Below are 115,343 nucleotides of genomic sequence, written 5' to 3' on the forward strand. Positions count from 1 at the left end.
CGACTTTTCGAGGCGTCATGCTGCCAACGATTGGCCAGCACACCGCCGCGGAGCGTCGCGATCACTTGGCGGAACGTCGCAATCACATCGTCCCTATCTTATCAGCCACCCAGGCGGCGACACCTCTACCCAAACGATTTGGAAAGTTGAAGCATGTTCCGACCTTGTCTATCCGTGCGACGTTCGTCCGTCGTGGCGTTGATCTTTGCTGCGATCCTGTTCACGGCCGCGTCCCACGCAAGCGCTCAGTCGGACGTTGAAACGTCGGCCGGCGAACCGGTTGCCGAAGTGGTCGATGATTCGGCAGAAGTGATCGATGCAAGCTCTGCCGTCGATGCAAGCTCGGTTGTGGACACTGCGGATGTCGCAGTTGGCTTGGACCAACAAATCGACAAACTTTTCAAGCCCGTCGCGGATACCTGGGGCAGCATCGTCTTTGCCAAGGTGCCGGTCCCTGGCAGCGATCCGTTGCCATTTGTGCTGATCTTGTTGGTGTTCGGTGCGGCGTTCTTCACGATCGTGTTTGGTTTTATCAACGTCCGTTTGTTGCCGTTGGCGATTCGCGTTGTCAGCGGACACTACGACGAAATGGAAAAAGAAGGAGAGGACATTCCCAAGCACGTCGAGGTCAATGAAGTCGATGGCGATTTAGTCGATACGATTCGCGACGAAGCCGACGGAGAAGTGTCGCACTTCCAAGCTTTGGCGACAGCGGTGTCGGGAACGGTCGGACTGGGCAACATCGCCGGTGTTGCGGTAGCCGTCGCGACGGGAGGACCTGGCGCAACGTTTTGGATGATCGTGTGCGGGCTGTTGGGGATGTCGTCCAAGTTTGTCGAATGCACTTTGGGCGTCAAATATCGCGACGTCGATGACGATGGCACGGTCCATGGCGGTCCGATGTATTACCTGACCAAGGGGCTGGCAGGGATGGGACTGGGCGGCGTTGGGAAAGTGCTGGGCGTGTTGTTTGCACTTTTCTGCATCGGTGGTTCCTTCGGCGGCGGCAATGCTTTTCAGGCCAATCAAGCGGCACAGCAAATCAAATCGCTCTTGGGGATGCCGGATTCCGGAGCATCAGGCACGGTCATTGGCATTGTGATGGCAGCGATGGTAGCGGTGGTGATCATTGGCGGCATCAAACGCATTGCCAAGTGGACCGAAAAGATCGTCCCGCTGATGGCGATCATCTACTGTGTCGCTGCTTTGATCATCATTCTGATGAATGTGACCAGCGTCCCCGCAGCCATCAGTGAAATCGTGTCCGGCGCGTTCACAACGGATGCGGCGGTGGGTGGTTTTCTAGGTGTGTTGATTCAAGGTTTTCGGCGAGCAGCCTTTTCCAACGAAGCGGGCACGGGATCGGCTTCCATTGCTCACTCGGCCGTCAAAACGAAGTATCCCGCGTCCGAAGGCATTGTGGCGCTGCTGGAGCCGTTCATTGATACGGTCGTCATCTGCACGATGACCGCGATAGTGATCGTGATTTTTAATACCGAAGGCCTCTTTGTTTGGGGGGAAGTGACCGGCGGAAACGTGATGGTCGATGGAACCAGCCTGGGCGGTGTGGGCCTGACCTCGCGTGCGTTTGACAGTGTTTTGCCTGGATTTCGCTACGTACTGACGATCGCGATCATCTTGTTCGCCTTTTCAACGATGATCTCGTGGTCCTATTACGGATTGCAATCGTGGAAGTTCTTGTTCGGCAAAAGCCAAGCGTCTGACTTGACCTACAAGCTGCTGTTCTGCGTGGTGGTCGTCATTGGATCGGCAATTTCGCTTGGCTCTGTCATCGAATTTTCCGACGCGATGATCTTTGCGATGGTGTTCCCAAACATGATTGGGATGTTCCTGCTGTTTCCCAAAGTCCGCGAGGAGCTACGCAAATACTTGTCCGCATGTGCGGAACGAGACAGCCGTTAGAGGTGCGTCTGATGCTCTTAGGTCGTATGCAATTCGGCCCCAAAAAACGGAGTTGGACTTCATCGCCGTTTCGCCAGTTAGCCGAGTACTTTGCAGCACGCGCTGGTCGGACCAAATTGCGAACCATTTAGGCGACTGATACAATCGTCGCTCCTCTGCGTGCTGTGTCTTTGTGCAATTGAACTATCGAAAACTATATGAAAAGTCTTGTTGCACTGCTTGTCATTGCCATCGTCGCGATTGTTGGCGTGGTGATGATTCGCAAAGGGAATCGCGCTGGATGGCTTCTGATGGCGATTGTGTTGATCATGCTTGTCGCCGGTGTGATTTACCGGCAACGTGATGCCATCACGACCATGATCGCGCAGCGCGGAAACGCGGACGTTCAAAATCCGTTCACGCCTTCCGAACCCGAGGTCGCTGATCTCACTCGTGCATGGCAGTCGTTTCGCGGCGGACCCAAACAAGCACATGCGTTGTCGGCCAAAAAATTGGGCGATGTTTCGTGGGAGTCGCCTCGCTGGAAATACTCGTTCAGCGGAACAGGTCTGTCTTCACCGTCGGTTGCGAACAATCGGATTGTACTGACGCAAACCGATGAGCAGCAGCAGACGAATCAGTTGGTGACGATTGACTTTGATGCGGGTGAAGAAATGGCGGTTGTCGATCTTCCCTTTGGAAATCCGGGGCCCATTCACGCCAATAATTCATATGCCACCGTCACGCCGGCAGTCGATTCCGATCACAGCTATGCCGTCAGCGTGGTTGACCGTTCGGTTTATTTGACTTCCGTCAATTTGAGCGGTGAACAAGCGTGGTCCTGCGAGATCGGAACGTATTGGACTCAACATGGCATCGGAAGTTCGCCCTGTTTGTATCGCGGGCTTGTGATTTGTGCCGTCGAAGGGCTTGATGCACCCTTTGCTGTCGCGGTCGACGCGGCTAGCGGAAAGATCGTCTGGCGCAAACGCTTGCGGCCATCACAGTGGAATTTTGGAACGCCCGTGGTCGCTTCACTCTGCGAACGCGACCAATTGCTTCTTGCGACCCACAAGGAGGTGCTGTCCATGAATCCGCTTACCGGCAGCGAGTACTGGAGCTGTGCGTGGTCTGCGGATCGAGCGGCCAATTGCGTGGTTGCTTCGCCGACTCATGTGTTTGCGAGTTCGACGAGCCCCGAATCGGAGATCATCTGTATTCGCGGCGACGGAAACGGGGATGTCACCGAGTCGCACCTCGTCTGGCAACAAGAACGTGGCGCGGGCTACGTCGTGAGTCCCGTGCTCGTTTCGCAAGGATTGCTGACCATCACCGATGATGGCATCGCTCATCTATTGAATGTCGAAACAGGAGACGTGATCGATCGTATGAGACTGGGAGGCGATGTGTTTTCTTCGCCGATTTGTTTAGACAACCAAGTGCTGGCGATTGACCACGAAGGTGTTTTGTCCGTGCTAGAAGTTGTTGAGGACAAGATCACGCGTTTGAGTCGATTTGATTTGGGTGAGCCGACGAAGTCGACGCCAGCGGTCTGGAATGACCGACTGTTCGTGCGCTCCGAGAAAACTCTTTGGTGCTGGGAACTGGATAAGCCGCCAACACCTGAGTCAACAACTGCTGCTATTGGGAAGAGTCAAGAATGAAAAGTTCACGCAGACGGCTGTTGGCCGGTGCGGCAGTTGCGGTTGGCGGCGGTGCCGCATTTGCATTTCGCCGGTACCGCAATCATGCCTTGATCACCCGCGGTTTTCGTCCTACACGAGTGGGAGTCATCGGGGTGGGAGCAGCACCTGGAGGTCGCGGAGTGGGGATGTGTTTCTATGTCACACCGCACGCCAAGGTGGTCGCGTTAGCGGATGTTGATAAGACTCATCTGCAGAATGCAGTGGATCAGATTTATGACAACCCGGATACGTACACCGACTATCGCGAACTGCTGAATCGAGACGACATTGATGTTGTGATTATCGCGACGCCAACTCACTGGAAAGTCAAAATCGCAATTGATGCGATGAACGCTGGCAAGGACGTGTACTGCGAAAAACCAATCACGTTGACGGTTGCCGAGGGCGAAGAATTGAAGTCTGCCGTGCGCAGCACCGGTCGCATGTTTCAGGCAGGCACTCAGCAACGCACCGACGCACGATTTGTCAAAGCCTGCCGTTTGATACGTGATGGCCAACTGGGGAAGATCCGTCGCATCGTCGTTGAATTGCCTAGCGTCACTTGGACTGAGCCAGGTCCGTTTGCGATCAAGCCAGTCCCTGAGTCACTGGACTGGAAAACTTGGCTGGGTTCGGCGCCAACGGTCGGCTACCAGGAGGAAAGGTGTCACTACAATTGGCGATATTGGTTTGACTACGCCGGTGGCAAGCTCTGCGGTTGGGGCGCCCACCACATCGACATCGCCCGCTGGGCACTTCCTGACGGCGAGAACCATCCCAGTCGTGTTGATGGCCAAGGTCGGTTTTCTGGCGTCCAGGGCGGTTACGATACGCCGATTACATTTGAATTGAATTACGCTCTGCCAAACGACGTGACGATGGTTGTCCGCGGCGGTAAGCCGAAGCTTGGCAAACAGCCTGGGATTCTGTTTGAGGGCGAGGAGAGCGAGTTCTACATCAGTCGTTCGGAGGCCCGTGGCAAACTAGCCGAAAAATTGGTGGCCCAGTCGGATCCTCAGGTTTCAGCCCATCACTTTCTGAATTTGATCGAATCGATCGAAACAGGGGCGAAACCTCATTCCGACGTCGATAGTCAGGTTGATTCGATGAATACCTGCCATATCGGTAACATCTGTTTGCGATTGGGGCGTCCTCTACAGTGGGATGCAGACGAACGTCGTTTTATCGATGACGAAGAGGCCAACGCGATGCTGACGCGAAAATCTGCCAGCGAAAGCGATATTTCACCGGTAAGCCAGATTTCACCGGTCAGCGATGAATTGTCAGCTGCCAGTGAAGCGACTAGCTAAGTCAGGTTCCCGATTCGGTGCTCCAGATCCACTCGTCCAGCTTGAAATGGCGGTTCTGACCGTCGCTGTCTGGGCAGAAATTCGACTCTTGAAAGCGAATGGCGTTTTTTCTGTTCGGGAGATCCGAGACTTATCGCCCAATCCCTAAGAAGCACAAAAAAACCCAGGCCAAATACAAATGGCCTGGGTTTTTGCTGAGAGAATCGCGGAAGTGAGTCTGGAAAAGCTTTTCCAAGGGCTAACGCGAAAAAGTGGTCAGAGGCGGGCTCGAACCGCCGACACCGGCCTTTTCAGGGCCGTGCTCTACCAACTGAGCTATCTGACCGTTGTGTCGGTCCCACTGTCTTGATCAGCACTTTCGCAGGTTCCGAAATCCGAAACAATCGACATTGCAGTTCAAGCTTGCCAGATTCTGGTCGAAAACCGACCGTTCCGACAAGTGGGATCAATTCGCTCAGCGGCGATAGTAGGGTATGATGCGTAAATTCGTCAATCGGTTCGGTCAGTTAGTTTTTGCTGTACGGGTGGTGCGACAATTCGCTCGTTCGCAGCGAAGTTTCAAGGACAGGTCATTTGTCGCATTTTCGGCGGTGGCCTGACGCCGATTTTCCTGCTGATTTGAAGCCAAGCTTTTCACCTTTTCCAACCCATGAAGCAATGGACACGGCGATGATTCGAGGGCGTTATCAACCATCACCACATCAACGCGAATGTGAGACGACTAGCTATCGGCATCAAGCAAAACGGTCGTTTAAGTTTGTTTTAATTGCCATTTTGGGTTCGGTTTTGGCGATTCCATCCAGGTCGCATGGCTACACGCCGGACGACCCGGTGGTACGGAAAATGGTTTCGGGAGGAATTAAATTTCTGGAGGAGTACAAAACCACACGAGATAATCCTGACGGCGAATTGGTCTTGCTTGCTTACGCGCACTTCAAGGTGGAACACGACCAACAGGCACCGATCGTTGCCAAGGGGCTCAGCGCGGCTAAAAAAATTGTCCAAAAAGCTGCTGCCGGAAATTTCCACTCTCACCAGGCGAACTACGAAGTTGCGATTAGTGTGCTTCTTTTTGCCACGGTTAATCCGCAGGCTTACAAGGCGGAACTGGAGTCGCTGCAGCGGCATCTGATGCACGTTCAGTCGCCCAACGGTGCGTTTACCTATCACAACGAAAAGCTCGGTGACATTTCGCAGACCCAATATGCTCTGTTGGCGATCTGGACCTTGGATCGGGCTGGCATCCCGATGGACTATGCCAAAGTCATCAGCGCCCTGCAGTGGTTGTTGCGAGTGCAAGACCCGGGGGGAGGATGGCCCTATCACGCAACGGACCCGGGCCCGGGGCGTCCACTTCAGCGGCAAAAGGCGCCTTACATGTCGATGGCCTTGGCAGGCGGTAGCAGTATCTTGATTGCCGGTGATGCACTGCGTCTGTGGGGGGACACCTCCAGTGACGATGACCCAGGAATTGTCGGGTTGCCCAAAGCCATCAAGGTTTTCAAAGAGGACGCCAACAAAGACCGTCGAAGACGCGTGAAAATCTCCAAGGAGCCCATCTTTCGATCCGTTCAAATGTTGGAAGCTTGGCGAGCCAAGAATCCGTACAAACGCGGTGCGATGTTGGACTGGTACTACTACCAACTGTACACAAAGGAACGGTACGAGAGCTTTATCGAAATCGCCAATGGTCGTCCCAAAGACAAAAGCCCGTCTTGGTACAACCAAGGCGTCGACGAATTGAAAAAATATCAGGACGCCGGCGGCGGCTGGAAGGATCGCTCAAAAAGTGCGGGACATATCAGCACGTGCTTTGCAATTCTCTTTCTGATTCGTAGTACTCAGAAAGCCATCTTTTCGATGGGCGAAGGCGGCGCGATCGGCGGTCAGGGATTCAGCGACGATGTTTCGGGCGCCAAGCTGGTAGGCGGAAAAGCGCAAACCAAAAAACCAGCTCAAGCGGTTAGCGACATGCTGGACCTGTTGGATGGTGAAGACGGCGAACTCGACGTTCGCGCCATGGCCGAAGCGATGGAGTTGCCTAGCGAGAGCGAAAAGCCCAAAGATCGGGCTTCGCAGCTGGATCGCTTGGAACGCATGGTGCGTGGCAGTCGCCAGTGGCAAGCTCGCCGCGTTGCCGCAATCGTACTTGGCAAAAGTGACGAAATGCGATCCGTTCCTGCCCTCATCTACGCACTAAGTGACCCTGACAAATCCGTCCGCCGTTACGCACGCGACGGATTGCGTATGATAAGTCGCAAGTTCGAAGGGTACGGCATGTCCGACGACCCCGACTATGCAGAACTGAGTAAAGTGCAAAGCTCCTGGCGAGATTGGTATCGCTCGATGGATCCAAGTTACGTTTTCTTGGACGATGATCTGTAGACATCAGCTTGTAGTGGCTGACCTGCCGTCCTCTGGTGCTAAGATAAGGCGGCAAATGGCAAGGTTGCCAATTACGCTATTGCACGTCGCCCCTTTTGTACGCCCGCAGTTCCCCGACACTGATTTTTCAGGACGCCCTTTATGGCCTCGGTCATTTCTCCTTCACCATCGGATTCACCCGAGCTAGATCCTAAGGATGAACTGGACGAAATCCGCGCGTTTGAACGTGCAAAGCTGCGAATCAGCAAGTTTGACATCGTCACATCGCTGTTCATGGCGTTGATTTTGTTTTTGGGCGCGTTCGTTTTGATGTTGTTCATTGTTTGGCTACTAAGCGGCAAACCACGTCCGCTTCCGATCGCGCCGTTGATCGAAAATCCAGCCGGTCGCGCGGACAACGCAGAGGGGTTTGAACGAGATTTTGAACCACCGGGAGCCGAAGAAGTCGAAGAACTCCAGGAACCGACTTTGGCCGACACGATTGAAGCTGTGACCGATGCGGTCAGCACCGTGGCAGCTTCGTTGACCACAGCGGATACCGCCGCGACCGCATCCACTTCGGGAACGGGCAAAGGTGACTCCCGGCCGCCAGGGCCCGAAGGCGAAGGGGAAGACATTGTGCCGCGTTTCGAACGTTGGCAATTGAATTTCCAAGCCAACAATCTTCGGTCCTACGCCCAGCAGTTGGATTACTACCACATCGAACTAGGTGCCTTCGGCGGTGGATCGCAAGGAATCGATACGGCATCGAATTTGGGTTCGGCGCCTAAGAAGAAAAACAATCCAAATCCTAAAGAAGAAAAGCGTTTGTATTTCTCGTGGAAGAGCGCTACGCCGCTTCAGGCCTACGACCGCCAGTTGCTTCAGCAAGCAGGGATTCAGATTGCAGGTCGAAACATCGTCCGCTTTATCCCCAATGATGTGGAACCACCCAGGAACTTGGAGCACGTCCTGGCGGACATCGAAAAGAAGTATTGGGAATCCAAAGGTTACAACTCGGTGACTCAAATTGCCAAAACGGTTTTTGAAAGTAAGGCAGCTGGATCCGGCTATGCCTTTGAAGTCATCGAACAACGCTATCGCAAAAACAAATAGAGCAGCGAACTTTCTCGCTAAGAATCCAATCGTCTTATGAACTCAGTCCCACCCTCTCAATCGGTCCTGTCGCGGATGCCTTCGGCGTCCAAGTCGATGTGCGCCAACGGGTTTGATTTGGTCAGTTCGTTGATGATGGCGATCGTGCTGATGTTGGGATGCTTGGTACTCGTTCTTGGCACGCTTTGGGCTACCCGCACCCGGTTGATACCCGATTGGGATTCACCTGCAGCGACTACGCACGTGTCCTTTGCTACTTCGGCAGCGACGCCTCTGGAATTCGAGATCCCGGCTGGTGACGAAGTCGTCGCCTTGGAAGACCCAACGTTAAAACAAACCTTGGGTCAAATCGAACAACAGATTCAAACGATACCGCTGGCGTCCGTCGCAGTTCGATCAGCTGCCAAAACGGGTATCCGTGGTTCAACAGCGGGGCGCATTGGCGCCGATCAGGCCGAATCAAACGCTGACAAGACTGTTCCACGTCACCAACGTTGGCACTTGGTTTTCAAGGCTCCCCATCAGACGGCTTATGCCCGGCAGTTGGACGTTCTAGGGATCGAGCTTGGGGCGTTTGGTGGCGACCTGCCCGGGATCGATTCGGCGGGCGATTTTGCCTTGGGCGGGACTGCCAAACACAACGGCAAACCAAAAACTGAAAAACGCTTGTATTTCTCTTGGGCACAGCCCAGTCCTTTGGCTCGCTACGAACGTTCGCTATTGATCCAAGCCGGCGTGCCTGTTGCGGGTCGTCAAGTGGTGAAGTTCATTCCGCGAGAATTGGAAAATCGGCTCGCGACGATGGAGTTGGAATATGCTTTTTTGCACGGAGTCGCTTCGGTCACCGAAATCGAAAAAACGGTTTTCGAGAGTCAACGCGTCGGACAACAGTATCGATTTGTCGTCACGCACCAGCGCCCAATCAGTTCGGAACACGCTCACGCGGCATCCATCGACGTAAACGATCGAGCACCAGTCAACACAGATCGCTGACGATTTAACTTTTGCATTCAGCGGGATGGAAACAACCCTCTGAACCCCTTTAGACGCACACACACCATTCACTCGTCCCCATTGGCTTGGGGAATTTTTTACAAGGACCGGCAACTAGATGTTACTTGCTACGAACCTGTTCGAGATCATTTCAAATGCCACCTACTTTGCGTTGGCTGCGGCCGCGCTCTGGGGGCTGTACTGCATTGTTGTGATCTGGACTCGTGTTGGCCAAAAGCGTTTCAAAACCGAAGAAGAGCAAGACACGTATATGGACGATGTCGAAGCCATGCTTACGGCAGGCGATTTTGAAGGCACTTTGGAATACGTCGATGGCGACAATCGGGCGATTCCGCAAATGGTCGAATTGGCCGTCAGCAACCGCGAACTTGGTTTCAAACGGGCTCGCCAAGTCATGATGGATCGCTTTCAACGCGACGTGATGAGCGACTTGGAATATCGGCTCAGTTGGGTCGGTACGGTGATCAAGAGTGCTCCAATGATCGGGTTGTTTGGAACGGTGTTCGGGATGATGGGGGCGTTCCAAACCTTGTCTCAAGGCGACGTGAACCCCCAAGAACTGGCGGGAAACATTATGGTCGCGCTGATCACGACGGCCAGCGGACTGGCGATCGCGATTCCATTGATGATCATTGTTGCGACAGTCAACATTCGAATGGCCAAGATGCAGGACCTGATTGGTGCCGGGCTGACGCGATTCTTCGAAGCGTTTAAAGCCGGGCTGACCAAGGTTGCCCCCAAAAACTAACGGCCAGTTCGCATCGCCGCTGTGATGTCGCCTTGAACTCTAAGGCATCAGCGACGTTTTGATTTAAGATTCATTCTTCACATACCTTCAGCTGATCAAAACCAATGGACGATGACGACGACGACGATTACGTCATGCCAAAGAAAATGGCCGAAGAAGGCGAGATGGATATCACGCCGATGATCGACGTGGTGTTCCTGCTGCTGATTTTCTTTGTCGTTTGTTCCACCATGGACCCGGTCAAAATTGGCGAGATTCCTGACGCGCAGAATGGACTGCCTGTTTCAGCCAAAGAATCGGCTGTGATTTTTGTCAAATCCGCTGGTGGCGACAAAGTCAATGTGATTCGCGGTGATGGTCGCGAATTCAGCACCGATGAAGCGACGCAGGAAACGGAGATTATCGAGTACATCACAGCGGAACTGGAAAAGTCCATTGGCGACAATAAAAACCAAGTCATGATCATGGGAGATGCGAGCGTCAAAGTGCTCGAAATTACGCGGATCCAAAAGGTCATTGGCGATGCCTTTGAGGACATTGACCGAACGTACATCGGTGTCAAAGAAGACTAGTCCCGTTTAAGAAACACGCCAAAGAAACCCATTAGCGACGTTCTATGTCGATTCAAATCACTTGCCTCCAGTGCGGAGCCACACACAAAGTCAACGATCGGTTGGCCGGTCGGCGCGTGCGCTGTCCTGGGTGTGATACGGCGGTGCATGTGCCGGAATTGCCCGAGCCCGACTTGTCGCCACCTGAGGTCAGTGAAGCTGAGGTGGTTGAACCCCAATCGGTGGAACCCGAGGCCGTCGAAGGCGTCGCCGCCGAGCTGGGTGACGACATGACTGCTCCTTTGGCTGCGACGGTCGCCGTTGGAAATGTCGCTGCAAGCGATGTACCATCGCCCGCGACACTTGCGGAGTCGTTTGATGACGACGATGACGATGCGATGCCGCGTTCCAAAGGCGACGAAGACGAATTGGACATGACCCCGATGGTCGATGTCACGTTTTTGCTGCTGATTTTCTTTGTGGTGACGGCTTCGTTTCAGCTGCAAAAGTCCATCATGATGCCGCGTCAACAAACCGACGCACCCAGCACAAGTGCCGTCGAAGAAGACCCCGAAGAGTTGGACCAAGTCGAATTGCAAATTGACGAGCGTGGCGCGTTTTTGGTGCTCGCAGCCGATTGGGAAGCCGAAACACCCGGCAAACAAAACCTAATCACCAAGCTCAAAGAAGCCAATCCAGGCGAAGTCGGTGCCAAACTCATCATCAAAGTCCACGAACAGTGCAAACTCCAGGCTTTGGTTGATGGAATGGATGCTGGCACGATCGCCGGCTATGAAGAGCTGCAAGTGACGCAGGTCGAGGAGTTTGATTGATCCAATGAACTTTTTAAATCAAACCGACTCGGATCAGCGACCGGCTGCTTCGCATCAAGTTTTCGCCTCCCGCCAAGCGGCAGAGACTTGTGAGATGACGCCAATGGTGGACGTTACCTTTTTGCTGTTGATCTTCTTTGTCGTGACAGCGTCTTTCCAAATGCAAAAATCGATTGGTATGCCGATGGCACCCAGCGAAGTACCAGGCCTGGTGGCCGAACCGCCGCCGGAATTGGCCGAACTGGAATTGCGAGTCGATCAGGCGGGGACGTTTCGTGTGTTGGCATCGCAGTGGCAGTGCGAAACGCCAAGCAAACAGACATTAATCACCCAATTAAAACAGTGGCGTCGCAATCGACCCGATCATGCTTCGTTGTTAGTCGCTTTCGACGAAAATACGCGGCTTCAGTCGCTGGTCGACGCGATGGACGCCGGGACTTTGGCGGGTTTTCAAAAGCTTCGTGTGCAATCCTTTACAGAGTTTCCGTAGTCAGTGTTTTGATGCCTGATCAAATGCTTGACGACTCACTCTTTTCCAAACACAGCGTCTCCTCTTCCTCATCTGCTAACCGTTAATCGATAAAAGACATGCTTGCCAAGGAACTGATTGATCAGCTTGAACGTCGCGGACTGCTTGACCAAGAAATCATCGAAGCGCTCCGCGAACAGTTGGATCAGGGAGGAACGCGAATCACGCCCGAAGCGGTCGCGAAATTGCTGGTTGATAATGGTCAACTGACGCGGTTTCAAGCAACCAAACTGATTGGTGAAATCCGTTCCGGCGAGTACTCCGATTCTGATGAAGCGGAAGTGGCCGAAGATGACGATCTGGCGTTGTTTGCCGATGAAGGCGAAGAGGTCTTTGAGGTCGAAGCCGAACCGGAAGTCGTCGAAGCAGTCGAAGTCGAAGCCGTTGAGGTGGAAGCTGTCGAAGCAGTCGCAGTCGAAGAAGCCGGTAGTGTCGGCGATGCGATGTCCGCTGAGGGCGCCGACCGACCGGTTCGTCGTTCGGCGCGGCCCAAACCACCGGAAGCAAAGTCGGTGTGGGATTCGTTCAAGATCTACGGCTACGCGGGCATCATCGGCTTGTTGTTGCTGTCCGGCGGTGGTTTGTACTTCGTGCTTTCACGCGGTGACGCGGACGACGCGATCGAAGTCGCCAACAAACTTTATAACCAGCAAAATTACGCTGGAGCACAGGATCAGTACATCGGTTTTTTGGCTTCGTTTGGCGAAGAAAATCAGTACTCGTCGATCTCGCGGACGCGAATTCGGATGTGTGAACTGTATCGGGCCTCGACGATGAGCGACCCGACGCGGGCATTGGATTTGGCAGACGAAATCTTGCCGGAGATCGAAAACGAAGAAGGCATGGAACAGGAACGCGGCAATCTAGCTGCGCTGCTGGTCGATATCGCGGACAACATTGCGGAAAAGGCCAATGATGCTTCCGAAACCGACGTCAAGAAAGAATTGCTCGGACGGCTGAACGAACAAATCACGCTGATGGACAATCCGATGTACATGACGTCGTCGATGCGTGCGACGTTGTCATCACGATTGACAGCGGTCGAAGAAGCACGCAAGCGAATCGAACGCGATATCAGCCGTAACTTGAAGTTGGACAAAGCGGTTGTGGATATGAAAACCGCGTTGGATGCAAAGAAAACAAAGGAAGCGTACGACATTCGGTTCGAACTGCTTCGCGACTTCCCCGAGTTAGAATCCGACAGTCGTGTTGTCGAACTGGTGAAGTCCGCCAGCGGTATTCAAGAAACTCTGGTGACTGCATCAACCAAATTGCCCAAGACGATCACGGGAGAGCGGGAGGCAGAGTCGATTCGGTCCATCGTTTTGGCCGCACGGTTTGGAAAAGATGTACCGAGTCTTTCTGACGAAGTGTTGTATTTGCGTGCGGGCGGTTCGGTGCTCGCTTTCAACGCCGGAAACGGAAAACTGCTTTGGCGATCGTTCGTTGGTTATGGTCAAGCTCACGCACCCGTGCGATTAGAAGGCGGCGCGGGCGTGTTGTTAAGCGAATCAGCCAAGTTGGAGATTCAACGTCACAAAGGCGAAGACGGCAGCCTTCGATGGCGTTCGCAGATCGGCGAACCGTTTAGCGAACCGATTGCGATTCGCGACGATGTGTATGTGGCAACCCGGTCGGGAACCCTTTTGCTTTTGGATGCCGAAAGCGGTGATGCGAAATGGTCGGCGAAAATTCCGCAACCATTGGACGTCGGACCAGGCGTCGACACTCGCGCGAACTTTGCGTTCGTGCCGGGCAACCACAGCAATCTTTACGTTTTGAATACCCGCAATGGTTCCTGCATCGATAGCTTTTATCTTGGACACGGCGACGGAACGATCGTCGTTCCGCCAGTTCCGCTTTTGGGTCACTTGTTCGTGATCGAAAACGCCGCCGCGGACTACGCTCGTGTTCATATCCTGAAAATCGCCGAAGACGGCACCCTGACTAAAGCGCAGGATTCTGTGCGAATGACGGGCAATGTGAAAATCAAACCGATCATCATTCAGCAACGTCGATTGATCGTATTGACCGACCGTGGTCAAGTTTCCGTCTACGACGTGGAACCCACGGCCGAAACAGAGCAGGTAACGGTGGTGGCCAGGCAATTGGCGTCATACGACGAACCCACGTCGACACAAATGGCGGTCGGCAAGAGCCAGATGTGGATTACAGGAACTCGGATTGGTCGCTACGAATTGCAGATCAACACCGGGCGAGTGGTTCCCGATTGGTTCAAGCACGAGGGTGATACGTTCATCGGCGAACCGTTCGCGACTGACGACGCGCTGATTCACGCTCGTATCTTGCGCGGAACATCGGGCGTGCGGGTGATGGCGGTCGAACCAAAAACGGGAGTCGAAATTTGGCGAAACGACGTCGCGGTTCCGATCGCGATGATCACTCAAAGCGATTCTGGATTGCATGCCACTACCAGCCAAGCAGGACTCTTTTTGTTGGATCGCGAATCACTGGCAAGCGGCACAACCGAAGGCCCGATCGAAAATCCGGGGGGCGACGGAGTGGCGATGCGATTTGAAAATCCAGTGCGAGTCAACGATGACGTTCGCGTTCTGGTGAACCAAGAAACCAGCGAACAGATTGCGGTTTACGATCCAACGCGTTCACGCGAAAAACTTCGCTTGGTCACGCTGAGCTTGCCCGATGGCGATTTGTCTGGCGGCGCGGTCTTTTCGGGCGGAGGACTTTTCATGCCGCTGGATTCAGGACGCACGGCACTAATGGCATTCCAAACAGGCAAACGTCTTGGGAGTCCGTTTCAACCGGTCAGCGATCCTGTCGGCAAGATGAAGTGGACCAATCCCGTGATCTTGTCTGATGATGCTGACCAAGTCGTGATCGCCGACAGCCGCAAAGCGATTTATCGATTGCGGGTCGGCGAGAACATTCGCGATTTGGCGTCCGGCACGATCGACAACGAATTGCTGGGGCTGCTGGCGGGCGTTGGCAGTACTGCCATTGGCGCAACAGCAGGACCATCCGCTGACTTTGTTGTTGGCTATGACATGGGTAGTTTGGCAGAAAAATTCAAGACGCTCTTGGATGGACGTGTCACCTGGGGGCCAGTTTCGGTTGGCGGTTTGGCAGTGTTACAGACCGACGACCAAAAGATGCGCGCTTATGACGAAAACGGTTCCCAGCAGTTTGCGGTCGCGTTGCCAGAGGGACGCCCTGTCGGTGCTCCGGTCGTAGCTGGCGACAAACTGATTGTCAGTGGCACTACCGGTTGGATCGTCGTGGTTGATTCTGCGTCGGGACAGATCGTCGGACAAACAGACATTGGTCAGCCGATTTCGGCAGCTCCGTTACCCGCTGGCCCGCGTTTGCTGGTTCCAGGTGCCGAAGGCGTGGTCTACATCGTGCCGATGCCGTCGAACAATTAGGCTTCCAAATCAAAAAGTTGAAGTAATTCGAATGTTGAATGTTGGTTTGACGAAATTTTTCTCCGCGCCGGATCCGGTCGACCGTCGACCAGGTGGTTGCGTAGGTGGTCGACCAGTTGGTCACGCAGCGGATCGATCGGCGCGCTTCGGCGCGCTGGCCTTGGTGATCGCGATGTTGATGCCCTGTCTTGTGCAGGGCGATGCCAATGCGCAGGCGATCAACTACGCGGAATCGGGCCAGCCGGATCCCGTCGGTCTGGAGCTGTTGCAGGAGGAGCCGCACGACATTCTTTTCTTTACCGAAAAGTCGGGCGGTGGTTGGGCCAAGGTTCGGTTGTTGGAGTTGCCTGGTCGTAAGCTGCCCGCCAAGCCGACCGGGATGCTGAAGTTCCAAGTGATCGACATCGAAGCCAAGTACTTTGCTGCAAAGTGGAACGAGATCGAAAAAGTTGATCTTTGGGAGATTCGTCTCGAACGCGAAACCAAAGAACGCATTGCAAACGGAGACTTTACCGGGGCGTACCCGTTCCTGTCCGTTTTGATTCGCGATTACCCCAATCGGCCCGGCTTGCGCGAAATGCGCTGCGATTATTTGTGGCGTGACGCGATCTCTCGCGCACGTAAAGGCTCTCGCGGAGCCACGCTGGCAATGTTGGAAGAATTGCGACGCTACGCTCCGGAGTACAAACGAAGTGATGTTCTGAAAGCGATCAGTGGCACCACGAACCAGATCATGGAACGGTTGGTGAGCGAAGGAAAACTGGATCTGGCTCAGAAATTACTGGCGCGAATCGAGAAAGATTACGCAGACGAACGATTAGCTTCGATCGACAAGTGGAACGCCGAGTTTCTGAGGATGGCCACGGCCAAACGCAAAGAAGCGTTGGCCGCGCTCGAACAAAAAGATTACCGTCGTGCGAGGGTGTTCGCACGAGAGAGCGTCTACTTAAAGCCGAGTATCGAAGGCGGTAACGAGCTGATCAAAAAGATTGATCAAATCTATCCCTTGGTCAACGTCGGCGTGTTGCAATCCGCGACCGTTTTTGAACCAACACGCATCGACAACTGGGCTTCGCGTCGTGCAGGCAGATTGCTCTACCGATCGATGTTTGAAATTCAGGGAGCAGGTCCCGAGGGCGGCGAGTACGACTTTATCTTTGGTGAGACGGATATTAGCCCGGATCGAATGACGTTTGATCTGTTTCTTGAACAAGAGAAACTGGACGCTCCACTGAATCAGATCAACGCTTTCTTTCTCGCTGACATCATGTCGGCTCGAGCTCAACCGAACAAACAGGTGTATTTTCCTCCGTGGGCTGCGTCAATCATCGGAATCGGTTTGGATGGGCCCAAACATGTTGAATGTAAATTGCGGCGACCCCACGTCTTGCCGCAAAGTTTGCTGCAGCTAACGGTTGATGCAAGTTGGTTTGGTGGAAAGAAAGGGGGACCGACGGGCGACTACCGTCAGGATGTGGTCGAAGGAAACCTGACTCGGTTCACGCTCGCTGAGAAACCAAAAGTCGAAACCAAGCCTCGGGAGATCGTCGAAGTACGTGTCGATTCAGCATCCAAGGCAGTCAGCATGTTGTTGCAGGGTGAACTGGACGTTTTGGATCAGTTGTTTCCCGCCGATGCCATTCGGCTCAAGAAAAGTCGCAACGTTCGTGTGTCGACGTATCCTTTGCCGACCGTTCACATGTTGGTGCCGTGTTCGGATCATGTCTTCGTTGCCAACAAAACGTTTCGACGCGGACTGTTGTACGGGATCAGTCGCGAAGACATTTTGAAAGGCGAACTGCTGGAACAAATGGAACTGGAAGGCTGCCGAGTCATTTCGGGACCATTCCCGGCGGGAATGGAAATGAATGATCCGTTGGGTTACGCCTACGACCAGTCCATCGAACCTCGCCGCTATGAACCAAGTCTTGCGAAGCTGCTGGCTACGGTGGCCGGTAACCAGATGCGAATGGATGCTGAGAGAAAGAAATTGGAGCCGCCCAAGATGACGCCGATTCGTCTAGCGTTTCCCGCAGACAATCTCTCTCGCGTCGCTTGTGAAGCGATCCGCTCCCAATGGTTGATGATGGATTTGGAAGTCGAATTGGTACAGCTTCCGATCGGGCGAACTTATCCCGACGAAGGCACGGCTGACATTGTCTATGTCGCAGCAGCTGTTTGGGAACCCATTATCGATGCACGGCGTCTCTTGGGGCCCGAGGGGCTCGCTCGCAGTGAAAGCCAGATGGTAGGGCTCGGTTTGCGACGATTAGAAGAAGCAAAGAATTGGAAAGAAGTACGAGACCGCTTGCTCGATTTGCATTCGATCACGCATCACGAATTACCCATCATGCCGCTGTGGCAATTAGTCGATTCATATGCGTATCGACGGCAGTTGGTGGGCGTTGGCAATGACATTGTTTCGTTGTATCAAAATGCAGAAAACTGGCGACTGGATTAACAATGGTAATGGTGATCGATATCAATGAACAACAAAGTGTCTGCCGCCCATTGCCCAGGTGTTGCAAGCGGTTGCTGCTAGGATGCGCCGTTTGGGCACTGTCGTTGGCGTTTTCGTGTCATGTCGGTTACGCCGACACGCAAGCGGAGCCAGACGACGCCAGTAGTGCTACGCCGCCCGCCGCTGGCGGCGCGAATGGTGCGCCGGTTGCTAGCGCCCCAGCAAATACCAGCACACCCGAAAATGGTGCCGCTCCTGGCGATGGCGTCTCTCCGTCGGGCAGTTCCGATGCATCGGACGCGGCTGAGGAATTCGTGGTGGTGCAACCTTGGGACTTTGATCCGTACCGGGTCTTGGTCTGGGTGGTATCAGACGATCCAAGTATCAATGCCCAATCGATTGAAAAGCCTGTGCGTTCTTATTTGGATCGGCACTATTCAGCGATTTGGCGATTGACGGTTGCAGATGCGCCGGTGGCTGTCGCGTCGATGGCAGCGCGGGGCATGGAGCATTTGACGTTTGATAGTATCGCTGCTTCCGATCCAGTCATTGCGCTCAAACGTGATCACAAAGACGCGGTCCGCATCCGATCCAGCGCAGATCTGAAGCAGTACGTTCAATCCATTCATGCCACGAGAGGTTTGATTGAATCAGTCAAACGTCGCGGCACGGACGTCGGGAACGAAACGCTTGACGGTGCGGTACAGAAATTCTCAGCGACAGATGGCGATGCGATCGCGGTGCAAGCCATGTGGGCCGAAGTGGGCACCGAAGCACTTCTGTTGACACGCGGCCAAGCGATGACACTTGAGAACCCTGACGCGAAGCTAATTGATTTGCCGGTTGCGAACTTGGTTTCTACGTCGGTCGATGAGTACGACAAGATTTTTGTGGTGTCGATTGATGGCACTACCACGCCCGGCAAAGTGAACGTCGTCGAATTCAGTACGCTGATGCGCTACTTTGGCAAACCGGTTCGCGAGGATTTTTTGGCCAAGTCAGATGTCGCCGCCGCAATCGGGCGCGGATTGTCGGTTGCTTTTTCACCGGAGCTACGAATCGATGATGCTGGATTAAAAGGAGCTCGCGGGCTTCTGCGTGCTGGCGGATTGATTTTGGATGATGAGTCGCCTGCTCGCGTTGGCCCTGGCCAAGTGTTGCTGCCAATGGTGCGTAAGAACGATCGAAACGGCCGGCCCATCATGATCGGGCCTTTGGATTGGGCTTTTCTTTTGAGCACGCAATTCAAAGGCAAAATTGGATCGATCGAAAATGACAAGGTTCTGCTGGAGCAGGGATCCAGGGATGGTGCAGCTACTGGAGTGGTTTTGGTCGTCCAGGGAAAAGACAAAGCGGGCAAACCGGTAGAGAGTCGTATCCGAATTGACAAAGTCGATAAAGAATCCGCCACTTGCTTGTTGATCTCAGGCCCGGTTCCTGTGCCCGGTGACCCGTTCGAGGAAGACTTGAGCGTCAACGTGCGGATGGAGTTTTACTCCGGACGCGCCGGTGGATTGCAGGGCCGACAGAATGATCGCACATTCCGGCGTGCGCTTTTGATCGAGCCGCGAGGGAGTGAGACGTTGGTTCGCCTGCACGCCAAAGGCGACCCCGATTTTCCTTTGATCGGTTACGAACTATACGAAAAGGAACTGTATTCGACGAAGATGACGTTCGTTGGTCGTACGGACTGGAATGGGCGGCTGAATGTGACGGTGACAAAGGACCCCCTGCGATTGTTGTACGTCAAGAATGGCGGCGCGGTGCTGGCACGATTACCGATCGTTCCCGGTTACGATTCTCACGCGGTCGCTGATTTGACGGGCGACGATATGCGTCTGCAAGCAGAGGCGTACGTCAATGGCGTCGCCAATGCGATCGTGGACTTGGTTGCGATCCGAAAACTCTTGGGGGCTCGCATCCGCAATCGACTTCGCAAGGGGCAGCTGGACGAAGCCAAGGAACTTCTGGTGGCCTTGCGAGATCAGCCGACCAAAGACATTCTGAGCGGCGATCTGGAAAAGAAGCAAGCGTATTTCTTAAAAGAAATCGGCAGCCGAAACGCAAATGCTCGGCGCAAAGTCGACAACATGTTTTCGTCGACTCGCGAGATGTTGGATACTCAGATCACGCAGCGAGACATTCGCGAGATCGAAGAGGACTTTATTCGTGCTCAGAGCAATGGCGGGAAATTGCCGGATGACCCGATCGATCCCGACGCAGTGGATTCATCCGTCAACGAAGTCCCCGTCGAAGAACCCAAGAAAAAGTAGCCGCTTAGCCTAGGACTTGTCGCGCCAAGTAGGTCGTTTACGACGAGCTTTGGGGTGATGGTTGATGATATTGAATGTGGCGTCGCGTCCCGACAGCTTGCGACCGCGAGGTCGTTCGGACGGGCGGACGATCTTGGTTCTCAGTTTGTTCTGAGTGCGAAAAATCTCTTCGTCCAATTCAAACTCGACCCATAGATCCATCTCGATCGGGACGTTTTCAGTTCGTTCGCCTTTGGTGACTTTGCCGTCGAACGTCGTGAAGTGAAAGAAGACGTCGTCGCGGAAGTTTTCGGATTCAATGAATCCAAAGTTTTCTTCCTCTCGCAGAAACTTGATCATCCCCAAGTGCCGACGCTGAATCGGAAATCGCTTTTGTCCGCGCGGCTCGTCTTCAGGGTAGGCATTGATGGGCGGAGGCACCGGCGGTTTTCTTGCCGGACGTCCAGGCGGTCGAGCCCCGGCAGGTTTTGCATCCCCGGGTTTAACGTGTCGTTGGGGACGGTCTGATTCGGGCACTGATTCGGTCACAAGGCGATTCGAGAAAGGCTTGTCGAGAGACAAGAAGAAGCGAGAGGATTATTCAATCCAAACTCAGTTTACTTCGTTTGCCATGGGAACATCAGGCGTCCCGATCCAATTCGCGACACTTCTTGCGGTCGCGCGACGGATCAATCGCGGCCACATGTCTTGGTCTTGCCCAAACACCGCGTCAGTGGTTGCTGTTGCGACGTGCCAGATGCCAGCGTCGACCTCGGATCGGAGTTGGTCGTTGTCCCAACCGATGTGACCCACGATCAGTCGGTAAGGTGCTTCTTGGCACCGCACCAAGCCCTCCAGGTTTGGTTTCTGAGCCGCCACATAGATTCCTCGTCCCGTCTCTGCCTCGGCAAATTCGCTGGAGCTATGGACGGCCACGACGGGGCCATTAAGAGGGCCGCCAAAATGCACGGTGCCCAGTGCCTGAGTGGCCTTCGCAAGGGTCTGTTCGGCTTGCTGGTCCAATTCATCGGTTTCGATCAGCTTGTTCGTCTGCCCCTCGGTAGCGGCGTCTTCGTGGAAACGTTTGGAATGAGTTTCTTTATTGGCCGAGGACAGCATGTTCAATAAAGCCTGAGGATTCGGCTGAATGGGCCGATTCAACATCACGCCGATGGATTGGGTCTCATCTTGATGGACCACCAAACAAACGGCTTGGCTCATCACAGGGTCATTAACCAGCGACGAAGCGACGAGCAGATTTCCAATCAGAGAGTCAGACATGCTATGGGTCCAAACGATAAAGGTGGTTCTGCCAGCTTGGCAGTTTGCACTAAGCTGGTAAACAGAGAGGCAAGCGGCGCGCCAAATTCGCGTGTTGGGAACTTGGAACGACGTATTTACGTCGATTTAGCAATGAAAATGGCTCAAATAAGGGCCTGTCGCCGCTGCAAAAATTACGCAGTGCAACGAAAAACAGGAGAGCCTGAATGACGATTGAAAAAATGCGCAAGACCTACGCGATGGCGGGCCTCGATCAGAAGGACGTCGAAAGTGAGCCAGTGGTTCAGTTCAAAAAGTGGTTTGACCAGGCGCAACAACCGGATTTGCCGTCGTGGTTGGAGGTCAACGCGATGACGCTATCAACGACCGATCTGTCGGGTGCCGTGACTTCGCGAATCGTATTGCTGAAGGGGATTGAGGACGGCAAGTTTCAGTTCTTTACCAATCACGATTCCACCAAGGGTCAGCAGATCGACGCGAACAGCCAAGTGTCGCTGTGTTTTTTCTGGCCGCATATGGAACGTCAAGTTCGTATTGAAGGCATCGCAGCGAAAACGAATCGCGAGCGATCGGAGAGCTATTTTCACTCGCGACCTCGCAGTAGTCAGTTGGGCGCTCATGTCAGCCAACAATCCTCCGTTGTTGAAAGCCGTGATGCGCTGGAACAACGAATGGTCGATTTGGATAAGCAATACGAGCAAGGCGATATCCCCTGTCCTCAAAACTGGGGCGGGTACGACGTGGCGCCGACATCGATCGAATTCTGGCAAGGGCGACCAAGTCGATTGCATGACCGCATCTGCTACCGGCTGCGCGATGACTCTTGGGAAATCGTGCGACTGTCTCCGTAGGCTGCACTCAGCCTGATTCATGCCGTCCGCACAAACTGTCGGCGGCAGCAAGACGCAAACGGCTGAGCGGACAGCAAGATGAACTCTGCGAAAACGATTCCGGCGTTAGAAGAGAAGCGATTCATCTAGAGAATCCTCGACGTCATCATCATCGTCGGCAAGTCCAAAGACTGAATCGACCAGCGACGCGATCCGATTGGATTCGGAAATCGAATCGTGTTGAGCTTGTTCACTGAGAAAGTTGAGCACTTGCAACAGATCGGCCGGCGTGACGTTGCCATCGCGATTCACGTCCGCGGCAGAAAACGCATTGCTGCGAGCGATCGATTCGCCGAGCGGTGTGGTTGAACGCAGGTTACTGAGCTCATTGATCACGATCAACGCATCCGCAGGAGTCACGGCGCCGTCGGCGCTGACGTCGACAACTGACCTTGCCAGGATCGGGGCTGCTCCCGAAGTCGCGCTCGCGGCTGGCACGGGGATTTGGAACGCGGCAGAAAACTCCGACGTGTTTCCGGCAGCGTCAGTTGCCGTCGCGGAGATAAAGTCGCCTGGAAGGAGTCCCGCCGCTGCGGCGACTCCACCGAGTGCTCGGGTGACGCCGCTGTTATTGAATTGTCCGACAGTGAAGGGGACCGACGCCAAAAACGCCTCTCCCTGACCAAAGCTGTCCGAGCGATAGAACTCAATCGTCAAGCTGTAGTCTGCATTCGCAGGAGCACTTGGCACATTGAAAGTGACGTTCAAGTTGTTGCCAATAATCTCCGCGTCGGAAATCACAGGGTGGTTCATCCCGCGGTTGGCGCCTTCGTCGGCGTCATCAACGTCGTTTGCCGTGGCTCCCGGTCCAGCAAGATCAATCCCAATCGTGGCGTTGTTGCTGAAAGAGTTTTGCGTGATCGTGTTGCCGTTGCCACTGTTGCCTACGAATCTGACGCCCGTCGTGTTAGCAGATAAATCATTGCCTGGTCCGACGGTATTGTTCGCAGCGTCCTTTGCAAATTGAACGCCGGTGCTCATGCCGCTAATCGAATTGTTAGAAACCGTGTTGCCCGTTGCGGTCACATCCGTGAGGACCACGCCACGCAACGATCCAGTGATCGTGTTTGTGTCGATCAGGTTGCCGGGCGACGAGACGAGCACTGCAAAGGTTCCGTTGCCAAGCTGACTTGTGAGGTCGTGGTTAAAACCAATGTTGTTTAGTTCGACCGTGTTGTTGGTCGTGTCGCTTCCGATCAGGCCAACGCCGGTCGCAACATTGCCAGAGATTTGGTTGCCAGACGCCACGTTGCCGGCGGATCCCGCCAGCAAAAACACACCAAAGGCGTTGTTTCCAACGGCAATCTGTCCGCTTTCATCCGTGCCGATTTTGTTGCCCGTGAGCGTGTTGTTCTGGGAATTTGCAAATGCAACTCCCGACCCACCATTGCCGCTAACTACATTTGCTTGGTCAACACTGCTGCCGCCAATCTGGTTGCCGTCGCTATTGAGCACGTAGATGCCGTAAGAAGTATTCGCGATGGAGCTTAATCCTGTGATGTCGACGCCGACCAGGTTGCCTAGGACGATATTGTTGTCGGCATTGTTGAGCAGCAACCCCTGGCGGGTGTTTCCGGAGATCACGTTCCCTTGGCCAGCGGACGAATCGCCGCCGATCAGATTGCTGTCAGATTGAACGGCGATTCCAAAGGCACCATTCCCAAGTGCCGTGGATCCCGCGGCGTTGGTTCCTACCAAATTGCCTTGGACCGTGTTGCCGGAGCCCGAAACGATTAATCCTTGCTTGTCGTTGCCCGACAACTGATTGTCGACCACAAAGTTGTCTGTTCCGATTAGATTCATGCCCGCTCCCGCGTTAGGACGCGCAGCATTGCCAGTCGAGTCCGTTCCGACTTTGTTTTCTGTAAGTGTATTGCCGATCGCAGTGGGGGATACGAACACGCCAGTACCAGTGTTTCCGCTGATGACGTTGTCGTGAACTGTGTTGCCAGTCGAATTACCGACCTTCAAGCCAAAACGATTGCCAATGATGTTCTCGCTAGTGTCGATGCCCAGCCAGTTTCCGGTGACCGTGTGACCCGACCCACCGCTGATTTCGATGCCGTCGTTCGCAAACCCGGTGAATGAGAGTCCTTGGATTGTTGAGCCATCATGATCGAGCAATCGCAAGCCATCTTGGACGGTTCCCGCTGCGCTGATTTGCACGATCGGAGCGTCCAGGAATCCGTCTTGGGTTGTTCCGTCGATGACGACCGCATCGGTGATGTTTGGCAACGCCGAATTGACCAGGATGGTCTGGGGGCCGCCGGCACCCATGTCGAAAACGATCTGATCACTGTTGTCCAGAATGTTGGCGCTAGCGTTGGATTCTTCGACTGCGGCTCGCAGCGTCGTGTTGCCGCTGGCGTCCGAGGCGATACCATCACCGGGAGCCGCGTCAGCCGTGTCGCCGGCGTGATTGACGATGAAAACTCGATGGTCGATGACAGTTATGCTGGCGGTGTCACTGGCCGAGTTACCCGAATCGTCGATCGATTCGAAGGTAACAATGGTGGTTCCGATGGGAAGCGTCGTTGGAGCATCGTTCGTGATGGTCGGAGTGGGGTCGACGATGTCCGATGATGTGGCGCCGCTGAGGAAGGCTGCGATGACTAAGTTACTGTCGGGGGATCCGGAGAAAGCATCTGCTACGACGACAATGTCCGCCGGCACGGTCAAGTTTGGTTCGATGGTGTCGACGATTGTGATACTGGCCGACGCGGGCGCTGAGTTGCCTGTCGCGTCCGTGGCAGTGAACGTGATCAAAGTGGTGCCCAGAGGCAGCGTTGACGGAGCATCGTTGGTGACCGACGGGGAAGTGTCCACCGCATCAGTGGCGTTCGCGGCGGCTAAGAACGCGGCGATCGCTGGATCGGTCGCATCCAATCCGATAGGCGAGTTGGCTTCGAGCGTGATGTCTGCCGGGATGTTCAAGTTTGGCGAGGTGGTGTCGACGATTGTGATGCTTGCCGATGCAGGCGCTGAGTTGCCTGTCGCGTCCGTGGCAGTGAACGTGATCAAAGTGGTGCCCAGTGGCAGCGTTGACGGAGCATCGTTGGTCACTGCCGGAGAAGTGTCGACTAAATCGGTCGCAGTTGCAGCTGCCAAGAATGCAGCGATCGCTGGATCGGTCGCATCCAATCCGGTAGGCGAGGTAGCCTCGAGCGTGATGTCTGGCGGGATATTTAAGTTCGGCGCGGTAGTGTCGACGATCGTAATACTAGCCGATGCAGGCGCGGAGTTTCCGGACGCGTCCGTGGCAATAAACGTTACCGAAGTAGTGCCCAGAGGCAGCGTTGACGGAGCATCGTTGGTTACCGACGGGGAAATGTCCACCGCATCGGTAGCGTTGGCGGATGCCAAGAACGCGGCGATCGCTGGATCGTTTGAATCCAATCCGGTCGGCGAGTTGGCTTCGAGAGTGCTATTCGCCGGGACGGTTAGGTTCGGTGCGGTGGTGTCGACGATTGTGATGCTGGCTGATGCAGGCGCGGAATTGCCTGTCGCGTCCGTGGCAGTAAATGTGATCAAAGTGGTGCCTAGCGGCAGCGTGGTGGGGCTGTCATTGGTTACCGATGGGGACGCGTCGACCAAATCGTTCGCAGTCGCGGCGGCTAAGAATGCGGCGATCGCTGGATCCGTCGCGTCCAATCCCGACGGCGAGTTGGCTTCAAGCGTGATGTCCGCTGGAACATTCAAGTCCGGAGCAGTGGTGTCGACCACGATGATGCTGGCCGAAGCGCTGTTTTGATTGCCTGTTGCGTCCGTGGCGGTGAAGGTCACCGTCGTTGAGCCTAGTGGGATCGTAGCGGGAGTGTCGTCAGTGACCGTTGGTGCCGGATCGGCGATGTCGGTCGCGATGGCCCCACCGATAAACGCAACGACCGCAGCGTTGGAATCCGGTACTCCGGAAGCCGATTCCGCTTCGACGGTGACGTCCGCCGGCGCGATCAAATCGGGCGGTGTCGTGTCCTCAATGGTGACCGAAGTGGTGGCGGTAGTGAGGTTGCCGGTGAAGTCGGTCGCCGTGAACGTGACCGTCGTGGTTCCCAGAGGGAAGACTGACGGCGCGTCGTGAGTGATCGACGGAGATAGATCCACTGCATCGGCCGCGGTCGCTGAGTCGAGCGCTGCCGCGATCACGGAATTCGTATTGGAGGTTCCCGAGGGTGACTCTGCTTCTACGATCAAGTCAGCTGGAACAGTCAATGAGGGCGCGGTTGTGTCGACCAGGATGACGTTGGCGGTCTCGGTCGCCGTGTTGCTGGACGCGTCAACGCTTGTGAATTCGACCGGTGTGGAACCGAGCACGAATGTTGCCGGCGCATTGTTGGCAAGCGAAGGGGACGGGTCGACGATGTCGGTGGTGGACGCACCGGACAGGAACGCGACGATGGCTGGATCGGTCGCATCCAATCCGGTTGGCGAGCTAGCTTCGATCGTCAAATCCGCGGGCTGCGTCAAGGTGGGCGCGGTGGTGTCAACGACCGTGATGACGCCCGTGTCGTTGCCGATATTGCCAGAGGCGTCGATGGATGTGAAGGTCACCGTCGTATCACCGAGCAGGTACGGCGAAGCGGCATCGTTATTTAGCGACGCTGCGGGATCGACGTTGTCGGTCGTGGTGGCTGCGGCAAGGAATGCGGCAACGCCCGTCGCGGACCCATCGGCACCGCCAGTAATGTTGCCTTCGATGGTGATGGAACCTGGTGCAGTTACATCCGGCGGAGTGATATCAAACACGGTGACCGCGTAATCTTCGACTTCACCATCGGCGGCTACCCCGGTAGGCAACAAGCCACCTTCACTGCTCAGTCGTACTCGCAGAAAAGTCGGGCCGGCGAACCCGTCAGCGACGTTGATATTGATCACGTTGGCCAGTCCCGAAACCGGCGCACCGGCGGCAGGCGTAATTCGTTCGTTGGAGGGATCGAAGGTCCCGTCTTGGTTGAAATCAATCCACGCATCGACCAATCCGCTGTCTGCGCCGCCGGTAACGTCGATGGTCAACGTGGACGCCATCCCGGCGTTGAGCGTGCCGATGGTCACTCCGTCTTCGTCATCGCTGCCCGCATTGTCATCGCCCAAAGCGCTGGCAACGGGGGAGCCGTCGGCTTCATGGTCCGAGTCAACGCCTAGGCGGATGCCAGTGGAATAGTACACGTGCCTTGCGCCATCATCGACTGCTAGTGTCCCAAAGGACGCCGGTGCGTCGCCGAAATCCATGTTCGCTGTCGCCCGCCAAACTTCGCGTCCCTGTGATCCGTTGTCGGCTGTAAAGAACAGGCTGTCGCCACTGAATGTACTCTGGCTGAGTGCCGGGTTGCTGTGTGCGGTGCCTGGGTTGATGTCGGCGATCAACATTGTGCCCGCTGCGGTGCCGTCACTTTTCCAAAGTTCGTAGCCAGCAGCATTCGTGTTGGCGGCAAAGAACAACGTGCCGCCACCACCCATCAAATCCGACGGAAGGTCACCGGTTGCGGAACTGTCAAAGGCACGAACGACACTTGTGCCCGCCGCAGTGCCATCGCTCTTGAAGAGAGAATGTTGGTAGGTGGCCGACGTTCCCACAAAGAAAAGTTCATTGCCCACAGGGGTTAAGTAATATGGATAGCTTCCAGAGGAGCCCGGCACGATGTCGGTGACGCGAATGGTTCCGGACTGCGTACCATTGCTTTTCCAGAGTTCTTGCCCGCTTGCGTCTTGGCCAGAAAAGTAGACCGTGCCACTAACGGCTGCGAGGTCATAGGGCTGCAGCCCCACCGGTCCGAGCGAGGTCGTTCCGGCCGAGCTGCCATCGGATGTCCACAGCACACTGCTGCCACTGCTGGTGTTGATGAAAAATAGGTCATCGCCCGCTGCGACCGCTTCGGCCGAGGTGGTGCTTCCCGGCCCGGTGTTCAAATCATCAATCAGCATTGTCCCAGCCGACGTGCCGTCACTGACCCACCATTCGTAGCCAGTCGTGGTTTCATAGGCTCGGAAGAACAGTTGTGAATTGGCACCAACGAAGTCACTGAGGTAGCCCCCCGTCGCACCTGGTCCAATGTCTTTGACCAGCATCGTTCCGCCGGCGGTGCCATCGCTCTTCCACAATTCGCGACCGTTGGCTGGCGTGTACGCAGTGAAGAATAGCGTTCCGTTGACATCGGTTAAGTCATCGACGTAAGAGCCAAAGTTGCCGGGGGCAATGTCTTTGACCAGCGCGGTGCCGATCGCGGTGCCATCGGTCGCCCAAAGTTCGTAGCCGTTGGCCGGGTCATAGCCGCTGAAAAACGTCCGGTTGCCGGAAGTGACGGGGGCAACCCAGGGTTGCGCATAAAAGCTGGGGATTTGATCGGTCACCGCCGCGAAACCACTGCCGTTATTTTCGATGGCAATCACGTTGTAGGGGCCGGTTTCGCGTTGTGCGACTACAACGACTTGATCGCCCAGTGCAGCGAGTGACCCTGGATTCGAGCTGACGTTGGTGTCGAGGATGTCGACAAACAACGAGGTGCCCGCGAGCGTCCCATCAGTTTGATACAACTCGCGATCGCCCAAGCCATCGATCGCCGAAAAGATCGGCACGCCACCGACGACCGTCACGTCAGTTGGTTCCGAACCATTATTTCCTGGATTCACATCAGTGATTCGCGTTGCCGCAACCCCGTCGTAGCTCCACACCTCTCGACCGTGGATCCCGTCGTCGGCCGAAAAGAAAACGTGCGTGCCGTCATCGCCGAGGACCTGTGGGTAGGAGCTATTGCCGACGTAGTAGGAGGTGTTGGTTTTCACATCAGCGACTAAGACGGTTCCGCCACTGGTGCCGTCACTCTTCCAGAGTTCCCGGCCGATCCCGCCGGAGTAGTTGTAGGCTGAAAAGAAAACTTCGTTACCAACCGCGCGCAGGTTCTGTGGGTAGAGTCCGTCGCCGGGCGTGTCATGCACCACAACCGTTGTTGCGGACGTGCCTTCGGTGGACCACAGTTCGGTGTACGAAACGTTGTCAAACGCGGAAAAGAAAACTTTGGAACCCACGGTCGTCAGTCCGGAAATCGAACTAGCTGACGCTCCGTTGATGTTTTTTACCAACGAGACGGTTGAACCAGTACTTTTCCAAAGCTCCGGTCCCGTCGTGCCATTGTCGGCGACCAAAATCGCAGTGCTTCCCAGGGCGACGATTTCCGCAGAGGTGGTCATCGAGGAAGCTGTGCCAGCGTTCAGGTCACGCACCATTACAGTGCCCCCCGGTGTGCCGTCGCTTTTCCAGAGTTCGCGACCGTGCGTTGAATCCTCGGCGCTAAAGAATAGGGTGCCGTCCACGTTGGTAAGCGAACTTGGCTTCGACCCATTCGCTCCCGGCCGAATGTCTTTGACCAGCATTGTGCCGCCGAGAGTCCCATCGCTGACCCACAGTTCATAGCCCTGGCTGGCGGAGTACAAGGAGAAAAACAGGGAGTCATCAACGGCCGTGGGATGACTTAGGAAGTAGGCAGAGTCCGCCGAGAAGTCTTTCACCATCATCACTCCGCCCAACCCATCGGTTTTCCATAATTGTGGATAGCCGGTGCCGTAGTCATGGACTGAGAACATCAGTGTGCCATCGACATTCGTCAGTTGGCTGATGTAAGTGTCAGCCGGTCCGGCTTCGATATCACTGACGCGGACGGTCCCGGCTACGGTCCCATCGGTCTTCCAAAGTTCTTTGCCGTGCCCCAGGTCCGAAGCGACGAAATAGCCCAGCGATCCGACGGTCGTGATCTCCGTCGGCACACTGCCGTCCTCGAAGTCATTAATGTCAGCGACCAGCGACACTGCCGAAAGCAAATGCCGCGATTCGAGTTGCTCCAACAATTGTCGCCGTCGCGAAACTCGCCGTCGCGTAGTCTTGTGAATGCGACGATCGCGGGCGGAGAACAGGTGCGATAACAGATTGCGATTCATCGGAGAACACTCAGTTGGGAATGAAACGAAAAATGAACTTGCTGATTTAGAGCGACGTCTACCGTGGCGGAACCGAACCCGGGGGTGGCAACAGCCAGACAGGCTCACTCTCGTCGACATCGGGATAGGGACCACTCATTGCTAAGCGTTTGACATTGGGAACGACGGTGACCCCAAATATTTCTTCGACGCCGGTATCCATTTGCAACCAAGCGACGGCGCGGCCGCTATGTAAGTCGACCACGCCGACGCCACACCGCAGGTCGTCCTTTTCGGCTTCGATCGGAATACCACCGAAGACGGACGTTTCGCGGGCGCGTGACATGCCGATGAAGGCAAACTGGCCGGCGAAGTCCATGCCTCGCAAGTAACCGGGCAACTTGTCGACGACGACTCGATCGCCGTTGGATTCGTCGACGGATTCCAACGTGCCGCAACCCGAATTGAGTACCAGCAATCGACCGTTGTGAATCCGTGGTGAGTGCGGCATGGCTAGACCTTGCGAGACGATCTCGCCGCTGGGTACGTCCAGAATCGCGCCGCCGCTGGCTTTGTTTTCTCGCCAACCGCGCGCTTGATTGGTCATGCCGAGAACACTGACGTACTTCGGCATGCCGTCTTGCATCGTCATGCCGTTGAGGTGACAGCGATCCTCGGGGGCGAGTTCTTTGATGAACGAAGGTTGCCAGCGGGGCACAAAACTGTAGTTGCCATCCAGCGTGCAAAGACACGAGAACAACGTGTTGGCAAACCAAAGCTCTTCACCAGTCCATTGCATTTCGTGCACGTGAATATTGCCGGTGCCGTAGGCGCGTCGGTACAAGACCGCTTGATCGTACTGGCCAGTTGGTGGAATCTGGTTTGCCAGTTGCGGTTCCGCCTCGAGAATCCAGATTTGATTTTGCCCGCCAACGGCGAGTCGCCGGCCATCCCAAGCCATGCCCATGGCTTGCTGGAAATTGTGAAACCGAAGATCGACTTGATCATCCTGGCCTGCGCCTACAATCGCCACCTTGCCTGCCGCATACGTGGAAACCAATAGGGATGAATTCAGATGCCGCAAAATCCCGGAGAAATCGGCCGAGGCGCGAAAAGCAATTTCCCGTTGAGGAACCGCTTTGGAACGCATGGTTCCTACTGAATCAGTTTCTGGCGGTAACGACATCGGAGCACACGGGGCAGTTCAGGTGGGTTGCTGAAAGATGGGAGGGGGGGGTGCAGTGTACCCCGTCTGATCGGGCGTTTGAAGAGTACCCCGATGTGGCCGTCGTTGCTTGGTGCAGGCGCTCAGCCTGTACGTGTTTTTTTGATCATGTCTCTGTCGACTGCTTTCTGGTCGACCGATTTCCGTTCGCATCAAGCGAGTCGACTGAAGGTCGGGGAGAGACTTGGGCGCATCCGATTGGTAAGCCAATGCCCTTGCGGACAGAGTTGGCCATCAACATGGTTTTTCGCGATGGCGACGTTTCGCAATGGAGTGATTGTCGAAGCACGCGATCATTCTGATATCGACGATTTGAATCGGCAGCTCAAGAGCGAAGAGCGTTGCGGTATCTGAGCTGCCTGTATCTGACCGATCGGCGGACTACAGCATGTCCATGGGGTCGATGTCGATCACGTATTGGACGTCATCTTTGTCGGCGATCTTGAAATCCTTGGTGGCCCGTCGAATGGTTTCGCCCAAGTGATTGGCGTCGACGCTTTGCAGTAGGAGATGGAAACGATATTTGCCACGCAGCTTGGTGATCGGTGGTGGTGCGGGTCCTAGGATTCGGACTTCCGCGCCTAGAGTATCGCGTGCGACTTCTAACCGACTGAGCAGTGAATCGGCGATGGCTTCGGTGACTTCTTCGATGACGCCGCGTATGATGATCCTGGCGACGCTCCCCAGCGGTGGGTAGTTAAATTTCATCCGATTGATCATCTCGCCTTTGGCAAACAATTCGTAGTCGTGTCGCGAAGCGGCCTGGATGGCTGGATGTTCGGGGGAATAGGTTTGCACGATGACACGACCGCCTCGGTCGCCTCGGCCAGTTCGTCCGGCGACTTGCGTGACCAGCTGAAACGTTCGTTCGGCGGCGCGAAAATCGGGGAAGTGCAGGGCACCGTCCGCATTGATGACACCGACTAACAAGACGTTGGGAAAGTCCAAGCCTTTGGCGATCATCTGAGTGCCCAGCAGCAAGTTGACTTTGCCGGCGCGAAACGCGGACAACACTTTTTGGTGGCTGCCTGGCCTGCGCATCGTATCGCTGTCCATTCGAGCGACCACTGCGTCAGGGAACCGTGCTTTGACTTCGACCTCCAGCTTTTGTGTACCGAGTCCTCCGTAGCGAATGCCGTCAAAACGACACGCCGGGCACCATGGGGGCGTCGCGATCGTGTAGTCGCAGTAATGGCAAACCGCCTTGCCTCCATCGCGGTGATGAGTCAGTGGCATATCACAATCGGGGCAAGCAACGACGTACCCGCAGGCAGGACACTGAATCGTGGTTGCAAATCCGCGCCGATTGAGCAGCAAGATGACCTGTCCGTTTTCGTTGAGCGTTTGCTGGACCGCCGTGTGGAGCGGGCGGCTGATCGCTCCGGCGGTACGGTCATCACGCACACGCAGGTCAACCAATTGCACGTCGGGCATGGGGCGGTTGCCGACTCGCGACGGCATCTTGATCAATTCGGCTCGGCCCGTTGCGGTTGCATGCCAGGATTCCATCGATGGCGTCGCGGTTCCCAATACCAGCGGAATGTTCAACGACATTGCGCGAGCGTAAGCGACTCGTCGAGCGTGGTAGCGGGGCTGTGTGTCTTGTTTAAAAGATCCATCGTGCTCTTCGTCAATCACGATCAAACCCAGGTGCGGCATTGGCGCGAACACGGCGCTGCGCGGTCCGACGACAACCTGAACTTCGCCGCTACGAATGCGTTGCCACTGAAAATGTCGCTCGGCGGGAGTCATCTGGCTGTGCAAGACAGCGACGCTTTGGAAACGACGCTCGAATCGACCGCGTGTCTGTGGCGTCAAGCTAATTTCGGGAACCAAGACAATTGCACCGCGGCCAAATTTGACAACGTGTTCGATGGCTTGAATGTAAACTTCGGTTTTTCCGCTGCCGGTTACGCCGTGCAGTAGCAAGGTGCGTCCTTTGCCGGAATCCAGTGCACCGGTGACCTGCGAAAGGGCTTGGGCTTGATCGTCCGTCAACGTGTGCGCGACTTCGACTTCGCCGTCGTCAACTTGCCAGCGAGTCGATGTCGGAGTGTTCATTTCGCGGCGGACGTTTTCTTGAACGAAACCCTTTTTGCGAAGCTGAGTGATCGGTCCTTGTGTGCATTCGGCAACGACTGAGAGTTGTTGCGAAGTCATGGGACGGCCAGCGGCAATGAGGAACCGGAGGGCCGTCTGTTGTTTGGTGGGCAGGCTGCCGACCAATTCGTCATCCTTTGCCATTGGGCTGGGCAGCAGATAGGTCTTTTCACGAGTTCCTGCATTGGCGCGAACGCTGGACGGAATCAGCGTGTCAAAGACTTGGCCGGCCGGGGCTTGGTAGTAGTGGCTCATCCACAGTACCAATCGCACCAAGGCGGCATCACAGAGCGGTTCCGTGTCAAGAATTTCCGCGATGTCGCGCATGCTTCGATGCGCAGCTTTGCCTTGTTTGGTTTCGGTGCACCAACCAATGATTGGCTTTTTGCGCCGACCCAACGGAACTTTGACTCGCATGCCCGCCACCAAATCATCGCGCATCGAATCGGGGATTCGATAGTCGTACGGTCCATGCGGAGCTTCGCTGAACACGATTGACGCCAAAGCCACGTCGTCTTGTGCGGCCAATTCCCAAGGAGGCGGCGCGGTTTCAAAAAGTTCGCCCTGCTGTTGGCTTGGCGCATTCAGGTTCGACGATTTGTCCGCAGCTTGATCGGAATGGGAACCGAAGTCGGGGGGAGGGTCAGAATTGGGGAAGCCGGGCGACATCGTCAGAGGGGAATCGTTGGGCAAATGCGGCGAAGTACTATCGGTCAACATAGTGGATTAGACGATTCAGGTAGAGAAGCAGTCTTTGACGCAGTGCTGGACGTCCCAGCGGCAGCTTTAAGTGCTCAAGCGGTGGGGATAAGTTACGAACGGGGCTGGCGAAGGGCATTAGGGGCGTTGGTAAGGGATTGTGTGGCTGCGCTGTGACACGTAAGGTCCGCAAGGGTAACGCTTGCATCAAAATCGACGAGACAAACCATGCGAATCGGCATTTTTGGCGGATCATTTGATCCCGTTCACTACGGACACTTGTGGATTGCCGAGATGGCGCTCGAGCAATTGGAGCTCGATGAGATCCGCTGGATACCAGCAGCGCAATCACCTTTGAAACCGGGCGGGGCGATTGCCAAGTCCGAAGATCGTTTGCGGATGCTTTCCCTGGCGACGGCGGGAGCGACAGGGCACGTCGTCGATGACCGCGAGATCCGCCGCGGCGAAGTCAGCTACACAATCGACACTGTCAACGAATTGCTCCAGGAATCACCCGACGCTCAAATTCTGATGGTCATCGGTAGCGATTCTTTGGCGTCGATGCGGCAATGGCATCAACCCGAAGAGCTGTTGGGCAAAGTTGTTCCGGCGGTTGTCCAGCGAGGCGGCGAAGCCGACATCGATTTCAGTGTGCTGGACGGCTTGGCGGATGCCGATCGCATTGAACTGTTTTCGCAGAACGTGATCGCGATGCCTGAAATTGAATTGTCCAGCAGCGAGCTACGGTCAAGGATTGCTGCGGGCAAGAGCATCCGATTTCGTTTGCCGCGAAGCGTGGAAGCCATGATTGCGGCGAGCGAACTTTATCGATAACTCACCCGAGTCGGCAAAGCACTGCACAAAACACTGGACGAAGTGCAAGTCAAACCGTCTCTAGGCAGGACTGGCAGTGAACACGGATCGTTAGGGGGCACCGAAGTTTATGCCTTTAACGGCATCCGCAATCTTGGTGGTCTCGTCAACCAGTTGGGACATGCGCTGCGCCACGAGGTTATCTTCGATGCGGCGATCCGCAAAAGACGTTTCGACTGCGTAAACAAAACGCGGCACGATCAGGCAGCGAAAGTCCAACATCAAACTATTGGCAAGTCCCATGCCTGACATGTAGCTGCCTTGTCCACCGGCTGCCAGCATCATGCTGACGACTTTTCCGGTCCAGGCGCGGCCCGTCAGTTCCAGGGCGTTTTTTGCGACCGAATTGACGTCGTAGTTGTAGACGGGCGATGCGATGAAAATGCCGTCAGCTTCTTCGACGATCTTTGACAGTCGTTGAACGTTTGCGTCGCCGTAAGCAGAACCACCGTCGCACGGTGGAAACGAATGCACGGCGAGATCAAACAGCGTGACGTCGCGATCTGCGTTTTGCAGCAAGTCGACGCAGTGTTTGGCCAAAATCCGGCTGCGGCTATCTGGATTCAGGCTAGCACTGAGAACAAGAAACATGACGCAGTTGTGGATGAGAAAACGACGTGCACAGCGGCGGCGTGCACTGTGATGAGCTGCAGAAAAACGAGATCGCTCTCAATAACTCTCGAAAACGCTCCCAACTAAACTACGAAAAAACGTGCCCTTAGAAAAGGACACGTTATTGAATCGATCAAACAGCGAAGCGGGATTGCTTAGCAAAGGTCCGCGTAGTTTTCGCTGTCCATGCCCAATCGTGTTTTGAGAACATTGAACTCGTCGAAGTAGCGTTCGCTGCTGCTATGGACGTGTTCTGCTTCGGTGATGAATTGCAGATCTTTGTCAGGATAGACATCACCGCTGATCAAAACGTTCTCGAATTGATCGAGAGGATGCCCATAGACGATCAAGAGTTTGTGTTCGTCTAACTGGACTTCCTGTCGTTTGCTGGGGTTGATCACTGCGATTCCAGTGCAGCCATCGTTTGTCAGCAGTTCTTCATGGTCCAGCAGCATGCTCTTCAGAACAGGCATGTCGATCTGCTCGCGATAGAGGTCTTCGTGCTCACCACCAGATTGATGGCTCGTTTCAAGCACGACGTCCACTGTTTCGCCCAGTTCGTCAATCAGCTCGAGGAAAAGGTCCATCAAGTATCGACGGCTGGCAGCAGCCATGATGACAGGGGTTTTTTGGCCAGCTTCGTCAACGTATTCGTCGTGACGAAATCCTTGACGAGGCGTGACTTTCAGGTCGTAGGAAGGGCGGACGGCGTCGGTTAGCTCGAAAGCACCGTACGTTTTGATGCCCATATGCGTCTGCAGTTCTTCGTCCGATAGAGTTTCGAAGCTGCCGTCGGAGATAACTTGAGCGGAGTCTTCGGTCGAACCGTTGCGAAGTATGCGTTTAAGGAAACCCATTTGGATTGTCCATGGCGTGGTTGGTCTGGTAACCACCAAGAATTCTTGGTGTTGGTTCGTCCGCGTGAACGAACCGTGTACACCCAACGCTAGGTCACATCCGACCAGCGACAAAAATTTCCCCTAGACATAAGCGTTTACCCCGGGAAACTTATCCAGCCAGCCCGGACGACTCGTTCAAGCATGGCAATCGTTACAACCCTGCTGGAATTACGATCGGAATTCGATCGTCTGTGAGGTGGAACCCCGCAAGAGAGCATTCGTTTTTTCGCATTGCCGGTCTATAATTCAGTTCGCAACACAGCTGTGTTTTCCAAGGCTTTCTGCGCGCCCGATCTACGGTGCACTTGGGTGATGGCTGATCAAGGGGATATTGAACTTGCCACTTTCGGATACCAGCGTGAAGAGCCCAACGCCACTGAGCCTGCCGCCTCTAAACACGCAGTATTCTGCGTGGAGTTTTTCCAGTGCCGCTAGAGGCCTGGTCGTATTCGTTGCCTTGTGGATCGTCGGTTGCGATTACATTCCCGATCGACCGCCACTAATTCCGCCCAAGGAATTGAACCGAGCAAAAATCCAGGCCGACGCCGCGGCCAAACTAATCGAAGCTCCCTCGGTCGGCTTCGCCGGGGATTGGGAGTCTTGGTATGGATATTATTTGAACAACCAGCATGTTGGCTATTCGCACACCAGTGCAAAGCGTTTGGTCGAAGACGGGGCTGATCGTTCCGAGGCAAATATTGTCTATGAGTTTCAGGAACAACTGCGTTTTCGACGTGGCCAATCGATTTCGGTACAGCACTTGTCGCAAAGTTCCGTGGAGACGCGAAACGGCTCGCTGCAGAATTTTGAAAGCGCGATTAAAGTCGGTCCTCTTGTCAGTCGCATTGCGGGCACCGTGGCCAACGGTCAGTTGAACGTTGAATCGGTTCGTGGAACGAATCGAAAAACGGACCGCATCGTTTGGGAGTCAAATCAAAGAGGTCTGGATGCGATCGAACAATCGCTTCGCCGCACACCCATGGCTAAAGGTGACAAGCGGGCATTGAAGATGTTGTTGCCGCATCGGTATCAACTCGGGATAGTCGAACTTTTCTGCACGGGGCAATCTGCCACGTCAATGATCGACGGCAGCTATCAGTCGTTGCTGGAGATTGTCAGTGTCGAAAAGGTGGATGGCAAGGTTGTTTCGGAACAGGTTTTGTGGACGGACGATGAAGGTTTGATTCGCAAAAAACTCCGTAGCGGAGTCGGCATGGTGGCCTATCGGATGGGCCGCCAGGCTGCGTTGAAGGACGCGATCGAAGAGCAGGATTTGTTTGACGCAACCATCGTCAATGTGTCGGGTAGCATCGATCGGCAAAGCGAAACCAAGCAAGTTGCCTATGTGGTTTTGCCAACGGAGGATTTGGTTCAGGCGGGCAAGACGGTTTCGGTACCTACAACTCCGGGGCAGTTTATTCGGATGATGGAGGACGGAAGCGTTCGGATTTTGGTCAACCAGAGTGCCGACGCTGTGCGGCAAGGTTTTTCGGCTACAAAGCTGCAGCCGAGCGACGGGGATTTAAAGCCCAACGCCTTCATCGATTCCAATCACGGGGATGTCCGCCGAATTGCGACCGCTGCGATCCGGGGGGATCTTAGCCAAGAAGAAATTGCGTTGACGCTGGCGCGCACCGCCAAAGACTTGCTCAATCCACGACCGACATCCGAAGGCTTTGTCCGAGCCTCCACCGTGGTGCAAAAGACGACGGGTGGCAGCACCGAGCATGCTTTGGTGTTGGCTGCTTTGCTACGAGCCAAAGGGATACCCTCACGCTTGGCGATGGGAATCAAGTATGTTCCCGATCAAGAAGCGATGGCCTACCACGTTTGGACGCTCGCACACGTCGATGGCGAAAAATGGATTTCGCTAGATGCAATGACAGGCCAGCAAGCGGCCGCGGATCGAATCACTTTCGTGACGACCAACCTGAACGACGGGAACCCTTTCAATGCCGTCGCTGCGGTGTTGGCGATGATGAGCCGAATCCAAATCGAAATCAAATCAGCGGTCTACTAGGGAACCGATGTCTTTGGCCTGCTACTTCAGCGATTCGAAGTGGTCGGCGACGGCTTGAAGTAACGGATCGATGGTTTGGGTTTGGATACTGTGCGGCGGCTGCCAGTCGAACCATTTAGCCGACTCGTGTTCGGTTAGATTCAGTTTCGGTGGTTTGCTGATGTACCCCAGGAAGTACTTCACTTTCTTCATGAAAACCTCATCGCCCCAGCGACGGTAGGTCACCGGGTATTTGGTCGTAAATACAAACTGCTCGTCGATCGAAATCTGACCTGTTGCAATTCCCGTCTCTTCTTCGGTCTCTCGGAGGGCGGTTTCCAAATAGGTCTCGTTCGGTTCACAATGGCCTTTTGGCAAGTCCCAACGTTTGGCATGCCGCATCAGCAGGAATTGCTTTTTCGGTTCGCCCGTGAATAGCACGATGCCTGCGGCTTTGACTTTGCCCTGCGGTTTTTTCTTCACGCTGATTACTCAGGAAATGGTTGGATCACGTCGTCTGGACGACCAGCATTTTTACGATGGTAGGGTTTTATGAAAATTTACACGCGCACCGGCGATACGGGCAGTACCGGATTGTTTGGCGGCCCAAGGGTTGGCAAAGATGATTGCCGGATCGAATCCTACGGCACCGTTGATGAATTGAACGCCGCGATAGGCATGGCGCGCAGCAAGGGCGTCGGCGAACCCATTGATCATGAGCTGGATCAAATTCAGCATGCACTTTTTTCCATCGGAGCAGAGTTGGCAACACCTGCGCCCGACGAGTTTGATTTACGCGTGATCGGCGACCGCCATATCGGACAGCTAGAAGACTGGATTGACCAGCACGAAGCGACCTTGGAACCGCTGAAGCATTTTATTCTGCCGGGTGGAACGGTCGCTGCATCGCACCTGCATCTCGCGCGTGCGATCTGCCGTCGTGCAGAACGTCGTGTCGTGACGCTGGGGCAACAATGCGGCGATTCGCAATCTGATTCGGCCCAAACCGATACGACCAAGGCGGCCGCAATATCGGAGTCGCTGATCATTTACCTCAATCGGCTAAGCGACTATCTGTTCGTCCTCAGTCGGGCGGTCAATCATCAAAGTGGTATCGCTGAAGTTCAATGGCAGCGTCCCAGTCCCGGCAATTAATCGTTTGGTTGACCAAGATTTCGGCCAAATAAAACGGCTCGATCCAGCTGAGGCGATTCCATCGCTGCCCGGGCAAATGACCAGGCACGCATCCAGCCGATGGGCGCTTTGACGCATGCATTGTCGGCCTAGCGACGTCAAGCTGCGTTGATTCCAATGGATCCGATGATTGTTTGAATGCCTGTCTACTAGCACGAAGCAATTGCTTCGTGCCGGAAGTACGTCCTTTGTTACGTATTAGCGGCTTGATCGGCTTCGTCATCTGAGAGATAGGCCGCTAGATAGGGCGGACGGCGCGTGTACAATGACGTCTCTGCCTAAGAGTGCGTGTTTGCTTTTTTGCAACGTCCTCTTGGCACTGGATGCGTTGAATCGAATCCACGCAAGAAACCGAGCACACACAACGTTTGAGGATAGGGATCGTGAAAAAAGTCGAAGCCGTCGTGCGCCATTTCAAGCTGGAAGATGTCAAAAACGCGCTCACTGATCGCGGGATTCAAGGGATGACCGTCACGGAGGTCCGAGGTTTTGGACGCCAGAAGGGACATACCGAAATCTATCGCGGAACCGAATATGCGATCGACTTTGTCCCCAAAGTCAAAATCGAAGTCGTATGCACGAATGAGAATCTGCAAACGGTCATCGATACCATTTTGCAGACTGCTCAGACGGGCCAGATCGGCGATGGAAAAATCTTCGTCACGAATCTGGAAGATTCGATTCGGATCCGAACCGGCGAGCACGGCGAAGAAGCCCTTTAGTTCTAACTAGCCGGCTTTCTTTCTATGTCCAATAATGCATCGCTGCGCGAGATCGTACTTGAGTCGCGAGAGCGTCTGCAGGTCGGTCGCGAGAAAGCCAAGCAGCAGCACAACAGCGGCAGTGCAGGTTTCCAAGTCGCGACGCGGCTGGCGGATTTGTACGACGACATTGTGCTCAGCGTGTGGGCACACGCGTGCAAAGAACATCAAGTCGAATCGGAACCCAAAGGTATCGCCTTAGTTGCACACGGCGGTTTTGGTCGCCGTGACATCGCGCCGTATTCTGATGCGGATTTGATGATGTTGGTTACGCCATCATCGTCAGCGTTGGCAGGAAAAATTGCCGGTACACTGACGCGCGATCTAGTGGATGCTGGATTGCAGGTCGGTTTTTCTTTGCGAACGGCCGATGAAGCGACCGGCATGGCCTGGGAAGACGCCGTGATCTTTTCGTCGCTGACGGAGTCGCGGTTGTTGGCGGGCAGTCTACAGCTATACAGCAAATTCTTTCATTCGCTCCGGCAAGGAGCGCTGCGGCGCAGCAATAAACTGATCCGAGACGTTGTCGCTGCTCGCCGCGAAGAGCGTCGTAAGTGGGGCGAGACGAATTTTTTGCTAAGTCCCAATGTCAAGCGATCGCGTGGTGCATTGCGCGATATTCAACTGGTGCGGTGGATCGGTTTTGCACGGTACGGAGAAGTCGATTTAGAACGCTTGCTGAAACTTGGTGCACTCCCCGAGGAAGACTATCGGTTACTGCGAAAAGCTTACGCCTTCATGTTGCGGCTCAGGCACGAACTGCATTTTCGCGAAGGTCGTGCGCAGGATGTTTTGGATCGTCCGACGCAATTGGAAATTGCCGAAGCATGGGGTTACACGGCTGACGCCGGCATGCTGCCAGTGGAAGTCTTGATGCAAGACTATTTCGACAATACACGCAATGTGCGTTATGCGGCTGCGTTTTTCAGAGACGACAGTCGGAGCCAACCGTTGGTTCAGCAAGCACTCGAAAGAATCTGGTCACGTAGCGCCGGTGATGGTATTCGAATTGGGCCATCGCATATCTGGGTGCAGAGAAATTCACTCGACGAATTTTCCAAGGATCTGCCTCGGATCATGCGACTGATGAGCATGGCCAATCTAAAGCGAAAGCGGATTGGGCACCGCACCTGGCAGGCGATCCGAAAATCGATGCAAGAGCGTGAACCGCAAATGCCCGGCGCTGAAACGGTCGGCGCATTCATGTCCTTGATAAGCCATCCCGGTCGACTGGGCGATGTTTTGCGGCGTCTGCATGAACTGCGAATCATTGAACAGCTGATCCCTGAATTCAAGCGGACCCGTGGTCTGCTGCAGTTCAATGCGTACCACAAATACACTGTCGATGCTCATTGCATCCGGTCCGTCGAGGCAGCCGCGGAATTGGAAGAGTCGCAGACGTCCATGGGCCGCCGCTACCGACGCATACGTGACAAAACACTTCTTCATCTTGCGCTTCTAATTCACGATATCGGCAAAGGTTACGAAGAGGATCACTGCATCGTCGGTGCGCGTATCGCGGTGGATGTGGCCAAGCGTCTGGAGTTAGATTCGGCGTCGAGTGAGTTTTTGGAGTGGCTGATACGTCAGCACTTGTTGGTCAATACGATCGCGTTTCGACACAACCTGGACGACCCCGAAATCATTTTGTCGTTTGCAAAAGAAGTCGGATCGATCCGTCGTTTGGAACTGTTGGTGGTTCATGCGGTTGCCGATTTGACGGCCGTAGGACCTGACGTCATTAACGATTGGAAGCTGAACCTGATTGAAAAGTTGTACCTGCAAACCAGACGGTATTTTGAAAAAGGGCAGTTGCCAGGCGAAAACGATGAGCGACTCAGTCAGATTCGCGAAGACGTCGGCAAAATTATGCGCCGCGAGGGTGCCAATGAAAACGCGATGCAGATTTTGGAACAGTTTCCTGGGTCACTGATGCGGCAAGGAGATCTTTCGCAGGTCGCCAGCCGTTTGGTTGATGTCGGAAAAGCTTTTCAAGATGGCAAGCAGTCGCTGTGCTCGGGAGAATATGACAGCGAAATTTCTGCGATGTGCTATCGAGTCGTTTACCGCGAGGATCAGCGAATCGGAACATTTGCCCGTGTGACCGGTGCACTGGCAACCTGTGGATTGGCGATCCTGAGAGCAGATGTCGAAACGGTTGGCGAGAATCTGGTCTGGGATTGTTTCTGGGTGGTCGATCCTGACTATGCCGAAGAAGCACCTGAGTTCAGGATCAAGCAAGTGTGTGATCGGGTTTGCAAAATTCTTGATTCGCCAGACGCTCCGTTGCCGCCCTACCGAAAGACTTGGCGAACGTCCGCTAAGGAAAGCTCCAAGACCGTGCACGTGTTGCCAACGAATGTGGTTTTTGACAACGCGACCGTGGATCGATTTACCATCCTTTCGCTATTTGCCTACGATCAAGTCGGTCTTTTGCACCGGATCGCGGTAGCGCTGGCTGATTTAAGAATCGTGTTGCATTTTGCCAAGATCGATACGCACCTTGATCAGATCGCCGACGTTTTCTACGTCACTGAAGAAGACGGCAGCCTGATCGACGATGTGTCGCGGCAGGAGGCCGTGCGTGACAAGTTGATTCAGGTCGTCGACGAGAACGAAGAAGATTGATCCCGGCGGTCGTTTCATTGGCATCGCGTTACATCGCTTATGGCGTCAACGACGGATGCCTAGCCCCGGTGTGGGGCAGGTTCGTGACGATCGTAAGGATCACTCGGGCGTCCAAGCGATAGCGGATGTCGCGACGCAACCGCAGAATGTTTGCAACCGGAACTTTGCACGTGCGGACTTGGAAGTTTTTGCGAAAGCTGCATCGTCGATAGGGCAGGGGGGATGCGTTGGTCGATTCTTGATCAAGCACGTAAAGGAATTCAATCGTTGATTGTGTCTTTCACGCTCAGTGCAATGGATTGTTGGGCGCATTTTGTGTTCCCACCAGGCTTTGTGAGCGGAAATTTACACGGTCGCGAAGGTGTAGGAGACAACACAGTCTCTTCCCTTGTCTCTCATTCATGGATGTATAGTCATGCGAAAATTCGCGACCACCGGCGCACTTTGCGCAATCGTTATGTCGGCCAGCCTGGTATCTGCCAAAGATGATTTCAGCGCTTTGCTGAGCGAGTTGAGCTACAACCAACCTGCGGCTTCGTCGCCTTCTTACCGAGTGGCAGACAACAGTCAAGCCGCAGCGACCGCCACAACGCCAGCACCAGCCAGCGCTCAAGCGACTGTTTCGCATCAGCCCGCGATTTCGATGCCGGCTGGTCAGTCCCAGCCGATGCACGCCCAGCAGTTCAATCACGCGGGCCCGGCCCCAGCATCATTCCAGCAGCCCTGTGATTCAGGTTGTGCGAGTACTGGTGGCGGGTGTCTCAATGGAAGTTGCCGATCAGGCAACTGCGAGAGTGGTTTTTGCACTCCGCACAACATGCCAAACCTGCCTGGATCAACACTTCGTCAGTACTGGCGATCGAATGCGTGCAACAGCAACGTTTGGGATGGCTATCAAAATGAATGTCGCAAACCACTGTTCGGCAAAAAACGTTGTGGCCAAGAAGAAGGATGTGCAACGGAGGGATGTGCAACGGAAGGTTGGGTTCCACCTCCCAGCCAGGCTCCTTGTGACACACAAGTCAGCTGCGACGTTCCCAGCTATGTAGAAGCACCAACAGCCTCGTGTGATTCAGGCAGTTGCGATGCGAACGGATGGGCGTTTTAAGTGACGTCCTTGCGGCAAGGATGAGCCCTTCGGGTGCCGATACCCGTCGGTGATGCTTGCAAAAACGCCTTGCCAACCGACATGCCTTCCGGCCATCATCGCGCCAAATCCGCGATGGCAATTTCGAGAACGTCAAGAATATTTTTCCAGTGCCGCATGAAAGTGCTACAGGAAAACGACTGAGGTTGCCGATATTAGTCATACCGTGGATTAGGAGGGTGGAACGATCGGTGCCATCGTTCCAGCATTGATGGACCATGGTGAGGCAGGGAGGGCTTCACCATGGCCCTTCTTTTATCGCGACGCGAAGAAACACGCGTTCGCGTAGACCTTTCCAATCCAAAAAAACAGCCGCCAGAGCAGCAATGCTTTGGCGGCTGTTTCGGTTTCGAAGCCGGCGTATTGCGCGTCAAGCAAAAAGCTGTTCGATGACTTTGCCGTCGCGGACTAAGGTAATCGGTCGACCCGTGCTGGTGTCGTACTCCAAGCCGGGATCGATGCCAAGGTTGTAGTAGAAGCTAGCGGCGACATCGTCGGGGGAGATGCCTTCGTGACGAGGTCCGGCAGCCGTGTCGTCGCTCTCGCCGATGACTTGCCCGCCGGTGACTCCACCGCCCGCCATCAGCATAAACATGCAGCGGGGATAGTGATCGCGTCCGCCTTCAGCGCTGCGAGTATTGATTTTCGGTGTGCGGCCAAATTCTCCGGTGACGAACACCGCTGTCGATTCCAGCAAGCCACGTTGTTCCAAGCCGACTAGCAAGCCGCTCAGTCCGGCATCCAGTTTTGGCAGGTTGTTTTCCTTCAGTTTCGTCCAGTTGTCCTGGTGAGTATCCCAGCCGCCCAGTTGAAGGCTAACCAAGTTGACGCCTGATTCGACCAAACGCAAAGCCAACAGACAGCTTTGTCCAAACGATTCCTCGCCAAATTGCTTTGCAAAGCTTTCGGGTTCTTTGCTGATATCAAACGCTTCGCGTGCACGCGGCGATGTGATCATCGAATACGCTTGTTCGCCGAATTGGTCCAGGCCTTCGAGGAGTTGGTCGTTTTGTTCCAGCTTGCTGAAGCGACGATCTAGCTTTTGCAATAGGCTCTGGCGGCGTTTCACTTCGTCGACTCCGATGCCGCCGGCCAGCGAGATGCCGCGAACGCTGAATGGCTTGCCAAATTGTGGCGCGGCATTGGTTTCTAACGCGGCATGCCGGATCCCCAGAAAACCCGCTCCATGTCCCGCACGTGGCACGGCAACTTGAGAAGGAATGTTTGGGTCCGCCGGCCGTTCTTTGGCCATGACGGCACCGTAGCTGGGATACTCAAGCGCGGGGATCGGTTTGCTGCCCGTATTGACGTATTCGCGGCCCAGGCGGTGGGCGGCCAGTGTGTGGCTTACTCCGCGAAGGATCGCGAACTTGTCCATGCACTGCGCCAAGTTGGGCAAGTGTTCTGAAATCTGAATGCCGGGAACATTTGTGTTGATTGGTTTGAACGAACCACGTACCTCGTCCGGCGCGTCAGGTTTTAAATCGAACGTGTCCATATGAGATGGACCGCCGTTAAGTTCGATGAAGATTGCTCGTTTGGCACGCCCCGGTTGAACTTGTCCGGCAGCAGCTAGACGATTGAAATTGGTCAGGGTCAAACCGCCCAGGGTCAAAGCTCCAGCCTTCAGCATGTCGCGGCGCCGAACGCCGTCACAAGTACGATGAAATTTCATAGGGATCAACTCGGTTGGGATGTGACGTGAAAGTGTTTGTACGGATCAGTGCGTGATGATGAATTCTTTTGTGTTGACCAATGCCCAAACCAGGCTTTCGATACCGCTGGCAGTGTTTTTGGAATCTTCGATAAAGCCAACGGCAACTTTGATCTCGTCCTGCTCCGGGAACCGACTGAGGGTGCGTAGGTAGACATCGTCGACCAAGTTCTGGAGTGTCTTGGTTTCCGATTGACCTTGTTCCGGTACAGCGGCAGCCAGATCTTCGTCGAGCCAAGCCTTGGGGTCGTTCAACAAATCAGTGAATGATGGCATCGCGTATCCGAAGTTCTTGAATCGGGCGGATGCCTTGGTGTACTGCTTCTTGATGCTCGGGCGATTGCGTTTTTGGCGGTCCGCTGGCGTTCTGTTGAACTGCATGATGCGGTTCACAATTTGCTTACGCATCGCCTCAGCTGAACGTTTCTTTGCAAGTTCGCGTGGGTCGGTCTTGCCTTGGGGACCGGGGACACCAAGTGCCTTGCAGGCTTGAGCAACCCACCCGTCTTTGTCTGCAATGCGTTGGTGAATGTCGCGATCGTTTCGCAAGTAAATGGTTTGCAGCAAACTAGGTGAATCGCTGCGGTCGCAGTCGCAATTTGATTCGCGAATCGACTGCCCGAAAACGCCCAATGCATAATCCTGGCTGTTGCGTTGCTTTGCTTTTCCATCCGCAATCGCCATCGTATCGACGATCTCCCGTAGCTTGTCGGATTTTTGATCCGAACCAGTGGCCAATATGACACTGTCGTGAACGACTTCGGCGGGCAGGCGTCGCGGGATATGGTGCGAGAAGTTGATCCGATCCATTTGGTTCGTCTCGTTCGTATCCGCACTTCGTTGGTAAGCATCGCTGGAAATGATTTCCTGATGCAACCATTTCAGGTCAAAGTTGTTCGCAATGAACTCATTTGCCAAATGATCCAGCAACGGAGCGTTGCTCGGTGGATTGGCAAGGTTCATGTCGTCCGTAGGGTCAACGATTCCAATGCCGAAATAGTTGCTCCAAACGCGATTGACGATGGCCTTAGCAAAGTAGGGGTTGTCTTCGTCGCGGAGCCATTGCATCAAAGCCGGTCGTGGATCTTCGGAGAGCTCCAGTGGCTCGCCCCCAAGAATGGTTCCTTGGGGGATTTTCAACGCAGGGATCTTGCGGCCCTTTTTCTTGGCAGCGGCGCGTTGTTTTCTGATTCGGTCGCTCGCTCCTGTGTTGACCAATAGTTCGCCAAAGGGAACCAGCTTTCCTTTGCGGGCGGCGTCGTACAGTTTTCTGCGCAGTTCGCCGTTGTTCAGCTTTTTGCCGTCAGTAATGTCTTTTAGCAACTTCGCTCGGTCGCCTTTTGCGTCTGCCGCGACGGCGTTTTGGTTGTATCGCATCGGGGCGAACAGTTTAGCGAATTGATCAAAGTCGTCTTTGGACCATTGATCAAATGGGTGCTTATGGCATTGTGCACACTCGATGCGTACACCCAGAAAGGTGTAGGCAAATCCGATTGCACGCTCTTCTGGCTTAGCAAAATTTCGTCGTGCCCAAAACAACGGCATGCCTTCACGGCGTGCAAAAACTTCTTCGTTGCCCGGAGTGCAAGCTTCTGTCATTTGCTTGCAGTAATCCAGATAGCTCTCGCCTTCTTCGCGATTGTTCGCTGCAACGATGCCTTCGATGATATCATCGTAGGGCACATTGTCTTGTAGGCGAACTCGCAGCCACTCGTGCCAAATTCGCGTGCCTGCGCCGCGAAACGGCAGGGCATTATTGAGTTGTTCTTCGCTGTTGCCCGTCCAATCGGAAAACCGAGTCGCCCACCAAGCTGCATAGCCGGGGGCTTGGAGTAGTTCTGCAGTCAACACTTGGCGTTTGTCAGGTGACTTGTCTGCCAGAAACTCGCGGACACGATCGCCCGTTGGCAGAATCCCGGTGACATCCAATGACACGCGTCGGATGAATTCAGCGTCGGTGCAGATGTCGGACGTTTGGATGCCCAGTTTGTTAAGCTTTTGCTCGATCAGCTGATCGATCGGTTTGGTCGCAATGGTTGCCTGCAGTTCAGGGCCAATGGGACGCAAGACGGGAATCGGCACGACAGCGTTGTCGTAGAACACGACCAAGTGGGTGTCGCCCTGAACTCCCGATTTGACGCGTCCGTCTTCGTCAACAACGGCGATCGATTCATCGTTGGAGCTGAAGCGACAGAGGTCAGTGACGTCTTCGTAAGTTCCGTCCTGCCAATGCGCGACGGCTTTTAGCTGGACCAGATCGTCGGCAGATTTGAAAAGCAATTCATTGGGGATGATTTCAAGTCGGTCCAGTTTCAGGGGCTTGGTTCGATTCAGCTTCGCACCGCTTTGAACCCAGCGCCGCAAAACATGATGCTGCCACGTTCCCTTGTCAAAACGTTTGCCGCCTTCGTGAAGATCCGCATCACTTGGCTTTGCCAAAATCAGACTCTCGTCGACGTCGTCCACATCAACTCGGCCGGTCGCCTCGTCCAGCATTGCTTTGTGGTCGCCGCTAAAGTCGTAGCCAAAGAGCGAAAGTTGAAAGTCGCCGCGGCCTTGGAACGATCCGTGGCAAGCACGCCCATTGCATCCCAGTCGGCCCAGCAACGGGATGACGTGTTTCTGAAAATCGGGAACAGCGTCCGAATCCGCATTGGCAAAACGCTCGCTCAGCGGTGCAACTTTGACCGGTTTTGACGATCGCTGTAGGTTGACGTTTTTGGGATCCGCCTGTGCTGGCGAAAGCAGGGCAAGTGCCCAGGCGACTCCGATCGTCAAAGCAATTTTCTGTGGCATGGCAAGGGCAATGATTCGAGTCATAAGGCAAAAGACCAAGCGTTTTGGGTGGACACTGGATTGTGATGTGCAAACTAACTGGCGAAAAACTGAACTGTTTTCGCGGGGCTAGTCTTTCGGCGGAGTTGTCTTTCGCCGTTTTGAGTTGGATCGTGCAGCTTTCTCTTCGCTCGCGTCAGCTTTGCGTCCAGCACTTCGGAGCAGCAACGTGTACTTTCTGTCCAACTGCGAATCGCTGTTTTTTTGCAACGAATCCAATCGGCCATGGGCAGCGGCGAGCTGTTGTTTGGCACGTTTGGCGCGCTCAGTCATCAGGTTGACGTTGTACTCAGCGCGACTGACTTCGGCTTTGAGCAAACGTTTGGCCGATGCTCGCAGCGCGGTGCGATCCGCCTGATTATCGCGCACTTTTAGCTTTGCAGTGTGAATTTTGACACTCGACTGAGCCTTCAAAAGTTCCAGTTCGATGTCGTAAAGAACTTGATCGCGTTTCTTAGCCAAATCCAACCGACGAACCGACTTAGCCAAGTCCCGAATTGCCAGTTCGTACTGACGAGGATTGTCGGACTTCAATCGCTGAAGCAGTTTGCTCAATGTCGGTAGGTGGCTTTGGACCAATTCATTGGCTCGCTGTTCCAACTGCGGGTCTAACCTGTTGGTCCGGTCGCTCGGTTTCGTTTTGGCAGACTTCGTGCTGGCGTTTTCTGCACTGGCGGATTGCGATTTGGCTGTTTGCGCACTGGCGGTTTGGCTATCCGCGATCAGTCGTACATTGACGGCCGTGTCGGCGGAAAATGCGATCGACGGTAGTACGGTGATCGATGTCAGCAACGCGATCGCAAACAGAAAAGTGCTGCCAGTTGTCTGGGGATTAACCATCAAGCGAGGCCTCTGATTCAATCGCGACCGAAATCCAAGATAAAGACGAATCGTCGAGCGTTCTTCCTGAAAAAACATCTGTGTCATCGTCGTTGTCGTCGTCGATATCTAAAAACAGAATCTCCGCATCCGTGGTCGCCCAGGCGGCAGCGAACAATTCCTCTTCGTGTAGCAACGATTCGGCAACGCTTGTCTCTTGCACCATCGGTTGAGAGGTGCTGCGATCGGGAAGTAGCCAGAAGGATGCCACGATCAACAAGCTGGCTGCTAACGTAAGCAGGGCGATAATCCAGGGTTGGTGTGACGCGACCGTAGCAGGGAGAGTGACCGAAGCTACTGAAACAGCGTTGCCTGACTGATCCGCTGCGAGGTTCATCGCTGTCAGGCAAAGTAGTTCCGACTGGTTTGACAACTCAGCCGCTAATTCGGGCGAGCGCAACAGTCGTTGCTCAAAATCGCTGGAGCTGGCTTCCGACAAATCACCCGCCAGATACAGCATGCATTGCTCGCTGTCGGGAAGATCGGTTAGGGCATTTGGATCGGGATTCATGATTCGGAGTCTTCGATTTCGTTTTTGATTTTTTCCAGCGCTCGACGCATTCTTGTCAGCGCGGTGCCCAAAGGGATGTTCAGTCGATTTGCAATCTCTTGAAATGTCAGGTCATCTTCGATTCGTAGCAGTACGATCTGTTGGGTTGATTCAGGAAGTTTGTTCAGGATGTCGCGAACTTGTTGGGCTGTTTCGACCGTGATCAGGCGTTCCAGTGAGTCATCACTTGCCAATGAATTTGTCATGATCGGATTCCCGTCGGTGGCTTGATTCTCCAAGACGCGATCGGCGGCTGATTTTCGACGCCAATACAACGCGGCTTCATTGGCCGCTACTCGAAACAACCAAGCTTTTCGAGCACCCAGCGGCACACTTGAATCCTGCTTCATCAATTTGATGTAGACCGCCTGCAAGCAGTCTTCCACGTCGGCCTCCTGGCCCAAACGTCCCCGCAAAAAGACTCGTAAACCGTTGCAGCACTCGTCATAGACCGTCCGCCACTGGCGGGCGGTGTCGTCGTCGGGTGCAGGCGGAGATTTTGAGGCCATGAGGGCAGTTAACGTTAAGATGCGCCAAGGGACGCGATTATTTCACTGGGGGCAAAAGAATGTCATGATTGGCTCGCTTCGCGTTCCTCTCAGCTTGGTTGGTGGTGCCAACCGGTTCGAGGCTGCTTTCATCTGGCCGCGAGGTAGCTTCATTGCGTAAATACGGGAGAATGCTGCATCTGGCTGCCGACTACGCGGTGGCCAACGGCAGGTCCCGGATCACGATATCCGCTGCCGGGCCACCATTCATCTCTCTGACCCCTGTTTTATGACCACAGACAAGAAAAACGTGTGGATTGGTTTCGACCTTGGCGGAACCAAAATGCTGACAATCGCTTACGACGAAAAATGGAACGTCATCGGACGGCGGCGTCGAAAGACTCGAGGCAGGGAAGGGGCTGACGAAGGTATCGACCGAATCGCGTCGACGATCGAGCGTCTGCTAGAAGAATCCGATCTGAAAAAAGATCAAATTGCCGGCATTGGAATTGGATGTCCCGGCCCGATCGATTTGGAAAAAGGGTGCCTTTTGTCGACCCCCAATTTGGGTTGGAAAGACGTGGAGGTCGCGGATGTGCTCAAGGACCGTTTTGATTGTTCCATCGAGGTGCTCAATGACGTCGATGCCGGTGTTTTTGGTGAGTACAAATTTGGTGCCGCCAAAGATTCGCGGTGCGCGGTTGGTATCTTTCCCGGTACCGGCGTCGGCGGTGGGTGCGTGTACGAAGGAAACATCCTGCAAGGCGCGGGCATCAGCTGCATGGAAATTGGACACACGCGAATTAGCGGTGGAAACAAATCCAGTGGATCGGCTTTTCCTGGTTCGTTGGAAGCCGAAGCGAGTCGTCTGACCATCGCTGCCGAAGCGGCCAAGGCAGCGCATCGCGGTAACGCTCCGTATTTGTTGAAAAACAGCGGCACCGATTTGGCCGAGATAAAAAGTGGCGCTCTGGCTGCGTCGGTGGAGAACGGTGACAAAGCCGTGAAGCGTTTGGTCGAAGAGGCTGCAACGACGATCGGTTACGCGGTAGCGAATGTCGTCCACCTTCTAGCACCCGACACCATTGTTTTGGGCGGCGGGCTAATCGAAGCGATGGAAGACCTGATCATTAGCACGGTTCGCAAAACAGCTCGCGCAAATGTGATGCCGGTCTACAAAGACCGATTCGAGGTCGTTGCAGCAAAACTTGGCGACGACGCAGGAGTCATGGGCGCCGCAGCTTGGGCCAAGCGGAAGCTGTCTTAAATCTGGTCCCGCGGGTTTGCATAGGCTCGAGTAGAACCGCCATGAGCGGGACCCCAGTAACTAGGGTCCGGCTCATCGATGGAATCAGCGCTGTGCTGAGTTCTTTGGCTTAAACGCGGTCGAGATACTTGTTGACGACGCTTTCGATCAGTTCTTGGCGACCTGAAACGTTGGCAGTCGAATCGCCTTTGTCGAGCATGTATTTCTCGAGGTCGGCAAACTTGACTTCGCCGGCTTCGATCTTCGCTCCGATGCCTTCGTCCCAGCTGCTGTAGCGAGCGTTGATGAAATTGTCCAACGCGTTGTCGGCTCGCATTGCTGCGGCAACTTTCAAGCCTTTTGCGTAGGCATCCATGCTGCCGATGTGAGCGTAAAACAAATCGATCGGTTCGAAGGATTCGCGTCGGACTTTGGCGTCGAAGTTCACGCCGCCACTGCCCAAACCACCATGTTTAAGGATGTAGTACATCGTTTGGGTGGTCAAATAATAGTCGGTGCCGAATTGATCGGTGTCCCAGCCCAGCAACATGTCGCCTGTGTTGGCATCGATGCTGCCTAGAGCGCCTTGCATGCCGGCGTAATCCAGTTCGTGCATCATCGTGTGACCCGCCAGGGTCGCGTGATTGGTTTCCAGATTCAGCTTGAAGTGATCCTCCAAGTTGTACGAACGCAGGAAATTCATGCACGCCGCAGCGTCGCTATCGTACTGGTGTTTGGTGGGTTCTTTTGGCTTGGGTTCGATCAAGAACTGGCCAGTGAAACCAATCTCCTTGGCGTAATCGACGGCCATGTGGAAGAACGCACCGAGGTGATCCAGTTCACGTTTCATGTCGGTGTTGTAAAGATTCTGATAGCCTTCGCGACCGCCCCAGAACACATAGTTTTCGCCGCCCAATCGGTGGGTGACTTCCATCGCTTTCTTGACTTGGGCTGCACCGAAAGCGAACACGTCTGCGTTGCAGGAGGTTGCGGCTCCATGCATAAAGCGTGGATTGGAGAACATGTTTGCGGTGCCCCACAACAGCTTCACGCCCGATCGCTTTTGTTCTTCTTCTAACACGTCAGCGACTGCGTCAAAGATCTTGTTGCTTTCGGCAAGCGAGTCGCCTTCGGGAGCAACGTCACGATCGTGAAATGCGTAGTACGGAGCTTGCAGTTTCTCGAAAAGTTCAAACGCCACTCGAGCACGATTCTGAGCATTTTCGACGCTGTCGCTGCCGTCATCCCAGGGACGAACGGCGGTGCCAGGTCCAAACGGGTCAGCGCCCGTCCCACGGAACGTGTGCCAATAGACGATCGAAAACCGCAAGTGCTCCTTCATCGACTTGCCTTCGACGATTTCGTCTGGGTTGTACCAGCGAAATGCGAGTGGATTATCGCTCTGCGGGCCTTCGTACTGGATGGTCGAAATGTCGGGAAAAGCACTCATGCGGGAAACAACTTTGCAAAAAACGGATGGTTAGAACCGTGCTAATATCCCGCCCCGGACAGAGACAATCAACCCGCCAACACGCTGCTAAAATGAACGCATTCGATTCCCAGGCCGACTACCGCCGCAGCGATGCCTCTGCCGTTGTCAAACCAGAGGGGCGTCATGTCAATCTCGGCTGAAATCACTGCTTACTGGATGTGAACTTTAGCAGTAGCCAGTCGCCCAAGCGGGGAAAAGCATGTCCCAACGCGATTAGAATTCGCATGTGACCAGGCAGGATTATGTCGGGTTTTCGTTTCTGAGCACAACTCAGCACGGCGTTTGCGACCCGCTGGGGGGCGATTCCTTTTACTTTGGTGCCGCCACCCGGCTGACGGGCTTGTTCGGGCAAATCTTCGCTGAGGTTTTTTTGATAACGCTCGCCGGCGTCAGTTCGCTGGATGGGACCTGGGCTAACCAGTCCGACGTGGATTCCTTTGGGCCCAAGTTCCAAACGCATTTGCTGAGTCAGGCCTGCCAACGCGTGCTTGGCCGTGGAATAGCCACCGATGTAACGTGCTCCGACTTTGGATGCAAGCGAACCGATGTTGACGATTGCGCCGCCCGTTTTCTCCAGCAGTGGGATCGCCGACTGAGAGCAGAGCAGGGCAGTGGTAACATTATTTAGGATCAACTCCTCGAGCTTGGCGACATCCAATTGCTCAGTGAAGCCTCGATCGCTTTTGCCAACGCAATTGACCAGCACGTCTAACCGTCCGAATCGTGACTGGACGGCATTGACCATTCGATTCGTGTCGGCTGATGACGTGACGTCGGCGCGAATTGATGCAATGGCTTGCGATGAATTTGATCGTTCAGCTAGCCGATTGGTAGCGTCGTCGAGTCGTTCTTGATTGCGTCCGACGATTATCACCCGATAGCCTTTGCCGAGAAAAGTCTCGGCAATCACAAAGCCAAGTCCAGCTGAACCGCCAGTGATCAACGCAACAGGAGTAGCATCATCTGACATAGAGTGAGTACCAACGAGCGGTCGAAGCGGGGCAGTAAATGACAGGCAACAGAACGGTGCAAAAAAAGTTGCCGTGCAGGCGAATCGCGGGGGAGGGAAGTTCCGCGCCGCAGAATCTGAAGGGCAGGGGAGTCCGTCATCAAGCCGATCAATCATCTACAGGCAAGTTACACGAACTTCGCTAGAATGTCGCCCGCTTACCCGTTTGCTCCCAATACTCTTAGCAAAGAAGTGTTCTATGTCACGCCCATCGCTTGACGAAGCGCGAACCAAAATTGTAGCTACCGTCGGCCCAGCTTCCGATACGGTCGAAAAGTTGGTGGCGTTGATCGATGCCGGAGTCGATATTTTTCGCATCAATACGGCTCATGGTTCTCGCCAACAGCACGCTACGGTGTTGGGCAATATTCGCGAAGCGTCGAACCAGACGGGGTTTCATGTCGCAGTACTGCTTGATTTGGCGGGGCCGAAACTTCGGATGGGTCAGCTGTTGCAGGAACCGCTGGCTTGTGGAATGGGAGCAAAACTGACTTTCATCCGCGGCGACCAGCCCAAAGATCCTTACGAGATCACCAGCACTTACGCAAAACTAATCGACGAGCTTGAGGTCGACGATCGCATCATGCTGGCCGATGGCACGGTGTCGTTGGTTGCCGCAACAGTGACCGAGGATCGAGCGGTTTGTCGTGTCGTTGCCAGCGGCGAAATCCGTAGCCGCCAGGGAATTAACTTGCCCGGCGTCAAACTTTCTGTTTCGGCGATGCTGCCGCGTGATATCGACAACGCCATCTGGGCTGCCGAACAAGGAATCGATTTAATCAGTTTGTCGTTCGTGCGAAGTGCGGATGACATTTTGCAGCTCAGAGCTTTGTTGGCCAAACATCAGTCCAGCGCTCTGGTGATCGCCAAAATTGAAAAACCGGAAGCCTTGGAACAGCTTGATGCAATCGTCGATGCGACCGATGGCGTGATGGTGGCGAGAGGTGATTTGGGTGTCGAAATTGACGTGGCTGAAACACCGGTTGCGCAAAAACGAATCATCCGCGTTTGCCGTCGAAAAAACAAACCTGTCATTGTCGCGACTCAAATGTTGGAGTCGATGCATCACAGTTCGCGACCGACGCGGGCGGAGGCGAGTGATGTTGCCAATGCGATTCTGGATGGGACCGATGCGTGCATGCTGAGCGGCGAAACAGCGGTGGGTGACCATCCTGCGAAAGCTGTCGCGATGATGAACCGCATAATGCTCTGTACCGAAAAAGAGCTGCGTCACAGCATTGGGGATCGAAGCGTGACGGATCGAGTTCATCCGATCACGACCGCGGTGACGCATGCGGCAACCAATATTGCTGAATCAATCGGAGCAAAGTTGATTGTGATTGCGACGCGGAGTGGCAGCACAGCGTGGGTGAAAAGCAAGAGTCGAAGCCTTGTTCCGACGTTAGGTGTGAGCGAGTCGCCGGAGACTCTGCGACGCATGAATTTGCTTTGGGGAATCAAACCTATTCAAGCAACTCAGATGGCGGACACGCAGGAATTTATCGATGAGATCTGTCGATGGGGTCACGCAAATGCACAGCTTAACCCGGGCGACCAGGTTGTCTTTGTGACCGGAACTGGAGTGGTTAAGCAGGCGCACAATCTTCTGCTGGTCCACACGGTCCAGTAACCGAATGCAAAGAGAGCCCGATAGCAGTTGTCGAAAGGATCGATATTTCTTGCAGGGCTCGGAATTCACTGCAAGATCCTGCGTCTCCATCCAGCAACGCCCCGCTTAGCCGGCATGGTCGCTGATTGCATTGGACGGACTGACGTAGCACGTTCGATGCGGAACCATCAGCGGTTGGTGATGGTTTTGATGCAGCAGTTCACAGAATCGCTTCATGCCGTCCGTGTCGATTAGATCTCGTTCGGCGCTCGAAATTGGCAGGACCCACAGCAACTGGAGCGGCTGGTCGCTGATGGAAAGGCTTTGACTGATTTGAAAATCGGACGCGACGGCTGGAATCATAAACACGAAACTGTCCAACGCCGAATTCGCAAAGATGGCTTTGGCTGGATCGCCGTTAGCCATCGTCGCTCCGTACCAGAATCCTCGTTGCTCCTGTCGTGGGATTTGGGCAAGCCCCTGAAGCAAACGAATGTAGGCCGGGTTGGCTTCGCGAGCGTACATGATCAGTTCAGCACGTGGGGACCAACCGCCGTCGGGAACGTCCATCGGAATGTCGCTCATGCCGTTGGTGATCAGTGTGGTAAATGGCCGTTCGGCACTTCCAGGATGGATGCACACGTCGACCATGTTGCCGGCCGGTTGGTTGGCACCAGCGACTTGCCAGAGTTCGCCTAAGTGTTGGACCAAAGCGGCGCGACGCATTTGAGCAAAGCCTGGATCAGGACTTTCGACTTCGGGCACGCGTAACGATTCTATCTGTTGGAATGTCGGAACCGCTCCCGCGATTGGCAGGTCGTGAATGATTGGCAATGCGACGGCCGTCACTTCGCTGCGGCGTGGCGGTAAATCACTGAGACGGGGCAGCGGGCCGGCGATCGGAAGTTCCGCAAGGACCGGCAGTCGTCGCGAAACCACATCACAACGTCGCCATGGCAGGTCACCTAAACTGGGCAGTTGCCCCGCGACAGGAAGCTCCTGTATCACCGTCAAGACGACCTTTGTCACTTCGTTGCGGCGAAGTGGCAGATCGCTTAGCGTTGGCAAAGGGCCTGCCCATGGGACGTCGGCGACGACCGGCAGCTCAATCGAGATGACGTCGCAGCGTCGCGGTTGTAAGTCACTCAGGCGTGGAAGTTGCCCTGCGATCGGTAGCTCTTGGAGCACGGGCAGTCGCACGGGCAGCTGCACGACAGCGGTCGGTGGCGGGAAGTTGACCCCGCGTACTCGTTTGGCTTTGATCCAGCGGACCTTGTCTTTGCTGACGGCCACACAAGGCTGGATCCGACCATCGCGTGCCATTCGGTTGAGTCGATTGACACTGACTGGACCGAGGACACCGTTTTTGGTTTGAATGAACCACCGGTTGTTCCTGGGGCGTTTGCTACTCGAACGCTTGCTGTCAGTAGATTCATCGCGTTCTGATCGCGTCGCGATGTCAAAGTTCAACTCGGGGACTTTCTTGGCTTTGAACCAATGCTGTCCGTCGGAGCTAATTCCCGTGTTAGGCGTTAGCTTTCCATCACGCGCCAGGCGGTAGAGCGTTTTCGATGTGAAAGGGCCTCGGGAGCCGCTCGTTGATTTGATGTACCACTGGCGCGGCATGCCGATTGGAGCCAAAGAAGAGAAGGAGCGGGCAACACGAAAGAAATCCTGGAAGCATCCTGCCAGCCTTTTAGTTTAGTTGCCAACGCCACAATCAGGTTGGATTGAGAAGTGACTGCTGCAGATTCGTGGCCCGCCGGGCGCATTGCCGGAGCAATCGATTTGCGCGTCAGGATCGGAACTCAAGGATCGGTCGGACCGATCTCCGAAACGATGACCAGATTGACAGGGCCGATCAATTGAGGCGGCAGATGGGAAGCCGGTTCGATCTTGATTTGAATGAGGTTGTGATCATTCAAGTGAGAAGTGACGTCCCAGGTCGCCGGTGGATCGCTGCAAACGAGTTCCGTGTCGTTGATGCGAACCGAAATCAGTTGCCCCTGCCATGCTTGGACGTCGACTCGGACGATGTCACTTACTTGCAACGAACGCGGGCGATTGAATCTGCGTTCGTAAGTGGCAGCTTCGCAGCTGTCAGATTGGTTGACCTGCTCGATAGTCGGCTCGGGAACATCGATTCGCACAGAGTCGCTGGAGCTGGCAAGTTGCTTTTTCCAAGGCCGACGCAAGCGGATGACGTGTGACGCGGATGGATCGGGGCGATGTTTCATAAAAGAACCCGGTTGGCTCTGCAGCCAACCGGGTGATTTGAGTGAACTGTTGACATCGACAACTTGCCAGGGCAAGTCAATGTCTGCAAGTCGGGAGCCTAAGAAGCACTTTGGCTAAGGATCTGGTCGATTGCGTCACGGTAGTTAGCGAATTCCTGTGACAGGCTATCGGCAGCACTCTGACTGATTACTTCCAGTTCTGATTTGTCACCAAAGAACCGAACAGCTGATCCGTCTGCGGTGACATGGAATTGGTCACTTGAAAGTCGAACCGACAAAACGTCGCCGTCGTCTTCCAGAACGGTGAGTAACGCTGAGTCACGGTTCGCACTCAACGCGATTTCAGCGAACTGAATTCCGTCCATGCCGGAGCTGCCGGTGAACAAGACTTGGTTACCGGAAGAATCCAATTGGACCGATCCCACAGCAACCGATTCAGCAGGAATCGTTGTCTGTTCACCCGGAGCATAGTGGCTGGCCAGGATGTCGAACGATGAAATCGCACCTTGCAAAATGACGCTGCCAAGATCGGATGAAGGCACATTCGTCACGTCATCGGTCGCGGAAACCGAAAGTGAGCTGGTCGTCGAACCACTGACTCTTACGCTGCTGGGAAGATCGTACGAGATCGTGTACTCGCCAGGAGGCACGTCATTGATCGTGTAATCTCCCTGCAGGTTCGTCAGGGCCGTCTTGGAGATGCCCGATGAAATCGATGACAATGTCACAGGGATTCCAGCCAATCGATTGGCGACTGCACTGTTGCCTCCGCTTCCAACCGCGATGCGACCTTTCACGGTCTTTCCTGTTCCGTCGCCATCGTCGGCTCCGGTGATCGTGATGACCGCAGTCTGAGCGACGCTACCGCCGTTGCCATCACTGATCGTGTAAGTGTAAGTGATCGTCGCAGTGTCACCCGCGTCCAATCCGTCGCCGTAAGCATCTGGATTGACGTTCAGAGTGTTGCCACTGACTGTGATTCCTGCGGCACTGCCGTTGGCAAGTGTCAGGTTCTCAACGGTCAACGTGTCCCCGTCAGCATCGGTTGCACCCGAAAGCAGGTTAACCGTCCCGCTAGCTTGATCTTCGTTGAACGTTGCAGAGACATTTCCGTCGACGGTGGGAGCCGAGTTGACGGTTTGCGTTACACCATTGATTCTCACTGTGGCAGTCTGGCCGACCGATCCACCGTTGCCATCACTGATGGTATAGGCGTATGAGATGTCGACAAATTCGCCGTCGTTCAGCGACGCATAAGCCGCTGGGTTGATCGATAGGGTATTGCCGTTGTTGGTAGTCGCGTTGGATGTGTCACCGGTGATTGTCAGTCCCGATACTGTCAGTGTGTCTCCGTCAGCATCCGTGGCACCTTCGAGAAGGTTGACGGTTTGCGCGCCGGCTGTTTCCAGGAAGGAATCACTAAGCGCTCCGCTCACTGTTGGAGCGTTGTTGGTCGTGGTCGTGCCTTCGCCATTGATTGTAATCGTGGCAGTCTGGCTGACGCTTCCGCCGTTCCCGTCGATGATTTGATAAGTCACCATTGCTGTCGCGGTGTCGCCCGTGTTCAACGCCGCGTTGGCAGCGGTATCGAAGTTCAGCGTGCTCCCGCTAACTGTCACGCCCAGGGCTGTTCCGGAGACAGTTGCTCCGGTCACGCTCAGAACGTCACCCGTATCCGGGTCGGTGGCGCCACCAAGCAGATCAAACGAAGTCGCGTCGGATTCGTTGCGTGTCTGAGTCAAAGGCCCAGCGACCGTCGGTGCGTCGTTGACACCATTGAACGTTACTGTGACAGTTTGGCTGACGTTTCCGCCATTGCCGTCAGTCACCGTGTAAGTAGCAACGACAGGAGCGGTGGTTCCAGCGGCCAAAGAGTTGTAGGCACTTGGCGTGATGGCCAGATTGCTTCCAGCAAGCACGACGCCTGTCGCATCGCCGCTGGTCACGGTGTAACCCGCAACACTTAGCGTATCACCATCCGCGTCGGTCGCCCCTGCCAGCAAGTTGACCGTGTCATTGGCATCATCCTCGCTGAACGATGCAACGATCGGGCTGGTTGCCAAGACGGGGACGGTATTGGTTGTCCCATCGGTGATTCCAGTGACCGTGACGGTCACCGTGTTGGAAACGGAGCCGCCATTTCCATCGGAAATCGTGTAGCTGAAAGTGGAGGTTCTACTTTCGCCGTCGTTGAGTTCCCCGTTTGCTTGTGGGTTAACGTTCAACCGCGTGTTCGCTTCGTCGATCGTTACGCCAGCAACCGCCGTGCTGGTCGATGTGAGTGTGACGTTGCTAACCGTCAGCGTATCGCCGTCGGGATCATTAACGTTCGTACTTGGGATCAAGTCAACGATGCTAGCTGCACTGTCGTCTTCAGTGAAAGTGACGGAAATTGGCGTCGCTGTCGGTGCATTGTTAGCGTCGTCTTCGCCGTTGATGGTGACAGTGGCTGTTTGATTGACAGTGCCACCGCGTCCATCAGAAACTTGGAACGAGTAGACAATGACTTCCATGTCGCCACTGCCTAACGAAGCGTACGCAGATGGATTGATTACTAGGTTGTTGCCACTGATCGCGGTACCTGGAGGAGTAGCTGTACTCTTGGGGTCGCCCGAATCGACAACGGCATTGATGATTGTCAACGGATCGTTGTCAACATCATTCGCGCCGGCCAGAAGATCCAAGGTGATTTGGCCATCACTCTCCGTTGCCGTTCGCGTTAGCGCGGCGGCTACGGTCGGTGCTGTGTTCGCCGTCGTTGCGTTGGTGATAATCGAAACCGACGCATCTTCGCCCAAAACCACAAGCGATTCGTCCAGGCGTCCTGGCTCGCTAAAGACAAGCAGGTACTCGTCTTTTTCAGTATTTCGGTTTGGGATTTCGATTCCCACGTTCAGTGGATCCGCTGCAGTCACCGACGTATTCAAGAAAACCGGCAAGCTGAACGATTCCATCGGTTCGTTCGTTGGCAGCGGGCGACCAATTTTATCTGGCACGCTCAATGCAGCGCCCAATTGTGTCGCTCCAACTGCGATGTATCCGTCTTCATCGCTGAAGTCGCCCTCGGCATTGAAACCGTAAACATCTTGGCCGTTAAAGAATCGGTTGGAGAAATCGATGTTGAATGGAACCGCAGCCCCATTGATCGAGCCATCACTGTTGACTGGCGATGCAGTGAAAGTGGTCACATCGGAAGCGACACTCAGATTCGCAGCGACTGTGATGTTAGGAAGGTTGACGTTTCGGAACGCGGGATCAAGAAAGTCCGTGTACCGAATCTGGAATCGGAACGGTGCTGTATCGCTTGTTGGTTGAACAAACTTGACCTCAAAGTCCGACTGGTCATACCCAAACGCTTCGAGCGCTTCGATAACGGGACCGGTGATGCCACTGGCCATGTCAGCACGCGAAACCGTGTACGTCGTCGACTGACCTTCGATGCTAAATACGTAATCGCCCGTGACCGAGCTGTCGTCCAACGCACGGTCAAATGCCAGTTCCTGAAACTCTGTCATCGCAGGAGTCAGGATGCCGCCATCTTCGTCTTCGCCATCGGCAGCGCTGACAATGCCATCGCCATCGGTTGATTCATCAATCCCGTTAAGGTTATCGTCGACACCGGTTTGCAGATTCAAAAACTGGGTGAACACACCTGTGGCACTCAGACCACGCAAGTCGTTGTAGCCGATTTCCAATTGGAAGATCTCGTTGACGTCGACGCTGATGTTTCCGTTTGCGTCTTCGGGAAGCAAGTTGTCTTGCAGGTCACGCGCGGTCAAAACAAATTCGACGACCGGGTTCATCGCGTGCGGACCGTTTTCGTTGAGGTCATTGATGACCATCAACGCATCCGCAGGTGTCAGCACGTCATCGTTATTGATGTCAACTTTGAATTCGATGTTCGCAGCCTCTTCACCCAACGCTGCACCACCGAGGTCAGTCTTTTCGGCTAGCGCATTGAGGACGACCAAAATGTCGCTTGGTGTCACCCAACCGTCGACATTGGCATCGACTGCGGCTAATCCGTTGTGATGAGGATTGACGTCAGCCCGAAAATCGCTGGCCAGAAGGTCACCGGCTAGTAGTTCGCGTTTTTCGAGCGTTTCACTTCGCAGCCGACGCTGATTCGATGACTTTGGCTGAGGCCGTTGCCGCCGCTTGGGAGATCCAAACCACTGGGTAGGAAGAAGCTTATGGCGCAAATTTTTCATCTCGTGTCTCGGTAGATGAAGAGGTTGAACGGGTAGATGTTGGGGCGCCGTTGACGCACGGCATGCGGCCCGAATTCAATACGGGAGTCGAGGCATCTTAGTTATCGCTAGCGCGGAATGCCGCGAAATCCAGATTAGAGAGCCTATCTTATCTGGTTATCCTGTTTTATCAATGTTGCAGGGCATGTTTGTCAGTTCGTCGGCGCAGCGGGTTAGATCAGTTTTCAGCGTTTGGGTTCCAAGGAATTGCCCTCAAAAGCACTACTTAGTATCCCGGTATCAGCCAATTCAGCGGACAACTGGGGCGCTAATAGGTCGTTTCTCAAGTCATTTGCGGGCTTTTTGGTTCCGTCTGCTGATTGATCTGAATCGTCAGATTCCGAAAAAACAACTCCGTCAGTCTGACTATCGGTACTCCCACTGCTCGTACTTTCGTCGCGGGTCGTATTACCCGCAGAGTTGAACATTTGTGAGAAAACACCGTCTTTCAAGGCTGTTTCGTGCTGATCGGATAACGATTTGGCTGCTTGAGGCGAATTAAAAAAGTCTGAATCGGGACTTTCCCGCTTCGCCATGAAGGCATCAGTGGATGCTGGCTCGTTTGAAAAAGCTGATTCGCTGTCATCAATGAGCTCCGAAAGCCCGCCGCTGATACTGGCGTTCTCCGCCAAGTAATTGATCACTCGTAGCACATCGAGCGGCGAAATCATGCCATCGTTACTGACATCAATATTCAGCCCGGCCGTTTCGTGCTGGCCAAGCGTACGTGCCCCGTTTTCTGCGATGTCATTGATCACAGCAAGGATGTCGGCAGGCGTCACCCCATTCGCACCGTCGACATCAAACGCCAAGTCAACGTTATGTCGAGGACTGTCTCCTACGCTGGCAGCTACCGCCATGATGGGACCCGGTTGATCCGTGACCTGCACATTTACCGTGGACGCGTCGAATTGGTGAATCAGATTGTTCGCAGCAAGTTGCAACTGATAATCGCCAGCGGCAAGATTGGGAAACTGCCAGACGCCATCCGCATTCGTTGTAACGGTCGATGAGAATCCGAAATCCAAATCAACGATTGCGATTTTTGTGCGTGCGTGGCCAAGTACCTGAACGCGGGCAATTCGCCCCTGCGGGTCTTCGATCGAAATCGACTCCATCGCGTCGGCTGCAATCAGTTCACTGGTGGTTCGTGTTAGCAAATTCCCGGTGGAATCATAGGCTTCCAAACGCGCGTAACTACCCGAGTCCAAACCCACGACACTGACGTTGACTTCTCCTACGGTTTGGTCGAATGCAGCGGACAAGGCAACCGAATCACCCCAGCCATCCTCGAAGCGATCAAACGTAAAGTTGCGAGCCTGAAAGACTTTTATATCCGCGTTGTCGATCGCGTTGGATGCATAAACCTGTTCGTTATACTGCGCGCCGACTGCTGTCAGAGTCAGCCCAGGAACGGTCGCTGGAACTGCACCATCAAATGCCGTCGCCGTGATGCTTCCACCAAAAAGATTCGATCCATCAGCGGCTAGTAGGGTTGCTGTGGTTCCGGTCAGCAGTGCGTCGCTTGCTGACCGCTCGCCATCGTCATCGCTGTCGAGATAGACGTAGCCGCGGAGCGACCAATCGTTCAACGCCGGCTCAAGTGCGGTGCCAGAAACGATCGAGCTCTCAGTGATAATGGCCTCTTGCCCGGAATCCATCTCAAATGCATCAACGACTCGGAATTCAATGGTGTCAAAATCACTGGGCAATTCGATTGCCACATCGATGTCGACTTGCTGTTGGTCGTAGGTTTGCGCGGTTGCCCAATCACCGCCATCGAGCCGGTATTCCAGTCGATCAATCTGATTAAACGTGATATCGCTCTGGAAACTGCGGGAGTTCTGATTCAGTAGTGGAACGGCTGACGCAGAACCTGAGACGTGATACACCGAGTTTTCGGCGTCAAAGTAACCGGCGACATCCAGGTCTAGCGGCACATCGGCGAGGTCAAATACGCCGTCGCCATCGCTGTCTCGCCACCCAACGAATTCCAATGTCCGCAGGGACGTAATGCCCTGTTGAAATGCTTCCTCAGTGCGAGTGCCGCCTCGCATGATGCCAGGTTCTTGTTCCAAATTCGGATTGTCAAACGCATTGATGTTTTGCGAGTCGTAGTAGCCTGCGCGATCCGTGTAGGTGCCACCGCCTGGATACTCGTCACGCGCCCAAAAGATGTGTCCAATTTCGTGCGTGATGGTGGAGGTCGGCCGCGTGCTGGGTGTCACTACATACAGTCCGCCTGAATAAGCAAATGCGCCTGAGAACTCACCCGACCGGTCAAAAAATCCATCGCTGTCGTCCGAGGAATCAACCATGAAAATCGTAAACGCCCAATCGGTTTGATTCTCCGGCGCGTTACGTTGACGATCATTGAAACGAAGCATTCCATGGTTGACGGACGACGAATCACCCAGGTCTTGATCAATCAGAAAATCGCTGACGTAGCGTTGAAAAGTCTGGCTCGTGTTGGCGATGGGTTCATAGCTGGTTTCGACGGGATCACGTGCGTACGTATCATCAATGACGAATTCCAGCTTGTGCTTGTCGGTGATCGTGCCCAGCAAATTACTCCACCACTGAACACTCTCGCCAATTTTGGCAAGTGCTTCGTCAATCTCTTGCTCTGTCCAGCTCTGCGTGTGGTCTTCACCGCTTCCGTCGCTCTCAAAGAACACTGGCGTCACGGTGACGGAGCCGAGAAAGAATTCGCCCGTATCAAGATTGGTTGGTCCGAATGCATCGGCAGCTAGCAGCTGGCGAGTTTCCAACTTTTGAAACTGCGCAGATCGTCCATGTCGACTTGGACGGGATCGTCTCTGTTGGGAACGTTTGCGAAACATGAGCAGAAAAAGAGGGGCTCCGAGTAGAAATCGGGGGCACAAAACAGATCAGTCTCTGGGATGCCACTTCCCTATGGTTATCGGACCGAAACGACCCATACATCGGTTAGACGCTATTTAACCGGAAAAGTCTCGCTCAGCGTCACGATTTTAAGCAATCCAATGATGCCACCTGCCCACTACTGCATGCCGACACCCTCTGGGGAAGGTGGACATGCGTGATCCGCAGGGCGGTTTGCGATGGCAGTTGCTTTCTAAAACTTGTCATGATCAACGGGCCGGGTGGCCCGTCGATTACAGGCTCGCGAAAAGTTCGTCGATAGCATTCAGGTCCGTGTCGCCATCGGCGTCAGCACTCTCGCGTGCCTTGGTTGCGTCAGCAGCCAAATCGTCGACAAGACTGTCCAGTTTGATTGCTTCTGGCTGGTCAAACACACTGGTTGGCTGAGCGGCAACGGGAGCGACTGCCTCAGGTTCAGCAGCCGATTCCTTCAGCAGCACATCTCCGACCAAAGTTGTTGCACCCGCAAGAACGCCGCCCGAGTTGACTGGCACAAAGCTTGAATTCAAGCTCGCCGGCGAAATGAATTCGCCTTGTGCAAGTTGTTCGCCGTTACCGTTCTGCTGGCTTCCAAATTCGGCCAAGTAGTTGATGACTTGCAAGATGTCCGATGGCGTGATCGCTCCGCTTCCATTGGCGTCAGGGAACTGAGGCATGTTAGCAGGGAGCGTATTCGAGCTGAGATCAATTTCGGTTTGGCCTGGATTCAGGCTGGCCAGCAAATTGATGATTTGCAAAGCATCCAGTGGCGTAACAAATCCGCTTGCATTGACATCCGCAAAGTTCGTGGGGTTTTGGAAAGGATTGTTCGTGACCAGCAATCGCACATCTTCAATCTCACCCGCAGCAACTGAGACGTCAGTATTGAGAATGTCGCCATTGGGTCCCGAAATATCGATTTCGCTCAAGCGGAATCGGGCATAGGTTTCGCCCAGCTTTGCGTCCGCAGGAACATTGATTCCAAACTGCTGAACGATTCCATTGGCAGGGTCAGCAGCAACATCTTCGATTGAGTTCGATCCGTTCTGTAACACGGTTCGTCCCGTGCCAACCGAACCGAATCGACGTCGTTCGATGTCATTGTTTTCAAAGACGCCGTCGCCATCCCAGTCAAACCAAGCGTCCAGGTAGAACGTTTTTCCAACTGGAACGGTCAAGTCAATCGTCAGGTTCGGGATATCGAACCCGGTCTGAACTGACAGTGGCAGCGAAATTCCGTCGTCGTTATCCGCATTGACCAACTGAGCGTTTGAATCAGGCGTTACCGTCGCACCGATTGCAAAGCTAGTGTCGACGGCGTGTCGTGGACCGCCATCGACGTCCAACGAAGCGTACGGTGTTGGAGCATCACCGAAATCAAAGCCACTGCCAATGAAGATCGTCAACTCAGTGCGACCATCGACTTGATTGTTTTGCAGTTGGTTACCAACTTCGTCAGCGATCGTGATCAGATCAACTGCTCCGACGCCATTGACGCCGACCGTGCCTTCGACAAAGACGCGAGTGTCAACCAACGTGGTGCTCACGCCGGCAAGCTGCTGGGCATCGATCACAGCTTTGATGACTGGCGATACTTCGGTGGCTTCCAGGCCAATCGAAATCGGGATCGCAACCGTGGCGACTTCTCCAGGAACCCCAATCTGAGTCAGCGTCGAGTTGCTGAGGTCAAGGGAGTAGTTTGCGTCGGCACCCAAGAAGATGCGACCTGCGCCAACGTTGGATGGGTTGACGCCCAAGCCAGTCCCGCCGACCGCACGAACAATCTGGTCCGCGATTTGATCAAGTGTCTGGTTGCCGCCGATGTTGATGGCGATCGCGTCAGCTGTATTGACCACGCCGTCGGTTGTAAATTCAAACGTCTCTGAATCGACTGCTCCACGACGAATCGTGAATGTCTGACCGTCACTGATTGAACTGGCAGGTGCTGCAAGCTCAAACGGGATTTGGAATCCAAATCCGGTGGAGGTACCGATTGCACCGGTGGTCGTCACAAAGTTGTCGGTGGTCGTAACCGATGACAACGGTGTTCCGCCCAGCAACTGAATAGTGCTGCCAGCGGTGGCCGCGGTGAAGTTCAGTGCAGTGCTGGAATTGATGGCGGCTGCAATCGCATCAGCAATCTGCTGACTTGTTCCCGCTTCAGGAATCGGAATTTCGTTATTGGTGTTGTCGAAATTATCGTCGCTGTTGAGCTCGAAACTCAGTAGCGTGTTGCCATCAAAGACCTCGAACACAATTCCGTCAGCCTGAGCGGCTGTCAAACTAGTGCTGAGATTGATCTGGATTCCCAGTTCGTACTCAAACGCGGTCGATTCACCGAGCGTGTCGAGAACGTTTAAGACGCCCCCATCGACGTAGTCATTTCCGTTGCTTGCCGTGATGACGGCGTCCGACGCATCGACCATGCGAATGACGTAGGTCGAATCTTGTTCCCAGACTCCGGCGATCGGAGTCAGGCGGATGATGTTCGTGCTTGGGTTGTATCCAAATCGATAGTCGACACCTTCGACAAGTGCAACGTTGTCTTTCAAGACCAGCACGGATCCGCTGTCGACGGTGCGATCATTGACACCGGTTCCAGGAGTGACGTCAGCAGGTGCCAATCCGTCGATCAACTGAACTTCAAAGAACGAGGGAGCATCGCCGAGAACACTGACTACTCCCGCGCCGATTCCAAGGCCTGGTGCCCGTGGTGAAAGCAGAATAGCGCGAGGTCCAGCAAGGTCACCGCGATCCGAGGCACCACGATCTTTAAAGACTCGTTCGCCTAGCCCGCTTGGCGTTTCGACATTCGGGTCGTCGACTCGCAACTGTCCGTTGACGTCCAATCGTGGAGCCAAGATCGGTGACGCTGGAATGCCCAGCGGATTGCGAACCGTGACCAAACTCGCTCGTTCAGGAAGTGAATCGATTGAGCTGTCGATGATGCTGGCGCCAGCGGCGGGAGCAAACACTAGGTCTGCCGCATCGACAAAGACCACTTCCGAAGGTGAAAGCACTTCAGAGAACTGGCCTAGCGACACGCCCGTCGGAACGTCGGTCGTATTTCGATAGTAGCTGTTGCCACCCAGTACAACGCCGGTGTTGGCAGGGTCAACAACGACGCCGGTTTCCGAGTTAGAGATGACGTTGTTCAGCAACGTCGGTGCTGCATTGCCGACGATGTTGACGCCGATTCCTGCCGCTCCGAACAAATCGACGGGCACGGTGCTGATGGCACCAATCGCGTCGATGTCAGCTCCCAGGGAGCCAATGTTGATGTCGCCCTGTCGGTTGTCGGTCAGTCGCACAAACGCAAAGCGATCTTGCAGCCCGAATCCAGCAGCATCAATGTCCAGCTGATTCGTCAATCCAGCCAGTTCGCCAACATCGAAGAAGTTGACACCGTCACGGCTGATTTCGACTCGGACCGATTCCACGGCACCGGCTTCAAAAACAACCAAGTCAGGTCGCGAATCTCCGCTGCCTGTCAGCAAGTTGTTGGTGAACTCCACGGTTATCGAACCGCCCAGTCCCAAGGATACCGTTGTGGTTCCGTCAGCAGGTTCGGGGCCGCGGCCTGGGCCATCCGGAGCACCCAACACAGTGGTGCTGTCTTGGAAGGTGCTTGTTGGAGCACCACCACCGGCACTTGGGTTGTATGAAATTACCGAATCAGCGAAGGAGATGTTTCCCTGGTCAAAGACGATTCCGTTGATGGTTGCCGCTGGCGACTGGCTGCCCGACAGAATTCGGCCGCCGATGAACGTGTTGTTAACAATTCGTTCGTACGGAATCGGGGCGTTCCCCGTTTCGGTGATGCCTGACGTCAAGCCAGCGACTTGTAGGCCACCGACGGCGTTGAACGCGAACACGTTACTTTGAACCACGACGCCTGGAACCAAGCTTTCGCTATTGAGTTCGATCAAGTTTCGCGGATAGCGAACGATCGATTCGGTGGACGTGCCGTTGATGTCAGCGTTGGCATCGTGGGCAATGTCGATTCCATAATCTTCGTTGAACAAGAAGCGGCTGTTTTCGATCAGGATAACGCCTTGGCTTTCGCGTTCACGGTTGTCATCACCGCGGTTGCTGCCTACGGCGATTTCCGCCAAACCACCATCTTGGTCAGTGACGACGACGTCGCCGAACAGGTTGATGCGGTCATCGACGATCGCATCCACGCCGCTGCTTTGCAAAGCCGGTACATCGATTAGCGATTGCACGTCGCTACGGTTGATCGCAGCGATAATGCTGGACGCAACTTCGGTTGACGTTTGAGGACGTGTCACGCCGGTCAATGGATCGGTCGCGAGCAGCGTGTAAGGAATCTGCACTCGGCCAGGAGTAACGCCTGTATTGGATTCGATCAGGTCGAATTCAAATTCAACCGTCGATCGACCATCAAAAATCGAGAAGGAGAAGCCGTCTTGAATTTGAGCCGCGCCCTTGGCGACGATAGATCGTGACGATGAAACCAATCGATCATTGGTGTCGAAAGTCCGGAACGCAGTTGGAATGCCAAACGTTTCGACGTATTCGCTGGCGTCACGGATCTCCACTTGGTACGTGCCTGTCGACAGCTGGCTGGCTGGGTCGCCCGGTGTCGAAATGTTGAGCAGACCATTGGTAATGAACGCAGTGTCCACGACGGCGGAGGCGGTAGCGACTTCGCCTCGTTCGGCAAAGCCGATAATGAAGTCATCAAGGTAGACGCCCTCGAATTCGTTGTTGAGCGAACTTTCGGCCAAGTCGCCGTTGACGGGGTCAGGGATTTCATCCGTTGTGAAATTGTCGCCGTAACGATCTTGAGGCAACGCGAATGGGCCCGGATCGTTCAGCGTGAATCCTGCCAATGTCAACGTTGGTCCCGAGGATGGGATGTATGTCGTGTCACCGCTAGTGAAGCGATTTGCGATGGCTCGTTGGACCTGCTGTGCCACCTGTGTCGACGTCATGAATCGGCTGACACGGACTGGGTTTCCAACGGTCGCGTTCGCACCGGTGACGGTAAACAGATTCGACGGTGAAGCCGAAAGTGAGGTAAGGCCGTTGAGTTCGATCGCGTTGTCTTCCGTCAGGATCGCGGTCGAGAGGTCCATGCTGATGCTGGCCGAGTAACTGTCGACGAGTCCAGCAGCGGCGGTTCCAGGTAGGCGTGGATCGTAGACATTGTTGCCTGTGCCACTGATGCCAATGTAGATCACTCCGTCTGACGTGGCGGTGTACTGGACCGCACCGGTTGCAGCATCGAACTGAACATTGGTCAGCGAATTGCCTTCGGCGTCGAAGTACCGAATGACGGCCGAACTGTTGGTGTTGAAGTCAAAGTCAACATCCGTACTGATCGTCGTGCCTTCGGTGACGTTGACGCGTAGCAGGTCAACATCGTCGATGTGCGTGACAGCTCCGTTCGCAGGATCGGTGCCAAGGCGACCGGTGCCTGTGATCGTCAGGTTACCACCGCTGTACGGCAGCGAAGTGGCTTCATAGATGAAGTCGTTGCGGCCAGCGCTGGCGGGGTCGTCTTCAGGGTCTGAGAAACTGAAGCCCGAAATGCCTGGGTTTGGCGGAGGATTCAGACGTACGCCTTCAGCAATTGCCGTGGCAATCTCTTGAGACGAAAGGTCCGATAAAGTCGTGCCAGCGACGGTGTTGTTGAGCAAGTTGATCGAAATCTGGCTGGCTGTCGCTGTCCGTGTGCCGTCGTTGAGCAAGTAGTCCTGGCCATCGATGGTCAATACCGATGTCTGCAACGGATCCGAGTACAGGTCTGCCAGTTGCGAACCGGAGGGAACCTGAAGCGTTGGTGCAAAATCAATAACGAACTCTTCGTTGTTGACTTGGAATGTTTGGCCATCGACCAACGAATCCGCTGCGACGGTTCGGATCGTGGGTGACGAGCGGCCAAAGAATGCCGACGCGTCGGAGAACGTTTGCGTGGTTCCGTTCGTAGTGAATTCGATCCGCAAACCGAGTCCACTTTGGCCAGCAAAGTCGCCGAGCGGAACACGAGCTTGTCGCCATGTTCCCGTGCCATCAAAGATCTGCTGGACTTGGACGTCGATCCCTTGGAATGGATCCGGATCGTCAAACTCGTCGTCCAAGAATCCAGGTTGACGGAACTCGCTGTTCGAAGCGACTAGGGTTTCCGAGCCATCGGCGCCGACAACGTAGACGCGAAGTCGGTCACGAGTGACGTCGGTTTCTAGGAAATAGTTGAAGTACAGAACCGGTTTGTCATTGGCTGAATATCCTTCCAACGAAAACTGATTACTGTTCAGAACTCCTTTGGCTCCGCCAGGGAAGTTGTAGGTGCTGGCAACGTTCTGGCCATCGGTCCGCGGTGTTTGGTCGGGACGCTCGGCAAGCGAAGCGTAGTTGCCGCCGTGATTACCGCGTTCGTAGTTGAAGGCCAAACTGTTGTTGTTCAGGCCAAAGTCTGTTCTGCGGTAGGAGTCGTCCAGGCCGTTCGCAGATTGAGCCCCATTGGGATCAAGTTCGTTGATTCCGTGGCCAGGATCCAATTCGCGTGTGTCGGTCACGTGCCACAAGTTGTAGTCCAGCGTGCTGAAATCAAGTCCTTCTGCTCCAGCGATCCCGGTCGAGATGACTGAGCGGCCGCCGGCAAACACAGGCTGTAGTTCGCCGAAGGTGTTGAAGGCATAGATGTCGCCGCCCGATGTGATTCCAAACAGAATGTCACGGAGTTCGCCGTCTTGGACGCTGGCGGGGCCAGCGCGAAGACCGGAGAAGTTGATTCCTACCAAGTCAGTCGCCGTCGAAACGTAACGTCCAACTTGTCGAGGTGCATCGCCGGACAGTTCGCCCGAGCTGACGCTGAAAAGGCCACCAGCATTGTCGACCGCATAGAGCGTTGAGCCGACCAGTTCGACGCCAGTGATGCGTCCCCCGGTAGGAATACCACCAGCGACGATGTTGGGACCAACCGTGTTGGAAATGATCGGTCCAGCGATGCTGAGTGATCGTCCCGTTCCGCGTGGCGTTACGGTGACGTTAGGCAGTTGAGATTCAACAGCCGTTTCGATTCGCGAAGCCAGGGTTGCGGCTGAGTCAGTCGGCAACAGCAAGATTGGAATGTTGCCAGGAGTCACACCCGGGCTGCCGCTCAGTGTTAGCGAAGAACCCGTGATGATCGTAACGACGTTCGATGAAGGCAACGCCAACTGTGTTCCGGATGCGGAGACCGCAATTCCCGAAGCGTTGATCACGTTTGCCAACGTCGTAATCAATGACTCGGCAGCGACTGTCGAATCAACAGGAACCGCGACGGCACCTGGATTGAGCAATCCGCCATCACCTTGCACAGTGACTCCGCCACCGCCGGAGGTCAGAGTCGTTGGCGAGATACCGAAGAAGACTTCGTCGAAGTTCGCTTGGGCGTTGAGGCCAGGGACGCTGTCGTTGATCACGCTGACAGTATCAGCTGTGATCGCCGAAATCGAGCGTGGGTTTCCGAATCCATCCACTAGCCCAATCGCAACATTGCCTGGCGCGGCTTGGCCAAATCGGACATATTCAATGATGACCTGACTGGTGCCGGTACCAACCGTTAGTGACGATCCTTCGGTCAATTGTCCGCTCGGAGCAACGGCGTCGAGCTGCACTCGGGCGCCAGTGTTGAACTCGAAGACGCGGCCGTCAATTTGGATCGCATCGCCGTCGCGGACCGGTGAATTACCGAGAGCGGTCAGCGTATTGGATTGCTCGAACTCGAAAGTCACGGGCGGATTCGTCAAATCATCCAACGTGAATGAGTTGCCGTCGAAAATGCTCTGACGTGCTACGCCTTGGGCATCGATCTCGGTCGCGTTCGTGATACCAAGCTGCGCCGACAGCGCGGTAAGCGCGGGAGCGGTGTCGATTTGTCCTACTTCACGTGGCGTTGTACCAGCACCGGCATTGTCTCCGGTCAGCAAGGGAACGTTGGCACCCTGCGCTGCACCGGTTTGTTCGTCAAAGCGATAGAGGATGTTGTTGAAGTAATCGACTTCCAACGCCCCCACATCGGGGCGATTGCCCACAAAGAATCCTTCTTCGACTCCATTGCGGTTTCGGATAGTGATCGCTTCGACGGCCAGTCCGGTGTTACTCGCGACGTCTAGCAGACGAGGCAGGACTTCTTGGCCGGTGACAGCGTCGATGACGGGAACACCGTTCCACTGGAACGTACTGATTCCAGCACCCGTGCTGAGCGGCGCGCTTAGCGAAGCGTTGCTGGTATCGATGCGATGGTAGAACCAAGTTGTGTCCGTGGAGGGACCAACGAAATCGCTGTATCCGAACAACTCGCCATTGGATGTAAAGGCAATGTCGCTGAAGGTTCGGTTCTGATCAAAGTCACCGATGTTGCCGTAGTTTGCTCCGGTGAACGGGTTGACCAGAATAAGTCCGCCCGACGTGTTGACGTACAACAAGACGTCGTCGAAGGAATACTCTTGGAACGAGTTGTTGTCAAACAACACAGGGACTTCTGGCTGTGAAGCGACACCAATTCGAGAGCTGAAGATATGGTCTTCTGCGATTCGTGTGACCGACGTGATCGGCTCCAAACGCAACAGCGGATTCAGCGAAGCGGGGTCAAAAAACTGATCCAGTGGCAACGGCACTTGCTGTTGGTTGGCAACTGCTACGAAGTAGGTGCCTTCCTGCAATTCGGCCGCACCGATGTACGGGTCTTGGCTGCCAGCACTACCGCGGCTCAGATCGCCTGTGTCGTTGGAGTTCACACTGCCGGGTTGATCGTCAGCAACATTGCTGTCGCCACCGATCAAGATCAGTTCGCCAGCTGCGTTGAAGACATACAGAGCCATGTCAGCACGTGCGAAATTTGATGCATAGTCCAAGTCGAACACGGTCGACAAGTAATGGGCTGCACCGTCGCGAGTCAGGTTCTGGTAGTCGATTGTGAACTGATACCAGTCGACGTCCGTGGCCGAATCCAGTTCGCCACCGAACGATTTGGAAAGCGTGTCGCTCTGCAGAATATTTGCTGCCGCACTAGGGGTGGCGTCGTTGGCTGCTCCAAAGAATCCAAGCGGTTGTGCTTGGCTGAGAAGGTCGTTCGGAGCGGCTTGTTCGTGCTCTTCGCCCAATAGCGGCGAGTGCAGCGGTTGGCCAATGATTTGCAGACCCGTGGTGGCATACCGAATGTCTGCCAATCGTACTTGCGTGCCAGGACGTTCGTCTTGTTCGCGAAGTCGAACTTGCAGTTCATAGCGGCCCGTGGTCAAGCCATCGCGGACCTTGCTGTTATCCGTTAGGTTCGTGAAATCGAGCGGATTCTGAACATTACTACTGCGTACACGAATGTGATACAGGTTTCGCGTATTCGCTTCACCTGGCAATACCAGACGCATTCCCGCGTCTTTCGGGTTGGTCGTGTAAGCGTCTTGCAACTGGTTGCCCGTCAGCAGTTGGCTGACGGTGGCAGTGAAAGGAACACCCGCGTTGACTGGTGGAATGTTCGACGCATCGGCGTCGATCACCGGAACGCTTCGTCCAACGAATTGTGTTTCGTCGAACTGGAGCTGAACGACAAAGTCGTCGCCCGCGCGAAGCAGGTTGTTGGTGCCCGTTTCGACGATGCGATCGGTACGGCGTAGTAGAGTCGCGGTGATGGTTCCGAGCTCTGGGAAGGTCGCTTCCAAGGAAGCTTTGACGGCACCGGCTGGATCTGCCAAGAACACGTCGACCGGCAGCACCGCGTTAAGACGTGAGTTGGTGGCCGGAATCACTGTGGCTTCACTGTGCGTAAAGAACAGGTTGCCACCGACTTCATCGATTGCTGATTCGCTGACCGTGATCTGCTGTGCACCCAAACGTTCTTGGACGACCGAAAGACCTTGAGCGGCGTCGGAGTTTACGCCAGCGGCTGTGTTGACAAAGATCGCTCCGCTGTTGGTTTCGCCTGCGATCGAATCGTTTGACGAAGCAAGGATTCGTCCATTGGCGTCGATCAGTTCGACGACGGAGTCGAATTGATTTCCGGTGCGGTCGATATCCAACCAGACTTCGGTGTTACTTTCGGCAACGAACGAATACACGTCCAGGTCATCGCGAGTCGTGATGGCTCCATCGATAACAAAACCAAGTCGGCGGTTTTCGTCTCCCGATTTTAGGTCTGGCGCCAGTTCACCCAGGAACTGTGATTGATCAGGGATGTCGTTGGTGCCAAACACAGCGGTACGAATGGGTTCTTGTTCGGCAACCGCCGCAACGTTGCGGTCACTGGCTGCTTCGCGAACGATCACGCCGTCCCATAGTCCAGCGGTCACCGATGCGCCGCCGCAAATTTGGTTGGCATCGTCGAGCAGTTCGACGAATGACGTGACCGTTGATGTGGTCGCGCTGGGGTCAACTTGCCAAGCGAAGGCAGTGTTGACATCGCCCGGCCCAAAGACACTGCCGAATGCAGGATCAACGACCGCTGGTAGGCTGGTCAAGTCGATGTCGCCGGCTAGCGAATAGGTCTGCGTGTTCGCGGCAATTTGAGTTTCTAGGTCAGTGAAAATGTCCGCCGCCCAACCGATGTAGCTGGCGTTTTCCTGATTGGTGCCGTCGTTTTCGTAGTAACCGCCATGCGCAAATCCGAACTGTTGATCGACTTGGTAGGTGGTCGCACGGAAATCGGGAGTGCCCGGGTCACCGCATGGGAAAACGTTTTCAAACCCAGGGAAACCAATGTCTGGGTGGAAAAAGTTGACGATTTGGACATCGCCAAGTGTCGTGCCCGCTGCTGCTTCTAAATCCAACCCCGAGAACATCACCGGCACGCCATCGCGGAACGACGTCTGAGCGATCCAGGTGACTTCGCCGTTTGGACCCGCGAACGTTCCGCGGCTCTCGACAACGTCATCTGCAATCAGCGTGACGGGCTGCGTGATGGTCGTTGCGTTGAGACGTGTGACAACATTGTTGACGATAATGTAGGTCGCAAAATCAAAGAAGTAATTTTGGTTGACCAGAGTCTGGCCTGTGTTCGCATCAACAACAGTCACACCCGCGTTGTTGGTGAGGTGACCATCCTGAAGCGTCGCTTCAAAGTAGCCGGGGGTTGCAGGGTCGACATCATTGTTGATCGTGGTCGCCAAGTTGACTTCGGGGCCAGCTGGCAATTGGCGGAACCCGTCGCCGGTCTGACTGCCAAGGTCGCTGCCGTTGACGCCATCACCATTGGTGTCGACCGCTGGTTGTCCATCGCGAGTGAATCCAGCACCTGCCGAATCGTCGGCCAATGTCGTCAGCACGACGGGGAAATCTGGGTGTCCAATGACTTGCAAGGCACCGCCGATTCGATCGGCGATGTCAACAAACTCGTTGGCAGCGGTTAGCAAGGTGCCGCCAACGACGATGCCAGCGTTTTCGTTTTCGGCACTTTCAAATTTAACGACCAAGCTACCGCGGGCGTCACTTTGGAGTCGCAATCCGCCGTAGATGTGTTGGTTAGGAATTTCGATCGAATCGGTAACGACGTGAACCATGTCAACATCGTCCCAGACTCCAGCGGTTGCCAATTCGCCACCGCGAACTTGCAGTCCATTGATCGCGTTGCCAGTCATGGAGTTGTTCTGAATCAACGGGCCTGTGTTGCCGACGATCCCGATGCGGTTGATGTCGCCGGTGCTGCGTCCGTGATCGCTGACTTCCAGACTGCTCAGCGAGTTGATGTCGAAGGACAACGCGGCTGATCCACCGTCGACAAAGTCATTGCCCACGATGATGGGTTGCGAAGCACTGATAAACACCGTGCCTTCGGAGTTGTCGCCGCGACCGACTCGGGTGCCGTTGAGCGTGCCGCGTCCATCAGCGTTTTGTTCCAACGTCGTGTTGGTTAGACGCAAAGTCGCTTGGTGGACTTCGAGAGCGTTGAACGATGCAAAGCCACCTTCGATTCTTGTCGTGCCACCACCACCGGTGATCACAGCGTGGTCGATGCTGGCTGTCGATCCGTGGCCGATGTAGATACCACCCCAGTCGCCAGGATTCAGTTCAGCCAAATCGCCACGATCATTCGTGTCAAAGGTGCCGCCGGCTCCATAACGTTGGTCTTCGATACTTGTGAAAACAATCGGCAATGAAGGCAGGCCTTCGGCGATCAGATTAGCGCCAAATCTGGCTTCGATGCGGGCGCCATCCAATTTCAAGACAGTGCCCGGGTCGATCACCAAACTGGCATCCAGACGGCTTCGCAAAGCAGCGCCATCGGCGGACAGAAGCGAGGATCCCGTGGCGACGGTGTCACGGTGCGACGTGTTGCTCGCATTGAGCTGAGCGACCAGCGAAAACTGGCCTGGAATTCCGGCGACGACTTCGGCACGGTACAGACGCCGCGAAACAAAATCGGTTCCCGATGCGACCGTCGGCAGCTGTGACAATTGGATCGCCGATTGTCCGGCTGCAAGAGTTACAGGAATCGTTGGCTGGCTAGCCGCCGATTCCAAACCGCTCGCGTTGACATTGGTGATTCGATAGACATAAGTGCCCGTTGGGATCGCTCCACCGGTGGTCGGGGTAGGGCGTATCAGCAACGAAGAAGGAGCGGTCGACTGAATGACCGGTCCGCCGGGTGTGCCTTCGATAACTAGGTTTTCTGCCAGGACGTGAGTGATGTCCGAATCGTCAAATCGCGACGGCAGGCTAATCGTTTCTAATTGGTCGCCCGTTCGAGTCGACAATCGGATGAACAATCCGTTGATACTGTTGTCGATGACGGTGTTGCCATGAATCTCCGGCCCGATGCGACTGTAATCAGGCGTGAACGGTGTCAGCCCTTGGAAGAACGGATCGGTGAAGCGTGTTTCAGCGAACGTGTCAGGAGTCGCTGCCATGGCAGCATCGGCACTGTCACGGATCGACGAATTGATGATCGTTGGCCGCGTGATCGCCATGTCGATTGGTGACACCACCGTTTGGCGACCACCGATTGATACCGATCCACCACCGTAGCGGATGTCGGCATACTGAACTTGATTGAGGAACGTGCCTTCGTTTTCGCGGTTGCGTCGTGATTCGTCAGCCGAATCCAAATCGCCTCGGAAATCGATTCCGCCCCAGTCACCGGGTGAGGGTGCGGGAGTGAAAGTAGGCGAATTGCCAGCACCAACAGAATCGTCGTTGATACTGGTCAGGAACACGCTGCCTGGAATGATCTGATTGGTGTCATCACGTGCAGGCAATCCATTGGCACCGATGATGGTCGGGGTGCCCAGAATCTGGATCGACGCATCGCTCAAGTCAATCAGCGGCGATGTGCTACCGACGCCGATGCGGCTGCGATTCATTTTGATCACGGCCCCCGCGTCGATGACTAGGTGGACGCCTTGAGGGACATCAAGCGTGGCACCGTCAACAAGAGGCAATCCATTGCTGGTCACGCCAATTTGGTAGCTGAAGTTGTCTTCGGCGGTTTCCAGCAATCCGTCCGTTCCGCCGTTGCCGATCACACGAACGGTGTCACCGGGGTCGGCGCTCGCCAAAGCCAGGTCGATTTCGTTGAAGGGGTTGCCAACCGTTCCGATCTGTCCGCCCGTCGCAGTGCCTAGTTTGTCGACGTAGATCGTGCGATTGACGCCGGTTCCACCTGGATCGCTTGGCACGAACCAAAAGTCAAAGATTCCGCCAGGACGTCCATCAGCATCACCGTCCAAAGCGATACCGGTCGTGTCGGTGATCGAATTGACAGCGCTGGGTTTGAAGTCGACACGAAGTTCGTATTCGCCTTCGCTCAGTCCGCCGAAACCGGTACCCGAGATCGTCGGATCGTAGGTGTCGTTGCCTTTTGCGCTGACACCAATCATGTAAATCCCGGCGTCAACTTGGAGACTGACCAGGGAATCGTTGCTGAAGTAATCGTCGTTGCGCGAGATTTCGTCAAAGCCGCCGGCGCTGTTGGCTTTGAACAACTTGACGGTCGTATCCAGCAGGCTGGGGGCACTTAATCGTTCGGCAATCGTTTCGACCGAAATTTCACCCGGAGCGGTTAGCTCGAAACGAAACAGGTCGATGTCGGTGCTGTCAGGTCGATAGAGATATTGTCCATGGACGATGTCAGCGACCGATGGGAAAGCCGGCTCATTGTCAGTGCCCGGCGTGAAGACAAAGTCTGTGCTTTGGCTGACCGGTTGTGGTAAATCGTCGGCGTATCCGTAGCCAAGCAGTTGTCCAACCAAGAACATCGCTCCGCGAAAGAACTCTTCGCCGAACTGATCGTCGATGGATTCGTCAAAGTCCTGGAAGTCCAAGACACCCAAATCGTCGACACCATCACCGTCACGGTCCTTGGTGACGACAGCGGTTCCACCCGGTCCGCTGGTCGCGCCGGTGGCACCACCATACAAATCGCCAACTGTGATCGAGAAAAATGCATTGCTGGTTGGCGAACCTTCGACTTCTACAAAGTTGACGCCTAAGTATTCGCTGAACAGTTGCAGGACTTCGCGAACGCGTTGTTTCTGCTGTTCGCTGATCACGCTGAAATACGTCGTGTCGTCAGCGATTCCAGCTCGCGATGGATCATCACCGAGCCAGCTGTCTGCAAAGTCGTACTGAATGACGGAGATGCCGTCGAAGGAATCCGCGCCATTTTGCACGTAGGCCAACGGCACCGGACGCGTCAATCGAGCGGGGTCTTCGGGGCGGATCACACGTGTGCCGGGCAGGTCGGGGCCGGGTAGTTCCAGCTCGAATGGCTCGGTGTTAAAGATGTCGCCACGGAGTGTTGCTGACTGACTTGTCGAACCGGTCAGTGTCCACTGGCTGTTCAAATCAAAAGCGGTCGCGAAGCTGTCGCCCGGTTCTGACGGATTCTGAGGGTCGCCCAGCAAATCGACATTGAACGGTGCGGTGGGAAGTGCTTCGTTGGAACCGATGCGCAACCGAGCTGCACCGGTGTAGAAAGGTTCGTTGCCGCCGACAGGGTTGTTTGGATTGGGGATTCGCGACAAAGGACGACCAAAGTCCAACCGCACAATGTTGGTGACCGGATCGTAGGTCGGCGCGATCGTTGGCACGACGGTACGCAGCGCGTCGTCAGTGTTGGTGACAGTGTCGGCGGTAAAGATCAGCTTGTAAAAATTCGGGTCCGTCGCTTTCGCGAAGTCCAGATCATCATTGTCGAAGTGGACTTCGATGATGCCCGTCTCAGGGCTCAGTGACCCATTCGCTGCACGTCGTACCGGTTCAGGAACAACCGCGAGAACTTGAGGTCCCAAGTTGATCGAAAAATTACGTCGCAGATCTTCGCCGTCTTGAAAACGTTCGCCATCGACGTTTCGCAGCGCCGAAATACCCGTGCCCAAAACATCGATTTGATAAACGTCATCGGGCAGCGGCTCGGCAAACCGGAAGACTACTTCACGAGGACTCTCGCCCAGACCAACAAATCCAGGTTTGACAAGCACGTCGCTGACACCGCCAAGCGCCAGTGGCGAATAGCTGGTCGGACGGTTACCGATGACGGTATTGATTTGGCCCTGCTGAAGCGTGGCGGTAAACAATGCCGCCGCATCCGAATTGTTATTGATCGCGTTGACAAAATCGGCCGCAGTCGATGGCTGACCGGCAAAACTGTTCAGCTGCACTCGGACCGTCTGTCCGGTCACGAATACGCGAGGGTTCGCAGCGGACCCAAAGTTCTGTTGCTCAAACACGACCTGAGTCGCAAGTCCGTCGGCTCCCGGCAGCGCCGATACCAACCGAATTCGAACGAGACCATTGGTGCCAAAGTCCGTCACCGCTTCGGCGGCATTCGCACCGGCCAAAACCACCGTGCTGCCAGCAAGTGCCGCTGGCGAGACGGAGTTCTGAGTGGAACCGCTCACCGAAATTGCTTCGACAAGCACGTTTGCTTCGGTATCGTTATTGATCGCAGTCAGGACGTCACGCAAACGAGTCGTCACGCCGGCATTGCTTGCCAAATCGACCGTGATGTTGCGTCCCGAAACCGATACGACGGGGGAAGTCGACGCAACGCGCTGTGTGCTGGTGAAGTTAAGAGTGATGCCGTTGCCGATGCTGCCAGATTGCTTGGCTCGAAATTCGACAAGTGCTTGTCCACCGGTGCCCAAGTCCGTGGTGGCCGATGCCGATTCGAAGACACCGTCGTCACCAGCGCGTGTGATGCGAATGGCATCCAGCGTGTCGGGATCGATTTCGGAATTGTCGTCAAACTGAAAGACGATTTCACGCGGCGACACATTCAGCGTCGATCCGTCAAACAACAGAGAACCCTCGTTGGGTTGGACCCCAATCAAGTCAGGGCCAGCGAGCAGTTGTCGTGTTTCCAGATTTTCAAGCAACGCACGACGTTTGTCGTTTCGTTTTTGGCGCGTGCGATCACGACGTCCGCCCAAGGGCGAACGGGAAGGACGCGATGAAATAGCTTGAACAAGCTGAGGTTTGCGGGATGTCATCCAGGGGCCTCGTCTACATGCCCGTTAGGGCAGGTGATACATCAAAAGTAGGAAGATCTATATTCGCCAAATCGGTCGGATCGTTAGCCAGCTGTAAAGCGGCCCGTCCTAACTGAATCGACACAACCAACGGGATCACCACCACACGAACTTCTCGAACCCGAATGATTCGATCGTTCCGCGCCAGCGTGCAATTCGTAGGTGCTATTGGTTTTGTACAAAGCGGTTTTGATAAGTCGGCAGCTGTCCTGCAGGGCGCAGGCATTCGCTGATTGGGAGTGGCATACACCCGTTTCGGAGTGTAGTTAGCCCACCGGTCATCGCAACGAAAATCGGCTCACACACGAGGTTTGAGTCAGTTTGCGAGGATTGTAGGCAGGATGCCGCTGGCACCGATATGCCAGCGGTGTTTGACTCGGGCGTATCTAGAAAAGTTCCTCTATTGCGAGGTTTCCTGGTTCGCTGATAGTGTGCCAGCACGACTGGACCGATCAGAGGAAACTTGGCCCCCACGGATGGGTGGGTCGCCCCTTTTCGGTTTTTACCCTGGTCGAAATCCATGTCAGGATGACTTGAGCAATGGCCTTTCTCTGTCCTACCCAGTTTGCGTCGAATCAACCCAATGACGCTAGAAACGTCGTGTTTCAGAGGTTTTTACGTTCACAAACTCGATCGCCCCTGTTGGCTTTGCTGGCATTATTTTGCCTGCTGCTGGTCTCGGGATGTCAGTGGACGTCCAGTGGTCAGAACGCTGCGGGCACCCGTTTGTACGAACAGGGCCAGTACTCAGCGGCCCTGCAACAATTTCAAAAAGTCATTTCGACGAATCCTCAAAATCCGGACGGCTACTACAATCTGGCCGCCACCACCCACCGATTGGGGACCCTGAGGCGCGAACCGGACCTCATCGAGCAAGCTGAATCGCTCTACAACCAGTGTTTGGACCATGACCCCAACCATGTCGAGTGCCACCGTGGCTTGGCTGTTTTGTTGGTCGATTCGGGGCGGCCCGATCGCGCTTTCGCTCTTTTGAAAAACTGGGCTTCGCGAAATCCGATCAACGCCGAACCGCGAATTGAGCTGGCACGGCTTTACGAAGAACACGGCGAACCACAGACGGCCCTGAAGTATTTGGAAGACGCCGTTCAGCAAAATGCCAACAACTCACGAGCTTGGCTGGCCCTGGCGAATCTTCGCGAAAAGTCCGGCGATATCACCCAAGCTTTGCAGAACTATCAGCGGGCGTTGGCACTCAACGCCGGCAGCCCCCAAGTCACCGAACGGGTTGCCGCTCTGAGCCGGCAGCTCAACGGCAACATGGAAGCGAATGCGTTCAACGGCGGCACCCAGATCGCGACGCCGCTGCAGTACAACACGACGCGGTATTAATCGATCTGCCTTGCCGTCGCTGGCCTTCACGCGGCGTTCATCATCCTGCTGAGTTTTATGGTTGATTTGAGCCGGCCGTCCTTTGGGGCCACATCTCGCTCAAATTCCAGCTCCGGTCTACATTCTTTGCTAGATCCAATGGGTTGCCGCGGTTCTTCGCAGCAACTCCTTACCAACTTGCCTTTCTTCATCTGAACGAACATCGTCATGAAATCGATGGAAAAAATCGTGTCGCTCTGCAAGCGACGTGGCTTCCTATTTCAGTCCAGCGAAATTTACGGCGGCGTCCAAGGTTTCTGGGACTACGGTCCCTTGGGCGTGGAATTGAAACGCAATCTGAAGGACGCGTGGTGGCACGACATGATCAGTGGCCACAACGAATTGGTCCAGTGCGACGGTGCGCCCAGTACTCATGAAATGGTCGGGTTGGATAGCACGATCATCATGCACCCGCAGGTTTGGAAATGTAGCGGTCACTACGACCTGTTTCACGATCACATGGTTGACTGCCGCGAAAGCAAGAAACGCTACCGGTTTGACCAAGTCCGGGGGCGTTGGTGCGAGCATCGCGACAAGAAAATCTTTGTTTCGACGTTGGCCGAAATGGAGCAAGAAGAAGCGGAAGTACGCCGCCGAGCCATGAAATTTTTCAAATTGCGGCCCAAAAACGCGGACGAACTGACCGTCGGCAGCGAATCGCTGACGCTGGACAAACTGGATTCGACGACGGATGTGCTCGCCCCAGAGTCCAAGACATTGGACACGCTAACCGAGCCACGCGAATTCAACTTGATGTTCAAAACCACGCTCGGTGCGCTGGGCGGGGAGAACGACACAACGTTCCTGCGACCCGAAACGGCTCAGGGCATCTTTGTCAATTTCAAGAACGTGGTGGATAGTAGCCGCGTGAAGATCCCGTTTGGCATTGCCCAAGTCGGCAAGAGTTTTCGCAACGAAATCACGCCGCGTAACTTCACGTTTCGCTCGCGCGAGTTCGAGCAAATGGAGATCGAATTCTTCTGTCATCCTGACGAATCGCAAAAATGGTACACGTACTGGCGCGATCGACGTTTGGCTTGGTACAAGGAATTGGGGCTCTCCGATGAACTGCTGATCATGCGTGAGCATCACAAAGAAGAGTTGGCGCACTACAGCGTCGGGACGGCCGACATCGAATATGCGTTCCCGTTTCTGCCTGAAGGCGAATACGGTGAATTGGAAGGCATCGCGCATCGCGGCGACTTTGACCTTCGCAGCCACATGGAAGGCAAGTTGGACCCGTCGACCGATCCGATGACGGTCCAGTTGGGCGAAAACGGCAAGCCTAAGTACAAAGGTAGCGGTCGCGATCTGTCGTATCGCGATCTGGAAACAAACGAAAAGTTCATTCCTCACGTGGTCGAACCATCTGCTGGCGCCGATCGTGGTGCGCTGGCGTTTCTGTGCGAAGCCTACACCGAAGACGAGGCACCTGACGAGAAAGGCAACCTGCAGACTCGGACGGTGCTAAAACTGCATCCACGTTTGGCACCGATCAAAGCCGCCATTTTTCCTTTGGTCAAAAAGGAAGGCATGCCGGAGATCGCCAAGGAGCTTTACGGTGAACTGAAGCAACAGATGCCAGCGTTTTACGACGAAAAAGGGGCGGTCGGCAAACGCTACCGTCGCCAAGACGAAGTCGGTACGCCGTATTGCATCACGATCGACGGTGACACGTTGACGGACAAAACCGTCACGATTCGCGATCGTGACACGCTGGAGCAAACAAGAGTCAAGATCGACGACGTGGTTGCCGAAATTCAGCAACGGATTTCATGATCGCGAGTCGTGGTTTTACCACGCTAGATTGAATGCCAGCGTTGAGATCTAGCGGTGACAAGCTAGGCGCCCGCTTGCCACGTCTTGATCGCTTCGACAGGCGACAGCAGCATCAGGATGTTTAACAGCAGGCTGTCACGGATCCACAGGATGCTGACGATCTCCAGCAGTACGAACACGGCGATGCTTCGCTTCCACTTCAGCCTGACGACCAGTAGAGCTCCTAGCAAACACATGCCCAAGTCCGACAGCGAATTGAGCACGCTGTCGCCAAAGTAGTCCAGCGAAACAGTCGCTTCGCGGCAGCGGTTGATCATCAATGGCGTGTTTTCGGCGATCTCCCAGATTCCTTCGACCGCGGCGACGACAACGATTCGCGACGATGTGGACGTGATCTTGGCTGCGAAAAACGTCAGCAACAGAAATAAGCCGATGCCGTGTTCGATGTGGGACAGGGCATAGGGATCGACCAAATGTTGCGAATTGTGGCGACTCCAAACGTCCCACGACCAAGGCAGGTAGTCGCCGGCTTCGCACCACCAGCAACGGCCCATTGCCGTCAGTACTGCGCACATCAGCCCAGCGATTCCGATCAAACAGAATGCTAGATTTCGGCGACTCAGCGATTGGCTTTCGATTGGTGGCATCCGATCAACATACAGCACGCAATCGTCTTTGCCGATTCAATCTGCGATCAACCTTTTGGCAAACCAGCCGCGCGGTAGTCCTGATTCGATTGGCAGCGGTTGCAATTGCTCTGATTCCAATATGCTGTTCACTGCCATGCGTCCGCTAATGACGGCGCCTTCCATCGTCGCGGGCCAGCCAGTTGCGATCCAGTCGCCGGCAAGGTGCAGCCAGGGCAGGGCAGTGCGGGCCGATGGGCGAATCTCCTCGACTTCGGGGCTCACCGAAAATACCGATTGCGGATTCGTGACCGCTACACTTCGACGTAGCCTTGCATGGCTGGTCGCCGGAAAGAGTTGCTGCAGTTCGCAGACTACCCGCTGCACTAATTCGTCTTTGGAGAGCTGCCGAGCGTCTGCCGAAGCGCTGATCACGACTTGGTAATAGTGCTCGCCATTGTCATCGGCTGCGTCATCAGCATTTGATTTTGCGATGGGATCGCGGAAAAGCCACTGTGCCAGAGTCCCCACCAAGGCAGCGTGCGGAAGTGGTGTGATTTCGCGATCAAACCAAAGGTGAACGCCGGTAATAGGCGAAGCAGGTAGATTGCAGGCTGCATCGAAATGCTCGATCGACGATTGCAGGGCGTTTGACTTTAAGACGCGTTTGAGCTGGTGCCATGGCACCGCGCAAACGACGTGATCGGCCAGCCAGCAACGGGTTGCCGAATGAATACTCCGCGGTGCAGCAGACACTTCATCGACTTTGCAGGCGGTGTCGACGACCGCCCCCAGCTCTTCAATCGACCGGCTCAATCGTTCGCCGATGAGTTGTCGAAGTGGCATTTTTGGCACCAACACATCCGATGCACCCTTCGCTGCGGCGAAGCCATCGATGATGACTTTGCGGGCCGCCGTCATCGCGACTTTGTCCGTCTGCTCGCCCAACGCGCTGACCAAAATGACGTCCCAAAAGTCGCGAATGGTTTCGCGATCCTGGCCTACTGAACGAAGCCATTGATCCGCCGTCCAACCACCCAGTTGACTCGGTCGCGTACGCATCAACTTCAAAAGCCCACGCCGAACGACTCGCTGCTGTTTCCACGTCAGATATTTCAGTGCCCCAATGCTCGTCGCCAGATGAAACGGAGCCGGCAACCACTTCGCCGGCGCAAAGCGACTGGCAGGAAATTGCGGATGTAGAAAGTCAAGTTGGTCGTATCTCTGCCACGCGTCACTCAACTCGCAACGTTGCATGAGCGAAATCAAGTTGGTGCAGCAGCCCATCGTGACGTGCTGGCAGTAGTCGACCGAATGGCCAGTTTCGGGATCGTCGAAGGAGCCGGTTCGTCCTCCCGTCGACCTTTTCGATTCGATCACGCAGACATCAAATCGATCGCGATGGTGTCGGAGCAAGGATTCGGCGGCGGCTAGTCCTGCCAGCCCGCCGCCGATGATGACAATTCGTTTTCGATTCACGACGTTTCGTTCCGCGACAACGCGATCTCGGCGGGAGGAACTTCCAGGCGTTTGAACATCGGCGGCAGGAAGTGTTGAGACACCAACCCGATCTTTTCTCGATTGGACAGTCCAAGGCGACGGTGAAAGACTTCCCGCGGGTTATCCGCGATCCGCGTTAGTAATCTGCGATACGTTCGCCACATCATGCTGAACATCGGTTTGCCGTCGGGGCTCAGCGTGTCCCAAATCTGCCACCCGGATTCGTAAAGTTTCTCGGCGCGTTTGATTTCTTCGTTGATCAGGTGAGCGAGCCGATCGTCGGCACGCGGCTGCAACAAGTCGTCTTCGCAAAGCCCGTGAGCCAAGTAGTGCTGACGCGGTAAGTAGATGCGTCCGCGTTGTGCGTCTTCGGATATGTCTCGCAAAATGTTTGTTAACTGAAACGCAATGCCGCAGTCGACGGCTGCTTTCTCCGGCAATTCACCTTCGAATTCCCAAATGTGCAGACAGGCCAACCCGACGGCCGAAGCCACCAGGTAGCAGTAGTGTTCGAGTTGTTCGTAGGTGTCGAATCGTGTTTTTTGCTGATCGGCCAAAACGCCGTCGATGATTTCTAACAGATAGCGAGTTGGAATCGAGTACTTTCGCGAAGCATCTCGCAACGCCGGCAAAATCTGGCATGCATGTTGTTGAAGCTTGTCTGAGGCGGAATCCACTTGCTGCAATTGGATTTCCGAGTTGCTTTGCATGTCGGTCAAGTTTTCTTGAACAACATTTCGCCACCATTTTAGCCACAGGGTGCGTTGTTCAACGGGTTCGTCACAATCACCCAAGTCGTCAGTCACCCGCGCAAAGGCGTACAGCGCCGTCATCGCTTTTCGTTTCGGTTTCGGTAGCAGCCAGAACGAACGGTAAAAGTTGCTTCCGCTCCGCCGCGAAATTCGGCGAACGAGACGGTAGCTTGCGTCGATAGAATACTGGCGTTGCATGCCAAGATCATACCGCGAAGGCCAGTGTGGGGTGCAAGGACTCGGGCATCGTGTTTCGCTGCGTGTTGAGCAAGGTCGCGGGTTATCGTCTTGGGCTGAGCGTTTAAAGCCAGCCCAGTGCTGCACGCGCTACGAGTGAAAATTGGCGAACCTTGCTGACTTTTGGTCGAACTCGCAACACATCAAAGTCGACGTTGCGAATCGCGTGGAGCGTCGTCAGTCCACCATGAGCGAAAAGTTTGACGTCCCTGGCAAACCACGACGGCACCTGCTTTGCCAACGGTAGGCCACGCTGAAAGTATCGTTCGGTGATGTCACACTGTTGACGCAGAATTACTTTCAATGCCAGAGGTGTCGTTTTGTCACCCAGCGATTTGTCCGACAAACCGTGTTTTTCCATTTGGTCGGTTGGCAAATAAACGCGGCCGATTTCGTAGTCTCGCGAGACGTCTTGCCAGAAATTTGCCAATTGCAATCCCGTGCAGATTTCATCGGAAAGCGAATCGTTTTCTGGATTGGAACACTGGGCGACTTTCAGCAAAATGCGTCCGACTGGATTGGCCGATCGGCGGCAGTAATCCAGCAGTTCGTCCATCGTCTGGTACCGCGTCTTGGTTTGGTCTTGCCGAAATGCACTCAGCAAATTGTCGAATGGTTGCTGGATCAGCGAGAATTGTTCAATCGTCTGCGCTAGCGGTAGGAACAAATTCTCGGGTGGATGGCCGGCGAATGTCGCATGGAGTTGGTCTTGGAATTCACTAAGACGCTCCAGAGCAATTGCCGGCGACGGTGATTCGTCGGCCAAGTCATCGGCGGTTCGGCAAAATGCGTAGATGTTGTAAAAGGGTTGCCGCAGTTGCCGAGGCAGCAAGGCACTGGCGATGACAAAGTTTTCGTAGTGCGATGTCGCAAGGTTCCGGCACTCTCGCTCGCAACGGCGTAGAACCGAATCAGACGACATGGAGCAAACTTGTTTTGTAAGAACGCAATTGGGATCACACAGGCCAAGGTCTGTTGGCGACGATATCTAATCGTAGTTTGGTTGACTTGGCAACGCAGGCGTTACGGTTTTCGCGTTTCCAAGTACTCCGCAAGTGCTGTCGGAATGCTTGCGATCGAATCTCCCGTCGCGTTTTCGTAGTGCTTGGTGTCCAAGGCACTGTATCGCGGGCGCGGTGCCTTTGCACCAAATTGCTCTGAGGAAATCGGCGTCAGTTTGATGTCGAGATTGCTTTGACGAAAAATCTCTGCGGCAAAGTCATACCACGACATTTCTCCTGAATTGACAACGTGAAACAATCCGTTTTGATTCGCGGCGATTAAACGTTCGGTTGCTTTCACGATGGTTGCTGTCGACGTTGGATTGCAAATCTGGTCATCGACGATACTGAGCTCGCTGCGCTGACCGGCTAGTCGAAGCATCGTTTCGACAAAGTTGTTGCCACCCACTCCGTACAGACCGCAAGTGCGAAGGATCAAGTGATTGGGACACTGAGCCGCGAATCGTTCGCCCTGCAGTTTACTTTTGGCGTATTCACTTTCAGGAGACACTGCGTCGTGTTCCTGATGGGGGTGATCAGCGACATCCTTGCTTCCAGAATCATTGCTTCCAAACACGTAGTCAGTGCTGATGTGGACTAAGAGAGCATTGTGTTGTGCCGCGACTTGAGCGAGGTTTTGTGCACCAGTTGAGTTGATGGCGTAGCACGTCGCTGGGTCATCTTCGGCGGCATCCACTGCTGTGTAAGCCGCGCAATTAACCACGACGCTTGGTCGCAGACCGCCCAATACCTTTGCGACGGAGGCTTGGTCGCTGATGTCTAGCTTGTCGCGGTCCAGTCCCGTCGCGTTCAGTTGCCGGCAAAAATTCCGACCCAGTTGCCCATTAGCTCCTGTTACAACAATCATCGCATCGCTTCGTTATGAGGTGTATTTTTAGATCAATGATCATCCGTTTGCCATTCGGCAAAGTTTCCCCAGACAGACCAAATCGCATTACCCAGGATCCACAATCCTTTGTCTCATAAGACCCGATACTAGCGATAACCGAATGAAGTTGGCGGCTTCGATTCTGGCATTTTGGCAAAGGCAATTAGTTTTTCTTACCGGAACGGAGTTCGGTAGATATGCCCGCATTCGCTCGCAATCTTTTTATCGCCACCGCTCTGTCGGGACTGGTCCTGACTGGCTGTCGTTCTGGAATTCCAGATGCCGGACGCCCTGGGGAGAGCAAGCCAATTGAAATGTCGCCCGCCGAGTTCCGTGCAGTGAAGCCCACGACACCAGCAGCCAATGCCGTTGTCCAAGTGGCTGGGGCTAGCGATCAGATTTCGCCGCCGGAGCAACCAAAATCAGGCAAGAAATTGCAGGCGATCGCGGCACGCTTTGTCATGAACCAACGGTCGTCCGTCACTGATCTCCCGGTGACAGAGTTGGTGGATACAGACGAGTTCGCCCGGCAAGCTGCCGATTCAGATCGAAATGAGGACGCCGCAACGACCAGTCCTGGTCGTGATGCAAACGATGCGGGCGATGAACCAGACCAAGCCAGCGAAGACAACGACTCATCGGCCAATGAGTCTCGAAAAGAAGCGATGTCTGCCTTCGCTCCGATGCCGGATACGTTTGACGATGCGGGAGCAGAATCTGCCGAACGTCCGCTGACGCTTGTCGAAGCAATCCAGGTTTCGCTTTCACACAACAAGAGCATCTTGGTGCTGGGGCATGCGCCGCGCGAAGCGGCGACGTTTTGTTCATCTGAACAAGCCGCTTTTGATCCCGTCTTTGAAGCGGGAGTTGCAGGTGGAAAAACGGATCGTCAGCTTTCCAACTTCGTCAACAGTGGTGGTCTGACACCCACGAACGAACAGCAAACGGATTTCTTTCGGCCGGTCGATCGCAATCAGCTTTCACTTTCAAAGTTGTTGGAAACCGGTGGTACCGTCGAAGCCGGCGTAGCGACGGACTACTTGTTCCAAGATCCCGTCGGTGGTTTCGCTCTGATCAATCCTGCTTGGCGTTCGGCGTTGAATTTTCGGCTAACGCAGCCGCTTGGTCGCGGTCGCGGCAGCGATGTGACGACCGCTCCCCTGCGAATCGCGCAGGTCAATCATCGTCAAGCAACGCATCAGTTTCGGTCTCGTGTCAATCTAACGTTACGCGACGTGCAGTTGGCTTACTGGGATTGGAAATTGGCACAACAGCAGATGATCGTTCGTCAACAAGCGGTCGAGCAGGCGGCTGAATCGGTGGAACAAGAAAAGCAATCCTTAAAGCTGGGCGATGGCACGTTGCCAGATGTTCAACAAGCCGAGGATCAACTGCAGCGATTTCGAATTGAACTGACGTTTGCCAAGAACGTCGCCGAACAAAACAAGATCGCGCTGGCAAACGTAATGGGCGTCTTACCGGCAGAGGCTCCTTTTGATTTTGCAATCGATCAGCCAATGATCTATACCGAACCGGTTTTGGAAATCGGCGAAGCGACCGCGCGGTTACGACCCGAGATGATGGCTGTCAGTGCCCAGATTAAGGCAGCCGAGCTGGGTGTTCATTTGGCAAACGACAATCTTCGTCCCGACCTGAATATGCGATTCGACTACGCGGTGTCAGGCTTGGATGACCGCTTGGATGATTCGCTGGAGACGGTTTTCGACAATCAATACAACGATTGGGCGTTGCAGTTTGAATATCGACGGGCGGCGGGCCAGCGAGCCGAACGGGCGCTTTTGTCGCGGTCACGTGTTCGACTGTCGCGATTGTTGGCTGAGCGGCGTCAGGTTGAACAGGAGATTCAGACGCAAGTCGCACGAGCTTGGCAAGACATCGAAACATCGCGTTCGGTGATGGACCTGCAGATTCGCCGCGTCGAGATCGCCGCCGAGCAGGTCAAAGGCCGCGAAACGTTGTATCGCGAAGGCGAGGGGACCTTGGACCAAAAAATCCGTGCCGAAGCGACTTTGGTGGAAGCTGTCCTGGCAAAAATTCAGAGCGAAATCGCACTACAGCAAGCTGTCGTCCGTTGGGAATACGCAACCGGACAACAGCATCATGTTGAATTTGCCGGCCAGTGAGTCGCTGTTGGCCGCTGTCATCGTTGGACGTAGCGGTTCACCGATTCGGTGGGACGATGATCAGCAAAAGCTTGTAGGGGATTGTTGGGATCGAGTAGACGCAACTCCGCCGGCGACTCGCTGAGATACCTGACGCGCTGTTGCCGAAGCGATTCTAGATGCGACTCAATATTTTCGGCGGTCAAACGTGTGCCTAGTGCATCAAGATTCCGACGTGTCTCGGCTGGCACAGAACGAATGTTTTGGCTGATACATGACATCACTTGCTTGCCTAATTCAGGCGTGAAGTGGTCGCTGTCGTAGAACCAATGCATCACTTCGTCGCGTTGCTCTGGTTTCGGAACGCACTCCGTAGTGAATTCGGTGTAGCCGGTGAAATCCCACAACGGCACTTTGTGGATTGAGCAGATATTGGTGACGCGACGTTTCAGCGTTTCCAAGCACTCGCCATATCCTTGCCGGTTCAGTTTTTCGTAGCTGAGCGCGTGAATCGGTAGGAATACAATCTTGAACGAGATCTTCTGACGTTCGGCATCGGCCATCAACTGTTCTAGTTCGACAACCGAATCGTGGATCCGTTGCACGGTCGTAGCGGGTTGATGCATGTCGATCTGACGCGACAACTGCGACCGAAAGACCTGATAGCTACCTTTTTGCTGAACCCGTTGTTCGATTTGATCGTCGATTCGTGGCGTCGTGGATAACGCGTGGCTGATTAGGTCAAGTGACTGTTTCAGCGAATGCAGGCTGAGCAAATTTTGCGAATGGTAGTCGATCGTCCTTAGAGATGACGAAAACCGGGATTGTTCAAAATCGCTTGGGCGACTCTTGCGAAACACCGTGTCCAGGTCGAGAGCGAAAACAACTTGCTGTGGCCCCTGCGGATGATCGATCAGGTGTTTCAGGATGTCACGTTGTTCTTTCCAGGCCGTGCCTCTGACCGCAACCGGACAAATGGGCGGCCCGGTCTGATCACACATTGCCGGATCGATACCGTCGACCACACGCGAACTTCCTACCACCACCGTCTTTGCTCGTGAATGGCGAAACCGCTCTGCAACCGCAACATACTGTTCGTCGCGGTACGTTTCAAACGACGGAATCGAAACCAAACGGTAGGCTCCGTAGGGATCAATGACTAGGTTGATTGCCACCAAACCGGTCAACGAAAATCCCACCGCCATGGCAAACGTGCGAACGAATCGATGATGTTTGGGCCAGCGCATGACGAAGCTAAAATTGGTAGTAAACGAATTCGGAAACTCGGTTGAGATGCATGATCGAAAGCACAAACAAACTGCCGATCAAAATCGCGTTTCCTAGACTCGGTCTCCAGTGCCATGCGATCACAGCGGGATGTTTGTCATCAAGTTTGCTGAACCCAAAAGCGGGCCGATAACGTGACATCAATTGCTGAGTGTTTGGCAATAGCAACACAAACGCAAAGAGCAATGGGATCCATGTGATGGCGTGCAGTCGGGAGACGGACGAAGTCATCGATAGACCATTTAGACCAATCATTGACGAAACGATATTTGTCGCGGCTTCCCAGGTTGGAGCGCGAAATAACACCCAGGCGAAAACAACGGCCAAGAATGTAGTTGCCCAACAAACGGCTTTGAAAGCGTGAGCTCCCAGCAATCGGGTCGCTGTGGCGGGAATGGGACTGTTGCGGACGGCGTGATTGATCATCAGGTATGCCCCGTGCAAACCTCCCCACGCTAAGAATGTCCAGCCGGCTCCGTGCCATAGTCCTCCCAGCAACATGGTGATCATCAAGTTGCGATACCGCATCAGGTTGCCGCCCTTGTTCCCGCCAAGCGGAATGTACAGATAGTCGCGCAGGAACTGTGACAGGGTGATGTGCCAACGTCGCCAGAATTCCACGATGCTGGTGGCCTTGTAGGGCGAATCGAAGTTCACAGGGAGCTTGATTCCGAACATTCTTGCCAACCCGATCGCCATGTCGCTGTAGCCCGAAAAATCAAAGTACAACTGCATCGTGTACGACAAGGCTCCGATCCAACTTTCCAGAAACGTTGGTGTGTTCCCGGCGTAGGCCGCATCGAAAATCGGCGTGGCATGCATCGCCATTTCGTCAGCGATCATCACTTTCTTAAACAAACCGATCGCAAAAATTGTCATGCCGACGGCTAAGTGGCTTGTCCGCAAACGACCGCTGCCGATCTGCGAAAACTGCGGCATCATCTGCTTGTGGTGAACAATCGGCCCAGCAATCAACTGGGGAAAGAACGCGACGAAGAGGCAGAAGTCTAAGAAGTTCGGCGTGCCGGATCGATCGCGATAACTGTCGACTAAGAATGCGATCTGTTGAAACGTAAAAAATGAAATGCCAATCGGAAGCAAGATACTTCCGATACTGTAAGAGGTACCGATGATCGCATTGAGTGATTCGATCGAGAAGACCGCGTATTTGAAATACGTCAGCATCGACAAGTTCGCCACGATTGCCGTAAGCAGCGTCGCTTTCCTGGCTTTTGCACTCGAAAAACGCGCCAAGCCGACCGAACACACATAATTGAACGATACCGATCCCATCAACAGAGCGAGGTAGCTCGGGTTCCACCATGCGTAAAAGGCGAGCGAGCAGATGACCAACCAAGCAATCGCGGGTCGCGCCCAACCCTGATGACGCAGTCCCCAATAGCCGATCAAACAGATCGGTAAAAAGAGGAACAGAAACGAGTAAGAATTGAACAACATAGCAGTCGCATCGGAAACTTTATTCAGCTTTTTAAATTCAGTAGAGCCCGTAGCGAAAGACCTCAAGGACTTTCGGCGAAGCTTAATGGGTTGGAAGTGGATACACCGGAGGCGATTGTTTTTGTTTCAGTTGATTGGTCACTTGGCGTAGTCGGTTGTGAACTTTGCTGGACAGGCGATCCCAATTGGTGACCGATGGGGGCGTCTTTCGTGTTGGTTCGTATCCAAACAATTGCATCAGTTCCCAAGTTTGCGATTCAATCAGTGCAAGTTTTCGATCGTCGATTGACCGCCATCGATCCGTTCGCGAAGGATCTAGTCGTTCTTGACTTTTTGCGTGAAGCTTTTGAAAAAACCGTGTTGGCAATGCGTCTGACTCCAGGTCGCGTTCTTGAAGCATCGCCGATGTGTAGGGAACTCCAATGCGCTGACAAACAGGCTGGATCGTTTTCTCTGGATCAACCAAAAAATCCTCGAACCGAATCACGGCAACGCGGCTTTCGGGTAGCTGTTTCAGTGACCGGTCTGCTTCGCTGACACGTTGTTGCCATTCACGGCCTGCGTGGAACGCTGTGTTGGGGCCCCAGTCCGTTTGAACCCAAGACGCAGCCACCGCGCGAGGGTCGCGTACGATGTGAACGAAAACACTGTTGGGGTACATCGATGCCAGTGTGTCAACGAACCGAGTGTAGGCCGGTGTTTTGTCACCCCAGATATGCTTGCCGTTTTGCTGCAAAAGATTGTTGTTTGCCGCCGCGACGACATCGGCCAGGGTGACGTCGGACACTTCATCCAGTCTGTCAAACACATGCAGCCAATCGACCGCATCAAATTGCTCGAAGGACCGCATCGCTTCGATCGTGGCTCGCATCCCGTACTGCTGAAAGGTTTCCACCAGCGTCACTGATGCGGGCGCCTCGTAACTGATCATCACATCGGGGTGATTGTTCAAGATACTGCGCACCAGCGTCGTGCCTGATCGATCACAGCCCAACAGAAATACGCATGGAGCGTCGCTTGGTCGGCATTCAATCATGTTCATCGTCTTGTCACTATGCAGGAGAACTAATCGACATGGAGGGGAGTTCGACCCGATCAACCCGAGGCTTTGTTGACCGATCGACTGCGTTTTGGGACGCGAGCGTTTCATCAAAGATTTCAATAATCCGCTGTGTTTTGGATTCCCAGTCGAAGTAGTGCTTGCGGACATGTTCGCGAGCTGCATTCCCCATTTGACAACGCATTTCAGGAAATTGGGCCATTTGGATCATTGCGTTGGCCAAGCCTTCTACAAAGATCGCTGGCGACGTGGGTTCGACCAGCAAACCGATTGCTGGATCGATGTAGTTTTTGGGCCCCGCCCATTTCGTTCCCACTAGCGGAAGCCCCACGGCCATCGCTTCTAACATCGCGGTACCGCCACATTCACGCAGTGACGGCATCATCAAACAATCGCAACGGCGCATCAGGTCGGGAAGCTCACTGCGTTGGATCCAGCCATGCAGGTTCACGCGATCGTGCAGTTTGTGTTTCGCGATGGTCTCGCGGACATTGTCCATTGATTCGCCGTCGCCCACCAATTCCAAGATGGCATCGGTTTGCTGCGCGACTTTGACAAACGCCTCCACCAAGTACTCGACGCCTTTCCAATCCACAAAGCGACCCAAGAACAAGAATCGAGTGGGTGATTTTGGATCGTGGCGTTCAACGGGCTCGTCCCATGCCGATAGATCAACTCCGCTTTCCACGACGCGGTGCACCTTGCCTTTGAATCCCTTGGGAAGCGCCTTTTGGGTGCAACAATTTGCGACGATCAATGCGTCCGCGTTCAGTTTTCCGGGAAAAATGCGATGGAGCACATCAGACCCCCAACGTCCGACATGCACCATCGCTCGGCTAAACTTCGAATCAAGAAATCGAAATCCTGGTGGGAAATCCAGTCCGCCGCACATCGGTCCAATGACCACTGGGGCTCCCACGTCATACATACAACTGATTCCCCGCGGCGTGATCGGCGACGGTTCGAAAACAAGATCGATATCCTTGTCGGCGACCAATTGTTTGACCACGCGACGAGCGCGAATCTGTGTCATTAAGTGCAATAGCTGGTTGATGATCAAATCGCGAACGCGAAACGGTAACCACTGGCTGAGTTTCCACACCAAGCGTTGCAGGCCGCTCTCAGTGACATAGTTCACGCCACCTAAGTCCTCGGCGTCCCAGAACTCATCCAACTCCTTGCGGACGCGTTCGTGACAAACCAGATCGACCTCGATACCTCGTCGTTTCATGAATCGAATAAACTGGTAAGCCAAGAGGGATTCGCCGCTCATCGACTTCGATACGTTTTCTGCTACGACAGCAATTTTCATCGTTGGTCCGCCTTCTTCAGGTCTGTTCAGTTTTCAACTCAGGCTGTGCTGGGTTGACCTCTTTGCAAAAACCGAATCCATTCGGCGATTAGCTTCCCTGCGTCGATCTTCGGTATCAGATGAGGCAAAAAGTGTTCCCAGTGAGGCGTTGAAAAAGGGTTTCTGTTTTAAGGGGACAATGATTGGCCCCAATCGTTGGTCTGATGGACGTGATCACGTCTCCGAGCATAAAAATCGCATCCAAGTCAGATTGATCAGGTAAAAGTTTTATCGCTCCAGGGCTCGGCCGATTATCAATCTGATCAACTGCTATTCCAGGATTTCCGAGCATCGCCACGGTTGCACGGCCAGCACATCGTGGGCGTGATCGCGAGCCCACGGCGAAAGTGACTCTGAGGGCAGGAGATTGAAACGCAAACGCGATTTGGTGATGGGGTAAAACTCGTAGCCAAGCGGTTCCAAGAGCCTCAGTACGGGACGGTCGGCCAACGGCGTGTCGTAGTCTTGAGTCTCGAAAAGAATTGCGTCAGGTCGGTGCTTTGACAGCCAAGGTTCCGCTGCTTTCAAAACCGTGTATTCGTGGCCTTCGACATCAATTTTCACCAGGCGTGTCTTGGCGAGACCCAGGCTGTCAAAGTACGCACCGGCCGCTGCGACGCGAACCGATTCGCTTTGAACACCCGCCAAGTCATCACGGACCAATGATGCCGCACCGGTTACGCCCGGCGACAAAAACATTTCGGCTTCGCCATCTGCGTCGGACAAGGCAATCGGATGCACCAAGAGATGACGGTAGTCGTTGTCGGCGGCAGCGGCTTCAATCAGTGACGCCAATCCGACCTGGGGTTCGAATGCATGAACTTGGCCGCGCGGCCCTACTAGCTTGGCCGCCATCAGCGAGATCAGACCGAAGTTGGCACCGATATCGATCACGTTGTCACCCGGACGCAACAGTTTCTTTAGGATCTTGGTGATCTTGGGATCGTAGTCGCCAAAGTAGTACATCGAACGACCCCCGTAGTCATTCAGTTGCAGATGAATCGCAGATCCATCGCGTAGCTTTGATACAACAAATTCCTCTTGGTCGGTTAGATGTCGAAGCAGAGAGAAATTTGCAATCTGTGTGCAGCCGCTTAAAAGCGGGTACACGCGGCAAAATTTTGCAATCGTCGCGCGTAGAAATTGTTGCGAAATCGGTGGGGCAGGGCGGCTGGTCAACGGAAGCACATTGGGACCATGTCCACGGTTGGCGAATCGATCGGCCTTGGAGGCATCATTATCTGCCACCGAAATGCTGGGAACGTCGGCCGTAATTGGCATCGTTTTAAACTCCGGTTTCTGAGGTGATGGTTTTCAAAGTGTCAAAGCCTGCTGGATAGTGCGCAGCGCCCTGTTGGTGCGATTCGTCGACGCGGCTGGCAGGGGTAGGTGTTTGGTCGCTTGTTGGCGTAGGCGAAGTTTGACGCTGGCCATCGGCTTTGACGGAAGAAAAAGCTCGCACCAGAAAGAGTGGATTCCCGATCAGGTAGCGACTGAATTTTCCAACGGGTTGCTGCCAAAGTCGCCAAAGCCATTCATGGCCGATGCGTCGCAGCCATTGAGGCGCGCGAGAAAAATTGCCGGACCAGAAGTCAAAAAGGCCCCCGACGCCGATGCAGACTTTGACATTCAGGCGGTCAAGATTTTGTTGGATCCAGAGTTCTTGGATGGGATTCCCCATGCCGACCAATAACATGTCGGGAGCGACTTGATTGATGCGCTCGATCGCCGCCGCCGTTTCCGTGTCGCTTTGGATATAGCCGTGGTGAAAACCAGCAAGCCGCCAATTGCGGAACCGTTTTTGGGCCGAATGAGCGGCATTGTGGATCGTCTTGGGGTCCGCACCCAGCAGATAATAGGACGCCGTTCGCGGTTGCCGGGTCGAAAGAAGTCTGGGTGTCAAATCGGTTCCATTGACATTGTCAGCCAGCTTTACACCTCGCATTCCGGCTGCCCACCGGACGCCTGTTCCGTCACCAAAAACATGGTCCGCAGCACGGAGCGCCGCTCGATAGCTGGGATTGTTGGCCGCCAAGTTCATGGTGTGTGCGTTTGCAAAGAACAACATCTTGGGATGGTTCACCGCAGACGACAAAATTGAACTCACATCATCGATGACTTCCTCGGTCGTGATATTTGTAATGGGAATGTCCATCACCAAAACGGTAGAGCAAGACTTCCGTTGCGTCGTTGCAGTGACGTTCGCTTTATCATCGTGGGAAAGAACGCTGTTCGTCTTCTCAGCGTCAGCGATCAGATTGACAACTCGTGACATGCGTTTTCCTCTATCAACAGCTTCATGGGACGTTCATCAGCCCTAGTGTCGGTGGATGAACTTTCAAGCATTGAAAATGCAATCCGCGCGCCATTTGAAAACGTTGCACCATGAATCGGGTCAGAACAATCCATTTAATTCAGTAATCGCTAAGTCAACCAATGCTTCTTCGTCGGCCTCGTCTTCCAACAACAGCAAAGTTGCGGTTCGTATCTCGCTTATCTCGTTGATCACCATCAGCAAATCGGCAGGTGTAATCGACTTGTCTTGATTGACATCCAGCGCGGGGTTCCATTGCGTTGGCTCTGCCAGAAAGTTGATGATGATCAACAGGTCTTCGGGAGTGACTTCGCCATCGCCACTGACATCCGTTGCCATTCGAATCGGTGGTGTTTCGACGAAGTTCGTCGCCAAATTTGGTAACGCAAACTGGTCGGACTGTGCTGCGATCGTGGAAATCTGATCATGTGTCAGCGGCAAATTGAAAACGCCGACCTCATCAATCAGTCCTGTGAACGGACTACTACCAGAATCGTAGGATGTTCCTGACTGGAATCGCACGCCGCCGTGGCTGGCCCCGATGCCGATAGGGTCGCTGTGAGGCGTCATCGCGTAACCGACGCCGTTGCCCATTTCTGCTCCATTGAGGTAACCCGTTAGGCTGCCCGCGGTAATGCCGTCGGTGCTTAACACCAATGCAACATGGTTCCATTGGTTCGACTGCACGGGTGCGTGGATCCATGTGCCGGCCCAGCCATTTCCATGAGCGAAATTCTTCCAACCACCGACGACTAATTCGCCCGATTCGATCCAAATGTTCAACCCAGTCGTCAATGCACCTTCTTCGTATAAAACCTGTCGCGATGCGGTTTGATCGGCCAAAAACCATAGACTGACGGTGCGGTCTTCGTAGAACTGTGTGTTGATATCGTCGCTGCTTTGCACACGAACACTAGAAAGTCCGTCCAGTGAAAGCGCGCCGCCACGTCCTGCGTTTTGGTCGATGGCAGCATTGCCAGCCAAGATTCCAACGTCATCAACGACGCCTAAACTGGCTTGGTCGGGAAAAGTATCGAGCACCAGTTGGTCGAACGACCATGACGCAACTGCCTGGGCATCGCCGCTTGGCAGAACATCATCGTTGTCGATCGTGCCCATCGCTTCTTCGATCGTCGCGACTGGTCCGCTTAAGACGCCCGCGCGTAACGAAAACGTTTCACTCGCTTCGGTCTCGTTGTCATCGACGGTGGGAATGGCCAATTGAAATGCCGTTGTGTTGGCAGGGATCAATAGAATGGAACCGTCCCATTGAAAATTTGCTGGCGCGACGATTGATCCAAAGTCCAGTGAACCTTGCGTACTGACGTCGACCAAATCCAAATGCAGCAGAACGTCAACATCCAACGATTCGCTCAGTTGGACGTCAAATAGCAACGTTTCGCCTTCCAGTGCCGTCGCGTCGCTGATCGTGATATCGATCGGTGTAATCGGTGGAACGGTTGCGCCTGAGAGCACCGAAACATCATTGAAATGCAACGCACGATTGTAGACGCGAACGTCTTTGATGAATCCGTTGAATTCAACCTCGTTTGCACCAGTGAATGGTTCCGTGGCAAATCGAACTTCACCGTTGGCACCGCCAATTGCAAGGGATTCACCGTGGGTCCAAAGTTGCGATCCTTCACCACGACCAAATTCAACACCATTTAGGTAGCCAACCAATGCACCGGGTTGGACCGTCGCGTCACCGTCCAGGAAAAGCGTGACATGGTGCCACTGTTGGGGATCGATGGGTGTCGAAAGCCATGTCCCCTGCCAATTGCTTTGAAAAGGACTGCGATTCCAGCCACCGACAATTAGCTGGTTGTCTTCCAGGTAAATATTCAAGCCACGAGTCACGCCGCCTTCTTCGAAAAGAACTTGCCGTCGGTCATTCTCGTTGGCGTAGAAAAAGAGCGAAATGGATCGTTCGTCAAAAATGCCCAGGTTCAAGTCGCTGCTGCTGCCAATGTTGACTTGGTCGCCCAGTCCATCCAGTTGCAGCGAGCTTGTTGTGGTGTAAGGATTAAGGATTTGCGCGTCGCCGATCAGGGTACCGACATCGCTTACATCACCGAAAACCGCCATGTCGCTTACTTGCGTTTCACTGTCGGCAAACGTCCAATGTGCGACCAGGTCGGATTCGATGTCCGGCGTGTCGTCGCTTGAAAGAATCGCTTGGACAGAAAACGATTCGGCAGCGATGCTGGCGGTCAAAGTAAACGTCTCGTCCAGTTCATAAATGTCGTCGTCGACAATCGGGACTCTCACTAGGAACGTCTCGGTCGATGGCGGTAGCGTCAGGCTTGATCCGGAAAGCCAGTTTTGACCTCCGTCGACAGAGGACTCGAGTGAATGGCCATCGCTGGACCCAAAATCTTGTCCGTTTCCAACGGCTGACCCATCCAGCAATGACAATTCAATATCGACTGCATAATCAGTTGGGTCATCCAGCGTAAGAGAAAATATGACGTGGTTCTGGACGCCTTCGGTGGCTGGCTGGGCGGTTCCGCTCAGTCCGGGGACAAAGAAACGACCGTCCGACGCATCAACAAGAGCCCGGTACTTTGGTGCGTCTGTGATGTCTTGCAACTGATACTGCAAGGCTCCCGTCGTTGAATACACCGACAATGGATTGACGTGAGTGAAATGGTTAAACAGATCTACGCCACGTTGATCCAGTTCGCTGATCAGCGACGCATAGAGATCGTACATCCTTGGGTCTGTTTGTGCGTCGAAGACCGCTTGCAGGTAGGGCGATCCCGAATTGTCCGGCAATAAAAGTTGTCCGCCTTCGTAAACCAACAGATCGATTTCGCGCCCAAGTTGTTGTGAATAGGTGGCGGCGAGTTGTTGATGTTCGTCGATCAGCGGCAGCGTGACTTGCGTCAAGTTTGTTTCGGCTAAGTCGATTATTTCGTCGACGGTAGTCTGAGCATCTAGTTGGCTCTGCTGCGGTTGCGTCAACCGAACGTAGCTACCGACTTCGATCGCGTCGAATTTTCCATCCATATGACTCAGGATCGACTCGGTAACTTCGGGCACTCCCGTGAAGGCACTGGCAACGCGGACGATACGTTGTTCTTGTCCAGCGAAAACAGAGCTCCAGATGTCAAAGTCGCGAATCGCTTGCTCGGCCGTGACTTGCCAACGCAGGGACTCGTCACCGCCAGGCAGTTGGTCGGTTAGCCAATTGAAAGCGTCGAAGGTGCCGTTCCACACTTCATTGGAGTATTCCACGTAGACCGTCAGGCTGGGATCCAAGTTGTCGCGAATCAATGTGGCATACTGTGAAACGAATTCGTCGTTTGCTTGATGTGGCATGTTCAACCAAACATCTTTTTGCAACGAATTGGCTAGTTCGATGATGTATTCGTAAGCGACGCCTTTGTCATCGCCGCGCTGCCGCGCGTCGTCGATGTCGCGGCGCTCTGACCAATCGACCAGTGAGCTTCGATTCGCGTCCGTCCAATCCATGAATCGGAGCACCGAAAACGGCTCAAGCGATTCCAAGAACGCAGGATGAAATGGCGAGAAGTCGTCGCCTGGTGACCAGATCTGGCCGGTAAACGAATCGCCTTGGTAGTCGGGCATCCATAAATGCACGTCGCGAATTGGATCGCTTTCGTCCATCGAGTAGATCTTCATCGAGATGCCGGCATTGCGAGGAGTCACATCCAGCAACGCGAAATGTTTGACGATTCCATTTGAATCGGTGAAGACACCCGATTCGATCGTTTGCGCCGCAAATTCCCAACGGACATCGCCGGATCCCTGCCACTCCGCACGATAAATGCCAGCAGGATATTTGTCGCCAATGTCGCGAAACATCAAGGTGCTGATACGTTGTTGGATCAGATGCCCATCGTCATTGACGAATTCATTTAGCGCGACCGGCCAACCGTTTTCGTCGACTTGGACTTCGCCGCCACCCGAAAACGATTCTTGTTGGGTGACTGTGTTGAACGCGTGCGAAAGCCAAGGCCGCGACGTCTTGAATACGTCGGTGAACGTCCATGCGGTGCTGAAGTCAACGATTGGATCCAGGTTCACACCGATTGCCGGGTCCGCTGCCAATGGTCGTCGAGCCTCCAGTTGCTCGAATCGAACGCATCGCCGATTTGGATGCTTCGTTACACGGTGCGACATCGGTTCGTTTCCTACGTCATTGGTTCCAACGGCTCAAGTCAACTCCCGCAAACGTTTCCACCCATTGATTCGATGGGCGAAATCTTTCCAACAGCATTTCGCGCGTGCCAGCTTGCATTGGTGGTGGCGAAAAAGATTGCGCATCCGAAGCCGCGAAAGTTGACTGGCGAAGAAGCTGATACCCTCGCTCTCGGGCCGCCCGCGGGACAAACTTGATGGCGGTCGACACGATTGAATTCGATTTCAACCGATCGGTGACGGCAGTCCTGACGCGACTTTCTAAGAATGCCTGCGATTCGTTTCCGCGACCCTGGGGAGGTGGGAAAAACGACGCTTGGTATTCGAGACCCAAAAAACGACAGACGCGATCAAGCACCTGTTCTTGATTCGTTTTTAATTCGTGACTAAAGAGACACAGAATTGAATCTTCATCGTAATGCTTTAGATACTGCTGCAGTTGCAGACGATAGTCGCTGCTGTTAACGCACATCGTGTCCGTCTGATTATGTTTTTCAAACGGAACCGTGAACGGCTCGTTCCAATGAAGCTCTTTGGACCACCGATGGACGAAATGAGAGTACGCACGATCCACGGGATGACGCATCAGGTAAATCAATTTTGCGTCAGGCGAGTGAGCAGCCAATCGTTCAGCAGTGTGTGGATGCTCGGGATATCGCGTGTAGCCAGTTGATCCGTCGATCAGCATCTGGTCCGGTGGAGCGCCGGAATAGATCGATGCGTACGATTCGATGCCCTTGGCGAAGTGTTCGTCAAACGAAAAGAACTCTGGTTCTTTGGGTTTGGCGACGTGAACCTGAGGATGTTGCCAAAGTAGTGACGCTAGGTAAGTCGTTCCTGCTTTCGCGGCACCGATCAAATAGACTTGTGGAATTCTCAGTCCATTGACAAGACACGGGGCAAAAGGGCTGGTGATATTCATGATGACATACTCACAGGCGTACGCGAACGATACTGAATCACTTCGTTGATTGCCCATGCCCAAAAGGTGACGCACAACAAGCCGTTTGCGACCAGTTGAAAGGGCAAACTGATTTGGGAGCTGTTTTGAAACAAAGCGGACAACATGATCGCCCCCGCAAGAATTGCCGTTAGCCTTGCGTCCTGTCGCAAAAGCACGATGCGGTGGCGCGCTAGCGAGGCAACAATGGCAACGTGTCCCAAGGCAGATCCAACCGCCAAGCCGGCGATGAATCCTGGGAAACCAGCGATGCGAAGACCCAACAAGGACGCCGCAAAACTGCCGGTCAGTCTGGCCAGATTGAAGCTTGCCAACGCACGTGTGTTTCCTAGTGCGACCAGCGCACGAGACAATGTCAAGGACAGCATCACAAACCAAGCCGCAGCGCATAGCCATTGGCAGATTTCGCCCGCCAAGTGATAGTCAGTGTGGTAGAAAGTTTCAAAGAAGATGCGGCAAGTTGCAAACACACTAATCAGCAGCGCCATGCCAATTACCAAAATGACTTCGCGTGCGACTTGCAGTTCACTTGCCAGTTTCGACGGCGATTCTCGTTGGCATTTTGAAAGCAGTGGGTACATAATGCTCATGCACAATTTTTCAACCAGCATCTGTGGCATCGTGGCGATTGCCAATGCGAAGCTGTACAGACCGAGTGTGGGAATATCGAAAAGCCGCCCCATCATCATGCGATCAATTTGCATCGCTCCGAACGCCAACAGTGTGCTGACGAAAATCCATTTGCCAAATCGAAACAATTGTCTTGCGTGTTCTTGGTTCCACTCGATTCGGTTGGAGTAGTCGCGAAGCAGGAAGTGGCTGATGGTGGTGCGAGTCAACGTCATTGCGATCGCACCGGCCACGAGCGCCCACACGGATGGATAGAACCAGGCGATGGAACACATGCAAATACTGCCAGCGATTTGCGAGATGATTTCCAGGCCAGCGAGAGATTTCAGATTCAGATGTCTTTGCAGCGTAAAGATCGAAGTGGAACAGGCGGCATCGATGATGGATGTCAACGCGGCGACAGGAATCAACAGTAGCAACGCCGGCTCGCGATAAAAATTTGCGACCGGCCAGGCCAATAATCCCGCGCAGATCGCGATCACAACGCCGCGAATGAGTTGCAAAGTCCAGGCGGTATTTAGAAACGACGGCTCGTCGCCCTTCGCGTTTTGAATAATGCACGGGCCCGCACCGATCGTGGAAAACATGCCCAAACCAACGATGACTAAATTGATGATTGCCATCGTGCCAAACGCTTCGGGCACCAGCAAATAGCTCAGAATCATGTTGTTGCCCAGCCGCAAAAACTGGCTGGCGCCGTAGCCAATCATCGACCATGCGGAGGCGTTCAGAACAGAATTGTGATGCTTGATCGATGGCAAGGTTGCCGCATCACGAAAGCGAGCGCCGCTGACTGATTCGCTGCGATTCTCCAGAGGAACCGCGATGGTGCTAGCAGATCGCATGTTCGTAGATTCGTGTGAGTTGTTCGCTGGCGCGATCGTGGTTGTAGAGTGCCGATATTTTCGCTCTCGCACGATTGCCTCGTGCGGCAAGTTCGTATCGATCGTTGTTTGCCTGTTGAAGGGCATCGGCAATCTGAATGCGCAGACTGTTATTTGCCGCTTCGATTGCAAGTCGTTTCTGGTTGCCTTGCATAAACAATCCCACCCATCGGCTGTCTTGGTTGAGTGGCAAATTTAGTAGCGACCCCGTGATGCCGTCGTCGATCAATTCCGGAATCGCGTAGACGTTCGTCGCAATACTGGGGCACGCTTCAGCACCGGCTTCGATCATGACCCAGCCAAGTGATTCGTCGAAAGTGGGCAAAATCAACAAGTCGTGATCACGCATCATTTGACGCACTTCGTTGTTGTGCGTTTCAGTGACGTGTCGAATCCACGGTGTACTGCTGAGCCGTTGATGTAGTTTGCCAAGATCGGGGGCGAATTGTTCGAACACATAGTTGTCGTCCACATCCAATTTGGAGACCACGGTCAATTGGATGTCGATACCGTCACGCCGAAGGCCGTCGATTGCATCCAGAGTTGGGATAAGTCCCTTGCGAACAGCGTCGCGACCAACGAATAGAACTCGCAGCGGGCCATGATGAGGCTGGCGTGGCTCGCTGGATGTCGATGGTTTGATCGCTCCTCGAAAGACTTCGATCTTTTCTCGAATCGATGGAAAATTCAGTTCCTCGTACTTCTCTCTGGCTTGTTCGCATGCGATTTCGCTAAGCGATAGCACTGCGCGACAGGCTGGTGAGGCAAGGGAACGCTGCGCAAATCGTGTTTGCCACGAATGAACCCGTCCCAAATAGCGTGGCAGTTCCATCTCACACGACATGACATACCGGGTGGCATTGAGCGGGATCATGTTCCAGGTATGCATCAACGATGCGGTTCGGTCCAAAATTAGCGGCGTGTACGCCCAGAACGTTCCCCGCCGTTCGATCTTTTGGATCGGAATGCGTCGTACTTTGCGATAAACGAACCCCGGTGCGCTCAGTCCGTAAGAAACGCGTTCCAAGTTGTAGTGAGGATCAATGACCCCAACTTCAATTTCATTGGAGGCGAAGGACCGGTTGCTTGCGGTTGCCGGTTGATTCCGTTCACGCGTCATGAGCATGCTGGTACACCAATTGGTTCAATGGGGTTTCTCGTCGAAGTGTGTTTTGAACGCAGTTCTTGTCCGTCAATACGCTCCCTTGGCAGACAACACTGCGGGGATGGTCAAAAAGATGAGCTTCAGATCGAGTGCCAGGTTGCGATTCTCGACGTACTCCACATCCATTTTGACTTGTTGGTCGAAAGGCACATCGCCACGACCGCAAACTTGCCAAATACATGTCAGTCCCGGTTTGACGGCCAATCGTCGCCAATCTTCTTCGGTGTAGTAGGCGACTTCTTGCGGGCACGATGGTCGTGGCCCTACCAGACTCATTTCGCCTCGCACGACATTCCACAGTTGGGGCATCTCGTCCAGGCTGCTTTTGCGAATCAATCGACCAACCAGTGTGATGCGAGGATCGCGGGCAATTTTGAACGAACGCGAATCGCTGTGATGACTCTCTGCAGCCAGTTTTTCTTTCTCGCGATCGGCGTGAACCCGCATCGACCGAAACTTCAAGCAGGAAAACGGAACTCCGCCTTCTCCAATGCGAGTCTGTACAAAGAACACGGGGCCAAAGTCTGTCAGCTTGATGGCAACCATGATCAGCAACAACAAGGGTGACAAAACGATCAACCCTGCCAGAGCCAACGTAACGTCCAAGACCCCTTTGACTCGCTGGTAGATCGAAGTTTGGTCCGAAAGAAAATCGGCAAATGGAAACGAACGATTCGCGTCGAGGCTAAGTGCTGAAGTTTGCAAAGTCGAAGACATCTTGCTATTCCCGTCTCAAGAGATGGTGCGTGAAAACGGCGATGCGGTGCGGCGGCTATCAAATCAAAAACCTAGAGAAGTCTTGGTTCGTCAACGCGTCGTGTCGCTTCGTCGGAAATACTTCCACGCAAGCGAGATGCCAAACGAATATGAAAAAGCGACGAGTTGGGAACCGTTGCCCTACGGACTGCCTGTTGGGGTAAAAATCAGACCCAAGACGATTCGGCCGCCATGCTCAGGATTCGTCGTGCTGCAGCGGTCGATGGGGAGTGATCGGTTTGGTAAAAACTCGTCGCATTTTGAGGAGACATACGCGGTGCACTGCTAGAAAAATGCCTAGAAACGAGCTGTTTGCTGCAGCGTCGATCGCAACGCATGCGATTCGATTTTCACCCCTTGAGTGCCGATCTGTTGATCGCTGGCGATTCAGTCTCGAACCACAATTCTTAGCTGCATCAAATCAGCCAGCTTTTCTGCTTCGTGCCGCGCATCGTGGCGATCGGCAACCATTTCAGCGCCGCGCTGTCCGTATTCTGCCAGCGTCTCTGCTGGCATCTCCAGCACTTCACGCATCTGGTGTGCAAGAGGTTCGACCGCGCCGGCCGGAACAAGCCATCCACACACATTGGGCTGCACAAGTTCGGCGACGCCGGCGATGTTGGTGGAGATCACGGGGCGACCCATCGCTAACGCTTCCATGATCACCACCGGCAGCCCTTCGGCAAAACTGGGTAGTACTAGTGCGCGGCAATTCGTCAATGCCTCGCGGACCTGCGCGTCTTTTTTCCAACCCGCCAATACAACCGTGTCGTCCAATCCGTAGTGGCTGATCAGATCTGCTAATTCGTCTCGCATGGGTCCATCACCCACCATGACGATTTCGAAATCAAAGCCCTCGCCTTTCAAGAGATTGGCCGCTTCCACCAACACATGGGTGCCTTTTTGTTCGGCAAGTCGACCGATGAATAGAAGTTGGCGGTCCGGTGACGGAGGGGTGTAGGGAGCGGACAAAAATTCGCGATCGAGTCCGCAATGGACGACGTGAATTTTTCCCCAATGACGATAGTCGGTCCAGCGATACAACTGGCTGCGACCATATTCGCTAATAGCGACCGCGAATTTTGCGCGCGCGACTTTGGCACCCAGTTTTAGGAACTCGGGCTTGTCGAATTCATGAGGTCCATGCAGCGTAAAACTAAACGGCGGGCCGCCCATCGCATGACACAGCATCGCGACGGTCGCCGAATTGGTTCCGTAGTGTGCATGCAGGTGTTCGATCTGATCCTCGTCCAACCAACGAAGCAGTTGGCATGCTTCAAATAGGTAGATGAAATTGAAAAGCATTCCTCGATCGGAGTGCCAACCGCTTCGAAGCGTCAGAAACAATCCTTTCAAGAACTTCAGCGGCCGCGTGAAAAAGGTTCGGGTAGCTGCCACCGCCAATCCAGCGGTGCCCAAGTTCAGCACCACGGTTGTTCGTGATGCTTCCAGCAGGTCTTTTGGGTCAGACAGTTTGACGGATGTTTGACGGATCGAATAACGAAAGACTTCGACCCCCATACTTTCCAATGCTTCAATTTCACGTCGAATGAACGTGCTGCTGGGAAACGGATATTGATTGACCAGATAGGCAACCTTGCCTTGCCGTTGCGCCGGTTTGGGCCGAACCACGCGACGGTCAGCAAGGTTTTGACGATCATCTAGAACAGTGCTCATGTGGTAGCTCCTTTGTATTCAATCAAAGCCGTTTCTTTTGCAAAGAAACGATTCAGGTGGAATGTTATGGCGCCCAAAACTTGGGGAAATTTCGCCAGAACATCAAAGACGGCCGCAATCCGAGCGTCCGCCGAACTGAATCCTCGTGATCGATAGTAGCGATTCACTTTGGCTACTAAAGCGATGTGACCAGCCAGCAGTAGTAGGCTGGCTCCGTGCGTAGGCCAGGCAAAAAAGATTGCCACTAGCGGAATCAACGCGCCCCAGAAAAAGATGCTGCGCTGTTGGCGTACCCAGTGATGCTCCGGTGCAGCACCGTGCATCGACACGCCTTGTGCATATGCGTGGCCGGATCGTTCCATCCGTCGCCACCATTGTTGAAAACGCGTCATCGCGGCGTCATGGAGTGTCATTTCGGCATCCAATCGCTCGATGTGCCAGCCAGCAGCACGCAGTCGTACGCAAAGTTCTGGTTCTTCGCCTGCGATCACGCTTGAATTAAAACCGCCAACTTCATCAAGCGCACAGGCCCGCATCATCGCATCGCCTCCGCATGCTTTGGCATTTCCGATCGGTGTGTTCCATTCGATATCGCAAAGCCGATTGTAGATGGATTGGTCGGGGTGGCGTTCGCGACGTCGTCCCGCAACAACCGCGAGACGTGAATTCGATTGCAACTTTGCGGCAGCCTGTTCCAGCCAACCATCGGCGACTTCGCAATCGCCATCGATGAACTGAATAAATGGAAGATCGGGAAAACGTTGGCGCAATCGGGACACGCCCTCGTTTCTTGCACGGGCGGCAGAGAAGGGCAGGGTCATGTCCAATTGAACGACCTCGACACCCAGTTGTTGGGCAATCGCGACACTGTTGTCCGTCGAATCGGAATCGACATAAACCGTCGTCTGGCAATTGCGAAGTGAATGCAGGCATCGGTGCAAACGTTCGCCTTCATTTCGTCCAATCACGACGACGCCGACTTGGCTGAGTGCAAAATTCATGTCGTCACCTCGCGGATGACCGCTGTGTGCGAATCGATGGATAGATCGATCGTTCCCTCATTCGCGTTGGGGAACGATTGGTGTTTGTCTGGATCCGAATCCCTGTCGATTCTATGAGTAAGGATTTTTGCAGGCACGCCAGCGGCGGTGCATCCAGCCGGCACGTCGCACACGACGACTGCATTGGCGCCGATTTTTGCATCATCGCCGATGCTGACTGCGCCAAGTATCTTGGCTCCCGCTCCCACGCTGACTCGATTGCCCAAATGGGGTGCATCGGTTGGATGATTCTCCGATCGAATGCCCAGCGTCACGCCGTGTCGCAGGACGCAATCGTCGCCGACAATACTGGCACCGTGAATGACGATCCCATGTTGATGTTCGATCGTGACGCGGCGTCCGATTCGGGCGGTGTAAGGAATTTCGATTCCGTAGTAGTAGGCGCTGCGGCGATAAAAGTGCTTGTACAAAACACTTAGTAGTCCACGTACAAGTTTGGGGCGAACGCCCATCCGCCAAACGCCAAATCGATAGGTTGCCAGCGCGCGGAAGCCTGGGCGAAACCAATCGCTTTGATGAGTTCGGTAGTCCTCGGCCCACAAAGTCGCGAGCTGCCGAATCGAAAAACCATTCATGTCGCAAAGCCTCGAAAGAGAACACTGTTGCGAACAAAATCCAGCAGAAATCGCGGCGGATCGGTGCGTGGTTTTCGCTGTAGCCGCGACCGCACACACCACGACGCATAGCAGACGGTCCAGCAGACGTCGGCCAATGTTGCGTAAAGTCGACCGTGGTTTTTAACAAAGTATCTCCGCCGCGAATCGAACCAATATTTTGGGCGACGTTTCCGCGGAGCAGAATTTCCCGTCACGCCCGATGCTTGACCAACCAAATGAACCACGCGACTGGCCGGTTCGATCCAGCAATCCCAATTCGCTATCGACGCACGACGGCAAAAATCGACTTCCTCGAAATACATAAAGTAATTTTCGTCCAGCACTCCGATCGAATCGAAGACTTCGCGACGGACCAACATGCTTGCACCGGCTACCCAATCGCATTGCCAAGCGGTATCGGACACCGGAGGCGCAACAACGAATCGGTTTAAGATTCGACTGGCATATTTGATCCGTAGTCCTTCGTTAATTTCACTCCAGAAAGTTGGGAATCGAAATGCAGATCGTTGCGGAGTCGTGTCGGGGTCTTCCAGCCGACTACCAACGATGCCGACCTCTGGATGAGCGGCCAAAAAAACGACCAAGTGTCGCAACGCGCCCGCTCGCACGATGGTGTCTGGATTCAATAGCCAGATGAAATCCGGCGTGTCGGACTGATCAAGGGCTGTTCGAATGGCCGCGTTGTTTCCATGCGCGTAACCTTCGTTGGTCGTCAGTGGCATCCAAGTGATCCAGTCTTGCCAATTATTCTGGATGATGGTTTCGCTTAGCAGTTCAACGGATTTGTCTTGAGAATGGTTGTCGACCAACGAGACGCGTACGTCACCCCCTACGATTTTGTGATCCAGCAGCGACTGTAGGCAATCTTGCACAAGCTCGGGTGTGCGATAGTTGACAATGACAATTTGAACTTTCATGACATCAAACTCCAATCGTAGTAACGCCACTTGCCAAGCGATGGCGATCCACCGCTTCGATCGTCCACTGTGCGCGGCGGAAGTACCAATTTTCCGACGCGTGATACTCGGCGGCATCGCGAGCGGCAAACGATAACGTGGTGATGTTGTGTGGTTGTTGTGTCAACGAAAGGATCGCTTCGGCGCTGCCGTCGATATCGCCATTTGGCAGAACCAACGCGGCATCTTCTTCGGTCTTGCGTTCGACCACGTAGTCAATGTCGTATGCAATCAATGGCAAGCCAGCGGCGTACGCATCAAAAATCATTCGTGGTGTGTCCTCGGCCAGCGGTGTAAACAAGAGTGCGTCGTACTGGCGAATTTGATCGAACAATTCTGGTCCGTAGGCCACGTTGCCCAGCAAACGGACACGGTCGTTCAAGTGAAGGGCGTCAATTCGCGTTTGCAATTCGTCGCGTTGTTCCCCATCACCAATGATGTCGAACTGAACATTGCCCCCCATCGCAACGACTTTTGCGATGATTTCAATTGAATCGACCAAGCCCTTTCGTGGCGTTAGTCGACCACAATACATGAATCGCAAAGGGCCACCGTCAAGCAAACGGTGTCGCAATCGTTCGCAACGCATCAGGATGAAATCTTCGTCGACAATGTCTTCTATCGAATAGGACGTGTCGTGAAATAGTTGAGCGTTCTTCTGGTACGGTCCGTAGCGATTCATCAGTCGCGTCCCCTTCAACATGCTCAAACTGGCCGTACTGACGGCGTCGCGACACAATCGTTCGAAGATGTTTGCGTACCCTGCGGCGCGAAGACGGTGCATCGGGGGACGATTCGTGCTCAGTTGCCGTGTTTGCAAAGCGATATCCGTGTCTTGCACAAACACCGTCGCTTTGTTTTGTCGTCTGCCTTCCAAGAAACCTTCGTAGGAAATCGGTCGATAAACATCATCTAAACCCGCATGGACCACGTCTGCATCGCTAACCAGGTCCTTTAGCTCTTGTTGCCAGCGTCGTCGATGTTGCAACCAGTAGTGGCGCGACCGACAGCGGGAATCGAACGACGGAAACACTTCGATGTCCTCTTCCGACGGCACGACCTCCTCCAAGGTTTGCGAAGCGTTGTCGGGATCGTATGGATGTGACGGTGCGATGATGTTGATCGGTCCGTAGCGTCCTGCGAAGGAATCCCGCAGTAACCGCACGGACTTGAGCCATTCAGTTGAAAGATAGTATTTGCTCTGATCCACATGGATCGGAACATGGATCGCTATCAGGTACATGCGGTGCTCTCCGATTCGCGAACGGTACGTTTCCATTCCTGCTGACGATGAAACACGGCGGCCACGTACATCGGGAACTTGCTAAGCACGTAAAGCGGAATCGTGCATAGATTTCCTGGCGACAATAGTGTTCGGCCGTGTGTTAACCAAGCGACGAAAATTGCAATGAACAAACCCGTGCCTGCAGCAGCGATCAGTCCTAGTGGCCACCATCCGATTGCCAACACGACGGTCGCAATCGCGGTAGTGGCCAAGGCTACAAGCCACAGTTGCACAAACAAAGAAAGCGGTGGAATCAGCAAGTCAATCGCTGCGATCATCAAGCTTGGGCGGAATTGAATCACTGATTGCGTTATCAATCGAGGCACCTGTGTTACCAGCGTTTGCAGGTGTCCATGTTCCCAGCGTTTGCGTTGCTCCATCGCGTCTTGACGCAATCGCGGAAGATCGGCGGTAACGATTGCGTGGGGACAGTATGTGGGCGTGTGACCGGCGATCATCAAGTCGTAACTGGTCTTCATGTCTTCGACAATGTTGTCACTGGCCCAGTTGGGGTGTCGTGCCAACTGAGAGGGGAAAGCCATGCCCGAACCGGTCAGAGCACAGCCGAATCCAAGTCGGCTTAGACCAAGCGGGCGGACTTGGTTTTTGACTTTCACGGCAAACGCTGAAACTGCATTCCAGGTTTCTGAACCCGAGGTTTTTGAGTCCGTGTTTTCGGGGCTATTGCTTTCGGGGGTCCTGTGCAGCGGCATCTCGTAGCAGGCTTGGACGGGTGCTTGCTGTGCGATCGCTTGCTTGGCAAGAATCGTGATCGAACCAGGGGCGACCTTGCAGTCGGCGTCGATCATGATCAGAACGTCGCGCGATTGAACTTGCAAAAAGTCCAAGCCTGTTGCAATCGCATAGCCTTTCGCTCGTTTTGCATCATCCTCTCTTTCGATGACGTCAGTTCCCATAGAGCGAGCCAACGAGGCCGTCGAATCAGTGCAGTTGTCAGCGACCACCAGCAAACGATCACTCGGCAACAATTGTGTCTGGATCGATCTGATCGTCCTGGCCAGCACAGTCGCTTCGTTGTGAGCTGGTATCAGCACATCAACGCTGGGCCGCCCGGTCTGCGAACCTATTGGAGAGTCTGCCGCTAAACGGCGACGGGGCGGTATAGCGCCCAGCAAACACTCGCCCATCAACATCAACGCTGGCAACAACAGGGTCGCGCCCAGCATCAATAGTAAGAGTTGAACAATGGTTAGCATCGATTATTCCTTCATGGGTGAGCTTGCGTTGGACTATGTGACGACGCCTAGAATGGGTGCTTGGAATTGAGCCAAGCTAGCGGCGGCAGTTTGCGACGATTCATTGATCGACTGTCCACCCGGAGCACTCAGGATTACTCCGTCGACATGTGAAC

The 115,343-nt window shown here is 54.5% G+C and carries 68 protein-coding genes and 1 tRNA gene (1 of these 69 running past the window's edge); 25 read left to right on the forward strand and 44 right to left on the reverse strand.

The features are described from left to right. Nucleotides 1–174 precede the first annotated feature (174 nt). The 3 genes from K239x_RS03170 to K239x_RS03180 all read left to right on the forward strand — a co-directional run bounded on the left by K239x_RS03170 (nt 175) and on the right by K239x_RS03180 (nt 4,897). Complete coding sequence (locus K239x_RS03170) at nt 175–1,923, forward strand: alanine/glycine:cation symporter family protein (protein ID WP_473163566.1); 1,749 nt, start codon at nt 175–177, stop codon at nt 1,921–1,923. A 197-nt stretch (nt 1,924–2,120) separates the two neighbouring features. Beyond that, the gene (locus K239x_RS03175; RefSeq protein ID WP_145416215.1) at nt 2,121–3,566 is read left to right on the forward strand and encodes an outer membrane protein assembly factor BamB family protein; all 1,446 of its coding nucleotides are present in this window, start codon (nt 2,121–2,123) and stop codon (nt 3,564–3,566) included. Next, on the forward strand, nt 3,563–4,897 hold the full coding sequence (locus K239x_RS03180; protein WP_145416216.1) for a Gfo/Idh/MocA family protein: 1,335 nt from the start codon (nt 3,563–3,565) through the stop codon (nt 4,895–4,897). The genes K239x_RS03175 and K239x_RS03180 overlap by 4 nt, the downstream gene beginning before the upstream one ends. A 252-nt stretch (nt 4,898–5,149) precedes the next feature. Here the strand turns inward: K239x_RS03180 and K239x_RS03185 are convergent. Further along, nucleotides 5,150–5,222, reverse strand: a tRNA-Phe gene (locus K239x_RS03185). Nucleotides 5,223–5,554: 332 nt separating this feature from the next. Between K239x_RS03185 and K239x_RS03190 the strand changes: the two genes are divergently transcribed. The 10 genes from K239x_RS03190 to K239x_RS03235 all read left to right on the forward strand — a co-directional run bounded on the left by K239x_RS03190 (nt 5,555) and on the right by K239x_RS03235 (nt 20,190). Next, nucleotides 5,555–7,282: a hypothetical protein gene (locus K239x_RS03190; protein WP_145416217.1), complete on the forward strand. Its 1,728-nt coding sequence runs from the start codon at nt 5,555–5,557 to the stop codon at nt 7,280–7,282. Nucleotides 7,283–7,423: 141 nt separating this feature from the next. Then, nucleotides 7,424–8,377: a hypothetical protein gene (locus tag K239x_RS03195; protein ID WP_145416218.1), complete on the forward strand. Its 954-nt coding sequence runs from the start codon at nt 7,424–7,426 to the stop codon at nt 8,375–8,377. A 36-nt stretch (nt 8,378–8,413) separates the two neighbouring features. Beyond that, nucleotides 8,414–9,370: a hypothetical protein gene (locus K239x_RS03200; protein ID WP_145416219.1), complete on the forward strand. Its 957-nt coding sequence runs from the start codon at nt 8,414–8,416 to the stop codon at nt 9,368–9,370. A gap of 118 nt (nt 9,371–9,488) precedes the next feature. Next, on the forward strand, nt 9,489–10,139 hold the full coding sequence (locus K239x_RS03205) for a MotA/TolQ/ExbB proton channel family protein (RefSeq protein WP_145416220.1): 651 nt from the start codon (nt 9,489–9,491) through the stop codon (nt 10,137–10,139). Nucleotides 10,140–10,243: 104 nt separating this feature from the next. Beyond that, nucleotides 10,244–10,711, forward strand: coding sequence for an ExbD/TolR family protein (locus K239x_RS03210; protein ID WP_145416221.1), 468 nt, complete (start codon nt 10,244–10,246; stop codon nt 10,709–10,711). A gap of 44 nt (nt 10,712–10,755) precedes the next feature. Continuing rightward, nucleotides 10,756–11,523, forward strand: a complete 768-nt coding sequence (locus K239x_RS03215) for a biopolymer transporter ExbD (protein WP_145416222.1) — start codon at nt 10,756–10,758, stop codon at nt 11,521–11,523. 4 nt (nt 11,524–11,527) lie between these two features. After that, entirely contained in the window at nt 11,528–12,013 is a 486-nt protein-coding gene (locus K239x_RS03220) for an ExbD/TolR family protein (protein ID WP_145416223.1), read from the forward strand. Nucleotides 12,014–12,111: 98 nt separating this feature from the next. Then, nucleotides 12,112–15,456 carry an outer membrane protein assembly factor BamB family protein gene (locus K239x_RS03225; RefSeq protein ID WP_145416224.1) on the forward strand — a complete coding sequence of 1,115 codons (3,345 nt, stop codon included), beginning with the start codon at nt 12,112–12,114 and terminating at the stop codon, nt 15,454–15,456. A 178-nt stretch (nt 15,457–15,634) separates the two neighbouring features. After that, the gene (locus K239x_RS03230; RefSeq protein ID WP_419189617.1) at nt 15,635–17,917 is read left to right on the forward strand and encodes an ABC transporter substrate-binding protein; all 2,283 of its coding nucleotides are present in this window, start codon (nt 15,635–15,637) and stop codon (nt 17,915–17,917) included. 2 nt (nt 17,918–17,919) lie between these two features. After that, nucleotides 17,920–20,190, forward strand: coding sequence for a hypothetical protein (locus K239x_RS03235; RefSeq protein ID WP_145416225.1), 2,271 nt, complete (start codon nt 17,920–17,922; stop codon nt 20,188–20,190). A gap of 9 nt (nt 20,191–20,199) precedes the next feature. Here K239x_RS03235 and K239x_RS03240 read toward each other — a convergent pair whose 3' ends face one another. After that, nucleotides 20,200–20,610 (reverse strand): cold shock domain-containing protein, encoded by a 411-nt coding sequence (locus K239x_RS03240; RefSeq protein WP_419189618.1) that lies wholly within the window; start codon nt 20,608–20,610, stop codon nt 20,200–20,202. A 171-nt stretch (nt 20,611–20,781) separates the two neighbouring features. Then, the gene (locus tag K239x_RS03245) at nt 20,782–21,450 is read right to left on the reverse strand and encodes a YqgE/AlgH family protein (RefSeq protein WP_145416226.1); all 669 of its coding nucleotides are present in this window, start codon (nt 21,448–21,450) and stop codon (nt 20,782–20,784) included. A gap of 206 nt (nt 21,451–21,656) precedes the next feature. Between K239x_RS03245 and pdxH the strand changes: the two genes are divergently transcribed. After that, on the forward strand, nt 21,657–22,301 hold the full coding sequence (pdxH, locus tag K239x_RS03250; protein ID WP_145416227.1) for a pyridoxamine 5'-phosphate oxidase: 645 nt from the start codon (nt 21,657–21,659) through the stop codon (nt 22,299–22,301). A 105-nt stretch (nt 22,302–22,406) separates the two neighbouring features. Here the strand turns inward: pdxH and K239x_RS03255 are convergent, their stop codons facing one another. The 3 genes from K239x_RS03255 to priA all read right to left on the reverse strand — a co-directional run bounded on the left by K239x_RS03255 (nt 22,407) and on the right by priA (nt 34,290). Then, complete coding sequence (locus tag K239x_RS03255) at nt 22,407–30,266, reverse strand: ELWxxDGT repeat protein (RefSeq protein WP_419189619.1); 7,860 nt, start codon at nt 30,264–30,266, stop codon at nt 22,407–22,409. A 58-nt stretch (nt 30,267–30,324) separates the two neighbouring features. Next, entirely contained in the window at nt 30,325–31,395 is a 1,071-nt protein-coding gene (locus K239x_RS03260; protein ID WP_145416229.1) for a TIGR03032 family protein, read from the reverse strand. A 456-nt stretch (nt 31,396–31,851) separates the two neighbouring features. Next, nucleotides 31,852–34,290, reverse strand: a complete 2,439-nt coding sequence (gene priA, locus K239x_RS03265) for a replication restart helicase PriA (protein WP_419189620.1) — start codon at nt 34,288–34,290, stop codon at nt 31,852–31,854. 207 nt (nt 34,291–34,497) lie between these two features. Here priA and nadD point away from each other — a divergent pair, with 207 nt between their 5' ends. Further along, a complete protein-coding gene (gene nadD, locus K239x_RS03270; RefSeq protein WP_145416230.1) occupies nt 34,498–35,103 on the forward strand; it encodes a nicotinate (nicotinamide) nucleotide adenylyltransferase in 606 nt (201 codons plus the stop codon). 90 nt (nt 35,104–35,193) lie between these two features. Here the strand turns inward: nadD and K239x_RS03275 are convergent, their stop codons facing one another. Both K239x_RS03275 and K239x_RS03280 read right to left on the reverse strand, forming a co-directional pair. Continuing rightward, nucleotides 35,194–35,733 (reverse strand): NADPH-dependent FMN reductase, encoded by a 540-nt coding sequence (locus K239x_RS03275; protein WP_145416231.1) that lies wholly within the window; start codon nt 35,731–35,733, stop codon nt 35,194–35,196. A 176-nt stretch (nt 35,734–35,909) separates the two neighbouring features. Beyond that, nucleotides 35,910–36,611 (reverse strand): hypothetical protein, encoded by a 702-nt coding sequence (locus tag K239x_RS03280; protein WP_145416232.1) that lies wholly within the window; start codon nt 36,609–36,611, stop codon nt 35,910–35,912. 379 nt (nt 36,612–36,990) lie between these two features. Between K239x_RS03280 and K239x_RS03285 the strand changes: the two genes are divergently transcribed. Then, the gene (locus K239x_RS03285; RefSeq protein WP_145416233.1) at nt 36,991–38,673 is read left to right on the forward strand and encodes a transglutaminase domain-containing protein; all 1,683 of its coding nucleotides are present in this window, start codon (nt 36,991–36,993) and stop codon (nt 38,671–38,673) included. Nucleotides 38,674–38,694: 21 nt separating this feature from the next. Here the strand turns inward: K239x_RS03285 and K239x_RS03290 are convergent, their stop codons facing one another. Continuing rightward, a complete protein-coding gene (locus K239x_RS03290) occupies nt 38,695–39,135 on the reverse strand; it encodes a bis(5'-nucleosyl)-tetraphosphatase (protein ID WP_145416234.1) in 441 nt (146 codons plus the stop codon). Nucleotides 39,136–39,204: 69 nt separating this feature from the next. Between K239x_RS03290 and K239x_RS03295 the strand changes: the two genes are divergently transcribed. The 4 genes from K239x_RS03295 to K239x_RS03310 all read left to right on the forward strand — a co-directional run bounded on the left by K239x_RS03295 (nt 39,205) and on the right by K239x_RS03310 (nt 44,343). Then, nucleotides 39,205–39,807 (forward strand): cob(I)yrinic acid a,c-diamide adenosyltransferase, encoded by a 603-nt coding sequence (locus K239x_RS03295; RefSeq protein ID WP_145416235.1) that lies wholly within the window; start codon nt 39,205–39,207, stop codon nt 39,805–39,807. Nucleotides 39,808–40,229: 422 nt separating this feature from the next. Continuing rightward, nucleotides 40,230–40,568 carry a P-II family nitrogen regulator gene (locus K239x_RS03300; protein ID WP_145416236.1) on the forward strand — a complete coding sequence of 113 codons (339 nt, stop codon included), beginning with the start codon at nt 40,230–40,232 and terminating at the stop codon, nt 40,566–40,568. A 24-nt stretch (nt 40,569–40,592) separates the two neighbouring features. After that, entirely contained in the window at nt 40,593–43,235 is a 2,643-nt protein-coding gene (gene glnD / locus K239x_RS03305) for a [protein-PII] uridylyltransferase (protein WP_145416237.1), read from the forward strand. Nucleotides 43,236–43,650: 415 nt separating this feature from the next. Continuing rightward, a complete protein-coding gene (locus K239x_RS03310; RefSeq protein WP_145416238.1) occupies nt 43,651–44,343 on the forward strand; it encodes a hypothetical protein in 693 nt (230 codons plus the stop codon). A gap of 409 nt (nt 44,344–44,752) precedes the next feature. On the opposite strand, the gene K239x_RS03315 is transcribed toward K239x_RS03310, so the two are convergent. From K239x_RS03315 to K239x_RS03335, 5 genes are all read right to left on the reverse strand, one after another. Next, a complete protein-coding gene (locus K239x_RS03315) occupies nt 44,753–46,057 on the reverse strand; it encodes a DUF1501 domain-containing protein (RefSeq protein WP_145416239.1) in 1,305 nt (434 codons plus the stop codon). Between the two features lie 45 nt (nt 46,058–46,102). Then, entirely contained in the window at nt 46,103–48,892 is a 2,790-nt protein-coding gene (locus tag K239x_RS03320; protein ID WP_419189621.1) for a DUF1549 and DUF1553 domain-containing protein, read from the reverse strand. Nucleotides 48,893–49,000: 108 nt separating this feature from the next. Beyond that, nucleotides 49,001–49,771 (reverse strand): hypothetical protein, encoded by a 771-nt coding sequence (locus tag K239x_RS03325; protein ID WP_145416240.1) that lies wholly within the window; start codon nt 49,769–49,771, stop codon nt 49,001–49,003. Continuing rightward, on the reverse strand, nt 49,764–50,321 hold the full coding sequence (locus K239x_RS03330; protein WP_145416241.1) for a hypothetical protein: 558 nt from the start codon (nt 50,319–50,321) through the stop codon (nt 49,764–49,766). Before K239x_RS03330 ends, K239x_RS03325 begins: the two co-directional genes overlap by 8 nt. Continuing rightward, nucleotides 50,318–50,869 carry an RNA polymerase sigma factor gene (locus tag K239x_RS03335; RefSeq protein WP_145416242.1) on the reverse strand — a complete coding sequence of 184 codons (552 nt, stop codon included), beginning with the start codon at nt 50,867–50,869 and terminating at the stop codon, nt 50,318–50,320. The genes K239x_RS03330 and K239x_RS03335 overlap by 4 nt, the downstream gene beginning before the upstream one ends. Nucleotides 50,870–51,137: 268 nt before the next feature. Between K239x_RS03335 and K239x_RS03340 the strand changes: the two genes are divergently transcribed. Then, a complete protein-coding gene (locus K239x_RS03340; RefSeq protein WP_145416243.1) occupies nt 51,138–52,115 on the forward strand; it encodes an ROK family protein in 978 nt (325 codons plus the stop codon). A 109-nt stretch (nt 52,116–52,224) separates the two neighbouring features. Here K239x_RS03340 and xylA read toward each other — a convergent pair whose 3' ends face one another. Together xylA and K239x_RS03350 are read right to left on the reverse strand one after the other, a co-directional pair. Beyond that, a complete protein-coding gene (gene xylA, locus K239x_RS03345; protein ID WP_145416244.1) occupies nt 52,225–53,544 on the reverse strand; it encodes a xylose isomerase in 1,320 nt (439 codons plus the stop codon). Nucleotides 53,545–53,728: 184 nt separating this feature from the next. Next, nucleotides 53,729–54,556, reverse strand: a complete 828-nt coding sequence (locus K239x_RS03350) for an SDR family NAD(P)-dependent oxidoreductase (RefSeq protein WP_419189622.1) — start codon at nt 54,554–54,556, stop codon at nt 53,729–53,731. A 238-nt stretch (nt 54,557–54,794) separates the two neighbouring features. Here K239x_RS03350 and pyk point away from each other — a divergent pair, with 238 nt between their 5' ends. Continuing rightward, a complete protein-coding gene (gene pyk, locus K239x_RS03355; RefSeq protein ID WP_145416246.1) occupies nt 54,795–56,225 on the forward strand; it encodes a pyruvate kinase in 1,431 nt (476 codons plus the stop codon). 105 nt (nt 56,226–56,330) lie between these two features. On the opposite strand, the gene K239x_RS03360 is transcribed toward pyk, so the two are convergent. The 5 genes from K239x_RS03360 to K239x_RS03380 all read right to left on the reverse strand — a co-directional run bounded on the left by K239x_RS03360 (nt 56,331) and on the right by K239x_RS03380 (nt 82,007). Further along, nucleotides 56,331–57,830 (reverse strand): suppressor of fused domain protein, encoded by a 1,500-nt coding sequence (locus tag K239x_RS03360; RefSeq protein ID WP_145416247.1) that lies wholly within the window; start codon nt 57,828–57,830, stop codon nt 56,331–56,333. Nucleotides 57,831–58,012: 182 nt separating this feature from the next. Next, nucleotides 58,013–58,441, reverse strand: a complete 429-nt coding sequence (locus tag K239x_RS03365; RefSeq protein WP_145416248.1) for a hypothetical protein — start codon at nt 58,439–58,441, stop codon at nt 58,013–58,015. A gap of 98 nt (nt 58,442–58,539) precedes the next feature. Continuing rightward, entirely contained in the window at nt 58,540–62,652 is a 4,113-nt protein-coding gene (locus K239x_RS03370) for a cadherin-like domain-containing protein (protein WP_145416249.1), read from the reverse strand. A gap of 224 nt (nt 62,653–62,876) precedes the next feature. Then, a complete protein-coding gene (locus tag K239x_RS03375) occupies nt 62,877–65,462 on the reverse strand; it encodes a dockerin type I domain-containing protein (protein ID WP_145416250.1) in 2,586 nt (861 codons plus the stop codon). 366 nt (nt 65,463–65,828) lie between these two features. After that, nucleotides 65,829–82,007 carry a dockerin type I domain-containing protein gene (locus tag K239x_RS03380; RefSeq protein ID WP_145416251.1) on the reverse strand — a complete coding sequence of 5,393 codons (16,179 nt, stop codon included), beginning with the start codon at nt 82,005–82,007 and terminating at the stop codon, nt 65,829–65,831. A gap of 681 nt (nt 82,008–82,688) precedes the next feature. Between K239x_RS03380 and K239x_RS03385 the strand changes: the two genes are divergently transcribed. Next, entirely contained in the window at nt 82,689–83,396 is a 708-nt protein-coding gene (locus tag K239x_RS03385) for a tetratricopeptide repeat protein (protein ID WP_419189623.1), read from the forward strand. Between the two features lie 216 nt (nt 83,397–83,612). After that, on the forward strand, nt 83,613–85,214 hold the full coding sequence (locus K239x_RS03390) for a glycine--tRNA ligase (RefSeq protein ID WP_145422105.1): 1,602 nt from the start codon (nt 83,613–83,615) through the stop codon (nt 85,212–85,214). Between the two features lie 62 nt (nt 85,215–85,276). Here the strand turns inward: K239x_RS03390 and K239x_RS03395 are convergent, their stop codons facing one another. The 5 genes from K239x_RS03395 to rfbD form a co-directional block, all read right to left on the reverse strand. Beyond that, the gene (locus K239x_RS03395; protein WP_419189624.1) at nt 85,277–85,861 is read right to left on the reverse strand and encodes a DUF2585 family protein; all 585 of its coding nucleotides are present in this window, start codon (nt 85,859–85,861) and stop codon (nt 85,277–85,279) included. A 36-nt stretch (nt 85,862–85,897) separates the two neighbouring features. Continuing rightward, nucleotides 85,898–87,319, reverse strand: a complete 1,422-nt coding sequence (gene hpnE, locus K239x_RS03400; protein WP_145416253.1) for a hydroxysqualene dehydroxylase HpnE — start codon at nt 87,317–87,319, stop codon at nt 85,898–85,900. Continuing rightward, on the reverse strand, nt 87,316–88,290 hold the full coding sequence (locus K239x_RS03405; protein WP_145416254.1) for a phytoene/squalene synthase family protein: 975 nt from the start codon (nt 88,288–88,290) through the stop codon (nt 87,316–87,318). The genes hpnE and K239x_RS03405 overlap by 4 nt, the downstream gene beginning before the upstream one ends. A gap of 103 nt (nt 88,291–88,393) precedes the next feature. Further along, nucleotides 88,394–89,251 (reverse strand): squalene synthase HpnC, encoded by an 858-nt coding sequence (gene hpnC / locus K239x_RS03410; protein ID WP_145416255.1) that lies wholly within the window; start codon nt 89,249–89,251, stop codon nt 88,394–88,396. Nucleotides 89,252–89,352: 101 nt separating this feature from the next. After that, complete coding sequence (gene rfbD, locus K239x_RS03415; RefSeq protein WP_145416256.1) at nt 89,353–90,198, reverse strand: dTDP-4-dehydrorhamnose reductase; 846 nt, start codon at nt 90,196–90,198, stop codon at nt 89,353–89,355. A 218-nt stretch (nt 90,199–90,416) separates the two neighbouring features. Here rfbD and K239x_RS03420 point away from each other — a divergent pair, with 218 nt between their 5' ends. Further along, a complete protein-coding gene (locus K239x_RS03420; protein WP_145416257.1) occupies nt 90,417–92,363 on the forward strand; it encodes a TolC family protein in 1,947 nt (648 codons plus the stop codon). 17 nt (nt 92,364–92,380) lie between these two features. Here the strand turns inward: K239x_RS03420 and K239x_RS03425 are convergent, their stop codons facing one another. From K239x_RS03425 to K239x_RS03510, 18 genes are all read right to left on the reverse strand, one after another. Beyond that, complete coding sequence (locus tag K239x_RS03425; protein WP_145416258.1) at nt 92,381–93,589, reverse strand: hypothetical protein; 1,209 nt, start codon at nt 93,587–93,589, stop codon at nt 92,381–92,383. A 7-nt stretch (nt 93,590–93,596) separates the two neighbouring features. Continuing rightward, on the reverse strand, nt 93,597–95,087 hold the full coding sequence (locus K239x_RS03430) for an MBOAT family O-acyltransferase (RefSeq protein ID WP_145416259.1): 1,491 nt from the start codon (nt 95,085–95,087) through the stop codon (nt 93,597–93,599). An 82-nt stretch (nt 95,088–95,169) separates the two neighbouring features. Beyond that, nucleotides 95,170–96,129, reverse strand: a complete 960-nt coding sequence (locus K239x_RS03435) for a sulfotransferase family protein (protein WP_419189625.1) — start codon at nt 96,127–96,129, stop codon at nt 95,170–95,172. A gap of 10 nt (nt 96,130–96,139) precedes the next feature. Then, on the reverse strand, nt 96,140–97,459 hold the full coding sequence (locus K239x_RS03440; RefSeq protein WP_145416261.1) for a glycosyltransferase family 4 protein: 1,320 nt from the start codon (nt 97,457–97,459) through the stop codon (nt 96,140–96,142). Nucleotides 97,460–97,768: 309 nt separating this feature from the next. Next, on the reverse strand, nt 97,769–98,779 hold the full coding sequence (locus tag K239x_RS03445; RefSeq protein WP_145416262.1) for an FkbM family methyltransferase: 1,011 nt from the start codon (nt 98,777–98,779) through the stop codon (nt 97,769–97,771). A 4-nt stretch (nt 98,780–98,783) separates the two neighbouring features. Continuing rightward, nucleotides 98,784–99,773, reverse strand: a complete 990-nt coding sequence (locus K239x_RS03450) for a WecB/TagA/CpsF family glycosyltransferase (protein ID WP_145416263.1) — start codon at nt 99,771–99,773, stop codon at nt 98,784–98,786. Between the two features lie 120 nt (nt 99,774–99,893). Beyond that, a complete protein-coding gene (locus K239x_RS03455) occupies nt 99,894–103,961 on the reverse strand; it encodes a LamG-like jellyroll fold domain-containing protein (protein WP_145416264.1) in 4,068 nt (1,355 codons plus the stop codon). A gap of 16 nt (nt 103,962–103,977) precedes the next feature. Next, nucleotides 103,978–104,901 (reverse strand): sulfotransferase domain-containing protein, encoded by a 924-nt coding sequence (locus tag K239x_RS03460; RefSeq protein WP_419189626.1) that lies wholly within the window; start codon nt 104,899–104,901, stop codon nt 103,978–103,980. After that, complete coding sequence (locus tag K239x_RS03465) at nt 104,898–106,415, reverse strand: oligosaccharide flippase family protein (protein ID WP_419189627.1); 1,518 nt, start codon at nt 106,413–106,415, stop codon at nt 104,898–104,900. The genes K239x_RS03460 and K239x_RS03465 overlap by 4 nt, the downstream gene beginning before the upstream one ends. Beyond that, nucleotides 106,402–107,580, reverse strand: a complete 1,179-nt coding sequence (locus K239x_RS03470; protein ID WP_145416267.1) for a glycosyltransferase family 4 protein — start codon at nt 107,578–107,580, stop codon at nt 106,402–106,404. Before K239x_RS03470 ends, K239x_RS03465 begins: the two co-directional genes overlap by 14 nt. Before the next feature lie 66 nt (nt 107,581–107,646). Continuing rightward, on the reverse strand, nt 107,647–108,336 hold the full coding sequence (locus K239x_RS03475) for a sugar transferase (RefSeq protein ID WP_145416268.1): 690 nt from the start codon (nt 108,334–108,336) through the stop codon (nt 107,647–107,649). 426 nt (nt 108,337–108,762) lie between these two features. Continuing rightward, nucleotides 108,763–110,052, reverse strand: coding sequence for a glycosyltransferase family 4 protein (locus K239x_RS03480; protein WP_145416269.1), 1,290 nt, complete (start codon nt 110,050–110,052; stop codon nt 108,763–108,765). Then, a complete protein-coding gene (locus K239x_RS03485; protein WP_145416270.1) occupies nt 110,049–111,053 on the reverse strand; it encodes a glycosyltransferase family 2 protein in 1,005 nt (334 codons plus the stop codon). Before K239x_RS03485 ends, K239x_RS03480 begins: the two co-directional genes overlap by 4 nt. Then, nucleotides 111,050–111,688: a serine O-acetyltransferase gene (locus tag K239x_RS03490; RefSeq protein ID WP_145416271.1), complete on the reverse strand. Its 639-nt coding sequence runs from the start codon at nt 111,686–111,688 to the stop codon at nt 111,050–111,052. The genes K239x_RS03485 and K239x_RS03490 overlap by 4 nt, the downstream gene beginning before the upstream one ends. Next, nucleotides 111,685–112,647 carry a glycosyltransferase family 2 protein gene (locus K239x_RS03495; protein ID WP_145416272.1) on the reverse strand — a complete coding sequence of 321 codons (963 nt, stop codon included), beginning with the start codon at nt 112,645–112,647 and terminating at the stop codon, nt 111,685–111,687. The genes K239x_RS03490 and K239x_RS03495 overlap by 4 nt, the downstream gene beginning before the upstream one ends. A gap of 4 nt (nt 112,648–112,651) precedes the next feature. Further along, nucleotides 112,652–113,929 (reverse strand): glycosyltransferase family 4 protein, encoded by a 1,278-nt coding sequence (locus tag K239x_RS03500; RefSeq protein ID WP_419189628.1) that lies wholly within the window; start codon nt 113,927–113,929, stop codon nt 112,652–112,654. Beyond that, complete coding sequence (locus K239x_RS03505; protein WP_145416274.1) at nt 113,920–115,188, reverse strand: glycosyltransferase family 2 protein; 1,269 nt, start codon at nt 115,186–115,188, stop codon at nt 113,920–113,922. Before K239x_RS03505 ends, K239x_RS03500 begins: the two co-directional genes overlap by 10 nt. Before the next feature lie 33 nt (nt 115,189–115,221). After that, nucleotides 115,222–115,343, reverse strand: partial view of a GumC domain-containing protein gene (locus K239x_RS03510; protein ID WP_145416275.1) — the 3' end only. Its footprint extends 1,948 nt past the window's final position; only the last 122 of its 2,070 coding nucleotides appear in the window; its start codon lies off the right edge, out of view — the gene reads right to left on this strand; the stop codon is at nt 115,222–115,224.

Source organism: Stieleria marina (assembly GCA_007741555.1).
Taxonomy (GTDB): domain Bacteria; phylum Planctomycetota; class Planctomycetia; order Pirellulales; family Pirellulaceae; genus K23-9.

Excerpts from the sequence above, each read along its gene's own strand:
- pdxH (WP_145416227.1), top strand. The coding sequence starts at position 21,657 with ATGACGATTGAAAAAATGCGCAAGACCTACGCGATGGCGGGCCTCGAT.
- K239x_RS03320 (WP_419189621.1), bottom strand. The coding sequence starts at position 48,892 with ATGCCACAGAAAATTGCTTTGACGATCGGAGTCGCCTGGGCACTTGCC.
- K239x_RS03190 (WP_145416217.1), top strand. The coding sequence starts at position 5,555 with ATGGACACGGCGATGATTCGAGGGCGTTATCAACCATCACCACATCAA.
- K239x_RS03360 (WP_145416247.1), bottom strand. The coding sequence starts at position 57,830 with ATGCCGCGCCAGTGGTACATCAAATCAACGAGCGGCTCCCGAGGCCCT.
- K239x_RS03175 (WP_145416215.1), top strand. The coding sequence starts at position 2,121 with ATGAAAAGTCTTGTTGCACTGCTTGTCATTGCCATCGTCGCGATTGTT.
- K239x_RS03500 (WP_419189628.1), bottom strand. The coding sequence starts at position 113,929 with ATGTACCTGATAGCGATCCATGTTCCGATCCATGTGGATCAGAGCAAA.
- K239x_RS03350 (WP_419189622.1), bottom strand. The coding sequence starts at position 54,556 with ATGTCAGATGATGCTACTCCTGTTGCGTTGATCACTGGCGGTTCAGCT.
- K239x_RS03405 (WP_145416254.1), bottom strand. The coding sequence starts at position 88,290 with ATGCAACGCCAGTATTCTATCGACGCAAGCTACCGTCTCGTTCGCCGA.
- K239x_RS03460 (WP_419189626.1), bottom strand. The coding sequence starts at position 104,901 with ATGAATATCACCAGCCCTTTTGCCCCGTGTCTTGTCAATGGACTGAGA.
- K239x_RS03280 (WP_145416232.1), bottom strand. The coding sequence starts at position 36,611 with ATGGGTTTCCTTAAACGCATACTTCGCAACGGTTCGACCGAAGACTCC.
- K239x_RS03215 (WP_145416222.1), top strand. The coding sequence starts at position 10,756 with ATGTCGATTCAAATCACTTGCCTCCAGTGCGGAGCCACACACAAAGTC.
- K239x_RS03430 (WP_145416259.1), bottom strand. The coding sequence starts at position 95,087 with ATGTTGTTCAATTCTTACTCGTTTCTGTTCCTCTTTTTACCGATCTGT.
- K239x_RS03310 (WP_145416238.1), top strand. The coding sequence starts at position 43,651 with ATGCGAAAATTCGCGACCACCGGCGCACTTTGCGCAATCGTTATGTCG.
- K239x_RS03480 (WP_145416269.1), bottom strand. The coding sequence starts at position 110,052 with ATGAGCACTGTTCTAGATGATCGTCAAAACCTTGCTGACCGTCGCGTG.
- nadD (WP_145416230.1), top strand. The coding sequence starts at position 34,498 with ATGCGAATCGGCATTTTTGGCGGATCATTTGATCCCGTTCACTACGGA.
- K239x_RS03260 (WP_145416229.1), bottom strand. The coding sequence starts at position 31,395 with ATGCGTTCCAAAGCGGTTCCTCAACGGGAAATTGCTTTTCGCGCCTCG.
- rfbD (WP_145416256.1), bottom strand. The coding sequence starts at position 90,198 with ATGATTGTTGTAACAGGAGCTAATGGGCAACTGGGTCGGAATTTTTGC.
- K239x_RS03490 (WP_145416271.1), bottom strand. The coding sequence starts at position 111,688 with ATGAATGGTTTTTCGATTCGGCAGCTCGCGACTTTGTGGGCCGAGGAC.
- K239x_RS03340 (WP_145416243.1), top strand. The coding sequence starts at position 51,138 with ATGACCACAGACAAGAAAAACGTGTGGATTGGTTTCGACCTTGGCGGA.
- priA (WP_419189620.1), bottom strand. The coding sequence starts at position 34,290 with ATGTTGACCGATAGTACTTCGCCGCATTTGCCCAACGATTCCCCTCTG.
- xylA (WP_145416244.1), bottom strand. The coding sequence starts at position 53,544 with ATGAGTGCTTTTCCCGACATTTCGACCATCCAGTACGAAGGCCCGCAG.
- K239x_RS03255 (WP_419189619.1), bottom strand. The coding sequence starts at position 30,266 with ATGAATCGCAATCTGTTATCGCACCTGTTCTCCGCCCGCGATCGTCGC.
- K239x_RS03210 (WP_145416221.1), top strand. The coding sequence starts at position 10,244 with ATGGACGATGACGACGACGACGATTACGTCATGCCAAAGAAAATGGCC.
- K239x_RS03475 (WP_145416268.1), bottom strand. The coding sequence starts at position 108,336 with ATGTCTTCGACTTTGCAAACTTCAGCACTTAGCCTCGACGCGAATCGT.
- K239x_RS03325 (WP_145416240.1), bottom strand. The coding sequence starts at position 49,771 with ATGGTTAATCCCCAGACAACTGGCAGCACTTTTCTGTTTGCGATCGCG.
- K239x_RS03395 (WP_419189624.1), bottom strand. The coding sequence starts at position 85,861 with ATGCCACCAATCGAAAGCCAATCGCTGAGTCGCCGAAATCTAGCATTC.
- K239x_RS03330 (WP_145416241.1), bottom strand. The coding sequence starts at position 50,321 with ATGAATCCCGATCCAAATGCCCTAACCGATCTTCCCGACAGCGAGCAA.
- K239x_RS03195 (WP_145416218.1), top strand. The coding sequence starts at position 7,424 with ATGGCCTCGGTCATTTCTCCTTCACCATCGGATTCACCCGAGCTAGAT.
- K239x_RS03230 (WP_419189617.1), top strand. The coding sequence starts at position 15,635 with ATGCCCTGTCTTGTGCAGGGCGATGCCAATGCGCAGGCGATCAACTAC.
- K239x_RS03455 (WP_145416264.1), bottom strand. The coding sequence starts at position 103,961 with ATGTCGCACCGTGTAACGAAGCATCCAAATCGGCGATGCGTTCGATTC.
- pyk (WP_145416246.1), top strand. The coding sequence starts at position 54,795 with ATGTCACGCCCATCGCTTGACGAAGCGCGAACCAAAATTGTAGCTACC.
- K239x_RS03225 (WP_145416224.1), top strand. The coding sequence starts at position 12,112 with ATGCTTGCCAAGGAACTGATTGATCAGCTTGAACGTCGCGGACTGCTT.
- K239x_RS03505 (WP_145416274.1), bottom strand. The coding sequence starts at position 115,188 with ATGCTAACCATTGTTCAACTCTTACTATTGATGCTGGGCGCGACCCTG.
- K239x_RS03335 (WP_145416242.1), bottom strand. The coding sequence starts at position 50,869 with ATGGCCTCAAAATCTCCGCCTGCACCCGACGACGACACCGCCCGCCAG.
- K239x_RS03380 (WP_145416251.1), bottom strand. The coding sequence starts at position 82,007 with ATGACATCCCGCAAACCTCAGCTTGTTCAAGCTATTTCATCGCGTCCT.
- K239x_RS03390 (WP_145422105.1), top strand. The coding sequence starts at position 83,613 with ATGGAAAAAATCGTGTCGCTCTGCAAGCGACGTGGCTTCCTATTTCAG.
- K239x_RS03485 (WP_145416270.1), bottom strand. The coding sequence starts at position 111,053 with ATGAATTTTGCACTCAGCCAAGTCGGCGTCGTCGTGATTGGACGAAAT.
- K239x_RS03220 (WP_145416223.1), top strand. The coding sequence starts at position 11,528 with ATGAACTTTTTAAATCAAACCGACTCGGATCAGCGACCGGCTGCTTCG.
- K239x_RS03495 (WP_145416272.1), bottom strand. The coding sequence starts at position 112,647 with ATGAAAGTTCAAATTGTCATTGTCAACTATCGCACACCCGAGCTTGTG.
- K239x_RS03180 (WP_145416216.1), top strand. The coding sequence starts at position 3,563 with ATGAAAAGTTCACGCAGACGGCTGTTGGCCGGTGCGGCAGTTGCGGTT.
- K239x_RS03275 (WP_145416231.1), bottom strand. The coding sequence starts at position 35,733 with ATGTTTCTTGTTCTCAGTGCTAGCCTGAATCCAGATAGCCGCAGCCGG.
- K239x_RS03440 (WP_145416261.1), bottom strand. The coding sequence starts at position 97,459 with ATGAAAATTGCTGTCGTAGCAGAAAACGTATCGAAGTCGATGAGCGGC.
- K239x_RS03470 (WP_145416267.1), bottom strand. The coding sequence starts at position 107,580 with ATGCTCATGACGCGTGAACGGAATCAACCGGCAACCGCAAGCAACCGG.
- K239x_RS03370 (WP_145416249.1), bottom strand. The coding sequence starts at position 62,652 with ATGAAAAATTTGCGCCATAAGCTTCTTCCTACCCAGTGGTTTGGATCT.
- K239x_RS03235 (WP_145416225.1), top strand. The coding sequence starts at position 17,920 with ATGGTAATGGTGATCGATATCAATGAACAACAAAGTGTCTGCCGCCCA.
- K239x_RS03445 (WP_145416262.1), bottom strand. The coding sequence starts at position 98,779 with ATGCCAATTACGGCCGACGTTCCCAGCATTTCGGTGGCAGATAATGAT.
- K239x_RS03365 (WP_145416248.1), bottom strand. The coding sequence starts at position 58,441 with ATGAAACATCGCCCCGATCCATCCGCGTCACACGTCATCCGCTTGCGT.
- K239x_RS03420 (WP_145416257.1), top strand. The coding sequence starts at position 90,417 with ATGCCCGCATTCGCTCGCAATCTTTTTATCGCCACCGCTCTGTCGGGA.
- K239x_RS03465 (WP_419189627.1), bottom strand. The coding sequence starts at position 106,415 with ATGCGATCTGCTAGCACCATCGCGGTTCCTCTGGAGAATCGCAGCGAA.
- hpnC (WP_145416255.1), bottom strand. The coding sequence starts at position 89,251 with ATGTCGTCTGATTCGGTTCTACGCCGTTGCGAGCGAGAGTGCCGGAAC.
- K239x_RS03425 (WP_145416258.1), bottom strand. The coding sequence starts at position 93,589 with ATGCGCTGGCCCAAACATCATCGATTCGTTCGCACGTTTGCCATGGCG.
- K239x_RS03435 (WP_419189625.1), bottom strand. The coding sequence starts at position 96,129 with ATGAACATGATTGAATGCCGACCAAGCGACGCTCCATGCGTATTTCTG.
- K239x_RS03315 (WP_145416239.1), bottom strand. The coding sequence starts at position 46,057 with ATGAAATTTCATCGTACTTGTGACGGCGTTCGGCGCCGCGACATGCTG.
- K239x_RS03200 (WP_145416219.1), top strand. The coding sequence starts at position 8,414 with ATGAACTCAGTCCCACCCTCTCAATCGGTCCTGTCGCGGATGCCTTCG.
- K239x_RS03205 (WP_145416220.1), top strand. The coding sequence starts at position 9,489 with ATGTTACTTGCTACGAACCTGTTCGAGATCATTTCAAATGCCACCTAC.
- K239x_RS03450 (WP_145416263.1), bottom strand. The coding sequence starts at position 99,773 with ATGTCACGAGTTGTCAATCTGATCGCTGACGCTGAGAAGACGAACAGC.
- glnD (WP_145416237.1), top strand. The coding sequence starts at position 40,593 with ATGTCCAATAATGCATCGCTGCGCGAGATCGTACTTGAGTCGCGAGAG.
- K239x_RS03245 (WP_145416226.1), bottom strand. The coding sequence starts at position 21,450 with ATGTCTGACTCTCTGATTGGAAATCTGCTCGTCGCTTCGTCGCTGGTT.
- K239x_RS03295 (WP_145416235.1), top strand. The coding sequence starts at position 39,205 with ATGAAAATTTACACGCGCACCGGCGATACGGGCAGTACCGGATTGTTT.